General features: G+C 61.9%; 104 protein-coding genes and 3 pseudogenes (2 of these 107 only partly in view). 38 read left to right on the top strand and 69 right to left on the bottom strand.

The annotated features are described in order from the left end of the window. Together N1058_RS07745 and N1058_RS07740 are read left to right on the top strand one after the other, a co-directional pair. A protein-coding gene (locus tag N1058_RS07745; protein ID WP_265516934.1) for an amidase crosses the window boundary here: on the top strand, nt 1–1268 show its 3' portion. The gene continues 154 nt to the left of window position 1, outside the view; the window shows 1268 of its 1422 coding nt (coding positions 155–1422); its start codon lies off the left edge, out of view; it ends in the stop codon at nt 1266–1268. After that, a complete protein-coding gene (locus N1058_RS07740) occupies nt 1265–1444 on the top strand; it encodes a hypothetical protein (RefSeq protein ID WP_265516933.1) in 180 nt (59 codons plus the stop codon). Before N1058_RS07745 ends, N1058_RS07740 begins: the two co-directional genes overlap by 4 nt. Nucleotides 1445–1517: 73 nt before the next feature. Here N1058_RS07740 and N1058_RS07735 read toward each other — a convergent pair whose 3' ends face one another. Next, nucleotides 1518–2414: a polysaccharide deacetylase family protein gene (locus N1058_RS07735; protein WP_265516932.1), complete on the bottom strand. Its 897-nt coding sequence runs from the start codon at nt 2412–2414 to the stop codon at nt 1518–1520. Between the two features lie 120 nt (nt 2415–2534). Here N1058_RS07735 and N1058_RS07730 point away from each other — a divergent pair, with 120 nt between their 5' ends. Then, entirely contained in the window at nt 2535–3449 is a 915-nt protein-coding gene (locus N1058_RS07730) for a LysR family transcriptional regulator (RefSeq protein ID WP_265516931.1), read from the top strand. Between the two features lie 424 nt (nt 3450–3873). Here N1058_RS07730 and N1058_RS07725 read toward each other — a convergent pair whose 3' ends face one another. The 3 genes from N1058_RS07725 to N1058_RS07715 are packed head-to-tail and all read right to left on the bottom strand — an operon-like array spanning nt 3874 to nt 5136. Continuing rightward, entirely contained in the window at nt 3874–4134 is a 261-nt protein-coding gene (locus tag N1058_RS07725; protein WP_265516930.1) for a DUF6455 family protein, read from the bottom strand. Between the two features lie 40 nt (nt 4135–4174). Next, nucleotides 4175–4435, bottom strand: coding sequence for a hypothetical protein (locus N1058_RS07720; protein ID WP_082143955.1), 261 nt, complete (start codon nt 4433–4435; stop codon nt 4175–4177). Further along, on the bottom strand, nt 4432–5136 hold the full coding sequence (locus tag N1058_RS07715) for a VOC family protein (protein WP_265516929.1): 705 nt from the start codon (nt 5134–5136) through the stop codon (nt 4432–4434). The genes N1058_RS07720 and N1058_RS07715 overlap by 4 nt, the downstream gene beginning before the upstream one ends. 102 nt (nt 5137–5238) lie before the next feature. Here N1058_RS07715 and N1058_RS07710 point away from each other — a divergent pair, with 102 nt between their 5' ends. Continuing rightward, nucleotides 5239–5967: a TetR/AcrR family transcriptional regulator gene (locus tag N1058_RS07710; protein WP_265516928.1), complete on the top strand. Its 729-nt coding sequence runs from the start codon at nt 5239–5241 to the stop codon at nt 5965–5967. Here the strand turns inward: N1058_RS07710 and N1058_RS07705 are convergent. The 16 genes from N1058_RS07705 to N1058_RS07630 form a co-directional block, all read right to left on the bottom strand. Continuing rightward, nucleotides 5962–7251, bottom strand: a complete 1290-nt coding sequence (locus tag N1058_RS07705; protein ID WP_048649086.1) for a TRAP transporter large permease — start codon at nt 7249–7251, stop codon at nt 5962–5964. The two genes, N1058_RS07710 and N1058_RS07705, sit on opposite strands and share 6 nt — an antisense overlap. Nucleotides 7252–7253: 2 nt before the next feature. Further along, complete coding sequence (locus N1058_RS07700; protein ID WP_265516927.1) at nt 7254–7772, bottom strand: TRAP transporter small permease; 519 nt, start codon at nt 7770–7772, stop codon at nt 7254–7256. A gap of 75 nt (nt 7773–7847) precedes the next feature. Then, a complete protein-coding gene (locus tag N1058_RS07695) occupies nt 7848–8822 on the bottom strand; it encodes a TRAP transporter substrate-binding protein (RefSeq protein WP_157384585.1) in 975 nt (324 codons plus the stop codon). Nucleotides 8823–8878: 56 nt separating this feature from the next. Next, nucleotides 8879–9643 carry a maleate cis-trans isomerase family protein gene (locus tag N1058_RS07690; RefSeq protein WP_082143958.1) on the bottom strand — a complete coding sequence of 255 codons (765 nt, stop codon included), beginning with the start codon at nt 9641–9643 and terminating at the stop codon, nt 8879–8881. Next, nucleotides 9640–10146, bottom strand: coding sequence for an acyl-CoA thioesterase (locus N1058_RS07685; RefSeq protein WP_265516926.1), 507 nt, complete (start codon nt 10144–10146; stop codon nt 9640–9642). Before N1058_RS07685 ends, N1058_RS07690 begins: the two co-directional genes overlap by 4 nt. Beyond that, on the bottom strand, nt 10143–11288 hold the full coding sequence (locus N1058_RS07680) for an FAD-dependent monooxygenase (protein WP_265516925.1): 1146 nt from the start codon (nt 11286–11288) through the stop codon (nt 10143–10145). The genes N1058_RS07685 and N1058_RS07680 overlap by 4 nt, the downstream gene beginning before the upstream one ends. A 28-nt stretch (nt 11289–11316) precedes the next feature. Further along, entirely contained in the window at nt 11317–12990 is a 1674-nt protein-coding gene (locus tag N1058_RS07675; protein WP_265516924.1) for an AMP-binding protein, read from the bottom strand. A 21-nt stretch (nt 12991–13011) separates the two neighbouring features. Next, nucleotides 13012–14256: an alpha/beta fold hydrolase gene (locus N1058_RS07670; protein ID WP_265516923.1), complete on the bottom strand. Its 1245-nt coding sequence runs from the start codon at nt 14254–14256 to the stop codon at nt 13012–13014. A 429-nt stretch (nt 14257–14685) separates the two neighbouring features. Next, nucleotides 14686–15543 (bottom strand): HpcH/HpaI aldolase/citrate lyase family protein, encoded by an 858-nt coding sequence (locus N1058_RS07665; RefSeq protein WP_265516922.1) that lies wholly within the window; start codon nt 15541–15543, stop codon nt 14686–14688. Between the two features lie 259 nt (nt 15544–15802). Further along, on the bottom strand, nt 15803–16741 hold the full coding sequence (locus N1058_RS07660; RefSeq protein ID WP_420847956.1) for a cyclase family protein: 939 nt from the start codon (nt 16739–16741) through the stop codon (nt 15803–15805). Between the two features lie 159 nt (nt 16742–16900). Continuing rightward, nucleotides 16901–17647: a glucose 1-dehydrogenase gene (locus N1058_RS07655; RefSeq protein ID WP_265516920.1), complete on the bottom strand. Its 747-nt coding sequence runs from the start codon at nt 17645–17647 to the stop codon at nt 16901–16903. 47 nt (nt 17648–17694) lie between these two features. Next, a complete protein-coding gene (locus N1058_RS07650) occupies nt 17695–18372 on the bottom strand; it encodes an ABC transporter ATP-binding protein (RefSeq protein ID WP_265516919.1) in 678 nt (225 codons plus the stop codon). A gap of 2 nt (nt 18373–18374) precedes the next feature. Then, complete coding sequence (locus N1058_RS07645) at nt 18375–19115, bottom strand: ABC transporter ATP-binding protein (protein ID WP_265516918.1); 741 nt, start codon at nt 19113–19115, stop codon at nt 18375–18377. Further along, entirely contained in the window at nt 19115–20104 is a 990-nt protein-coding gene (locus N1058_RS07640) for a branched-chain amino acid ABC transporter permease (RefSeq protein ID WP_265516917.1), read from the bottom strand. Before N1058_RS07640 ends, N1058_RS07645 begins: the two co-directional genes overlap by 1 nt. A 3-nt stretch (nt 20105–20107) precedes the next feature. Continuing rightward, nucleotides 20108–21055 carry a branched-chain amino acid ABC transporter permease gene (locus tag N1058_RS07635; protein ID WP_265516916.1) on the bottom strand — a complete coding sequence of 316 codons (948 nt, stop codon included), beginning with the start codon at nt 21053–21055 and terminating at the stop codon, nt 20108–20110. Between the two features lie 31 nt (nt 21056–21086). Then, on the bottom strand, nt 21087–22391 hold the full coding sequence (locus N1058_RS07630) for an ABC transporter substrate-binding protein (protein ID WP_265516915.1): 1305 nt from the start codon (nt 22389–22391) through the stop codon (nt 21087–21089). Between the two features lie 552 nt (nt 22392–22943). Here N1058_RS07630 and N1058_RS07625 point away from each other — a divergent pair. Further along, nucleotides 22944–24455 (top strand): fumarate hydratase, encoded by a 1512-nt coding sequence (locus N1058_RS07625; RefSeq protein WP_265516914.1) that lies wholly within the window; start codon nt 22944–22946, stop codon nt 24453–24455. 19 nt (nt 24456–24474) lie between these two features. Here the strand turns inward: N1058_RS07625 and N1058_RS07620 are convergent, their stop codons facing one another. The 10 genes from N1058_RS07620 to N1058_RS07575 form a co-directional block, all read right to left on the bottom strand. Further along, nucleotides 24475–25947: an aldehyde dehydrogenase family protein gene (locus N1058_RS07620; protein WP_420847953.1), complete on the bottom strand. Its 1473-nt coding sequence runs from the start codon at nt 25945–25947 to the stop codon at nt 24475–24477. Beyond that, on the bottom strand, nt 25944–26819 hold the full coding sequence (locus N1058_RS07615; RefSeq protein WP_265516913.1) for an HTD2 family dehydratase: 876 nt from the start codon (nt 26817–26819) through the stop codon (nt 25944–25946). Before N1058_RS07615 ends, N1058_RS07620 begins: the two co-directional genes overlap by 4 nt. Before the next feature lie 11 nt (nt 26820–26830). Then, a complete protein-coding gene (locus N1058_RS07610; RefSeq protein ID WP_265516912.1) occupies nt 26831–27988 on the bottom strand; it encodes an acyl-CoA dehydrogenase family protein in 1158 nt (385 codons plus the stop codon). A 3-nt stretch (nt 27989–27991) separates the two neighbouring features. Next, nucleotides 27992–29320, bottom strand: coding sequence for an MmgE/PrpD family protein (locus tag N1058_RS07605; RefSeq protein ID WP_265516911.1), 1329 nt, complete (start codon nt 29318–29320; stop codon nt 27992–27994). After that, on the bottom strand, nt 29317–30489 hold the full coding sequence (locus tag N1058_RS07600; protein ID WP_265516910.1) for a CaiB/BaiF CoA transferase family protein: 1173 nt from the start codon (nt 30487–30489) through the stop codon (nt 29317–29319). The genes N1058_RS07605 and N1058_RS07600 overlap by 4 nt, the downstream gene beginning before the upstream one ends. A 147-nt stretch (nt 30490–30636) precedes the next feature. Then, complete coding sequence (locus N1058_RS07595; protein ID WP_265516909.1) at nt 30637–31599, bottom strand: LysR family transcriptional regulator; 963 nt, start codon at nt 31597–31599, stop codon at nt 30637–30639. Between the two features lie 220 nt (nt 31600–31819). Next, the gene (locus N1058_RS07590) at nt 31820–33490 is read right to left on the bottom strand and encodes a recombinase family protein (RefSeq protein ID WP_265516908.1); all 1671 of its coding nucleotides are present in this window, start codon (nt 33488–33490) and stop codon (nt 31820–31822) included. Between the two features lie 12 nt (nt 33491–33502). After that, complete coding sequence (locus tag N1058_RS07585) at nt 33503–33760, bottom strand: hypothetical protein (RefSeq protein WP_265516907.1); 258 nt, start codon at nt 33758–33760, stop codon at nt 33503–33505. A 222-nt stretch (nt 33761–33982) separates the two neighbouring features. Next, nucleotides 33983–34207, bottom strand: a complete 225-nt coding sequence (locus N1058_RS07580; protein WP_265516906.1) for a hypothetical protein — start codon at nt 34205–34207, stop codon at nt 33983–33985. A gap of 4 nt (nt 34208–34211) precedes the next feature. Further along, nucleotides 34212–34958, bottom strand: a complete 747-nt coding sequence (locus N1058_RS07575; protein ID WP_265516905.1) for a hypothetical protein — start codon at nt 34956–34958, stop codon at nt 34212–34214. 149 nt (nt 34959–35107) lie between these two features. Between N1058_RS07575 and N1058_RS07570 the strand changes: the two genes are divergently transcribed. From N1058_RS07570 to N1058_RS07550, 5 genes are all read left to right on the top strand, one after another. Next, nucleotides 35108–35356, top strand: coding sequence for a helix-turn-helix transcriptional regulator (locus tag N1058_RS07570; RefSeq protein ID WP_338040636.1), 249 nt, complete (start codon nt 35108–35110; stop codon nt 35354–35356). A gap of 354 nt (nt 35357–35710) precedes the next feature. Next, the gene (locus N1058_RS07565) at nt 35711–36670 is read left to right on the top strand and encodes a HamA C-terminal domain-containing protein (RefSeq protein ID WP_265516903.1); all 960 of its coding nucleotides are present in this window, start codon (nt 35711–35713) and stop codon (nt 36668–36670) included. Beyond that, nucleotides 36667–39282, top strand: coding sequence for a DEAD/DEAH box helicase (locus N1058_RS07560; RefSeq protein WP_265517150.1), 2616 nt, complete (start codon nt 36667–36669; stop codon nt 39280–39282). Before N1058_RS07565 ends, N1058_RS07560 begins: the two co-directional genes overlap by 4 nt. An 18-nt stretch (nt 39283–39300) precedes the next feature. Continuing rightward, nucleotides 39301–39594, top strand: coding sequence for a DCL family protein (locus tag N1058_RS07555; RefSeq protein ID WP_265516902.1), 294 nt, complete (start codon nt 39301–39303; stop codon nt 39592–39594). A gap of 351 nt (nt 39595–39945) precedes the next feature. Beyond that, complete coding sequence (locus N1058_RS07550; RefSeq protein WP_265516901.1) at nt 39946–40386, top strand: hypothetical protein; 441 nt, start codon at nt 39946–39948, stop codon at nt 40384–40386. Nucleotides 40387–40479: 93 nt separating this feature from the next. On the opposite strand, the gene N1058_RS07545 is transcribed toward N1058_RS07550, so the two are convergent. Both N1058_RS07545 and N1058_RS07540 read right to left on the bottom strand, forming a co-directional pair. Further along, entirely contained in the window at nt 40480–42600 is a 2121-nt protein-coding gene (locus N1058_RS07545; RefSeq protein WP_265516900.1) for a DUF3363 domain-containing protein, read from the bottom strand. A gap of 920 nt (nt 42601–43520) precedes the next feature. Then, complete coding sequence (locus N1058_RS07540) at nt 43521–44417, bottom strand: LysR family transcriptional regulator (protein WP_265516899.1); 897 nt, start codon at nt 44415–44417, stop codon at nt 43521–43523. 104 nt (nt 44418–44521) lie between these two features. On the opposite strand from N1058_RS07540, the pseudogene N1058_RS07535 reads away from it, so the two are divergent. Together N1058_RS07535 and N1058_RS07530 are read left to right on the top strand one after the other, a co-directional pair. Further along, a pseudogene (locus N1058_RS07535) lies at nt 44522–44998 on the top strand (alcohol dehydrogenase catalytic domain-containing protein); the annotation flags it as partial. Nucleotides 44999–45015: 17 nt separating this feature from the next. Next, nucleotides 45016–45891, top strand: a complete 876-nt coding sequence (locus N1058_RS07530) for a hypothetical protein (protein WP_265516898.1) — start codon at nt 45016–45018, stop codon at nt 45889–45891. Nucleotides 45892–46472: 581 nt separating this feature from the next. On the opposite strand, the gene N1058_RS07525 is transcribed toward N1058_RS07530, so the two are convergent. Together N1058_RS07525 and N1058_RS07520 are read right to left on the bottom strand one after the other, a co-directional pair. Then, complete coding sequence (locus tag N1058_RS07525) at nt 46473–47009, bottom strand: DUF1007 family protein (protein WP_265516897.1); 537 nt, start codon at nt 47007–47009, stop codon at nt 46473–46475. Continuing rightward, entirely contained in the window at nt 47009–48106 is a 1098-nt protein-coding gene (locus N1058_RS07520; protein WP_265516896.1) for a DUF3500 domain-containing protein, read from the bottom strand. The genes N1058_RS07525 and N1058_RS07520 overlap by 1 nt, the downstream gene beginning before the upstream one ends. A gap of 428 nt (nt 48107–48534) precedes the next feature. On the opposite strand from N1058_RS07520, the gene N1058_RS07515 reads away from it, so the two are divergent. The 7 genes from N1058_RS07515 to N1058_RS07485 are packed head-to-tail and all read left to right on the top strand — an operon-like array spanning nt 48535 to nt 55492. Next, the gene (locus tag N1058_RS07515; RefSeq protein ID WP_265516895.1) at nt 48535–49272 is read left to right on the top strand and encodes a GntR family transcriptional regulator; all 738 of its coding nucleotides are present in this window, start codon (nt 48535–48537) and stop codon (nt 49270–49272) included. After that, nucleotides 49269–50426, top strand: a complete 1158-nt coding sequence (locus N1058_RS07510) for an enolase C-terminal domain-like protein (protein ID WP_265516894.1) — start codon at nt 49269–49271, stop codon at nt 50424–50426. The genes N1058_RS07515 and N1058_RS07510 overlap by 4 nt, the downstream gene beginning before the upstream one ends. A gap of 27 nt (nt 50427–50453) precedes the next feature. Beyond that, on the top strand, nt 50454–51488 hold the full coding sequence (locus N1058_RS07505) for a transporter substrate-binding domain-containing protein (protein WP_265516893.1): 1035 nt from the start codon (nt 50454–50456) through the stop codon (nt 51486–51488). Between the two features lie 56 nt (nt 51489–51544). Further along, nucleotides 51545–52678, top strand: a complete 1134-nt coding sequence (locus N1058_RS07500; protein WP_265516892.1) for an ABC transporter permease subunit — start codon at nt 51545–51547, stop codon at nt 52676–52678. Between the two features lies 1 nt (nt 52679). After that, on the top strand, nt 52680–53783 hold the full coding sequence (locus N1058_RS07495) for an amino acid ABC transporter permease (protein ID WP_265516891.1): 1104 nt from the start codon (nt 52680–52682) through the stop codon (nt 53781–53783). Beyond that, nucleotides 53776–54513, top strand: a complete 738-nt coding sequence (locus tag N1058_RS07490) for an amino acid ABC transporter ATP-binding protein (RefSeq protein WP_265516890.1) — start codon at nt 53776–53778, stop codon at nt 54511–54513. Before N1058_RS07495 ends, N1058_RS07490 begins: the two co-directional genes overlap by 8 nt. A gap of 52 nt (nt 54514–54565) precedes the next feature. After that, a complete protein-coding gene (locus N1058_RS07485; protein ID WP_265516889.1) occupies nt 54566–55492 on the top strand; it encodes an aminotransferase class IV in 927 nt (308 codons plus the stop codon). A 132-nt stretch (nt 55493–55624) separates the two neighbouring features. On the opposite strand, the pseudogene N1058_RS07480 reads toward N1058_RS07485, so the two are convergent. The 4 genes and pseudogenes from N1058_RS07480 to N1058_RS07465 all read right to left on the bottom strand — a co-directional run. Next, a pseudogene (locus N1058_RS07480) lies at nt 55625–55969 on the bottom strand (IS5/IS1182 family transposase); the annotation flags it as partial. A 41-nt stretch (nt 55970–56010) separates the two neighbouring features. Then, nucleotides 56011–56784: pseudogene (locus tag N1058_RS07475) on the bottom strand (IS3 family transposase); the annotation flags it as partial. Nucleotides 56785–57093: 309 nt separating this feature from the next. Then, on the bottom strand, nt 57094–57969 hold the full coding sequence (locus tag N1058_RS07470; RefSeq protein ID WP_265516888.1) for an NAD(P)-dependent oxidoreductase: 876 nt from the start codon (nt 57967–57969) through the stop codon (nt 57094–57096). A gap of 44 nt (nt 57970–58013) precedes the next feature. Further along, nucleotides 58014–58715 carry a GntR family transcriptional regulator gene (locus N1058_RS07465; protein WP_265516887.1) on the bottom strand — a complete coding sequence of 234 codons (702 nt, stop codon included), beginning with the start codon at nt 58713–58715 and terminating at the stop codon, nt 58014–58016. Between the two features lie 79 nt (nt 58716–58794). Here N1058_RS07465 and N1058_RS07460 point away from each other — a divergent pair, with 79 nt between their 5' ends. Next, entirely contained in the window at nt 58795–59871 is a 1077-nt protein-coding gene (locus N1058_RS07460) for an AbrB family transcriptional regulator (protein WP_265517149.1), read from the top strand. Then, entirely contained in the window at nt 59868–60839 is a 972-nt protein-coding gene (locus N1058_RS07455) for a D-2-hydroxyacid dehydrogenase family protein (protein ID WP_265516886.1), read from the top strand. The genes N1058_RS07460 and N1058_RS07455 overlap by 4 nt, the downstream gene beginning before the upstream one ends. Before the next feature lie 3 nt (nt 60840–60842). Here the strand turns inward: N1058_RS07455 and N1058_RS07450 are convergent, their stop codons facing one another. From N1058_RS07450 to N1058_RS07410, 9 genes are all read right to left on the bottom strand, one after another. Next, nucleotides 60843–61856, bottom strand: a complete 1014-nt coding sequence (locus N1058_RS07450; protein ID WP_265516885.1) for an amidohydrolase family protein — start codon at nt 61854–61856, stop codon at nt 60843–60845. 23 nt (nt 61857–61879) lie between these two features. Then, complete coding sequence (locus N1058_RS07445; protein ID WP_265516884.1) at nt 61880–63307, bottom strand: MmgE/PrpD family protein; 1428 nt, start codon at nt 63305–63307, stop codon at nt 61880–61882. 4 nt (nt 63308–63311) lie between these two features. Beyond that, nucleotides 63312–64385 (bottom strand): AbrB family transcriptional regulator, encoded by a 1074-nt coding sequence (locus tag N1058_RS07440; RefSeq protein ID WP_265516883.1) that lies wholly within the window; start codon nt 64383–64385, stop codon nt 63312–63314. 214 nt (nt 64386–64599) lie between these two features. Further along, the gene (locus N1058_RS07435; protein ID WP_265516882.1) at nt 64600–65283 is read right to left on the bottom strand and encodes a GntR family transcriptional regulator; all 684 of its coding nucleotides are present in this window, start codon (nt 65281–65283) and stop codon (nt 64600–64602) included. 31 nt (nt 65284–65314) lie between these two features. After that, nucleotides 65315–66376: an Ldh family oxidoreductase gene (locus tag N1058_RS07430; protein ID WP_265516881.1), complete on the bottom strand. Its 1062-nt coding sequence runs from the start codon at nt 66374–66376 to the stop codon at nt 65315–65317. Then, nucleotides 66363–67910, bottom strand: coding sequence for a tripartite tricarboxylate transporter permease (locus N1058_RS07425; protein WP_265516880.1), 1548 nt, complete (start codon nt 67908–67910; stop codon nt 66363–66365). The genes N1058_RS07430 and N1058_RS07425 overlap by 14 nt, the downstream gene beginning before the upstream one ends. Before the next feature lie 49 nt (nt 67911–67959). After that, on the bottom strand, nt 67960–68412 hold the full coding sequence (locus N1058_RS07420) for a tripartite tricarboxylate transporter TctB family protein (RefSeq protein WP_265516879.1): 453 nt from the start codon (nt 68410–68412) through the stop codon (nt 67960–67962). Nucleotides 68413–68472: 60 nt separating this feature from the next. Next, nucleotides 68473–69459, bottom strand: coding sequence for a Bug family tripartite tricarboxylate transporter substrate binding protein (locus N1058_RS07415; protein WP_265516878.1), 987 nt, complete (start codon nt 69457–69459; stop codon nt 68473–68475). A gap of 91 nt (nt 69460–69550) precedes the next feature. Continuing rightward, entirely contained in the window at nt 69551–70198 is a 648-nt protein-coding gene (locus N1058_RS07410; protein WP_265516877.1) for a GntR family transcriptional regulator, read from the bottom strand. A gap of 246 nt (nt 70199–70444) precedes the next feature. Here N1058_RS07410 and N1058_RS07405 point away from each other — a divergent pair, with 246 nt between their 5' ends. The 3 genes from N1058_RS07405 to N1058_RS07395 are packed head-to-tail and all read left to right on the top strand — an operon-like array spanning nt 70445 to nt 73717. Next, nucleotides 70445–71185 carry an SDR family NAD(P)-dependent oxidoreductase gene (locus N1058_RS07405; protein WP_265516876.1) on the top strand — a complete coding sequence of 247 codons (741 nt, stop codon included), beginning with the start codon at nt 70445–70447 and terminating at the stop codon, nt 71183–71185. 25 nt (nt 71186–71210) lie between these two features. After that, entirely contained in the window at nt 71211–72401 is a 1191-nt protein-coding gene (locus N1058_RS07400; protein ID WP_265516875.1) for a pyridoxal phosphate-dependent aminotransferase, read from the top strand. Between the two features lie 29 nt (nt 72402–72430). After that, nucleotides 72431–73717, top strand: a complete 1287-nt coding sequence (locus N1058_RS07395) for a hypothetical protein (protein ID WP_265516874.1) — start codon at nt 72431–72433, stop codon at nt 73715–73717. Nucleotides 73718–73735: 18 nt separating this feature from the next. On the opposite strand, the gene N1058_RS07390 is transcribed toward N1058_RS07395, so the two are convergent. Next, the gene (locus N1058_RS07390) at nt 73736–74683 is read right to left on the bottom strand and encodes an ornithine cyclodeaminase family protein (protein WP_265516873.1); all 948 of its coding nucleotides are present in this window, start codon (nt 74681–74683) and stop codon (nt 73736–73738) included. A 24-nt stretch (nt 74684–74707) separates the two neighbouring features. Further along, nucleotides 74708–75388 carry a TetR/AcrR family transcriptional regulator gene (locus N1058_RS07385; RefSeq protein ID WP_265516872.1) on the bottom strand — a complete coding sequence of 227 codons (681 nt, stop codon included), beginning with the start codon at nt 75386–75388 and terminating at the stop codon, nt 74708–74710. Between the two features lie 115 nt (nt 75389–75503). On the opposite strand from N1058_RS07385, the gene N1058_RS07380 reads away from it, so the two are divergent. Both N1058_RS07380 and N1058_RS07375 read left to right on the top strand, forming a co-directional pair. After that, nucleotides 75504–77540 (top strand): NADH:flavin oxidoreductase, encoded by a 2037-nt coding sequence (locus N1058_RS07380; protein ID WP_265516871.1) that lies wholly within the window; start codon nt 75504–75506, stop codon nt 77538–77540. Nucleotide 77541: 1 nt separating this feature from the next. Continuing rightward, entirely contained in the window at nt 77542–78570 is a 1029-nt protein-coding gene (locus tag N1058_RS07375) for a trans-3-hydroxy-L-proline dehydratase (RefSeq protein ID WP_265516870.1), read from the top strand. Nucleotides 78571–78876: 306 nt separating this feature from the next. On the opposite strand, the gene N1058_RS07370 is transcribed toward N1058_RS07375, so the two are convergent. The 8 genes from N1058_RS07370 to N1058_RS07335 all read right to left on the bottom strand — a co-directional run bounded on the left by N1058_RS07370 (nt 78877) and on the right by N1058_RS07335 (nt 88324). After that, entirely contained in the window at nt 78877–79839 is a 963-nt protein-coding gene (locus tag N1058_RS07370; protein ID WP_265516869.1) for a LysR family transcriptional regulator, read from the bottom strand. 99 nt (nt 79840–79938) lie between these two features. Continuing rightward, entirely contained in the window at nt 79939–81285 is a 1347-nt protein-coding gene (locus tag N1058_RS07365; RefSeq protein WP_265516868.1) for an NAD(P)/FAD-dependent oxidoreductase, read from the bottom strand. Between the two features lie 76 nt (nt 81286–81361). After that, nucleotides 81362–82870, bottom strand: a complete 1509-nt coding sequence (locus tag N1058_RS07360) for an aldehyde dehydrogenase (RefSeq protein WP_265516867.1) — start codon at nt 82868–82870, stop codon at nt 81362–81364. 3 nt (nt 82871–82873) lie between these two features. Next, nucleotides 82874–83791, bottom strand: coding sequence for a dihydrodipicolinate synthase family protein (locus N1058_RS07355; protein WP_265516866.1), 918 nt, complete (start codon nt 83789–83791; stop codon nt 82874–82876). A 108-nt stretch (nt 83792–83899) separates the two neighbouring features. After that, nucleotides 83900–85198: a TRAP transporter large permease gene (locus N1058_RS07350; protein ID WP_265516865.1), complete on the bottom strand. Its 1299-nt coding sequence runs from the start codon at nt 85196–85198 to the stop codon at nt 83900–83902. 6 nt (nt 85199–85204) lie between these two features. Beyond that, nucleotides 85205–85720 carry a TRAP transporter small permease gene (locus tag N1058_RS07345; protein WP_265516864.1) on the bottom strand — a complete coding sequence of 172 codons (516 nt, stop codon included), beginning with the start codon at nt 85718–85720 and terminating at the stop codon, nt 85205–85207. A gap of 234 nt (nt 85721–85954) precedes the next feature. Continuing rightward, nucleotides 85955–86965, bottom strand: a complete 1011-nt coding sequence (gene dctP / locus N1058_RS07340) for a TRAP transporter substrate-binding protein DctP (RefSeq protein WP_265516863.1) — start codon at nt 86963–86965, stop codon at nt 85955–85957. A gap of 489 nt (nt 86966–87454) precedes the next feature. Beyond that, nucleotides 87455–88324, bottom strand: coding sequence for a LysR family transcriptional regulator (locus N1058_RS07335; RefSeq protein ID WP_265516862.1), 870 nt, complete (start codon nt 88322–88324; stop codon nt 87455–87457). A gap of 106 nt (nt 88325–88430) precedes the next feature. Here N1058_RS07335 and N1058_RS07330 point away from each other — a divergent pair, with 106 nt between their 5' ends. From N1058_RS07330 to N1058_RS07295, 8 genes are all read left to right on the top strand, one after another. Continuing rightward, nucleotides 88431–89645: a pyridoxal phosphate-dependent aminotransferase gene (locus tag N1058_RS07330; protein WP_265516861.1), complete on the top strand. Its 1215-nt coding sequence runs from the start codon at nt 88431–88433 to the stop codon at nt 89643–89645. Nucleotides 89646–89654: 9 nt separating this feature from the next. Beyond that, nucleotides 89655–90539 (top strand): formyltetrahydrofolate deformylase, encoded by an 885-nt coding sequence (gene purU, locus N1058_RS07325; protein WP_265516860.1) that lies wholly within the window; start codon nt 89655–89657, stop codon nt 90537–90539. A gap of 243 nt (nt 90540–90782) precedes the next feature. Further along, a complete protein-coding gene (locus N1058_RS07320; RefSeq protein ID WP_265516859.1) occupies nt 90783–91832 on the top strand; it encodes a TRAP transporter substrate-binding protein in 1050 nt (349 codons plus the stop codon). Between the two features lie 76 nt (nt 91833–91908). Next, entirely contained in the window at nt 91909–92427 is a 519-nt protein-coding gene (locus tag N1058_RS07315; protein WP_265516858.1) for a TRAP transporter small permease, read from the top strand. Further along, nucleotides 92424–93728 carry a TRAP transporter large permease gene (locus N1058_RS07310; RefSeq protein WP_265516857.1) on the top strand — a complete coding sequence of 435 codons (1305 nt, stop codon included), beginning with the start codon at nt 92424–92426 and terminating at the stop codon, nt 93726–93728. Before N1058_RS07315 ends, N1058_RS07310 begins: the two co-directional genes overlap by 4 nt. Nucleotides 93729–93740: 12 nt before the next feature. Continuing rightward, nucleotides 93741–94652: a dihydrodipicolinate synthase family protein gene (locus N1058_RS07305; RefSeq protein ID WP_265516856.1), complete on the top strand. Its 912-nt coding sequence runs from the start codon at nt 93741–93743 to the stop codon at nt 94650–94652. Continuing rightward, the gene (locus tag N1058_RS07300; protein ID WP_265516855.1) at nt 94645–96084 is read left to right on the top strand and encodes an FAD-binding oxidoreductase; all 1440 of its coding nucleotides are present in this window, start codon (nt 94645–94647) and stop codon (nt 96082–96084) included. The genes N1058_RS07305 and N1058_RS07300 overlap by 8 nt, the downstream gene beginning before the upstream one ends. A 45-nt stretch (nt 96085–96129) precedes the next feature. Next, nucleotides 96130–96894 carry an SDR family NAD(P)-dependent oxidoreductase gene (locus N1058_RS07295; RefSeq protein WP_265516854.1) on the top strand — a complete coding sequence of 255 codons (765 nt, stop codon included), beginning with the start codon at nt 96130–96132 and terminating at the stop codon, nt 96892–96894. A 94-nt stretch (nt 96895–96988) separates the two neighbouring features. On the opposite strand, the gene N1058_RS07290 is transcribed toward N1058_RS07295, so the two are convergent. From N1058_RS07290 to N1058_RS07260, 5 genes are read right to left on the bottom strand one after another with little or no spacing between them, the layout of a single operon-like run. After that, nucleotides 96989–97759: an aspartate dehydrogenase domain-containing protein gene (locus tag N1058_RS07290; protein ID WP_265516853.1), complete on the bottom strand. Its 771-nt coding sequence runs from the start codon at nt 97757–97759 to the stop codon at nt 96989–96991. A 14-nt stretch (nt 97760–97773) separates the two neighbouring features. Then, nucleotides 97774–98373 carry a hypothetical protein gene (locus N1058_RS07285; protein ID WP_265516852.1) on the bottom strand — a complete coding sequence of 200 codons (600 nt, stop codon included), beginning with the start codon at nt 98371–98373 and terminating at the stop codon, nt 97774–97776. After that, nucleotides 98374–101259, bottom strand: coding sequence for an FAD-dependent oxidoreductase (locus N1058_RS24020; RefSeq protein WP_274709193.1), 2886 nt, complete (start codon nt 101257–101259; stop codon nt 98374–98376). After that, nucleotides 101256–101525 (bottom strand): sarcosine oxidase subunit delta, encoded by a 270-nt coding sequence (locus tag N1058_RS07265; RefSeq protein WP_265516851.1) that lies wholly within the window; start codon nt 101523–101525, stop codon nt 101256–101258. Before N1058_RS07265 ends, N1058_RS24020 begins: the two co-directional genes overlap by 4 nt. Nucleotides 101526–101534: 9 nt before the next feature. Beyond that, nucleotides 101535–102893 (bottom strand): FAD-dependent oxidoreductase, encoded by a 1359-nt coding sequence (locus N1058_RS07260; protein WP_265516850.1) that lies wholly within the window; start codon nt 102891–102893, stop codon nt 101535–101537. 2 nt (nt 102894–102895) lie between these two features. Between N1058_RS07260 and N1058_RS07255 the strand changes: the two genes are divergently transcribed. Next, the gene (locus N1058_RS07255) at nt 102896–103780 is read left to right on the top strand and encodes a LysR family transcriptional regulator (RefSeq protein ID WP_265516849.1); all 885 of its coding nucleotides are present in this window, start codon (nt 102896–102898) and stop codon (nt 103778–103780) included. Nucleotides 103781–103782: 2 nt separating this feature from the next. Here the strand turns inward: N1058_RS07255 and N1058_RS07250 are convergent, their stop codons facing one another. The 7 genes from N1058_RS07250 to N1058_RS07220 form a co-directional block, all read right to left on the bottom strand. Further along, nucleotides 103783–104535, bottom strand: coding sequence for a GntR family transcriptional regulator (locus N1058_RS07250; RefSeq protein ID WP_265516848.1), 753 nt, complete (start codon nt 104533–104535; stop codon nt 103783–103785). 124 nt (nt 104536–104659) lie between these two features. Next, on the bottom strand, nt 104660–105637 hold the full coding sequence (locus N1058_RS07245) for a threonine ammonia-lyase (protein ID WP_265516847.1): 978 nt from the start codon (nt 105635–105637) through the stop codon (nt 104660–104662). A gap of 22 nt (nt 105638–105659) precedes the next feature. Then, nucleotides 105660–106964, bottom strand: a complete 1305-nt coding sequence (locus tag N1058_RS07240; RefSeq protein WP_265516846.1) for a TRAP transporter large permease — start codon at nt 106962–106964, stop codon at nt 105660–105662. A gap of 4 nt (nt 106965–106968) precedes the next feature. Next, the gene (locus tag N1058_RS07235) at nt 106969–107484 is read right to left on the bottom strand and encodes a TRAP transporter small permease subunit (RefSeq protein ID WP_265516845.1); all 516 of its coding nucleotides are present in this window, start codon (nt 107482–107484) and stop codon (nt 106969–106971) included. 75 nt (nt 107485–107559) lie between these two features. Beyond that, nucleotides 107560–108555, bottom strand: a complete 996-nt coding sequence (locus N1058_RS07230; RefSeq protein ID WP_265516844.1) for a TRAP transporter substrate-binding protein — start codon at nt 108553–108555, stop codon at nt 107560–107562. A gap of 78 nt (nt 108556–108633) precedes the next feature. Then, entirely contained in the window at nt 108634–110334 is a 1701-nt protein-coding gene (locus tag N1058_RS07225; RefSeq protein WP_265516843.1) for a hydantoinase B/oxoprolinase family protein, read from the bottom strand. Further along, nucleotides 110327–112414 (bottom strand): hydantoinase/oxoprolinase family protein, encoded by a 2088-nt coding sequence (locus tag N1058_RS07220; protein WP_265516842.1) that lies wholly within the window; start codon nt 112412–112414, stop codon nt 110327–110329. Before N1058_RS07220 ends, N1058_RS07225 begins: the two co-directional genes overlap by 8 nt. 518 nt (nt 112415–112932) lie before the next feature. Between N1058_RS07220 and N1058_RS07215 the strand changes: the two genes are divergently transcribed. From N1058_RS07215 to N1058_RS07205, 3 genes are all read left to right on the top strand, one after another. Next, on the top strand, nt 112933–113697 hold the full coding sequence (locus N1058_RS07215) for an SDR family NAD(P)-dependent oxidoreductase (RefSeq protein ID WP_265516841.1): 765 nt from the start codon (nt 112933–112935) through the stop codon (nt 113695–113697). A 63-nt stretch (nt 113698–113760) separates the two neighbouring features. Further along, the gene (locus N1058_RS07210; protein WP_265516840.1) at nt 113761–114405 is read left to right on the top strand and encodes a FadR/GntR family transcriptional regulator; all 645 of its coding nucleotides are present in this window, start codon (nt 113761–113763) and stop codon (nt 114403–114405) included. 159 nt (nt 114406–114564) lie between these two features. Beyond that, on the top strand, nt 114565–115343 hold the 5' portion of the coding sequence (locus N1058_RS07205; RefSeq protein WP_265517147.1) for an SDR family NAD(P)-dependent oxidoreductase. The gene runs 28 nt beyond the window's last position; only the first 779 of its 807 coding nucleotides appear in the window; the start codon lies at nt 114565–114567; the stop codon falls past the right edge of the window.

The raw sequence follows: 115343 nt of genomic DNA, 5'->3' as shown, positions 1-115343 counted from the left end.
TCATTACCATTTGCGCTGAAGCCGCCTTGAAGCAGGCCGCCGCGTCCGACAGGAGACTTGCCGAAGGAGACCCGCGCAGCGCGCTTGACGGGATTCCCGTTGCGCTCAAGGACAACATCGAGATGCGCGGGATCCGCACAACCTCGAACTCACGAATTTTCGAGCACAGCGTCCCGCGGCAGGATGCGGAAGTGGTGCGGCGGCTAAAGCGCGCCGGCGCCGTCATCATGGGGAAGACCTCGCTGTTCGAGTTCGGCCATGGCGGTCCCGCTTGGGATCTGCCTTGGCCGCCAGCGATCAATCCATGGAGCGCATCGCACCTTCCCGGCGGCTCGTCATCCGGATCAGCAGCGGCCGTCGCGGCGCGCATCGTGCCGCTGGCGCTTGGGACCGATACCGGCGGATCGGTCCGGTGGCCGGCGGCCGTTTGCGGCATCAGCGGGCTGAAGCCCAGCTATGGCGTCGTCAGCATGGAGGGGATCCATCCCAACGCGCCGTCTCTCGATCATTGCGGTCCCATGGCGCGCACCGCAGCGGATTGCGCCCTCGCGCTGCAGGCGATGGCCGGCGCGGGTCGTGCCGACCCGTTCACCCCTCGCCGCAGAATACCGGCCAACCTTGCCCGGATAGACCCGCTGCCCCGACCGTTGAGGATCGGCCTGGTGAGGCATTGGTATGCCGACGACGCGCATCCGGACGTGACCGCCGCCGTCGACCGGGCCTCGGAAGTGTTCGAAGCCCTCGGAGCGCGGATGGAACCGGTGACGCTGGCGCCGTTGCGAGACTACCAGGATTGCAAGACGGTGATCTCGATGAGCGAGATCCATGCGGCCTATTCCCACTTTCTGCAATCCTCTCCGCAGGAAATGGGCGCCCTGATGCGCGAGCGCATCTTGCCCGGCAGCCTCATTCGGGCGGAAGACTATTTGCGGGCTCTGAAATGGCGAAGGCATCTCACGCACCGCATGGGCATGCTGTTGACCTCGTATGACCTGCTTCTGACTGCCGGTTGGCTTGGCACCGCCGAGCCCAACGATCCCGACGGGGAGAGCACGCGCGCCGCCCAGCCGCTGGTGACCATGCCGTTCAGCGTTACCGGTGTCCCGGCGATGGCGATCCCCTGCGGCTTCTCGAACGCCGGGTTGCCGGTCGGCATGCAGATCGCCGGCGCTCATCTTTCCGATCGCCTGGTGCTCAGCGCCGCGCATGCTTATCAGGATGCGACCGAGTGGCACCTTTGCAAGCCGCCGGAGGGCGCACGCCTGTGAAGATGCCGCGCAAGACACCGGACTTCCATGCATTTCTCGCCATGGAAAGCCTGAGCCTGCCCGAGGAACAGGTGCGGGAGATGGAGAGCGGCTATCCGGCGCTGATCCGCCTGCTCGAGCGCCTTCGCGCGAAGACCGAAGACATCGAGAAGCCAAGGCCGCGCGAGGCTTCATAGAGCAAAGCCGGCCGCGGTGCCATGGCGCCTCGCAGCCGGCCTGACGTCGCCCTGGAAGGCAACGTAGTTTTCGCTATCTGCCCCTGGTCGATGTGTACCAGTCGGCAATCTCGCCGCCCTTGGCCAGCCAGACGGCGTCGTGCGCGGTGATGTGTTTGAGCGCGCGCTCGAAGTGCTTCGCCCGGTGCGGCTGCCCGATCAGGAACGGATGCAGGCAAAGCGACATGACCCGGCCGGTCGATGCGCCATCAGCGTAAAGCTGATCGAACTGGTCGCAGATCGCGTCGCCGAAATCCCTGCCCGACAGACCTTGTTCGAGGAAGGCGGTGTAGTCGTTCATCTCCACCGAATACGGCATGGACAGCATGGAGCCCGAGCGCACGCGCATCTCGTAGGGTTGATCGTCATTGGTCCAGTTCGCGACGTACCGGATGCCGTTTTCCGCCAGGATATCCGGTGTCTGATGGGTTTCCGTCAGGGCGGGGCTTAGCCAGCCACGAGGCGCCGTACCCGTCGCCTGGGTGATGGTGGACACGACTTCCTTGACGATCCTGCGCTCTTCGTCTTCGGGAATCCCGGTGATCACCGACGAGTTGTTCGTGCCGTGTCCCATCCATTCCCAGTCGAGCGATTGCCCGGCCTGGATGACGGCAGGATAGTGGACGCAGGCATCCGAGTTGAGCGCGACCGTGCCCTTCACCCCGTATTTTTCCATGATTTCCATCATGCGCCAGATTCCGACGCGCACCCCGTAGTCCCGCCACGCGTAGTTCAGGACATCGGGCACGAAGCTCGTCGTCGACTGGATGATCGAGCTCGACGGGCGATCGAACAGGAAATGCTCGATGTTCGGGATCACCCACAACGCCACCCGCGCCCCATCGGGCCATTCCAGCTTGGGGCGGCTCGTGATCGCCGAAAAATCAAAGCGACCGTGCTCCTGCGGCGCAGTGCCGACGGTATCAGGCATAAAATTCACTCCTTGTTGGGGAACAGTCCGACTGTGACCGCCAAGATAGGTTTGACTTGAATTAGAGAACAATGAGAGATAGTTCCGGACACTCAAGATGATTTGTCCGGAAAGATTGAAATGGATGGCCTTGGATCTCTCAGCGCCTTCGTGCACGCCGCGGAACTTCGCAGTTTCACCGCGGCGGCGAACCAACTCGGCATCTCGGCATCGGCGGTCGGCAAAGCGGTCGCCCGGCTCGAGGAGCGGCTGCAGGTCCGGTTGCTGCACCGATCGACCCGGACGATCACGCTGACCGGTGAAGGCGCGCTGTTTCTCGAAAGGTGCCGGCGCATTCTGGCGGAAGTGGAAGCGGCTGAGCTGGAGCTGTCTCAGACGATCGAGCGTCCCCGCGGTAAACTCAAGGTCAGCATGCCGATCGTGTCGATGCTGATGATGCCCGCGATCCTGCGATTCATGGACCTCTACCCCGAGATAGAGCTGGATCTCGATTTCTCGGACCGCCTCGTCGACGTCATCGATGAAGGTTTCGACGCTGTCGTTCGAGCCGGGCACCTGGCGGATTCCCGTCTCATGTCACGCATGCTGGGGCAATTCAGCCTCATTCTGGTCGCCGCCCCTCAGTATCTCGAACGGGCCGGAACACCGCGCGTTCCGCGCGATCTGATGAGGCACGCCTGCCTGCACCATCGCTATGCCACGAGCGGCAAATTGGAGCCCTGGCCGCTCCAAGAGGGCGAAACAGAGTTGCGCCCGGACCTGCCGACGACCGCGGTCGTCAACACGATCGAGCCGCTGATCATGATGGCCGAGCGCGGCATGGGGATTGCCTCCCTGCCCGATTTCGCGATCGTCGACCAGCTCGCCACGGGCCGCCTCGTCGCCGTCCTGCCGGACTTTGTCCGGCACGAGGGTTCATTTCGCCTGCTTTGGCCGACCAACCGTCACATCGCGCCCAAACTCCGGGTCTTCGTCGACTTCATGGCCGCGAACCTTTTTCCAGCGTCTCCTCATCGGGAGCCGACCACTGCATAACCGGCAGATACCCGGGATTGCTCGTTAAGCTCAAGCAGCGAAGCTGTCTCGTATTCAAGTCACGTTCTCAATGTCCGCCTCGGGCAGATAGACATCGGAGCCATCTGTCGCCATCGCCCAATGAGGGGCGGCAGCGGAAACAGCCAAACGAAGGCCCGCTGAATGGCTAAGATGCGGTCGGTGGCCGAACGTTAGCCATCCTACAACCCCGCAGCCGGAAGCAGATCGTCTGTTCCAGTCCCAGACAAGACAAGCTGTAGGGATGCCTACGCTGCCAAGTTCCGAGAGAACAATCGGAGCCTGTAGCGTACTTCCGGTAGGTGTGGGGATTGGCGGCAGCTGTCCTCAGACTCGATACCCTAACGTTGCATCCCCCTATGCTAGACCACGCCAGAGCGACGTTTACCCAGTGGCGATCAGTGCCTCAGCTTTTCGATCGCACTCCACTCAGATTGCGGAAAAAGCCCCTATTTGCGCAGTATTCCGGCACAGGCCCAGTTTCGCGTTCGTCGGCCAGCAATAGGCTGTATTTTTCGGAATGTCGACAGCCGATGCAACGCACCACCGTTCCACGGTACTCTGCTGGGTTTAGGCGACCGTTCAGGAGAGCTTCGCCCAGATCGAGGCCTGCTCGCCGCGACATGGCAGCCATCAGGCCGTCATGCCTTGCGAGCTTCGCAAACATCTTCCTCTCCTCTCTTACTGTACCTGATCGGCCACCCCTTTCAGAGCGGACGGTTCGTGCCAATGACGCGCACTTCATCCCGGCCCCATTCGGCGATCTCGCCATTGAGCCCACCGGTGAAGATGCCGTACCAGACAGCCGGTTTCATCTTCATCGCCTTCCGGGAGAAGGTGAGTTGGGTCGGGGCCTGGATTGTCCAGTAGCCCTTGACCGGACCCGAGATCGTAACCTCGGGATTGTCGCGTTGGGTTTCGACCATCGGCCGAAACTCGGGCACGTCGATGACATGAACCTCGATCATGAGGCGCTCTCCTTGTAGGCGTCGACCAGCTTGGCCTTGCGACGCCAAACAGTGTCGATATCGGGCATCAGCTGACCGGCCTCCCGGGATTCGGTCTCGATTTCCAGCGCGGCCTGGATCGTCAGTTTCGCGTCTACCTCATCGATCAGTTCCGTCTCCCTGAGCCGCCGCGTAATCTCGACGGGATAACCATTGGGATCGGTGAAGTAGATCGATTCGAGGATCTCGTGTTTCGTATAGGGCGAAACCTTGATGCCACGGTTCTCGAGCGTTTCCTTCCACTGGATGAGCTCTTCTTCCGTATCCACGGCCCAGGCAGTGTGGGTCGCGAAATAGAAATGGTGTTCCTCGGGCCCGTATCTCTCGGGCCGCTCGCTTCCGATGTAGTAGAAGAATGCGATCGTCGCGCCTTTTCCCGCATCGAAGAAGAAATGGAGGAAGTCGTGATGTCCCGGAGGCCCCCAGCCCCGCGCACTGATCGCATGAACAAGCGGCAGGCCGAGGATATCGCGATAAAACTCCACCGTCTCGTTGAGCTTCCATGTCGGTCGCGCGGTGTGATCGACCCCGCGAAGGACAAGCTGCACGCCGTCCTCGGAAGCGTGTCGGGTCCCCGTCAACTCACCGGTGCCGACCCCCATCGCATCGTTGAAACTCTTCGCGGACGACGCGTCTTCCCGGGTTCCCAGTTTTTCCGGCATTCCTGTGTCTCCCTTAGCGAGCGGATCTCATCAATTATTATTGATAGTATCTCAATTAAATCAGGTTGCCAAGGAAATTGTGAGTATGGCAATAAAATGCATATGAACGCAGTTCGGGAAACGAAACGAGGCCGTGGGCGCCCCCGGTCCAATGGCGACGCAGGCGAAGGCCTGGTCAACCGCCAGATGATCGTGGATCTGGCATACGATCAGGCCCGGACCCAATCGATCGACAATGTTTCTTTCGTGCAGATGGCCCGCGAACTCGGTGTGAAGCCCGGTGCGCTACATTATCACATTGGCACCAAGGACGATCTCGCCTCCGCCATCCTGAACCGCTTCTACAAGGAGCTTCTGGCCAAGCTCGACGGAATACCAGGCGACCTTGGATGGCGAGACCGCGTGACGCTATTCGCGCGCATACTGATGAACTGCGAACGCAGCCATGTCGGCGCGGCCGAGCACATTCAGCGCCATGCGCGGTTCCGGGTGTTCCAGAAGGTTCGTGATGGCGAGACGGACTATGGTGCGCGCTACCTCGACCAGACCTTTTCCATGCTCAAGGATGCAGGCTTCGATGCGGAAACTACCGCCATTTTCTATCATGTGCTCGCATTACACTGCCTGGCGACCGCTACATCGGCGAATACCCGGCTGGAACCTGCTGCCCATGAGAATTTTCTCATAGAGAAGGCCAACGCCTACCAATCCGGCGAGATGCCCGGGCTGGAATTCGGATTGCGCGCCTTCGCACGGGTCCGTGCTGATGACGCTTTCGAACTGGGTCTCAAGGCGCTTCTTGACCGCTTCGCTCGACTGCGTCGGTCATAACCGCGACGGCAGCCAGGTGGCGAGTGGCGGAAACGCCCATACCAGAACAAGCGTCAGAACGATCAGTCCGATAAATGGCCAGGAGGCGGCATAGATGTCCCTCAGACCAACTGCGCGCGGGCTGGATGCGCTAAGCGCGAAGAGTGCATAGCCAAACGGCGGTGTGATCGCCCCAAGCGTCAGGTTCAGAAGGAACAGGGTCCAGAACACCAGCGGGTCGAAACCGAAAGTGACCAAGAGCGGTTTGTAAATCGGGATCAGGATCAGCATGAGCGCGATCTGGTCGAGGAACATGCAAAGCACGAAGGGGATGAGCATCAGGAGTACGAGGACCGCGACCGCCGGCAGATCAAGCGCGGTGAAGACCGCGACGAGATCGTTCGTCAGACCGGAAAATGCCATGAGCTGCGTGAGGATCTTCGAGGCCGCCATGATCAGCAGGATCATCGAGGACATCAGGATCGAGCCCTTGAGCGCTTCGACCAGCATCGACGCGGAGAGCTTACGGTAGATCGCCGCGACCGCGAGTGCACCGAACACGCCACAGGCCGCCGATTCGTTGGGCGTGGCGACGCCGAGCAGGATCAAGCCGAGTACAGCGAAGATCACGATGGAGAACGGCAGGAGCGACAGTACCGCCTTCCACACCGGACCGCGCGGCCTGTCGTTACCGCGCGTAATGTCGCGCGACGGATCGCGCCAGAGCAGCACTTGGATGTAGAAGAAGAACAGCACGCCAGCCACGATACCGGGCAACACGCCAGCCGCCAGCAAAGCCGAGATCGAAGTTCCCGAGAGCATGCCGATCAGGACCACGAGGAAGCTCGGTGGAATGATCGGGGCGAGACAGGCACCGCCGAGGACAAGCCCCGACAGAAGATGCTTGTCGCCGCCTCGCTCGACCCCCTCAGCCATGACCGTGCGCCCGAGCATTGCCGCGACAGCGATGGCGGAGCCAGAGAGTGCGCCAAGCAGCACCGAGATGAGCACCACGATGACGTATTGCCGCCCGCGGACCCGGCCAACGATGTCATCCACGGCGTCGAACAGGATGGTAATGCAGCCGGAGCGGAACAGGAGTTCACCGAGTAGGATGAACAGCGGTACCGTAACGAGTTCGGAAGTGGTGACAGTATCGAGGATAGAGGCCGAAAAAATCGACAGCATCTGCGGCCCCATGAGCGTCAGCGCCGCAAAGATGTTGAAGCCGAAAAAGGCCGCAAAGACGGGTACCCCAAGAAGAAACAGCGCGAAGAGGAGGACGCCACCGGCATAGATCGGCATGATCAAAATCCCTCCGGCTCGGCGTGGGGAACGGCTTGGTCGACGTTCTTTCCGCCCAGGACTTCGAATAGCATTCGCAGGACGTGCAGACCCGAGGATGCGAACCCGTAGAAGATGAACGCGAGAAGCCACCAGCGTGGAATCGGATATCCGGCCGCAGTCAGCGTACCGGCTTTGAAGGCCGTGGCGAGCGATTGCCAGACGATCCAACTCATGACTGCGAGGATCGCCAGTGTCAGGAGCAATGAACCGCCCCCGAGAAGCCGCCGGACCGCGGGCGCCGTGAAGTAGGAGATCAGGATGTCCATGGCAACGTGCTGGCCGCGCCGGGTCACTGCTGGCGTAGTGACAAAAACCGATGCGGCCAGCAGATAGCCAGCCCAGTCCGGCACCCAGCCGATCGGCGCGGCCAGAAAATACCGCGACATGGTGGCGATGAAGGACAGGGACGCGATGGCGGCCAGCGCCGCAATACCCAGCCAGAGGCCAACTTCACTGGAACGATCGTGAATCTTTCCCATAACAGAGACCACTGCTTCTCCTCCCTTCCAGACCGCCGGCCGGACGAATCACGGCCCGGCGGATGCCGCACTGGTCTATTCGAGCAGTAGGCCCGCACCTTCGACGATGTTGCGCAGGCGCCCAGCGGCGTCGGCGTCGCGACTGGCAGCAAAGCTCCAGGAGCCTTCGACGATGGCGTGAGACAGGCGCGCTGCAACTTCGTCTGACAGGGTCAGGCGCTCCATCCCAGCTTCCGCCATCCGCTCATGCTCTTCCTCATTTAGCCGATCGTAGGTGCCGGGCATTTCGTTTTCCAACACCTCTGCCTGGTCAATGAAGACCTTGCGGACGTCCCCGGGCAGGCCGTCCCAAAACGTCTGGTTGGCCAGAATGACGTGCGGCGACGACACCCGGGTATCAAAATAGCGGTCGGTCACCTCGGTGAAACCGTAGCCGGTCGCTCCCGCCGCGGGAAACAGCGCCCCGTCAACGACCCCGCGCTCAAGTGCGCTGAACATCTCCGCCGGCGGAAGAACCACCGGCGTTCCTCCGATTGCGCTGATATAGGGATGCTGCGGCGGCAGCGCACGGATCTGCATCCCCGACAAGTCTCCCGAACCGGAGAGATCGCGGTTGAGGTAGATCCAGTAGCCGTGACCTAACGGCACCGAGATCGCGTGCAGACCAAGGGCGCCGTAGGTCTCCCGCACAACCTCCATGGCGCGGCTTTCGCGGAATGCCTGCGCATCTGGTCGAATGCTCTCGAGCCCGGTCAGAAGAGTCGCCGAGCCGGTATGGAACCCCGGATACGTGCACAGCACCTGAAACAGGCCATTCTGCGTGGGTTCCAGCTGTTCCAGCGGCGGTATGGTCTCGGGGCCTGACATCTGAACGACGATCTCGCCACCCGAGGCTTCGGTCAGAAGCTCCGCATAGCGGTCGCAAATCACGACCGAACCCGGATAGCGGTCGTCCCAGGTCTTGAGCATGCGGACTACGGTTTCGGCCGATGCCATGTTGGCGATGGAGACGAGAGCGGTGCAGGCAAGCAGTTTCGCAAGGGTCTTCATTTTTGGTTCCTCCCATTGCTTGCGCGCCATTGTCGGCGCTGTCGGTTTGGTTGAGATTAGGCAGCCGGCTGCAAGGCTGGGGCGAGGATCGCTCCAGCCGCCGGGGCTACCGGTTCGAGGTTCATTTCCGTAAGCATCGCCCGGACCGTGCACGCGGCAGCCGAGGTGACCGGGATACCGAGGCGCGCCTCGACGGGCGCCAGCGCCGGTAGCGATGGCATCTGCACACAGCAAGACAGCACCACCGCGTCGACCCCCTTTGTCTCGAGGCGTTTGACGTCCTCGACGAGGGCCATCGGATCGCGGGCAGCGACCGCCAGATTGTCCTCGATCTCGAGCGCTAGGCTGTCATGGATCTCGAAGCCCTCGCTTGCGATGTAGTCGGTGACACGGTCGGCCAGCGGCTTCATGTAGGGCATCAGCAAGCTGACACGCTTGACTCGAAGTTCCTTCAACCCGTCGACCAAAGCACCGGCCGAAGACACGACTGGGATCTCCTTGCCCTCTTCCGCGATAGCGCCCTCCAGATTGGATTTGGACACGCAGTGATAGCCAAGGCCCTGGCTCATGATTGCGACGAGGCAGGCATATCCCATCACGTCCACGTCAGCATCGGCGAGCTCTCGCGCACAACGCAGCGAATCCCGGTCCATCGCGGTGAGTTCTTCTTGTGTCACCTTCTTCATACGCATGCGGCTCGAGTGGAATGTGAACCTCTCCGGTCGGATCGTCTCACGTGCTCGCAGCATTGCCGGGATCTCGGTTTCCATCGTGATGTTCGATGAGGGCACGATCTGGCCTACGCGATAGGCGCGCATCAGTTTTCCTCCTTGTTTGCGGGATGTGCCGCGGCGTAAGCGACCACGCGGTTCTTGAAGCTCTCCGGAAGCGCCACCGCGACACGGGTCTCGTGGCTGAGTGTCACGGGCGATATCCGTGCGGTGAACGCCAGCGGGCCCTGCCGTTTGCCCTCCGCCTCCAGCTTATGGGCGCGGATGTGCAGGTCGAACGTACGGGTACGAATCTCGCCGACACGCACCTCCATGTCGAATTGAGTGTCGAGTGGCAGACGATCGCGGAAATCGATCTCGACGCCCCGCACCGGGAAATCGACGTTGAGCCGATCCTTCAGCGTGTGGATCGACCCGCCGAGCATCAGGCTGATGAAGGCTTCGTGAGCCGAGACGACATAGTCGAGAAAACGCGGCGTGTAGGCGACACCCGCCGGGTCGCAGTCGCCCCAGCGCACAACGCGCCTGAGCACCAGAGGCTCGTCCGAGATGACTTCCTCGGTTGGTGGAAAAAACGCGTAGGGGATCGTCATTGCCCCACTCCTTCGCGTTCGGCCGCGCAGGCCGCCGTGAATTCCGGGTAGTCGGCCGCGACACGGGCGGCATCGACACGGCTGGTACGGGTGAGATAGGTGAAGGCGAAGTCGTGCGGCGATTTGGCCTCGGCCATGTGCCGCCCCATCTCCTCGTACCAGGTGTAGCTTTCGCGCGCCGCGCCGATCAGGATATCGGCCGCGGGTTTGCGCCCGGCGACATAGGCGGCGAGCACCGCCTCGATGTCATCTCTCTCCTCGAGCGCCTTCACCAGCGCGATCGAATCCTCCATCGCGATGCGGGTGCCGGAGCCGATCGAGAAATGCGCGCGCCGAACAGCGTCGCCGATCAGCACGCGATGGCCGAAAGACCAGTTGTCGTTCCAGACCGGCTGGAAGTTCCGCCATTCGGACTTGTTCGAGATCAGCGGTTGGCCTTGAAGATCCTCGCGGTAGAGGTCTTCGACGAACGCCTGGCGTTCGTCATCAGTCATATCGGCAAATCCGCAGCCGTCCCATGCGGCCCGGTCGCACTCCATTACGAAGGTGCACATCCGATCGGTGTAGGGATAGTAATGGGCACAGAAGGCGCCGCCGCCGGCGTTGCGAAAGCTGAGCGTCGGCCGGTCATGCAGCCGCTCGGCACCGTACCAGGCGAAGGCATTGGAGAGCTGACTGCCATGTGTGCCGAACTCGGCCTCGTAGGTGCGTCTCAGCGTGGAGTTGGCCCCGTCAGCCCCGATTACGAGGTCGGCGTCTTCCACCACGCGGGGGTCGTTGATCTCGTCGTGATGTGTGACGTTCACCCCCACTTCAGCACAGAGATCCTGCAGCATGTTCAGAAGCGTCAGGCGTTCAACCGCTCCGCCGTAGGCCCGCCCCTCGATCGAGACGGGCTTTCCGTTCAGGATGATCTCCTGGTTACCAAGATCCTTGGTGATTGCCTGGAGTCGCTCGAAGCTCTCGCCGTCTGCCGCCTGAAGCCGCGCGAGCCCCGCGCCCGCCAAAACCACGCCGAAACCGAAGGTCGCGTCTGGCGCGTTGCGTTCGTGAACGTTGATCTCGATGTCACCCAGCCGCTTACGCGCCAGATAGGCGAAGTAGAGTCCCGACGGTCCACCGCCCAAGATATTGATCTTCATGTCAGTGCTCCTTGCCGATCAGCGAGTTTCAGCCGTTTTCCGCAGCATCCTCGGCCTTGAGGATGTCCGCGATACGCTGTCTGAGAGCGACCTTGTCGAGCTTGCCGACCTTGGTGAGCGGTAGCACGTCGATGGGCTCTATCCGCTCGGGCCACTTGAAGATCGCCAAGCCCGCGCCCTTGAGGAACGCGCCCAGTTCATTGATGTCCGGCAGCGTCGCACCCGGCCGCGCTACGGCGTAGAGGCAGATGCGCTCACCATGGGTGGGTGACGGCATTCCGACGACGGCGACGTCGCTGAAGGCTGGATGGGCCATCACCGCTCGCTCGACTTCCTCGCAGTTCACCTTCTCGCCCGCGCGGTCGACGACGTCCTTAATACGACCCTCGAACGAATAAAATTTCATGCCGTCGATCAGGTGGCACTTCATCAGGTCCCCCGAACGATAAAAGCCCTCGGAGGTGAAGGTCTCGGTGTTGCGCTCGGGCGCGTTGTAGTAGCCCCGGATCGTGTACGGCCCGAATACAGCCAGCTCTCCGATCTCACCCGCCGGAACCTCGTCCTCACTACCAGGCCCGAGGAGCCGCACCTGGTCATGTTCAGAGATCGGTGTTCCGCATGTCTCGAACCGCACGTACTCGCTGTCGCCCTCGCGAGTGAACATGATCGTGCCCTCGGTCATTCCGAAGATGTGATGACCGGGCACGCCCATGTCCCTGGTGACGATCTCGGCGGCGTCGGTGGAGAAAATCTCGCGCAGATTGCCCGTCGGGATCCGGCCTTCGGCGATCTCCGTCTTCATCCGCATGATGATGGGCTTCGCCGCGCCCATGACCGTGGGGGTCAGCGCGTTGTGCACCTCGCGCATCGCATCCTGGTCGACGCGAGGTGTGGCGATCACCGTGCCTCCAGACATGATGAATGGACCCCAGCCGCAGCCCATGTTGAGGTTGTGCGCAAAAGGCATCGGCACGAAAAGACGGTCCTCGGCCGTCCAGCCCTTGAAGGCCATGACCTGACGCATGTTATAGAGATACTCTGCGTGTATCCGCGGGATGATCTTGGGCACACCCGTCGTGCCGCCGGACAATTGGAAGGCGGCGACTTGCCAGGGATCCTGAGGAACCTCGGCCAACCTGCGCCTGGCATCCTCCAGGTCGCCTGTCATCAGATCGGCCAGGTCCACGGCGCCCTCGCCCGCTCCCCCCCGGGTCGAGACGATCAACTCCAGCCCCGGCACCTCGCCCTGCATCTTCTTGGCGAAGGCGTGAAAGTCGAACTTGCCGGCGTTGCTTTCGATGAAATGCGCTTTCGCGCCGCCGAATAACCCGAGATAGCCGATTTCCGCCTCGCGGTGGGCGGCAAGCGTGCAGATCGGAATGATGCCGGCCTTCCAGCAGGCAAGGAACGAGATCAGCGTTTCTGGCGTGTTTGTCAGCTGGAACAGTACGCGGTCGCAGGGGGAAAGCCCCAGACCCAAGAGACCGGCCGCGACCTTGTCGGTCGTCTCATCCAGCTCGCGATAACTGATACGGCCCTCAAGCCAGATGATGGCGTTGCGGTCTGGGTGGATCTTGGCGGCGGCGCGGAAGCCGTCACCAAGCGTTTCCGAGGTCAACGCTCCTGTGGCGTGCCAGCGCTCCAAGTCCGCCGGATCGGGATAGACCACGCCTTCGATGGGATTTCCGGGTGCGAATGTCATGTTCTCCTCCCTTCGACCTCCTCAGGTCGACAGCCTGTCCTTGAGCCAGCCACGGATCGCCTGTCCCGCCAGTTCCTGACCGCTCGGCTCGCCCGCCGCGATGGGCTGGCCGTGATGGGTGCCGCGCACCACTGCCAGGTCCTTGTCGCTAGTCGCGAAGGCCCCGAAGATTTCCTCCAGCTCCTTGGGGAAGACACAGGCGTCGGCGGTGTACCGGATCACGAAAGTCGGCTGATCGATAGTCGGCGCGCAGCGCAGAATGCCCGCCTTCGAGGTGAGCCCGGACCATGTCGAAAGCCAGCTTTCTGGCGTGCAGACCTTGCCGAAGCCGACGCCGTTCATATTCGTCTTGAACGGATCGCGACCCCAGAGCGAGCCGAAACTCCTGTCGGTCGGATCAATCGTGAGGTCCCAGTTCCTGAGATCGGCGTCGGTTCGCGGCACATCGAAAATCTGCTGCCAGCCGGCGGTCAGCCGGGTGATCTCATCCGCATCGCCGACCTTGCCGGCCTTGCGCGCCGCCATGCGTACGCGGACCATTTCGCGCGCCGCCGCGTCAATCCGCTCGACGCGCGCCCTTTGCTCGGTGCGGTAGCGGGCAACGAAGTCCGGCGTGTAGCGTGCACCGTCCGGTGAATAGCCGTTGGCCGTCGAGAATGGAAAGAGTGATGGATCAACTGACAGTGGGTCGTTCTCGTCCGTGACGGAGGGGTCGAGAGAGTTCATCAGAAGCAGCCCCTGCCCCGGATGCGGCGCTACGAAGACCAGGAGGGCCGGTCGCGCCATCGGCGCGTCGGCCAACTTCACCGGCCGCCCGGCCGGCGTCTTCGTTTCTCGGCTCGTAGGGGCCAAGTTCGCCTGTTCGGTGTAGTAGGCATAAAGCCCGGCCCCGCCGGAATTTCCGACCAGCACAATTTGGTCATAGCCACGGTCCTTGAGGAACGCCGTTCCCGCATCCACATCAAGCACCGCCAGTTCGTGCTCGAGACGCAGATCATTGCCCGCGCTTCTTGAACCCTGGACCCAGGCAGCCGCCCCAGCATCCAGAAGCTCCGGCACGAGGTAGTGCGTCGCGAGGATTTCCCGCGGATGCATCAGACAGCAAACAGCCTTCTCCCCGCCACGACGGTAGAGGTAGCCAGTCACGTTGGCCCCATCGACGGTCGTCAGGGTGCGCACGGTCGCAACGAGCCCCCCGGGAAGACGATCCTCGTTCCATTGGGCGCCTCGCAGACCGGCCAGCGGTTCGAAAGCTCGTTCGGGCATTCCTCTCTCCCTGTTCACCCTCATGAATCCATATATTTGATACTATGTCAATAAAAATTGACTTGGTATCAAATATAGCCCCTTGCCTGCATTTTGCTTGCAGGCCAAGCGTGCATAAGGGTCATAAGCGTTCAGTTGGGATTGGGCGATTCCGTTTCGGCTTGCGACGCCGCGCGGTAAGCATGACTACGCCGCCAGAAGCCGAGAGGACAATCGGAGCCTGTAGCGTATATCCGGTAGGTGTGGGGATTGACGGTAGCGGCCCTCCGCTACCAATTTTTGCTAAGCGATTGATTTTACACATAAAAACTTGTTACGTGGTAGCGGTTTAACTCTCATTCATGTATCACAAACATATGCTCTTGTTATGACCTTCCAATGGGGGAGCAAGAATGGCACGTGAGCCCCAAGAAGGCTCCGTTAGCTTCGCTATTTCGTCGCGATTGCAGATGCAGGATCCGTGCCACCAGCGGCGCCACCAATCTGACCGCATCGCCTGAGAATGGAACGCGCGCGACAACGAACCGGCTCGTCTACCATCAAGCCGTCCACGGCGGTCGCGCCATCGCCACTGGCCAGCACTTTGCGCGCCCAAGCAATCTCCGATGCGTCGGGGCTAAAACCGGTGAGCACGTGCTGTACCTGCTTCGGGTGGATGCACAATTTCCCGCCGAACCCGAGACTGCGGGCATGCCGGGAATCGTCGATCACGAGCGTCGCGTCGTCGATAGCTGTTGTGACACCGTCAACGGGTGCGCACTTGCCAGCCAGACGCGAAGCAAGGACCAACTCGAACCGCGCCGACAACAAGGCATCTTGGGTATTGGCGCATGCGATATCAGCGCAAAAGTCGATGGACCCGAAGATCAGACGTTCGACGGCAGGCAGCTTGGCGATTGCGCGCGCGTCTGCGAGGCCGCGAGCCGTCTCGATGAGGGCGACCACAGGGACGTGGCGCCGTTCTGCCAAAGCGCAGATTCCTTCCAATCCCGGCGCCAACTGGGCCTTCGGTACGACTATACCCGCAAACGGTACATGGCCGACTGCGGCCAAATCATCCGCGTGCCACTCCGTTCCGATGCCATCAATGCGCACGAGCACGGGCAGATTCGTAAAGTCAGCGTGCAGGGCAGAACGGGCCGCCACTTTCGCTTCAGCCGGAACCGCATCCTCGAGATCGATAATGATTGCGTCGGCGCCGGAAGCAGCCGCCTTCTTGAAGCGCTCGGGTCGGTTGCCGGGGACAAACAGCGGTGCGACAAAGTCGAGACTGCGGCCAATGTCCATGCGGCTATCTCCACAATTGCGTTGATTGTTAAGCGCTCGTCCCTATTCGCGTTCGACTTGCGGATCTGCCTTGGCTCTTTTGGCCCGCCCGCGACCGAATAAGACACGAATTGCCCTGTGGCTTTGGGGTCCAATGTCCAACTGCTCCACAAAGGTACAACAGCGTAATATGGCACTGCCTCGCTAAAGCAGGGGGGGGGCGGAGCGCTTCCGCCCCCGGGGGTATGTCCGATTTGGCGTACGGGCTTTCCACGCAGCGCTACCTGATCGCTGTTGGGTTGATGATGGCTTGGACGCCACCCGTTATCTTCGAATGGCCAAGCACGAACATGAACTCCCAGACCTTATCGCGCACCATTTCGGCAGTGTTCATGTTTTCCAGAATGTAGATCCCGCTCTTGGGAATCAACTCCTGATGCACCTCGAACACGCCTGTCCCTTCCTCGAACGGAATGACTTCAACGCCCCAGGTGTCAGCGCCGACCGCGATCACGTTCTTTTCGGCCAGATAGCGAGCGCCATCCAGACCCAGCCCCGGTTCGGCGCTGATATAGCGTTTATCGTCCTGTCCAACCAGCGAAAGCCAGCCGGTGTAGAAAAGCACGACATCGCCTTCCCGAATCTCGACACCCTGCTTCTCGGCCTGAGCTTCGATTTCCGCTCGGTTGAACGCCGTTCCCTCTTCAAGCATCTCGACGCCGAAGTGGTCCGTCATGTCGAGCAGCACCCCGCGTGTGACGATATTCGGCACCTTCTCGATGCCAAGCTGCTTCAACCCGTCCGCCTGCACGAAAACGCTGTTCTTGTGGCAGTTGTAGTAGACATTGTTGATGCCGATATGCCCGATCCCGTCGATCTGCGAGCCGGTGCCGACGTAGCCCATGTAGATGTCGTCGTTGTAATTGGTGTTGGTCGGCCCCAGACCCACGCCGCCGGTCTGCCCGGGCTGGTTGATCACCAAAGCCCAAGAGCGTGGGCCGAACGCGGGCGTATTCTTGTTCACCTCGACCCCGAGCGAATAGGTCTTGCCTTCCGTCACCAGCTTGGCAGCCGCCAGAGCCAGTTGCGGAGACAGAAGGTTCGCCGCGCCGATCTGGTCTTCCGGCCCCCATTTGGATTTGCACCACTCTGGCGCATCAGGCGCGTTTGCCGGCCACTCCTGCTGGCCGCTCTCCTGCGCCAGGACCCCTGTCGCCATCGCGGCGGCCGAAACCAGGGTAATCAACGGAATGCGAAATTTCGTCGAAAACATATGCTCCTCCTGAGTTGTCGGCGGGAGCGCTTTCGAGTTTGCTCCCGCGACGTCGTTTGAATTGCATAAAGAACCGTCCTTCCCTCTCCGCTTCCTCCTTTCTGATCAGACCGTCCGGCCGCCATCGACCTCGAGCACGACGCCGGTGATGAATTCTGCCTCGTCGGATGCGAGATAGAGGCAGGCATTGGCGATGTCCTTCGGCTCGGACATTCGGCCGAGCGGGATCGTGGCGATGAACTTGGCGCGGTTCTCCGGCGTATCAGGCACGCCCATAAAGCTTTCGAGAAGACCGGTCGCGCCCATGACGGGGGCGACGCAATTGACGCGGATCTTGTCCGGCGCAAGCTCGACGGCCATCGAGCGGGAGAGCAGGTTCACCGCGCCCTTGGTGGAATTGTACCAAGTCAAGCCCGGTCGCGGGCGGATGCCCGCGGTCGAGCCGATATTGAGGACGACGCCGCCTCCCTGCTCGCGCATGACCGGTACGATCGCCCTGGTCATGTGGAACAGCGCCTTGACGTTGATCGCATAGACCTTGTCGAACTCCTCCTCGCTCACTTCCATGATCGGCTTGTTGCGGTGCGTCCAGCCGGCATTGTTGACGACAATGTCCAGCCGTCCGTTCGACCTAGCGGCCGCGATCGCCTTTTCGACATCCGCGACGGATGTGACATCGCCCGCAACGGCTTGCGCATCGCCGCCGATCTTTTCGGCCTGCGTCTTCGCGCCGTGTCCATTGAGATCCATGATCGTCACACGCGCGCCTTCTCTGGCGAATGTAGCGGCGATTTCGGCTCCAAAACCGGATGCCGCGCCGGTGACGAGTGCCGATTTACCCTTCAAGCGCATATTCACTCTCTCCATTTCATTGGTCATGCGTGTGCGGCGCATCGTCCTCACGCTGTTTCAGCCTCGACTGGTGGCATTTCCTGGATTTCGCCGCGCTCGATCGTCACGGTGCGTTCAGCGAAACTTTTCAGCAGCCCGGGATTCGATTCGGTGATGACCACGGACAGAGACCTGTCGTGGTCCCTGAGGGCGCGCAAAGCCTCGGCGTAGCGATTGGCCAGCACCGGAGCGAGCCCCTGAAACGGCTCGTCGAGCAGGATCAGCTTGGTGCCGATCATCAACGCCCGCCCAAGCGCGACCATCTTGCCCTGGCCGCCGGACACGGACCCGGCCGGGCGCGGCCCCATCTCCTTGAGTTCGGGCAGGATCGTGTAGACCCGGCCGAGCCGCCGCTTTGTCTCTCCCGCCGAAAGCTTTGCCACGCGCGCCGGCAGGAGGATGTTTTCCTCAACGGTGAAGGCGGAAAACAAGCGCCGATCCTCCGGTGCGTAGCCGATCCCGAGACCCGGCCTCATATGCGGCGGCACCTTCTGGATATTCTGACCGTCCAGTTCGATATCGCCTGTCGAAGCCAGAAGCCCCATCACGGCTCGCAAGGTGGTTGTCTTGCCAGCTCCGTTACGGCCGACGAAAGCGACGGTCTCGCCTTCACCTACCGTCAGATTCACGCCGCGCAGGATCGGGATCGATGCTATCGAGACCTGCAGGTTCTTCAGCGCCAGCATCGTCAGCCTCCGATCACTGTTCGAATGACTTCGGGGTCCGAAAGCACCTCCGCCGGCGCCCCTTCCTTCTGAATGCGGCCCGTGCTCCACACAGCGACACGGTTGGCGTACCGCGACACCATCTCCATGTCGTGTTCGACGAATACGGAAGTGACATGCTGCGCGCGCAGAGCGCCGATGAGCGTATCCATGATCGCGAATTTCTCCGACGACGCGACACCCGATGTCGGCTCGTCCATCAACAGCACCGTCGGCTTGAGCGCCAGCGCCAGGGCGATGTCGACAAGCTTGCGCTTGCCTTCCGGCAACTCGGAAGCCATCCTCTCCTTCACGTCCGAACATCCGACCTGGTGGAGAATGGCCTCGGCATCCTCGCGTTCGGGAATATCCGCCAGCCTGGAGAAGGGTGCCAACCGGCCAGCCCGGGAGGCCGCGGCCAGCAGCATGTTCTCCAACACGGTCTGTTCCGCGAAAAGCTGCGGAATCTGGAACGCTCGCGCGATTCCCAGCCTTGTGATTGCGCGCGGCGACTGGCCAAGCAAGTCGCTGCCCTTGAACGTCACGCGTCCTGCCTGCGGCGCCAGATAGCCCGTACAGATATTCAGGAACGTCGTCTTGCCTGCACCGTTGGGGCCTATGATCGCCAGATTATCACCTTCAAAGACATCGAGGGCGATACCGTCGGCAGCGACGACGCCACCGAACCGGATTTCGATGTCCCGAGCCGAAAGGAGGGCCGTCATTACGCAATCTCCCCGGCTTTACCGATCGACGATTGAGAGCGCTTCTCCTTGACGCCACGAACGCGATTGCCGAGCTTGATCAGCGAACCAACGATGCCCGATGGTGCGAAGAGAATGATGCCAAGAAGCACGACCCCCAGCGTGAGCTGCCAGGTATCGCCCAGATAGGCTGCCGCCGTGACCCGGATGAATTCGAACACATAGGAACCGGCGAGCGCGCCCGTGACGTGTCCCGCACCTCCCAGTATGGCCACGAACACGAACTCGCCCGAGCGTGTCCAGTACGCATAGTCCGGCGTCGCGATACCCTGGAAGACGCCGACCATCGCTCCGCCAACGCCGGCCAGCACCGCCGAGACGACATAACCGATCAGCAATGTCCGTCGCGGCGATATCCCAAGATATTCCACGCGCGTCTCATTGGTCTTGATCGCCTTCAATGCATGGCCGATCGGACTGTCGAGCAAGCGCCAGACGCCATAGATCGAGACGACCAGCAGGACGAGCGCCAGATAGTAGACCCCCAGCTCAAAATCCGAGCGTGAAAGCTGCTGACCGAAGAAGGTCGGCCGCGCGATGCGGAATCCGTCCGATCCCCCGGTGATATGAATGAATTTTTCGAGCAGCGAGAACAGCACCATGGAGAAGGCGAGGTTCAACATGGCGAAGAAGATGTAGCGGTAGCGGACAACGAATATCCCGACGAAAAGACCGGCGACGACGGACGCTCCCAGCGCCGCTACAAGCAGGATGACGATCTCGCCACCGCCACCCATCCATCGCCCGACGAAGCCGGCGCAGTACGCGCCCACCGCGAAGAACATGGCGTGGCCGAAGGAGACCTGCCCCGCCTGAAGCAAGAGGATGATGCCGATAACCGGCAACGCCTTTGCGAAGACGATGGTCAGAAATGCGTCCCACTGCGGGAAGAACAGCGGATTGATCGCCGCGAGCAACACGAGAGCGGGAAAGATGATGCGCATGATCATGATTCAGATCTTCCTCGCGGTCGACTTGCCGAACAGGCCCTCGGGTCGGATAAGCAATACGAGCACCATGATGATGTAGGGCATCACCACCTCAAGCTCGGGAGCGAAGAAAACCGCCATTGAACGACCGAGACCTATCATCAGGGCCGCGACCGCCGCGCCCTCGATCTGGCCAAGCCCAGCCGTCGCGGCGACCGCGAAGGAGAGCACGATCATCTCCGCCCCCATCCCCGGCAGAACCGAGGTCGTGGGAGACGCCAGCGCTCCGCCTAACGATGCGAGGGTGACGCCGATGACAAAGGTGAGAAAGAACACGCGCCGCGCATTGATCCCCACGGCAGTCGCCGCCTCACGGTCCTCCGTCACTGCGACGATGACGGATCCAGCCAGCGTGTATCGCAGGAACCAGCGCAGTCCGAACAGAACCGCCAGTGCGACCAGCGGCAGGAAAAGCGTCTGGTAAGCGGTATAGGTGATACCCGCGATCTTGACGTTGCCAAGCAGCCGTAATGGCTCGGAGTAGAAATAGGGCTGGACGCCCCAAATCAGGCGCTGCGCATTGTCGAGTATCATGAAAACCGCGAAGGTCACCAGAAGCTGAAGCGTTTCCTCATGTCCGTAGATGCGCTGGAGCAGGAAGCGCTCCATGAGACCACCCACAACCACGCCCACCAGCACCGCGGCGACGATAAACATCGGATATGCGAGCCAGGGCGAGAGTCCCGCGCTCGCCAACGCACCTCCTATGCTGGCCGCTGCATATGCACCGAGTGCATAGAAGCTGCCGTGAGCCACATTGAGGATGCGCATCACGCCGAAGACGAGGGTCAGTCCGACGGCGACCAGAAACACCAGCGCGCCATAGGCAATACCATCGAGAGTGGCGAGAACGAGAACTTGCACGGAAGGAAGCCTCCTGGAACCGGTTCGAAGCGGACGGCCGCGCCTCATTCAAAAAAGAACTCGGCGCGGCCCGGGAGGATCACTCCCCGTGCTTGTATTCCGTGACTTCGATATCGATGAAGCTCGGGTCGAGCGTTCCGATCCAATCCAGCGAGTTCTCGCCGGCAGGCGCCATGATGTCCGCCGCGTCGAAGATCATCATGTCATCCATAATCGGGAAATCGTACTCGTTGACTGTCCGTGATACTCCGATCAGTTGGGCCTCCAGAGCCTGATTGTCCTCGCGGATCGTCAAGGGGCGGCCATAGCCCTGGAATTCCAGGCCCTCCATCGCTTCGAGCACCTGGGCCCGGTCGGGGAATTCTCCTCCATTAGCCTCGGCCGCCTTGTCGTAGGCCGCCTGCAGCGCCGCGAATGCCTGAGCCATGTGGAAGGCGGGGTAGATTGGATAGTCGCCGGTCCGCTTTCGGAAGCGCTCGACGAAGTCGCCAAGGTTCTTGTCGTCCCGCAATTCCGGGTGCAAGAAATAGTGGTCACCGCGAGCGCCGATGATCACGCCGTCGGGCAGCACACCGCCGAGACGCTGGATGGACGATTCGGCGAGCGGCAGCACGAATGTGGAATTCTGAAACAAGCCGCGCTGACTGGCCTGCTGGACTAACGTGTCGAGATCGCCACCCCACGAGGTCGACAGGATCACGTCGGGCTGCGTGGCGAGCAGGCGGGAAATCTCAGCCGAAAAGTCGGGGGCACCGAGGCGTGGGAACAATTCAGCGACGACCTGGACATCTGGTTTCAGCTTCATCAGCGCGCTGGAGAACAGCTCCCAGCTATCGCGACCCCAGGCATAGTCCTGATTGATGACCGCGATCGTCTCGAAATCCGGGTTTGTCTTCAGCAGGTAGAGCAGCGCAGCCATCATTTCCGGCGTCGCATTGGCCTGCGTGCGGAAATTGTACTTATACTCTGCCTCCTCGAAGATGCGCTGGGTGCCGCAGTCCCAGAGAATGTTGAGCACTTCCAGGTCTTCGAGCAGCGGCGTCAGGTTGATGCAGTTGCCCGACGAGATCGCGGCCATCATCACATCCACGTCTAGGTCCTGGACAAGCCGGCGGACCTCGGTCGTCAGCGTTTCGGCGCCAGCCCCTTCGTCGACGAAATGAAGCTCTACCGGCACACCCTGTATGCCGCCTGCCTCGTTGATGCTTTCGGCAATCATTTCGGCCGCCGCCTGCGCGGGAACGCCGAAGACGGACGCCGGACCCGACGTGAACGTCGTAATGCCGATCTTGATGTTCTCGGGCGCGTCCTGGGCGAGCGCGGTCTGCGCGACTCCCAGTCCAAGCACTGTCGCCATCGACAGAATGATGCGTCTTGCCTTCACGGGTTCCTCCATATGATACGGCGCAATAGTTGCGCGCTCCTCCACTTCCGCGATGGTCCTCGTCTTGCGCCAGCATTGCAAAGACAGATTCGCTTGGTGGGCTATAACGCCCCGATATAGCTGCATGAACGTCTTTGCCTGCGGCGCTCTTATAGGCGGCATAACGCTTCGCTATTGGCAATCGTCGCCGGGGAGCTGCAAACTTGCGACCATAAAGGGAGGTACATCGTGGCCAGTCACTCGTCATCCGAATCTGTCACGCGGTCATGCGCCGCCAGTCCGCTCTCGATACAGCAGGTGTCGCTGGCAGCCGAGGAATGCACGCTCAAGGGAAGCTATATTGGCAGCTGCATTCCATCGCGTAACATACTGCAGTATTTCGAGATGTACCGGCGCGGAATACTGTCCGTCGACAGGGTGCTGTCGGGAATGGGCCACTTGAGGGAATCAACGAGGCGCTCGAGGATCTGGAAAGCGGTCGCATCATCCAGCACGTTTTCCTGCCGTCCCGGCGATAGGCGAGCCTCTCCGCCTGGCGTAGGATGACGGATCATGCCCGAAGTTGCGGAAGAAGATGTCATCCAAAGCATCGCCGAGGCGCTGCAGTTCATTTCCTATTTCCATCCCGCCGATTTCATTCGCCATCTCACCCGCGCCTATGAGGGCGAAGAGAGCGCGGCCGCCCGCCAGGCGATCGGCCAGATTCTCATGAATTCGCGAATGTGCGCGCTCGGCCGCCGGCCTATCTGTCAGGATACCGGCACCGCTAACATTTTTGCCTCCATTGGGGTAGGCGCGCGGCTGAGAACATCTCGTTCCCTGCAGGCGCTTGTCGACGAGGGCGTTCGCCGCGCCTATCGCGACGCGGACAATCCCTTGCGCGCCTCGATCGTGCTTGATCCGCTCGGCGCGCGGAAAAACAGCGGCGACAATACGCCGGCCATTCTCAATACGGAGCTCGTGGAAGGCGAGCGCATCTCATTCGATGTATCCGCCAAGGGCGGCGGTTCGGAAAACAAGGCCCGCTTCACCGTTCTGGAGCCGTCGGAATCGGTTGCCGACTGGGTCGTCTCGACCGTGGAGAAGCTGGGCGCCGGCTGGTGCCCCCCAGGCGTGCTGGGCATCGGCGCTGGCGGCAGCGCCGATAAGGCGATGCTCCTCGCCAAGCAGGCGCTGAACGAGCCGCTCGACATGTTCGAGCTGCGCCGCCGCGGGCCAGCGTCGAAAGTGGAGCAACTGCGCCTGGAAATTTATGAGCGGGTCAATGCGCTCGGGATCGGCGCACAAGGCCTGGGCGGGTTGACGACGGTCCTCGACGTGCGCATCCGCACATTTCCCACACATGCAGCGTCATTGCCTGTTGCGCTGATTCCGAACTGCGCGGCGACGCGCCACGTCCATTTCGAACTCGACGGCGGCGGCCCCGCCAGCTTCGATCCACCGGACCTTGCCGATTGGCCGGAAGTGGTGATCGACCAATCCTCGTCCGCCTTCCGGCGCGTCGACCTCGACAATCTCTCGCAAGCCGAGATCGCCGAGTGGCGGCCTGGAGAGACACTGCTTTTGTCCGGCACGCTCTTCACCGGACGAGACGCGGCACACAAAAAGATGGTGGAAACGCTCCGTGCCGGCGGAACGCTGCCCGTCGATCTGAACAACCGCGCTATCTATTATGTCGGTCCCGTCGATCCAGTGGGCACGGAAGTGATCGGTCCGGCTGGACCCACGACATCGACGCGGATGGACCGCTTCACCGAGGAACTTCTCGCCGCGACCGGCTTGCGCGTCATGATCGGCAAGGCCGAGCGCGGCCCCGCGGTGATCGAGGCCATTGCCCGCCACCGCGCCGCGTATCTCATCGCCGTAGGCGGAGCGGCATTCCTCGTCTCCAAGGCGATCCGATCGTCGCGCGTCGTGGCCTATCCGGAGCTTGGAATGGAAGCCATCCACGAAATGCGGGTCGAGGATATGCCGGTCACCGTCGCCGTCAGCCACGACGGCCAGTCGATACATCAGATCGGGCCAGCACGCTGGAAGGGTCGGGCCGCGCTCGAAACGAGCTGATCCGTCCGCGCCTTCCTGCTCAGTCGTGCTTGAAGACGAGCGTCTTTAATATTGTGAATTCGTGCAGAGCCTCGAAGCCCTTTTCGCGGCCATGGCCGGATTTGCGTACCCCGCCGAAGGGCAGCTCGACGCCGCCGCCCGCCCCATAGGCATTGATATAGACCTGCCCCGCCCGGACCTTGCGGGCAACGCGTGTGGCCCGCTTGGCGTTCGAACTCCACACGCCGGCGATAAGGCCGTAATCGGTGCCATTGGCGATCGTGAGCGCGTCCGCCTCGTCCTCGAACGGTATGACCGAAAGGATCGGTCCGAACACTTCCTCGCGCGCCAGGTTGTTTGCCTGGGGCACCGGGCCAAACAGCCTCGGAGCCACAAAGAAACCGTTCTCGGGCGCCCCCTCGGCGATCTTGCCTTCCGCAAGAACGGCGATCCCGTCATCTGTCGCCTTCGCGCAGAAGCGCTCGACGCGACCCTTCTGGCGCAGGCTGATAAGGGGACCGAGATCGAGATCCATATCCGGCGTTCCGGCCTGCAACTTGCCGAAGCGTTCCGCCACCGCGCCGACGATCCGATCGTAGCCGGAACGCTCGACCAGCAGACGCGAACCGGCCGAACAGGTCTGGCCGGCATTCTGCACGATCGCGTTGACGAGCGTGGGCAGCGCCTCGTCCAGATCAACGTCGGAGAAGACGATCTGAGGCGACTTGCCGCCAAGTTCCAGCGTACACGCAATGTGGTTCTTGGCCGCTTCCGTCTGCACCAGCACACCGATCTCGGGGCTGCCAGTGAAGGAGAGGAAGTCGACGCCCGGATGCGAGATCAGCGCCTGCCCCGCTTCCGGTCCAAGACCGGGAATGACGTTGATCGCGCCGCCCGGGAAGCCTGCCTCGGCGGCCAGTTCCGTCAGGCGGAGGGGCGTCAGGCAGGCTTCCTCGGCGGGCTTCATCACCACTGCGTTTCCGGCCGCCAGCGCCGGTCCGAGCGTGCGGCCGTACATCTGCGCCGGATAGTTCCAGGGAATGACATGGCCGGTCACGCCGTGCGGTTCGCGCTCGGTGGCGACGAAATAGCCGTTGAGGAACGGGATGGTCGTACCGTGCCATTTGTCCGCAGCGCCGCCGTAGAATTCGAAGTAACGGGCACAAGCCGCGATGTCGGCCCTGGCCTGCTTCATCGGCTTGCCGCAATCGCGCGCTTCCAGCGCCGCGAGTTCGTCCGCATTGTCGAGGATCAGCAGGCCCAGCCGGGCAAGCAGCCGGCCGCGCTCGAACGCGGCGAGCTTTCCCCATTCCCCTTCATATGCGCGCCGCGCGGCCTTGACGGCACGGTCTATATCCTCCAATCCACCGGCAGCGATACGTGCGAAGACGCGTCCCTCGGCTGGCGCGACAACATCGATCTCCTTGCCGGACGCGGCCGGCGACCAGCGATTGTCGATAAAGACACCTTTCGATGCGGCGATGCCGGTATCTGATGACATTTGAACGTTCATGACGATTTTCCTTCCCCGTGTTCCTGCACGCTCGCTTCCATATGGATGGTGCCGGAAACACCTTCGGTGATGAATAGGGAGCTGTTCTCCGCCGATTGACGGGCACGTATCGGGTTTCCCGCGATCGCCGGCGATAATCCGCGATAATCGAAGTGGCGCGGCGTTCGACCCATGCTTACGGCCGTGAGATTGTAGAGCAAGGTGGCTTGCAAGGGCCCGTGGACGACGAGGCCCGGATAGCCCTCCTCGCGCGTCGCATAGTCCTGGTCGTAGTGAATGCGGTGGCCGTTGAAGGTCAAAGCGGAATAGCGGAACAGCAAGGTTGGCGTCGTCTCCACCACCCAGGAGCCGTCGATCATGTCCGCGAATCCTGCGTTCTCATCGGATCGCTTGACCGACCGGCCGCCGCCCGGCCTCGCCGCTTCGCGATAGACGATGTCGTGCCGTTCACGAATGGCAAGGCCGCGCGGCGTGCTGTAGTCGTGGTGCATGGCGACGAACCACAATTCGCCGCTGCGTCCCTGCTTGCGCGTGATGGAACCGATTGTCGATTCCCGTCTCACGCGGTCTCCCACGCGGATGGGTCCGTGGCTCTCGACCCTGCCGCCGGCCCACATCCGCCGTGGCAGTGGTATCGGCGGGAGGTCGCGGTTTTTTGCCGGGTGCCCGTCCGCTCCAAGTGCTTCCATCGGCGCCATCGCCGGTGACAGGCACCAATGGATGCCGAGCGGCGCCTCCCCTTCCCCCAACGGTGCCAGGTAATGGCCGAACGTGGCGCGGAAGCTCGCGACCAAGCGCGGCGTGACGATATCCTCTGTCTCGCTTTTGCGTCCTATCCATTCCGCGAACGGATTCTCGTCCATGCTGCGCATTCTGGCCTCGTTCAGTAGGAGCGCGGCATGCCGAGCACATGCTCGGAAATGTAGGACAGGATCAGGTTGGTCGAGATCGGCGCGACCTGATAGAGCCGCGTCTCGCGGAACTTGCGCTCCACATCATATTCCTCGGCGAACCCGAAGCCGCCATGCGTCTGGATCGCGGCGTTCGCGGCCTCGTTGGAGGCATCGGCCGCGAGCAGCTTGGCCATGTTCGCCTCGGCGCCGCAATTCTCCCCCGCCTCGTAGAGCCTGATCGCCTCGCGCACCATGAGTTCAGCGGCCCGCATATTGGCGTAGGAGCGCGCGATGGGAAACTGTATGCCCTGATTTGCGCCGATCGGGCGACCGAAGACATGGCGTTCCTTTGCGTAACCGGCTGCCTTCTCGATCAGCCACTTGGCGTCGCCGACGCATTCGGCGGCGATCAGGATTCGCTCGGCATTCATGCCGGAAAGGATGTAGCGAAAGCCCTTTCCTTCCTCGCCGATCAGGTTCTCGGCCGGCACTTTCACATTGTCGAAGAACACCTCTGTCGTGGCATGATTCATCATCGTGCGGATCGGACGGATGGAAAGCCCGCTCCCCCGCGCCTCGCGCATGTCGAGAATGAAGACCGACAACCCGTCGGTCTTCTTGGCAACTTCGTCCTTCAACGTCGTGCGGGCAAGCAGCAGCATCAGATCCGAATGTTCGGCGCGCGACGTCCAGATCTTCTGCCCGCTGACGACGTAGTGTTCACCCTCGCGTCTCGCGAAGGTTCGTATAGAGGTCGTGTCGGTGCCGCTCGTCGGCTCGGTGACGCCGAATGCCTGCATGCGCAGGTCGCCCGATGCGATACCGGGAAGATATTTCTGTTTCTGCGCTTCGCTACCATGGCGCAGCACCGTGCCCATTACATACATCTGGGCGTGGCAGGCGCCGCCATTGCCGCCAGAACGGTGAATTTCTTCCAACACCGCGGCAGCGGCCGAGAGCGTCAGGCCCGACCCGCCATATTCCTCCGGGATCAGCGTCGCGAGATAGCCGGCCTCCGTGAGCGCGTTGACGAAGGCTTCAGGATAGGCTCGTTTCACATCTAGTTCGCGCCAGTATTCCGCAGGATATCGCTCGCAAAGCTTCCGGACAGCTTCTCGAATCTCTTCGTGGTCTTGCGTGGTGAACATCGATTAGGCGCTCCGGGCGAAATGGGGACTGGGGTGATTGGCCGACGCAAACAACCCAAGGCTGCGCACAGGACGGTCGTTGACGAGGTCGAGGATCGCAGAAACTAGATCGCTGACCTTGGCGGCCGGCATGCCCCCCTCGACAAGAAGTGCATGCGCCTTGGCCGACAGTTCGTCCGCGTTCATCGGATTCTCCGGATCGCCCTTCGCTTCGTTCCGGACTGCCTCGAGCACACGGCGATCGCTGGTCTCGACTCTGACCTCCGTGCCCCAGGCTTTCGGATAGGCGCCGTTCACCGACGGAGACAGGTGAAGCTCAACCTTCGACCGTTGCTCCGCTATCCGCGCCCGCGACGAAGCATCGAAGCTCGTCTGCTCCACCTTGCCGTCGCATAGCGCGATTGCGGCACAGTGCTGAAGCGAGAACTTGGCGCTGTAGGGGTCCTGCGGGTCCGGCCGGTCGCAGACATCGAGCGCCGCCTGATAGGCACCGACCGACACCTTGCGAATTTCAGCCCCCTCAAGACGCCTGTGTAGCTCAATCGCCGCGTCGATGGTCGGATGGGTATGGCGGCAACACGGCCAGGGCTTGATCGACGTTCTGGTGAGCTCCCACGGCCCGAAGGGAGCAGCGGTGATCGCCGACGGATCTGGGTCGGGGCACAAGCCAACATAGAAGCCCTTGTCCCCTTCCAGGATATCGGCTGCGCCGGTGAAGCCTTCAGCCGCCAGCAGCGAGGCCAGCACCCCCGATTCCGCACCGCGCGCCGTATGCAGATGCTTCGACATCGAGCCTGATTCCAGGAACTGCCACAGGCCAGACGATTGCGTGCCGGCATTGCCAAGCGCCCATACCGCCTCCTCGTCGGAAAGGCCGATCAACTCGGCGACCGCCATCGCCGAACCGAAGGGACCACAGGTCGAGGTGTTGTGCCAGACCCTGTAATGCGTCTTGCCGACGGACATGCCGACCCGGCAACATGCCTCATAGCCGGCCAGAACCGCCTTCAGAAAGGCGATACCGCCAAGATCGCGGCTTTCGGCTGCGGCCCACGCCGCGGGGATAACCACGCAACCGGGATGAGTGACGGAATCGCGGTGCAGATCGTCCATTTCCAGAACGTGCGACAGGCCACCGAAATAGAAGGCACGGCGAGCCATGTCGCCACACCCAGGCGGCGCAACAGCGCCCAGCATGCGCGCCGGCTCGCTCTCGGCTGCACCCAGCGCACAGGCAACGGTATCGAGCACGAACATCGCCGCGCTTTGAAGATCCGCATCGGCCACCGGCTTGGTGCGGATCAGACTTACCAGTTCCTGTGTCAGACTCATTGCGTTCCTCCTGCCGATGCGTGCGCTTCGGGACGTGAGGATTTGTCGGTGACGAATTCCTCGCGGATGCTTTCGCTGTGTTCTCCAAGTGCCGGAACCCTGCCGAGCTCGGGCCGCCGTCCATCAACGATGACCGGCGGCGCGATAAGCTCGGCAGTGCCTGTTGCCGTCTCGACATTCGCCACGGTCACGCTGCGGTGGACCATAAGGTCTCCCATGTTCGAGACACGGCCATAGGCGATGCGCACCCGGTCGAGCAGTTCGGCGAGTTCTGCGAAAGACCGGTGAGAAAACGATTCCTGCACGCGCGCATCGGCGCCCGGGCGGTTGGCGACACGCGCATTGTTGGTGGCGAAACGCGGATCGGATGCCAGTTCAGGATCGCCGAGCACGGTCTCGCATAGCACCGTCCATTCGCGGTCGTTCTGGATCGAGATCAGTATGTCGCCGTCAATGGTGTGGAACACGCCATAGGGCGCAATCGATGGATGAGCCAAGCCGGGACGCGGCGGCTCGCTGCCGCCATATTTGCGCGCAAGGTACGGGACGTTCATGAATTCGGCCATCGTATCGAACAGCGAAAGCTCAATATGACTTCCGTTGCCCGTCTTCTCCCGTGCATAGAGCGCCTCTACGATCGCGGCGTACGCGGCCTGGCCCGTAGAGATGTCGCAGATCGACACCCCGACACGGGTAGGACCCGATGTTTCCGAACCCGTGATCGACGAGAGTCCGGCATCCGCCTGTACGAGAAGATCATAGGCCTTGCGCGTGTGGTCAGGGGTCCCCGGCGCATAGCCGGCGATGTCGCACACAACGAGGCGTGGGAAGCGGCGGCGCAGGTCGCCACTCCCGATCCCCAGCCGGTCGGTCGCACCGGGCGCCAGATTCTGGATGAAGACATCGGCTCTTGCGAGCATCTCTTCGACCAGCGTGAGGTCGCCCGGCGTCTTGAGATCGACGACGCAGGACTCCTTGCCGCGATTGTTCCAGACGAAGTAGCTGGCGAGCCCGTTCACATAGGCGTCATAGCTGCGGGCGAAATCGCCCTCCGGCCTTTCGAGCTTGATGACCCTGGCACCCGCATCCGCCAGCCGTGAGCTGGCCATCGGAGCTGCCACCGCCTGTTCGAGCGCAACAACAAGGATTCCCTCTAGCGGGCCCGCCACGGCACTCTCCCATACCTCATTCGGTTTCCCCGAGAACACACCGCGGTATCGACAGGGTCAAATACCGTTTCTGAATGAGGGCTATAGCGAAGTCTTACCCCCTTTCAGGCCACTCCCTGGAACCAGGGGATCAGGGCACCGCGCCCTTCAGGGATAGAGATTCGGGCGATGGGATTCTTCGGAAAGGGACGCTGTCCACTGCTTCGTGCGGACCAGATCCCGGAGGATCTCCCAGCCCAACTGGCCGATCGCGCGGGGTGCTGCGGCAAGCGGCCGCTCGGTCGAATACGAGAGATAGACCTTGCGCGTTATCATCGGATCCTTGAACCGCCATGCGCGGAACAGGTCGCCTTCGACCTCCCTGTTGATCGCCATCCGCGGAAGAATGCCGTAGCCCACTCCGCGATCCACCAGCTTCTTGATCTGGTTATATGAATCGATCTCGATCTCAGGGGTGATTGCAATGTGCGCCGCCGTGGCGCTGCTTTCGATCAGATCGCGCAGCCCATGTCTCGGCCCAGGCACCACCAGAGGCAAATCAGCAATGTCGGCGAGCCGGATCGTTTCCGGTTCGGATTTGATACGGCCCACATAATCCTTGCTGGCGAAGAGGCAAATCTCTTCCGACAGCCCCAAATGAACCGCCAGCCCCCTCGGATCGGCCGTGGCATAGATCATCGCGAGGTCCAGTTCGTCACGGCGGAGCCATTCGAGCACATATCCGCTCATCGCTTCCACGACACGGATCCTCACATCCGGATAACGGAGCTTTGCCGCTTCGATCAAAGGCACCGCCAGCAACTCGCTTACCGTGCCCGGCATGCCGAAGCGCACTTCCCCCCGCGGAAGGACAAATGTACCTCTGACACTGTCGGGGATCTCGGCAAAATCTGCAAGGATACGCTTGGCATGGACATGGAGTCGGCTGCCTGCCTCCGTAGCCTCAACGCCGCGCGCAGTTCGATGCAGCAACGGGATGCCAAGCTCTTCCTCAATGCGCCTGACGTGTTGGCTGAGTGCCGGCTGGGCGACATGGAGGACCTGTGCCGCCTTAGAAAACGAACCACTATCCACGACCTGGGCGAAGTAACGTAATTGCCTGAGATCCACCGGTCGACTTCTCCCCAGTTAAGTATTCGACATGATCCAGCCTATATCCGTTCGTTATAGAGTATGGGTTTGTCGCTTGCAATTTGTTCTAGTTCGACCGGTTTACACCATTTCCACGTCACGACGATCCAGGTGCCGACCTGACGGTCCACTTTGACAGATCTGAGGTCCGGAGCCGGCTGGCGGTTCTGGCCCCAAACAAATCATGCGGTAAACATACTTACGCTGCCAGACGTCGAGAGAACAATTGGAGCCTGTAGCGTATCTCCGGTAGGTATGGGGATTGACGGTAGCGGTCCTCCGCTACCATCAATACAGTCCTAGGCGCCTCACCCGATTTGCGATTTGGCAGGTTGATAAGCTCTGCGAGCGCGCCATGCACTCTTACCTCCACCTGTCCCCTGCCTTCCTTTGGCACGATCTCAATACGGGTGACCAGCGAGCGGATGATATTCGCCGCTTCACGGCGCTCGCTATCGTCGGAACGTAATGCATCCTGAAGCTCCGAAACCCTCCGTCGATAGGCTTCGACCGTGGCCGGGTGGAATTCCACGACGTTCTCTGCGGAGGCCATGGCCTTGAGCTCCTCAGCCAAGTTCTCCTTCTCACGCTCCAGTTCAAGCAACCTCGACTTCATGCCGGCCGTCGCAACGCCGTCGGCGATAGCATCAACAATATTGCGGATTTGCCTCCCTATATTGGCAATCCGCTTTTCACTGTGCCGACGGTGCTGCCGATGAATGGTGTTCAGGCGTTTCTGTTCAGCATGATATTCGGCAAGAAAACCGGCGATGGCATCGGGCGCCAGCAAGCATTTCTTGATGCCCTCAAGGACGCGTCGCGCAAGCTCGGCAACACGAATGGTTCTGCCGTTGTCGCAGGTTCCTTTTTCGCGATGGGCCGAACAAGTGAGCTGATCCTTGCTCTTCACCGTGTAGGACGCGCCGCAGCAGCCGCACCGGACAAGGCCTGAGAACAAGTGCTTCGGCCGTCGGCGATGATGGAGCCTTGCTCCACCGTAGAGCTTCTTGCGCGCGTGCACTGCATCCCACAGCTCATCATCGATGATGCGCAAATGCGATGCTTCTACGACCTGCCACTTCTCTGGCGGATTCGGCCGCGAGATGCGCCTGCCGGTCTCGGGATCCTTGACCATCTTGACGCGGTTGAAAACGAGCAAGCCGATATAGGCCTCGTTATAGAGAAAGCCGCTGCGCCGCTTGAGATTGCCATTGATGGTCGAAGCGTTCCATTCCCCGCCAAAGGGGGAAGGTATGCCGTCTCGATTCAGCCCTGCAGCAATCGCCCGCGCAGACTGCCCGGACGCAAACTCCCGGAAAATCCTCCGAACGATCTCGGCTTGGTCCTCATCGACTTCCCTAAGCCCACGGATCGGCTCACCACGCTCATCAAGCTTCTTGACCACGCGATAGCCATAGGACAGGCCGCCAGCGGAATAGCCATTCAGGACACGTCCGCTTTGACCACGCCTGATTTTGGCGGCCAAATCTCGCAGGAACAGCGCGTTCATGGTGCCTTTCAAGCCGACGTGGAGTTCATCCACCGTACCCTCGGACAAGGTCACGATCTTGACGCCGGCAAAGCGCAGCCGTTTGTAAAGTCCGGCAACGTCCTCTTGATCCCGCGACAGGCGGTCGAGCGCCTCCGCCAACACGATGTCGAACAGACCGCGCTGGGCATCGGTGAGCAATTGCTGGATGCCGGGACGCAGGATCATGCTGGAACCGGAGATCGCCGCATCCGAATGACGCTGGACGACTTTCCAGCCTTCGCGTGCCGCATGCTCCTCGCAAAGCCGGAACTGGTCCTCGATGGAGGCTTCCCGCTGGTTGTCGGACGAATAACGGGCGTAGAGCGCGGCGCGATGCATGGAGCTTTCTCCCTATCCTTCTTCCCTGCCCTTCGGACCGTGGCCCTCTGCCTCTTCTGCCGGGCGCCTATTGTCGTTGGCCGCCTGCAAGGCCTCGAAGTGCTCACGGGCGATCTGGCGGCCGATTAGTCGGGCAATGCTCAGAACCACCCGGTCCACCCGCTGCCAGGGTGCAATGTCGGCGTCCTCGACATTGGCATGTTCCGGCTCGCAATTGTCGTTGGCCGGCTGACCGATGTCTTCCCGTTCGAACTTGGCTTCGCCTTCCATGCCGTTCTCCAACACACTGTGCAGTTTGGCAGGAAACACCGGCAACCGGCGGCTTCAAAGCAGAATCTTCATCGTGTCGTTCTGGCGGGTACATAAAGGTGCATAGGGCGTTGTATGTTCTGGGAAGCTCTCATCGCCAATGCCGCTTCCTCTCGTCACAGCGGGCGAATCGGCCACCGCTCGCCTTCACGTAGGAACGAGGCTCGGGCGCATACATTGCGATTACGAGATCCGTCCATGATCGGCGGACAGCTTGACGAACACGTCAAACCAGAAACGGAAGTCTGGCTCCCGTCCGGCATAGCGGGCGGTAAAGGCCGCCGATGCGGCGGCTGTGGCTGCGGCAGGACCATAAAGATCACGCGCCGCCGCGGCCGCCTCATCCGGACCGGCGAGGTCCCAGAGCGTCAGTGCGGCATCGAGGGCGTCAGGCTTTTGGCGGGCCATGGCTTCAACTCCCGTCCGGAGCCTTCCAGACCCGAACGCAGCAGCCGTCCCTGTGACGGCGCTGATACGGTCCCTTGCGCTCGCTGCCCGGCATGAAGGCATCAGGCTGCAGCGCCTGCCCGATGCGCACGACATCGCAGAGCGCGGAGCGCACCTGCGGCCAGGGGAAGTCGGAGCAGTCCTCCCAGCTCTCGCCCTCGCGCAGGATGGCATCGAGCTTGCCGGCCACGCCAGAAAGCGAGGTGGCCGGCGTGTGGGTCAGAGCATCGAACACGTCCTGCTCGTGGTCGGCCGCATCTTCCTCTTCCCGCTTGGCGGCGGAATAGCCCAGTTCCCGGTCGGCGGCATCCCAGCGCGCCTGATGGGCGGCGAGATCGGCTTCCGCCTGGGCGCGAATGTCGGCCACCGCGGGGTCGTCGCCCAACAGCTCCTCGATGTCCCCCGGCCAGGAGACCGTGACGGTGACGTCTTCGTCTGGCAGATGGACCTCCGCTTGAGGGAAGCCGACGCGGCCCACCAGCTTCGTTTCCAAACGCTGCTGCTTGCGGCACAGGGCGGCGGTGTGAAGATAGGCGGCCTTCCATTCATGCCAGAGCGAAAGCGCTGGGTCGAAGGAGGGGTTGCCGGCCAGTGTGCCGGCAATCACCGCCCCATCCTGCAACGGCCACGCGGTCATTGTCGCCATCGTGCCCACCAGCAAATGCCTGCGGGTGACGGAAGGCAAAGTCGTGGTATCGTCCGAATCATCCATGATCCGAGCTCCTCAGAAGCTTGGGTTGTGGTCAGGTCGGGCGAGGTGTGGCTGCACCTTGCTCGACCGCATCGGTCGGCCATTTAGCAGACCTCCCACATTTGGGCTGATTTTATGAATAAGTCAAACAAAAAGACTGATATTAGCCAATGAGCTTGATTTCAATGGAGCAATGCAGGGGCGCTCGGGCGATGCTTGGTTGGAGCCAAAGCGAACTGGCCGATGCTGCCGACGTATCACGCGCAACTGTAGTGGACTTCGAGCGAGGTGCCCGCGTTCCGCATCGAAACAATCTCGCTGCCATTCGCCGAGCACTGGAAACCGCAGGCATCGAATTCATTTTCGAGAATGGCGGTGGTCCCGGTGTCCGGCTTACCCGCCGACCGGAAAGGCCATGATCTCTACGGTAGAATGACGAACTTTGACTTTCCTAGGCTGCATTGCATTTCCTCGAACAAACCCGGCCGTAATCGGCACTTTTGACCTGAAATCAACCTTTGGCTCCCGTACGATGAATGAACGGCCGCTTCGCGCCCGAAGGTCGCCGGAGAACGGTTCCAGCGCCGTTCCCAAAAACTGCCATACATTCGCAATGCGAACGAAGCCGATTTGAGCACCACCTAGCCATCCGTTGAACCGCCATCGGCGCAGCTCCCATCCGCCTTGGGCCAACCAGAGATAGACGCGGGCATTCCAGACAGTTAGGTTCGCCACCGGCACGAGATGCTCGTTCTGGGGGCGGCGGGAAGAATATGAGGGGGAGTCTGTCGAACATCACCGCTGGCGATCTGACAGCTGCACTGACGGGAGATCCCGAAGCTCTCGATGTCCACCTGTCCCTGATCGAGCGTGACGTTCTGATCGATGGTCACGCGGTCAAGGTTCATTGCCACGCCCTAACCGTCGACGGCAACGGACGCGTCCAGCCACATCGCCTCGCCGAACTGATGCGCGATGCGGTGGCGGATTATGCGATTCCTCGCTCGCAACTCGCCAAAGCCAAGGCACGTGACCGGAAACATAATAGCACCGCGGCAGTTGCAGCGCTGGTCGAGCAGGCAAAGCACTCCTTCACCGATCTCGCAAAGACCGGCGAGGGCGGAGAGATGCTCCTCTTCCTTTTAGCCGAGCGATTCCTTAAGCTCCCGCAGATCCTCTGCAAGATGGACCTCAAGACCGACACCCGCATGCACTATCATGGTGCCGATGGTGTCTATGGGGGCGTGACCGCCGAAGGCTTGCTCAAACTATATTGGGGCGAGTCCAAGATCTACAAGAATGTGGCGTCCGCCATCCAAGATTGCCTCGCCTCGCTCGCACCGTTCCTCATCGAGCCCGAGCATGAGGGCGCGGAACGCGAGCGCGATCTCATCCTGCTCAGCGACAAGGCGGACTTAAGCGATCCAAACCTGACGGAAGCGCTCAAGCGTTATTTCGACAAGAACTCGGTGATGTCCAAGCGCGTCCAATATTGCGGGGTCGCCCTAGTGGGTTTCGACGCGCCCTTCTATCCCGGCGACGACGCCAAGGCTGTCGCCGATAAGATTGCCGAAGCCGCGCGGACTGAACTCGAGAAGTGGCGGTCGAGGATCGGCGATCGCCTCAAGTCCGAGAAGCTCGAGCAGTTCGAGATCGAATTCTTCTGCCTGCCCCTGCCGTCCGCGGAAACTTTCCGCTCGGCGTTCCTGAGCGCAATGGGCCTCAAGGAATGAGCCTCATCGATCTTCAAACCTGGCTCCTAGGTGAAGGCATCCGGGACGAACTCGACGAGCTTACCAGGCGTACGGTCGTCACCGAGATCGACAACATGGTTCCCCCAGACGACGTCGCTCCCATAGCCGAAATCGAATGGTCCCGCCTGCTGCTGGCCGGCAGCGTCCTGGCGCGGTCCGATTATCGGCCGCATCAGGAAGCGGCGCTACGGATCGCGACCGGTGCGGTCACCCTATCGACAAGCGAATCGATCAAGGATGCGGGTACGGTGCTGCTCGGCAAGCTGTCCAACTTCCGGGCGATCAATTTGGCCGGCAAGCGCGACCTGCTCACCGCCGATCTTGACGGCAGGCTCGGCATGTCGCTGCGCATCGAGGCCCAGCGCCGCCAGATGGATCAGGCCATTCTCGTCGAATCGAGCGGCCGCTGGCTCCAGGTCAACGACTTCCAGCAACGCTTTTGGAAGGATGCCGCGGATCATCGCTGGCTCTCCGCGTCGGCGCCGACCGCGTCGGGCAAGACGTTTCTTGTCCTGCAATGGCTGATTGACCGCATGCGGTCGGGCGAGGCACGCGTCGCTGTCTACCTGGCGCCGACACGCGCCCTCGTGTCGGAGATTGAAGGCAGCCTCGTTGTCCTGCTCGGCAAGGAGAGCGCGGTTCAGGTCTCTTCGCTCCCGTTGCGGGATAAATATGATGCTGCGCTCGCCGGCGGCGCGCGTCTTATCTTCGTCTTCACGCAGGAACGGCTGCACCTGCTCGCCAACATCCTTGGCGAAGCGATCGCGATCGATCTCCTTATCGTCGATGAGGCGCACAAGATCGGTGATAGCCAACGCGGAGTGATCCTCCAGGACGCGATCGAGCGCGCCGGTCGTGCCAATCCCGACCTCAAGCTCGTCTTCATCAGCCCGGCTACGCAGAATCCCGAGGAATTGCTCGCCGACGCGCCTGAAGGTGTCGAGGTTGCCGCCATCGACAGCGATGCGCCAACCGTCCTCCAGAATGTGATCGTGGCGGAGCAGGTCCCGCGCAAACCTAAGCTATGGAACCTCTCGGTCCGCCAGCATGACGCGGCGCTGCCTCTCGGCGTCCTCCAGCTCGCCAGCTCTCCAGCCGGCCTCCAAAAGCGGCTGGCGTTTATCGCCGCGGCCGCAGGTGAACGAGGCGGGACACTCGTCTATGCCAACCGAGCGGCCGATTCCGAACAAATCGCCGATCTTATCAGCCAGTTGCTTGCGCCAGCCCATCCGCCTGATCCCGAGCTGCTCGAGCTAGCCGATCTCGCGCGCAAGGGCGTCCATCCTCAGTTCAAACTGGCGCCCCTCGTCGAGCGCGGCGTCGCTTTCCATTATGGCAATATGCCGTCGCTGATCCGGCTCGAGGTCGAACGGCTGTTCCGCTCCGGCAAGATTCGCTTCCTCGTCTGCACCTCGACGCTGATTGAGGGGGTTAACCTGTCCTGCCGCACCATCGTGTTGCGCGGCCCCCGCAAGGGGATCGGTCATCCGATGGAGCCCCATGACTTCTGGAACCTTGCAGGCCGCGCCGGTCGCTGGGGTGACGAGTTCCAGGGCAACATCATCTGCATCGACCCGCAGGACACCAACGCATGGCCCGTTGGTGTTCCGGCGCGCTCACGCTATCCGATCAAGCGCGAAAGCGATGCCGTCATCGAGCTGGGCGATGGTCTCGCCGACTATCTCGACCGCCGCGCGACCGCCACGCTCCCGGAACTAGAGGACTCCGGTCATTTCGAGCAAGTAGGTTCCTATCTGCTCGCGAACTACCTGCGGCTTGGCTCGATCTCGCAAGCGGCGCTCGCCAAACGCCATGATCCCGCGACGGTCGCGAAACTCGACGAGCGCCTTGCCGCGATCGCTAGTCAGATCGACATCGGCCCCGAAATCGCAGGCCGTCATCCCGGCGTCAGTGCGCTTGGCCTCCAGCGTTTGCTCGACGCTTTTCGCGCCTATGAAGGCGACATTGAGAATTTGCTTCCGGCCGCAGTCGATAGCCAGGACAGCTATGATCGCTTCGTGACGATCATGCGGCGTATCAACGAGCATCTGTTCCCTGCGTTCATGCCCGACGGCCTGATCCCCTTGCACGCCCTTATCGTAGTCCAGTGGCTAAAAGGCTTCTCGCTCGCCGCCATGATCAGGAAGAACATCGATTATCACCGCAGCCGCGGCCGAGCTTTCAGGCTACCGGTCTTAATTCGCCACACGATGGAGCTGGTCGAGCAGATCGCGCGCTTCCGCGCGCCGAAATACTTCTCGGCCTACATGGACATACTGAACATGCATCTGCGTGCAATCGGCCGAGCGGATCTGATTGAGCACGACCTCGACATCGGCATCCAGCTCGAGTTCGGTGTGTCGTCGCGAACTCTGCTTTCGCTGATGGAACTCGGCGTCTCGCGCATGAGCGCGGTCGTGCTTTACGAGAAGATCGCCCGCGACGACCTCAGCAAGGAAGACTGCCAAGCTTGGGTCGCCGAACGCGAAGCGCAATTAGAGGGAATGGACATCCCGACGATCATCCTGCGCGAGATCCGCGAAAAGCTTCTGCCTGAAAACGGCGAACAGGCTGCCACATCGAAAGAATGAACTATCGAGGAGATTGAGATGCCGGCCAAGCCACTCACCATCGGGTCTCTGCACTTCGTAAAGAAAGGCGATGCCTCCGCATTTCTCCAGGCCATGCTCCACCGCTATGATGTCAGCGACAAGGTGAGCGCCGCCGACGAACAGGTCTTGAGAGACACGCTCGCGCTGCACCCTGACGCGGAGGCCAAGGTCGGCTGTGGCATCACACATTTCAGCGTTCGCAGCGCCGATTTCGGCACCAAATGTTTCTGGATCAATCGGCCCGACGGCACGACCGAGAAATTCTCATACAAGGCCTGCATCACCGGGTAAGGGCTTCTTGGGGCGACAATCAATCGCCGGATGCAACTGTGCCGGCTAGGGGTGAAATATGGCTGATGACGACCTTGAGTCAGACCCGCTAACGGCAATGATCCAGGCCGAGCGGCGGCGGCAGGTCATCGTGCGGCCGATCCGAAACTTGCCGGTCCGGTTCCGGCCCCCATTGGGCCGCAACCTGCATGTTTGGTGACGAGGAATGCAGGCCGGTTGCCAGCGATGGATTGCTACAGCCGAGTTGCCCGCCTGGGTGGATATGTTTTGTGGAATGGGGTTTAGCCGCGTTGACGGCTGCGACCAGGAATGTTGCCATTGCATACGAGGGGCAACGGCAGTCGGCGATAGATGATTGGCATCGAAGAACAGTTGCGCGAGAAGCTGCGCAAGGTGGAGGCGCTCTATCTCGGCGCAGGGACAACCGGAGAGCGGGAGGCGGCCGGGGCCGCGAGCGAACGGCTGAAGGCCAGGCTGGCGGAGATCAGCCGTCAGGATCCGGCGGTGGAGATGCAATTCTCGATGCCCGATCCATGGGCGATTCGGCTCTTTGTGGCCTTGTGCCGGCGCTATGGCATCCGGCCCTATCGCTATCCGCGGCAGCGGCACACAACGGTCATGGTGCGCGCGCCGCGGCGATTTTTCGACACGGTGGTCTGGCGGCAGTTTTCCGAACTGCACTCGGACCTGTGGCTCCACTTCGAGGCGACGACCGAGCGGCTGATCCGCGAGGCGGTACATACGGATACGAGCGACGCCGAGACGATGGTGATGCCGACGGGCAGCGGCTGAGGCTTAGGCGGCTTTCCCGAGGCTGTCGGCCACAACCTTCCAGTTCGAGGCCAGTGGTTCCCCGATCCGGCGGCTATGATAAATGCGAGGTCGCTACATATCGATGCCGATCCCGCGCTGCCGCCCGAAGCTCCATTCGATGCCGCCGGTGGTTCGGATATGAGCGCTGATCGTCTGGCCGATCCGCTTTTCCAGCATCGGCTCCCAGGGCACGAGATGGAGCTGGTGCCCGTCGTCGAGCATGGCGTAGCGGCCGCTGACGAGATTGGCGGCGCCGACGAGCTTGCCGCGTGCTTCGTCGCCGATGTCCATCGTCGTGAACATTCGCTCTCTGGACTTGGCCATTTCGCGGCCGACACGGGCAATCTCTTGCCGTTCCAGCGTGCGGCGCATGCCGCGCGGGAAGGTGATGGTACGGCTCTCGGCATCGTGCGTGGCAAGGCCCATCTCGACCAGTCTGAAGGCGCGTTTGTCGAGCGCTTGGGTAACCTCGCGGCCAAAGCCCCTGGGCGCAAGCCTGGTCTTGTCGGCTGAGGCAAGCTCGCGGTCGAGCCAGGTGGCGCCGTCGCTGCCGATCTGCGCTTCGAGATCGACGGCGGAAAGCGTGCGGATGGTGACGTCCTTGCCCCTGCTGCGCGCGTCATAGCCGATGCCGCGCTCGGGAAGGTCGGGCGGAACCCTCCAGTGATCGTCGTCGATGCGCTCGACATAACCGGCCCGGCGCAGGGCTTCGAGGCGACGGACATGAGATCGGATGAAGGCGTCGGGATCGCCGCCCATGCGCTCGATCTTTGCGCGCGCCAGTTCCCGGTGGCGGCTTGGCCGATAGAGGCCGTTGTCGTCCGCGGCATCGCGGATGTTGATGTCGGCGGGCCTCGGCTCGGTCTTGGCCTGGACCGGCTCCAAGGCGACGATGTGGCCTTTGCCGATGTCGTTGAGCTTTGCCGCGTCCGCCGTCTCCACATAATGGATGCGACCGTCGATCCCGTCGACGACGACATGCAGCCGGTCGCTCATCTCGTCACCGGCCAGCCCCTTGGCCAGCACACGGCCGATGATCGGCTCCTTGATGGTCTGCCCGTGCATCTCAAAGCTGCCGGGGGATCGCTCTTCGGCGAGGTCATGCGCCGTCAGCGCCCGGTGCATGGTCTTGATGATGTCGTTGCGCATGCCGAGGTCTTTCAGCGTCCGCTCAGCTCTGTCGGACAGCGACCATTGCCCGGTGTCGATTTCTTCGGCCAGTCCCATGCGCTCCAGCTTGCGCACCCGGTCGATCAGAAGATAGCGGTTGGCGCGGATGGTGAAGCTGTCGCTGGCATTGGGATTGAGATCGATCAGGTCGTGGTCCCGTTGCTCGGCGATCAGCATCCGGTCGAGCCGGGTCAGCCGGTCGGCGTCGACTTCCCTGGCGAGCTTTTCGGCAACCTCCAACTCGCTCTGCGGTCCGAGTTCCAGCGTCAAGCGTTCCGATGCCCGGTGGCGAATGCCATGGGCGATGTAGTCGCCGGCAATGTTGAGGATCTTGCCGTCATCGGTGACGCCGCGCACCAGGATGTGGGTATGCGGGTGGCCGGTGTTGTGATGGTCGATCGCCACCCAGTCGAGCCGCGTGTCGAGGTCGTCTTCCATTTGCCGCATCAGGTCACGGGTGAAGCCGCGCAGGTCATGGAGCTCGGCGGCGTCTTCCGGCGCCACGATGAAGCGGAACTGATGCCGGTCCTCCCGCCCGCGTTCGACGAAGGCCTTGCCGTCGGCCTCGTCTTGATAAGCGGAATAGACGCGGCCCTTCTCGCCGTCCCTCGTCACGCCGTCGCGTTCGAGATAACGCAGATGCGCATCGACTGCCTTGGCGCTGGTGACGAAGCTGCGGCCACTACGTCCGCCACGGCCTGCATTCAGCTTCACGACACGGGTCTTCACCACGACGCGGCGCGAGCGAAAGCGCATCCCGCCTTCGTAGCGCTTCCAACCGGCATTCTCCCTGGGCAACGATGCCGCCAGTTTGGCGCCGCGGCCGCGGGCGTTGAACCGGCCGCTTCCCCTTCCGGCCGACCGCCCGATGCGGCGCGGATCGCCGCCCGCCTTGCGCACCGCCATTTCCACCTGGCGGCGGAACGAGGTTCCGCCCAATTTGCCGCTGCCGCCCCGGCTGCGCGGTCGTCCCGGCCTGATGCGGAAGATGTCATCGAAATCGTCTGCCATGAGAGCTGACATGGGCCGACGATTCCGGGTGTTCAAGAGCCCAAATCACGGCAGTCGCAGGTGGGCGGACATAAACGTAAGGAGGGCGTAGCTGCCTGGATTCAGCCTCTCAAACAACACCATATCAAGCCATTGAAACCACGACGCAATCCGGCTTGTCGACACCAACCTGCCTCCTGATGGTGTCAGCATGGTGTCATCCGGAGGCACAAAAAACAATGTGCAGACAATGACTTAACGACCAGCGGGAGTGCGAACCCCGGTTCGCTTTATCTTGCTACCGCGCGATCCCCGCTTCCCAAGCCGCCGCCCCATGCCGCCCCACCTCCCGAAAATGCTTCTCACAGGACATTTCTGCAACCACGGCATACGCCACGCAGGCGGTGGCCGAAATGCACTTCACGCGCCTGGACGCCTTCCTTCCCGATCGCGAAAGATGCTCGAATCTGTCTGGGAAACCGGCAGAAATTGCCTCCCGCAGCTGAATCGCAGGAGGCCACTCACAACAAAACGCCAGCCGAAACATGGCTCACTGGCTACGCCGCGTGACGGAAATGAACGTGCAACGAGCGGCGGATCTTCACGATCTGATTGCGCTTCATGGAAGATCCGCGGACAAGAATAAGCAGCGCTGCTTGTACGCCATTGTCGACTGCAGCGCGGCGCGCCTTCCGCTATCGGACGTTCCAATTGGGCAGGAAAACGCAGCGTACGGAACAATTGCGTGCTGACATCTCATGGAGAACACCAGCGCCCGCATTCTTGGATACGGTGCGCAAATCGACGCGTTCGATCCGAGCCGTGATCGAAGCCACCGCGATCATTCCCGGCCCCTCGCCTATGCATGGAAGCGACAATATGAAGGTTGCCGGCGACAAAAAGAGACCAACAATGCGGTCATGAAACGCGCCGGGCAATCGCGCCATTGGCTTTCATGTCATGTATTTGGGCAACGCGGCCGCCAACGCATCGACAGCAAGGCGGATCTTCAGCGGCAAGTACGGTGTCCGCGGCCACAGCGCATAGTTGTCGAAAAAATGTCCCGGACGATCCGACAATAGCGGGACAAGCGAGCCCGCCTGAATGCGCTCGCGGACCAGCCAGGATGGGAGCCAGGCGAGCCCCATGCCAGCGGTTGCCGCGTCCGCGATCGCGTCGAGGTCATCGAGACGCAAACGGTTGATCGGCGCGATCTCTATCGGCTGGCTGTCACCGGGAAACAGCCACGAATGAACCCAACCGGGCCGGCTGTAGATGATGGCGGGATGGCTGACCAGATCCTCTATCTGCCGTGGCAGACCGTGTTTCTCGATATGGGATGGCGACGCACAGACGATCATGCGGTGGCGCGCGATGCGGCGCGCCATCACACCGGTCTTGTCCTCCAGGTCACCGGTTCGAATGGCGAGATCGTAGCCGTCCTCCGCAATGTCCACGATGCGATCGCTGAACGACAGATCGAGTTCCAACTCGGGATAACGCCGCGCGAGCTCCAACAGGATCGGAGCAACGCAGCGCTTGCCCAACAATGCGGGCATGGTGACACGCAGCCTTCCGCGCGGCCGGGAAAGCTGATCGGCCACGAGCGCGTCGGCAGCCTCGGCTTCCGCGAGCACCACCCGGCAGCGTTCGTAGTAGGCACGCCCGAAGTCGGTCATGCTTTGGCGGCGTGTGGTCCGGTTGATCAGGCGCACACCCAGACGCTCTTCGAGATACCGGACATGCTTGCCGACCATCGGTCCGGACAGATCAAGCGCGGCCGCGGCGGCCGCGAACGAGCCCAAATCGACGGCTTTGACGAACACGGCCATGCTCGTAAGGCGATCCATTATTGAGAACTCCCGGTTTCTTCTACCCTGCCTATACAGCTATTTATCCGCCAGATGGCTGCAGGCATAGATCATTCAGTTCAACTGTTTTGGAGTTGTCGCTGATGGCGCGTGTCGTTCGCTTTCACGAGCATGGTGGTCCCGAGGTGCTGCGCATCGAGGACGTCGATGTTGCGGGGGCAGGTCGGGGTGAAGTTCAAATCCGTGTCAGGGCATTGGGCCTTAACCGGGCCGAGGCCTTGTTGCGTTCGGGCTCGTACATCGAGACCCCGACATTGCCTTCTGGGCTTGGCCTTGAGGCGGCGGGCACCGTTGAAAGGATTGGTGAAGGTGTCGATGGCTTCGCGCCGGGCGATGCCGTTAGCGTGATACCGCCGAAATCGATGGTGCGCTGGCCGGCCTATAGGGAGTTTGCCACGTTTCCCGCTGAGCTCGTTGTCAAGCACCCGCAATCGCTCAGCTGGGAAGCGGCGGCGGCCGTCTGGATGCAATATCTCACCGCGTATGGAGCGCTGATCGACATTGCCGAACTCCGCAAGGAGGACTTCGTTGTCATCACCGCTGCGTCAAGCAGTGTCGGCCGGAGCGTATAAAGGAGGTGGATATTGGCCTCGGGGGCGCATTTGATGAGCCCGTCGCGTCGCGGCAAACCTACGAGAAGATCCGCGGGGCGGGCGACGCGACCGCGTATGACGACGTCATCGTTGACATCAGCGCCATGCCCCGGATGGTCGCGATGACGAGCGTCGCCGTACTGCTGCGCGGCCTCGACCTCGCATCGGAGACCGGCGGGTGCGTCAACCTGCACGTCACCACGGCGGAGAGCGTCACCGCCGACCTCGCAGTGGGTCAAGGCTCGCTGCGGGACCAAGTCTCGTTCGTGCGAGGCTTCTCCGGAGAGCTTACCGCGCAGACGACCAAGGACCTACCACACGTCTGGTTTCCTGTTCTTGGCGAGAGCCAGCGCTACCGTCTCGACAGAATTCACCAGATGCTGACCCCAGACGAGATCTGCCCGGTCGTGCCATTCCCTTCGCGAGAGCCGCGGCGCGGGGACGAGATCATCTACGAGCACCGCGAACTGCTCTTCGACACCTTCCAGGTCGAGCCACGCAACATTCTCCTGGCGTGCGAATACAACCCTTTCGAAGCCTACAAGCAGGTGTTCGAGGCAATGGACCGCTATCGGCGCGCGCTGAATGCGCTGGGCGGCTGTAAGGCCTTCGTGTCCCCGCTCTCGTCCAAGCTCCTCTCAATTGCGGTGCTACTCGCCTGCTACGACCATCTGTTCGGCGAGGTTCCCGGTAAACGGCTCAAGGTCGGGATACCCTACGTCGAGACGGCGACTTACGCCGACCCGGTTCAGAATCTGGACGATCCGTACGAATTGTACTCGATGTGGATTCGTGGCGAGTGGGAGATAGTCGCTGAGACTACCACTGACGCCGGGAGACCGGACGAGCCGAAAGTCTAGCGAAGCGATGCAGCCATAAGTAGCCGCCGAGCACGCCATTTCCCCTATGTAGAAGCGGTAGTCGACGTAGACTTGCGCACGCGTCCCGATGGAATATCCGCCATCACTCGAGCCCATGGGCGCTCCGTCGCAGGTGTCCCGGGTCCAATCTTCAAGTGTCCCAGACCTTCGCGCTTCCGCTGTCGAAGAATGTGTAGTCGATCGTGGAGCCTGCGGTCCTCTGGTACTTTGCTACATGAAGAGCAGCAAGCCACCCTCTCAGCCTAGGCCCATGTCGGCAGGCCGCCGACGCCCCTCCCGACACAGGGACAGCTAAGCCGTTGTTATACTTGTATTTTCAGTGATTTATGACGAAAGTGGTTGCGGGGGCTCGCAACCACCGATACCGACATTCGCTGGCGGTTCCTGTGTGATACCTCGCGCGCCACCCTGACCTATGCAGCGAAAGCAACCAAGGTCACTAGTCGACCCGTTGCAGTCGATCATCCTGCGATGAGTCAATGACCGCTTCCTATGCAAACCTCGCTTCAGGAACGGGGTTGGCTGCTCTCGCCATTCCGACACGCTCAACGGTCTGAAGTTCAGGGACCGTTGAAACGAATGACAACCTTGCCGTCCGCCTCCGTCCGATCCACCGAGCGCGAGGACGTCTTCTCGACCAGGTCGGGATGGAAGAACGGCTGGACGAACCAGTCGTGGGAGAACGCCCCGTAGCTGATGCCGAAATCCACTCGATGCGCTTTGGCCTCAGACAGGCTGATTGGGGTCGATGCCTTGACGACGAACGCGCCCATACCTTCTGCGGCCTCTTCGGCGCTCGGGACAGCAACGGCAGCGTCCGTCAAGGCGAATGCCCGCCCGTCGACCGTCAGTTCCGTGGTCGCAAGGACATCGGCGCCAAAGGCCTGCGCTTCCTCGTCCGAAACTGCGCCATCTCCGTCGAGATCGATATGGGAGAATATGGCGGCGCCATCTCCCGCCGACGGAACGACGACGAGGGTCACGTCAGCGACTTCGAGGCCGACGGAAAGCTGCACCTGCTGGTCGGTATAGCTGTGCGGGTGCGCAGCCGCTGCAACGGGAAGCACAACAAGCGCCGCGATGAAAACTCCGCGCATCAATCGGATCCGATCCATGCCACGCCGTAGTCGTTTTTGGGGTCGCGGTACATGTTATGCGCGTGATCGGTGGGGTCGCCGTCCATGTCTTGCGGTGCGTATTCCATGACCAGCGAGGGCGTCGTGACGCGGAAATAGGCTGCGCCCAGGGTCCCGACCGGTCCCCACCAGCCAAAATAGGTGTCGTCCATCTCGCTACGGACCGTCTCCATCTTTGCGGCAAAATCGTTGTCGTTCATGAAACCGAGCCGTGCGTCGATGACGTCCAGAAGCAGCCGCTTCTGCTCATCGCTCAGGTCGCTGCCCCTGATCCCCTCCGGTGCGAGCACAGTGCCGAATTCACCGGGGCCAAGCAGAAGGTTGATCGGCTGGTCGCCAATGATGGCCACTTCCTTCTGGCCGGCCGTAAGGGCGTCCATAAGGGCTTGCGCGGCCGCGGTCTCCGCCTCCGTGACATAGACGGCTTGTCCTTCATAGGTGATGTTCAGCGGCTCTCCACCCGTCAGCATCGGCGAGAAGGAAATCTCCGATCCGAAGACCGTGGCGTTGACTGCAAGGTGATGGCCGCCGAATTGAAGCATCCACGGCTCGGATACCGAAGGTTCGCCCAGCAAGGAGGCATAGTAGAAGTCGCTGCCGAAATTGGGGCCGCCAATACCGCTGTCCAGCATGTCCTCCGCCGCCAGCTGATAGGCGATGTTGCGCACGCCATCCTCGCTCAGGATCTCGCCGAGAAGGGCGTCAAGGGCGGCGTTCTGCTCGTCGGAGAGATCGCCGCGCCTTACGCCGCCACGCTGAACGGGGCCGTCCGGAAAGTTGGACCAGTTGGAGCGTTGGGTGTTGTCGGTGAAGGGGTAGACCGCGGCCTTTCTCTGTTCTTCGTCCAACCTGTTGAGGAACGCATCCGCGGCTTTGACGATGGACAGGGTCTTTGCATCGGCAGCCGGCACATCAAAGCTTTCCTTGATGGCGATATCCACCGGCGGAGTCTGCAGGCTGGGTTCCTGCGCCGCGAGCGGCCCGTATCTGAGCAACAAGACACCCGCCGCCGCCACGACAACCGCAAGTCCAGCAACACCGTAAAAGCGTCGCTTCATGTCGTTCTCCTTCCTGAAATGCCTCACGCGCCGATCGGCCCGAGTTCTGTTGCACGACGACGGCGCGTGTCAGCAACCTAGCATTGATTCGATCCCCAGCAATCTACAAGTCCTGAGCCCTGTGATCAAAAAGGCAACTTCGTCCTGCAGTGCCGTCACTCGACGCTCTGCCCATCAACTTCCGCTCTCCACCCGACCCGGCCCTTTGGCGCATGTTCGACCAATTAAGCGGTTGATGCGGGCGGTCGGGGGAAGCACAGGCCAGGACGCGGACCATCAAACCATGGGATCAAACACCTAGCAGCGGGCAAACCCTCAAAACCATTCAGCCGAGATTCTTGTTGACCCTTTGAATTCTTGCGTACAATCTGTCTACAGGGTGCAGACAAACTATCGACGTGACACGGCCCTGCGGAAAGCGAGTTGAAATGGCAATCGAGAAGCCGAAATCAACCTATCAGCGGGGCTCCGCGGCCGCGGAGATCTATGCGGTGTTGCGCGACGAGATCCTGACCCTGACGCTGGAGCCAGGCTCGCCGCTTGACGAAACCATCCTCTCCAACCGTTTTTCGGTGTCTCGCTCGCCGGTCCGGGAGGCCCTGAACCGGCTGTTGGCAGAACGGCTGGTCGAAACGCTGCCCAATCGCTCAACCATTGTTGCGCCGGTCGACATCCGCGGCTTCGGCGCCTTCATCGCGGCGCTCGATATCCAGCAGCGCCACGCGACGCGGCTTGCGGCCATGCACCGGACAGCGGCCGACATCATCCGTCTGCGCGCGCTGGCCAACGCCTTCAACGACGCCATCGACGACGAGTACTCGCTGCAGATCCTGCAAGCCAATTATGCCTTCCACGTCGCCATCGGCGAGGCGGGAGGCAATCCCTATGTGCTGCGGCAGTATCGGGAGCTGCTGTCGGAAGCGCGCCGTCTGCTGCACATCCACGTGCACTACCTCGACACCGAAAACCGCAAGTCGGTGCTGCGCGATCAACACCACGACTTCGTCGACATCATCGAAGCCCGTGATGTGGCCGCCGCCGATGCCATTGCGCACGCCCACACCATGCAGTTTCACGATCGTTTCCTGACGGCGCTGCGCTACGCGCCCGACGATAGCTTCGACATCGGCACGCCACCCGCCGGCACGAAGGAGACGGTCGCTTGAGCTCGCGCGTCTCCCGCATCAGTGTTTCCTCGCACTGCAACGACCTTGGCGGAAAGGTCTGGAATCCGGCGATCCGCTGGACCAGGAAATACGCCGTCTTCGTCGAGATAGAGACCTGCGATGGAAGGGTAGGGCTGGGCGAATGCTGGTGCTTCGACGCCGCGCCCGACGCCCTGATTGCGTATCTGCGCACGGAGGTGGTGCCGCATTACATCGGCCTCGGACTTGACGACTTTGCGGTAGTCGCCGAAGCGCTGACGCGGCGCGCGACACTGACGGCACGGCACGGCATTCTGGCCACCGCTCTGTCGGGAATCGATATCGCCATGTGGGACCTGCGCGCCCAGCAGGCCAGCCGGCCGCTCTGGGCCCGGATCAACCAGCACGGACGCGGTGTGGCGCCGCTCTATTGCAGCGGCGGCCTCTATGGCCAGGACAAGACCACCGCAGATCTGACCGACGAGATGTCCGGTATGGCGCGCGAAGGGTTCCGGCTGTCCAAAATGAAGGTCGGGGCGCTGTCCATCGAAGCCGATGTCGCCCGCGTCAAGTCCGTGCTGGCCGCATTGTCGGAGGATGCCAGGCTGATCATCGACGGTGTCTACAGCTACACCAGCGACGAGGCGCAACGGCTTTTCGACATGCTGCCGGTCGAGCGGATCGAAGCCTTCCAATCACCCACCAAGGCCTGCGACATAGCTGGCATGGCGGCCCTGTCGCGCGCCGGCATCGCGGTGATGGCGACGGAAGCCGAGTATCGCGACGAACTGCACCGCCAGCTTGTCGAGGAGGCGCGGGTTGCGTTTCTGCAGACGGCGCCCGTGGCCTGCGGCGGCATAAGCCGGGTGCTGGAACTCGGCCGTCTCGTCGCCGGCACCGAAACGCGCCTCTCGCTTGAAGTCTCGTCCTCCGCCGTGGCCCTGATGGCGGCATGCCATCTGGCCGCCGCCGACGACGCCATTGCCCATGTCGAAAAGCACACGGTTCACCGGGTTTTTTTCGACGACCTCAACCTCGTCCGCCGGCCGGGCGACCTCTTCGCCCTTCCCGACCGGCCCGGTCTGGGCATCACATTGCGCCACGCCGACGTCAGCGCGGCCTTCTCATTCAACAGCCCGGTGTCGGTCAACGGACCGCAAGAAGCGGCTGAATAACAACCTCACCAGAGATCGGAGATACGCATGAAAAACACATTCATCGGACTGGCCACCGCGGCACTCGTCGCGCTCACCGGCGCCAGCACGGCCCAGGCCCAGGGCCAGGGTCTGCTCGACACCATCATCACGCGCGACAGCCTTTTGTGTACCGGCCATAACGGCAGCTATCTCGGCTTCGCCGAGGTCGATGCCGCCGGCGCATGGCAGGGTTTCGACATCGAATTCTGCAAGGCGCTGGCTACGGCCATTCTAGGCAGCCCCAACAAGCTGCAGGTCATTCCTGTGAGCTGGGCGCAACGCTTCCCGGCGCTGCAGTCGGGCGACGTCGACGTCATCGTCAAGGTGACCGGCTGGACCCAGACACGCGACACCGAACTGGGCCTGCAATATTCGCGGCCCTATTTCATCGGTCCGTTCTACGTGATGGCGAAGAAGGAGCTCGGCGCAACCGGCATCGCCGACCTGGAAGGTGGCGTCTTCTGCGTCAATGCCGGCACCACCGTCGAGCGCGTGCTCACCGACTACATGGCGTCCAAGGGCATCCAGTATGAATCGCTTGCCTTCGAGAAGGGCGAGGAACTGCGATCCGCCCTTTACGCCGGACGCTGCGACGCCATAGCTGGCTTCGGTCCGTTCCTCTCGGCCACGCGGGTGGAAGCGCCGGATCCCGAGGCCTACCAGATCCTCGGCGACGTGCTTGCGCTCGAACCCGAAGGCATCGTCGTCCGTCAGGGCGAGGACGACCTGCTCGACGTGATCAACTGGACCGTCAGCGCTCTGCTGATGGCCGAGGAGAGCGGCATCACCCAGGCCAATGTCGACGAGATCAAGGCCAATCCGCCCTCGCCCACCATCGCCCGCCTGCTGGGTGTGACCCCGGGCGTCGGCACCCGCCTCGGCATCAGCGACGACTTTGCCTACAACGTGATCAAGGCCGTGGGCAATTACGGCGAGATCTACGACCGCACCGTCGGAGATGGTTCGCGCTACAAGCTGCCGCGAGGGCTCAACAACCTTTGGAACCAGGGCGGCTTGCTCTACCCGCTGGTTCTCGACTGACAAGACATCTTGGGCCGCCCCGCGACGGCCCAAAACCACCTGCGGGGATCACACTCATGACTCGGCTCCTGGCATCGCAGAAATTTCGCCGCCTGGCTTTCCAGTCGGGATTTATCGTCTGCGTCGGTCTCGTGGTCCTGTCGGCGATCCTTGTCGGGCATCGCAACATCGCGGCGCAGGGGATTGCAACCGGGTTTTCCTTCCTCGAGCGGACGACCGGCTGGCCTGTCAATTTTGCCGTTATCCCGGTGACCGCAGGTTCGACCTATGCCTGGGTGCTTTGGGCGGGCTTGCTCAACACCATGCTGGTCGGATTCCTGACGCTGCTGCTGGCAACGCTGCTCGGGCTGGTTCTGGCGCTCTTCCGGGTGTCCAGCAACACGCTGATGAAACTTGTCGGCACCACCTATGTCGAGGTGTTCCGCAACGTGCCGGTCATTCTGCAGGTTTTCTTCTGGTACGCGCTGCTCACCCATCTGCCGAGTCCGCGCGAGGCAATCAGGCTTGGCGTGGTGGTCCTCTCCAACCGCGGGCTGATGTTTCCCTCCGCCACCCTGTCCGGCGCGGATCTGCTGATTCTGCTGGCTGCGGTCTTGATGACCGGATTCGCCCTGTGGATACCAGCCAGACGCACCGGCGCCATGCTGCGCTGGTCCCTGGCGGGCGTTCTGCTCGCAACCTTCTTTGCCGCGCTTTTGTTGAGCTTCCGCGAGATTGGCGAGCCGTTGTGGTCGGTCCCCGAACTCAAGGGTCTAAGATTCGTCGGAGGCATCACACTCAAACCCGAATTCGCGGCCCTGCTGATTGGACTCGTGCTGTTCGGAGCGGCCTATATCTGCGAAATCATCCGCGGCGGTTTGCTCTCGGTCGACCGCGGCAAACTGGAGGCCGGCACGGCGCTCGGACTTACCGGTTTCCAGGTCAACCGGCTCATCCGCATTCCGCTGGCCATTCGCGCCATGCTGCCGTCACTGACCAACCAGTATGTCTGGCTGATGAAGGCCACCACGGTGGGCATCGCCATCGGCTATCCGGATTACTTCGCCATCGTCTCGACCTCGATCAACCAGACCGGCCAGACACTGGAGCTGCTGGCCCTGCTGATGGCCGGCTTCATCCTGATAAACTATTCGATCAGCTTTGCGATGAACCGGATCAACGACCACATCAAGATCAAGGGCAGGAGCTGAGATGGCCGAGACGATGCCTGATACGCTCATCGGCGCCATGGCACCACCGGTGATCCGGTCCGGTCCCGCGGCCTGGCTTCGAAAGCACTTCTTCGCCACATGGTACGATGCGGTCTTCTCCGTACTCTTTGCCGTACTGATCGTCTGGGTGCTCCAGGCGCTTCTACAATGGACCGTGATCGATGCGATCTGGCGGGTCGAGAACCGCGACCTGTGCACCCGTGAGGCAGGCGCCTGCTGGGCGGTGATCGAAAGCCGCGGCCGGTTGATCCTCTTCGGCCTTTATCCCTTCGACGAACAATGGCGGTCGACACTCGCCTGCCTGGCGATCATCGTCACCATCGCGCTGTCGTGCCTGCCCGCCTTCTGGTCATTCAAGCGTCTGCCTGCCCTCTGGATCGCCGGCTTCGGCATCTTCGTGCTGCTGATGCGCGGCGGCTTTGCCGGCCTGCCGCTCGTCACCTCGGAACAATGGGGCGGACTGTCGCTCACCCTTTTCATCTTTTCCGGCGTGGTTGTCATCGGCATGCCGCTGGCGGTGCTGTTCGCGCTGGCGCGGCGCTCGAGCCTGCCGGTGATTGCGAAGTCGTTCGGCTTCTTCATCGACATCGTCCGGTCTCTGCCGCTGCTGGCTCTGCTCTTTGCCGCCGCCGTCGTCGTGCCTCTGCTGCTCCCGGACGCACTTGCGGGCAACAAACTGATGCGTGTGGTTGTCGCTTTCGCAATCTTCTTCGCAGCCTATCAGGCGGAGATCATCCGCGCCGGCCTGCAGTCGATCCCGAACGGACAGGGCGAAGCCGCCGTCGCCCTCGGGATGCCCTATTGGTCGCGGGTGATCGACATCCTGTTGCCGCAGGCCTTCCGCAACACACTGCCCTCGACCATCAACCAGGCGGTGATCACCTTCAAGGAAACCTCGATCGTCACCATCATCGGCTTCTTCGAGGTCATGGCCTCGGGCAATGCCGCTATCGGCAACGGCGAATGGGGCAATCAGTATGTCGAGGTGTATGTCTTCCTGGCGCTGATCTATTTCGTCTTCGTCTTCGGCCTGTCACGATACGGCGCCTGGCTTGAGCAGCGCATGAGGCTTGGCCATGACTGATGCGGCAATCACCATCCGGGCGCTCAACAAGCATTTCGGCGACTACCACGCCCTGCGCGATATCGATCTGGGTGTGCGGCAAGGCGAGACGCTGGTGATCTGCGGCCCATCGGGTTCCGGAAAGTCGACGCTGATCCGTTGCATCAACGGCCTTGAAGCCTATTCATCCGGCGTGGTCGAAGTGCTCGGCCTGCAGGTGGGCGACAACACCCAGATCCTTGATCGAGTGCGCAAGCGGGTGGGCATGGTGTTTCAGAACTTCAACCTGTTTCCACACATGACCGTGCTCGAAAACTGCGTGTTGCCACAAATCCGCGCGCTTGGACGCGAGCGTGGTGCCGCGAGGCTCGAGGCGATGGCGCAGCTCACCGCGATGCATGTCGAGACCCATGCGGGAAAATACCCCGACCAGATCTCGGGCGGCCAGCAGCAACGGGTGGCGTTGGCCCGCGCCCTGTGCCTGAAGCCCGAAATCATGCTCTTCGACGAACCCACATCGGCGCTCGACCCGGAAATGATCTCCGAGGTGCTCGACGTGATCCAGGATCTGGCCAGGGCGGACATGACCATCGTCTGCGTCACCCACGAGATGGGGTTCGCCCGCGCGGTGGCCGACCGGGTCATCCTGATGGCCGAAGGCCGGATTGTCGAGGAAGGCACGCCGGACCAGATTTTCACCAATCCCCAGCATCCGATCACGCGGGACTTCATCGGGGCGATCCACTCCTGACCGTCCACGCTACCGCGGATTCCCGATCCCAACCAGATGGAACCGGACCGAGATGAACCAGACCAGCCACACCACCCACGATTCGGCCGAAGACGAACGCAACCGGGACATCCGGATCTACGTCAACGGCGACATCGTTCACCGCGACGCGGCCAAGGTCTCTGTCTACGACAGCGGCTTCATGCTGGGCGACGGCATGTGGGAGGGGATGCGACTCCACAACGGCAAATGGGCGTTCTTCGACGAGCACATGGACCGCTTCTTTGCATCCTGCAAAGCCGTGTCGATCGATGTCGGCATGGACCGGGTCGGCATCCTCGATGCCCTGACCCGCACGGCTGCGGCCAATGACATGACCCACGACGTGCATTGCCGGCTGATGCTGACCCGCGGCGTCAAGGTCAAACCGTTCCAGCACCCCTCGCTCAGCCGCTCGGGCCCGACCCTCGTCATCATCATGGAGCATTCAAGGCCCGTTACCGAGTTGCAGTCGCGCGGCATAAGGCTGGCAACCGTCCCCCAGGTGCGCGGCCTGCCGATGAGCCAGGATGCCAAATTCAACAGCCATTCCAAGCTCAACTGCGTCATCGCCTGCCTGCAGGCCGAACAGGCCGGCGCCGACGAGGCGCTGATGCTCGACCCGCATGGCTTCGTCAACACCACCAACGCCTGCAATTTCTTCATCGTCCGCAAGGGCGAAGTTTGGACCTCGACCGGCGATTACTGCATGAACGGCGTGACGCGGGCCAAGGTGATCGAGCTGTGCCGTGAAAACGATATCCCGGTACGGGAGAAGAATTTCTCGCTCTACGAAGCCTACGGCGCCGACGAAGCGTTTCTCACCGGAACCTTCGGCGCCCAGACCCCGGTCGCCGAGATCGACGGCAAATCCATCGGCGACGGTAGCTGCACCATCACCCGGCGCATCAGGGCCTTGTACAAGAATCTGCTGGAGGCCAATACGCGATCCGGCTTGTAAATCGGCCCGCCTCGCTTCGAGGCCCCACATTATTCGTCCTGGCGTAGCGCCTGCGTTGCATGTCGGAACGGAAACCAATCGCCGTGGCCGTTGTTACACTTCATAACAAGTCGATCGTGAACAATCCGGGCTCTAAGCGGTGGCTTGTTTCGGCCGGAATTGAAGCACAGCGATCAAGAACGACAAAAAATCCTTCAGCCACCTGAGCAGGAGGGAGAAGTTGTAGCCCGCGGCGGCCAGGATCGCGTTGACCGCATCGCCCTTTGCATGGGCGAGGTAGTTGCGGCCCATCCTGTGTTCGCTCTTGATATGGCCGATCACCGGCTCGACTGCGGATCGTCGTCGCATCTGGCGTTTGATTGCCGGCGTCACGCGGCGCTTCTGGCCGGCGGTGAATACCCTGAATCTGTGGCTTTGCGGCGCGTTGTGGCCGCGATAGCCGGCGTCGGTGAGGAGGCGCGCGATCTCGGCGCCGATGGTGTCTTGGTCTGCCCCGATGAGGTGGTCCGGTTTTAGTCTTAATGCATGATCGGCTTGGCTGCCATTGCGTTGGCAGATGAAGGTGCCGACCCGGATCGCCTGGACGGCCATATCATTGCCTCCGGCGCAGGCGGTTTGTAACCCAGCGATGAGTGGGGTCGCTCGGTGTTGTAGTAGCAGCGCCAGGCCTCGATGATGATCCTGGCCTCGGCGAGGCTGTAGAAGATCTCACCGTTGAGCAACTCGTCGCGAAGCTTCGAGTTGAAGCTCTCGCAGTAGCCATTCTCCCACGGACTGCCCGGCTCGATGAAGGCGGTCCTGGCACCGACAGCGACGATCCACTCCCGCACAGCCTTTGCGATGAACTCCGGACCGTTGTCCGAGCGAATGTGGCCGGGAACACCGCGCAGGATGAACAGGTCCGACAGGACGTCGATGACATCGCTCGAGTTGAGCTTGCGATCGACCCTGATCGCCAGACACTCCCGGGTGAACTCGTCGATGATGTTGAGCATGCGGAACCTTCTGCCATTGTGGGTTCGTCCCTCGACAAAGTCGTAGGACCAGACGTGGTTGGGACGTTCCGGTCGAAGCCGGACGCACGATCCGTCATTCAGCCAAAGTCGGCTCTTCTTCGGTTGCTTCTGGGGAACCTTCAGCCCCTCCCGCCGCCAGATCCGTTCGACACGCTTGGCGTTCACCGTCCAGCCTTCGGACCTCAGCATCGCCGTGATGCGGCGATAGCCATAGCGGCCGTAGCGAGAAGCCAGCCGGACGATGTCGGCAGTCAATGCCTCTTTATCGGCCCGGCCCTTCTGGGGCATTCCAACGTCCTCTCCAACGGCTCAATAGCCTACTTCAGGGAGGACCACTTTTCAGGGGGCAGACCATTATCTCGCGAGGCAGCCCGGCACTGGGAGCGCTGGGCACAGGCTGGATCTTCGACCATGTGGGTCTTACCCTCCCCGTGCCTTTTGCTACGGGATTGGTGTTTCTTGCAGTTATCGCCAGCATACCGGCCATGCGTGCACTGGGAAATATTGAGCCGGGAGACGGCTAGCCCAGAGCCTGCACGAAGGTGCAGTCTTGCGGCAAGCGCCAGGTTCGCCCCTCGCCTTCCATCATCTGCCCTTGAGCTTCGCGCCCCGCAAGGAGGCCGTCTCGCGCAGCGCGGTGCGGATGTCTCCCTCGGGCCGGCGGGCGGCTGGCAGCGCGCCCATCCTGTCCTGAACCTCAGCGATCTCCCGCGCCAGCCCGCCATTCAGGCCGAGCGCATCCAATGTGGCCGCGCTTTCGAGCATTTCAGCGGCGCGGCGCTTGCCATGGTTCAAGGTCCGTTCGCATACGTAGGCGATATGCTCCGTCCAGTCGAATTGCGGATAGCTGCTTTCCAATGAGCCGATGACCCTGTCGTAGACACCGGACGCGGCAGCCGCGAGCGCACATTCGACGGTGATGGCCTCCAGTCCTTTGACGAAGAGTGAACGCACCATCTTCACGGCCGTGGCCTCCCCGGCTCGCTCACCGACGATGTCAGTTGCAAAGCCAAGCCTGGACAGCTCCGGCGCAAGCGCGGCGGCGCATGTGCCGGCGATCAGGGTGGGCGTGGCGTGGCCCCTGGGATGGACCGGTGCCATGACGGCCATGTCGAGATAGGATGCGCCCTGCCCTTCGATCCGTTCTGCTGTCTCTGCCTTTCGGTCCGGCGAGACAGAATTGATATCGATGAAGACTTGCCCCTGCACAAGATATGGCGTGACCGACACGGCAGCCGCGAGGCTCTGGTCGGCGGTCACGGCACTGATGATCCAGTCGACATCGCCGACAGCGTCCCCTGCCGAGCTTGCATGGCGCACGTCGCGCACGGCCATCGCCTCCCGCATCTCTGCCATGTCGACGACGTCGTAGGCGAAAAAGCGAAACGTGTGTCCCGCCTCCCGCAGCGAGTCGCAGAAAGCGCGAGCGGCCTCGCCGAAGCCGATGAACGCAATCCTCATCCTGTCCTCCTTTTTTCCGGCAGGCCGGGGCACTGCGCGCTCCGTCACACGTAATCGGGACCGTCGGCTTCCATCAATCGACCGTGGCTCCTGAGTTGCCGCAGCCTGGTGCGCTGTGCGCTTTCGATATGGGCGCGCATCATCGCCTCGGCGGCGGCTTCGTCCCGGATGCGCAGCGCCTCGACCACGGCTTGATGTTCTTCTACCGCTGCGCGGGCGCGGGACGGGTCTTCCATCGTCGTCGGTCCGAGAATCAGCAGTGTGGTTTCGATCGTGCGGACCGAACGGACCAGGTAACGGTTGCGGGCTGCGGCAATAAGCGTGTTGTGGAACTGGCGATTGAGCGCGACCAGTTCCTGCGGGGACTGCCCTTCGCGGATCATGTCCACATTGATCGCTGCCAATTCCTCGATCTCTACTCCGGAGGCGCCACGAGCAGCCAAGCGTGCTGCGGTGCCTTCGAGCACCCAACGCATTTCATAGAGTTCCATGACCTCGGGATAGCTGAGTTGCCGCACGACGGCGCCGACGCGCGGCAGATAGGAGACCAGCCCATCGGCCTCCAGTCGCCGGATCGCTTCACGCACGGGTGTTCGGCTGATGCCGAGCCGTGTGGCGATCTCCATTTCGCGGAGGCGCGCGCCCGGCAGAAGCCGGCCGGAACGAATGTCCTCAAGAAGCTGCGTGGCGGCGCCTTGCCCCTGCAGTTCTTCTCCGGCCCCTTTATTCCGATTGGCTGCGCCCATTGTTACCGCTTGCATCCAGTGAGAATTCAGAAGTATACGTTGGGATACAATGGGTCAAGATACCACCTCCAAGGCTGCTGTGTCCTCATCATCCCGAGCAAAGCATCTCCACCGGCTGCTGACGCTTGCTTTGGCTGCAATTGGTGCGACACTTTTCTGGTCGCTCGATCTGCCCCTGCCCTTTCTGTTCGGCGCCATGACAGCCTGCCTCGTTGCGGCGCTCATCCGCGTGCCGCTTTCAACCCTGCCGGTTGCATCGAAACTGTCAAGGACAGTGCTGGGCGTGGCTGTCGGTGCATCTCTAACGCCGGAGGTCGTGGCCCGGCTGCCGCAGATGATGGGCTCCATCGCCTTCATCCCGCTCTACGTCGCAGTAATCGGCGTAGTGGGAATTCCGTATTTTCACCGGTTGCTGAAATACGACCTAGCCACCTCCTATTACTCCGCGATGCCGGGCGGCCTGCAGGACATGATCGCTTTTGGACAGGCGGCCGGCGCGAACCTGCGGGCGCTGTCGCTCATCCATGCGACGCGGATCCTGCTGATCGTGACCATCGCACCTTTGATCATCTCGACCGGATTCGGCGCGCCGCTGGATCAGCCCACGGGGGCCCCGGTGGCGGAAGTTCCGGTGATCGAGTTGGCGCTGATGTTTGCCGCGGCAATTGTCGGCTGGAAGGGAGGGGAGCGTGTTGGGCTCTTCGGAGCGACGATCATCGGGCCGCTGATCCTTGCCGGCGCGCTGTCGCTTACCGGCCTGATTCACGCGCGCCCTCCCGCCGTGGCGATCCAGGCGGCGCAGTTCTTTATCGGGATGGGGATCGGCGTAGGCTATGTCGGCGTGACCCTGCACGAGATCCGCCGCGACGTGCTGGCGGGGACCTTCTACGTCGCGATCCTGGCCGTACTGGCGCTGATCGTGACCGGGATCGTGGTGCATCTCGGGTTTGCGAATCCGCTGGAAGGCTTCCTCGCCTTCGCGCCGGGAGGCCAAGCCGAAATGACCGTATTGGCCATCGTTACCGGTGCGGACCTTGGCTTTGTTGTGGTCCACCATCTGCTGCGCGTGCTGTTGGTTATCGCAGGAGCCCCCTTGATAGGCGCGATGATCGGATTGTCAAAATACGCCGCCGCCAAACGGGGAGACAGAGAATGAAGGTCCATATCCTCGACGACTATCACGACACATTGCGCCATCTCCCCAGTTTCGGCATGCTTGCCGACCACGATGTAACGGTCTGGACGGACCGCGCCCCTGACGAGGAGACGCTGGCCCGCCGCGTCGAGGACGCGGAGGCCCTGGTGTTGTTTCGAGACCGGACAGCTATTACCGAAAGCCTTATCGAAAAGCTCCCGGACCTGCGGCTCGTGTCAATGCGGGGCACATATCCGCATGTCGATGTGCCAGCGCTGACCAAACGCGGAATCGCCTTTTGCACCAACTTGCATTCGGACAGCTTCTCCATCGGTGCGGCGGAACTGACGTTTGCCCTGATGCTCGCGGCAATGCGGAACCTGCCGGAGCAGATCGCCTCCGTTCGCGCCGGCCACTGGCAGGCGGGTTTCGGGCGCAGCCTGCGCGGTCGGACCCTGGGGCTATATGGGTACGGACGGATTGCGCGCGCCGTGGCGGGCTTTGCCCGCTCGTTCGGAATGGAGGTCGTGTGGTGGGCGTCCGAGGACGGTCGCGCACGCGCAAGCGCGGATGGAGAGACGGTGGCGAAGAGCCGTGAGACCTTCTTCTCCGAACCGGACATCGTATCGGCCCATCTGCGCCTGACCCCGGAAACACGCGGGATCGTGACGCGTGCCGACCTTGCGCGGATGCGGCCCGACGCGCTTTTCATCAATACCGCGCGAGCGGGTCTGGTGGAGAATGGCGCGCTGATCGCCGCTCTCGATGCGGGGCGGCCGGGCCGCGCTGCTGTCGATGTATTCCGCGGTGAACCGGTAACCGACCCCAAAGACCCGCAGATCGCCCATCCCAACATCATCCCCACACCGCATATCGGGTTCGTCACGGAGGACGAACTCGATATGCAGTTCAGCGACATCTATCAACAGGTGGACGCCTTTTGCAAAGGCGCACCGATCAACCTGATCAATCCCGGAGCGCTCGGCTGAAGGTCAGGCCGGCAGTTTCAGCCAGGTGAAGACCCGCCGGGCGTTGCCTTCGAAGATCTTCTCGCGATCCGCATCGGTAAGGTGCGGGCTCGCTTCGATATAGCGTTTCGTGCCATCGAACTGGTGGCCGGTTTCCGGATCGACCGCCCGCACGGCCCCATATGTTTCGGAAGCGAAATGTACGTTGTCCACCGGCACGACCTCGGTCATCAGGTTGATGCCCGGCTGGTGGTAGACGCACGTATCGAAGAACATGTTCTGCCCCATCATCTGCCCCGGCTCCTTGCGGCCACGGTCCATCGCGAGGCCGCGATAACGTCCCCAGTGGAAAGGCACCGCCCCGCCACCATGCGGGATGATGAACTTCAGCCGAGGAAAGCGCTCGAAGAGATCGCTGTCGAGGATCTGCATGAAGACCGATGTGTCGGCATTAATGTAGTGGGCGCCGCTGTATTGGAAGTTTGGGTTGCAGGACCCGCTGACGTGGATCATAGCGGGCACGTCGAGATCCTCCAGCACCTCGTAGAGGGGAAACCACCACGGGTCGGTCATCGGCGGATCGGTCCAATAGCCGCCTGCAGGGTCAGGGTTAAGATTGCATCCGACGAACCCCATCTCCTCCACGCAGCGACGCAGTTCCGGCACGACGCCTTCCGGCTTGCAGCCGGGCGACTGGGGCAGTTGGCAGACCGGCGCGAAATGATCCGGAAAGAGGTCGCAGACCCGTCGGATCAGGTCGTTGCAGATCCGGCTCCACTGCTGCGACATAGCTTCATCGCCGATGTGCTGCCCCATGGCCGCGGCGCGTGGGGAAAAGATTGTGAGGTCGATCCCCCTTTCCTGCTGGGTCCGGATTTGCGCTCCGAGGAGACTCTCGCGTATCACGTCGTCGGAGATCACCGGCCCGTCGGGCTGGGCCATGCGCGAGCGGTCCCCTTTCGCATCGATCTGGGTGTTGCGCCAGGCGACAAGCTGGCCGGGCGCGGTGGTGTAATGCCCGTGACAATCGATGATCATTGCTTCCTCCCCGGGGTGGTTGATCAAGCTTGGAGCAGGTCAGCGATCGCGCCGGCGTCGTCCATGTCGAGCACGGCCCAGGTCCGCGCGATCAGCTTGTCCTGACCCGCCTCGTCAAGCACGCCTTCGCAGCAGGAGCGCAGCTTGGCCTCGACTTCCTCGTCTGTCAGCGGGTTCTCGGGTCCGCCACGGTAACGCTCGTCGGCCCAGCCTGCGACCTCGCCGCCCGATTTCATGCGGATCGTGATGCGCGAGCGCATCTTGTCGAAACCCTTGGCTTCGATTTCCGGATCGAACTCGGTGGAGATGCGGCGCTGCATATCCTGCATCGCCGCGCCGCCGACGAATGCATCGGAGAACTCGCGTTTTCCTGCTTTCCGCTCGAGGGCGACCATCGCGAGAGCGGCGGGAAGCGAGAATTTGGCTTGCAGGTGGTTTTTCGCGATGGGGTAACGGATCGGCTTCAGGATGTTGGTCCCGGCATGGACGATCACGGCTTCGATATCCTCAGGGGCGAGGTCGGCCTCCGTCACCAGCCGCAGCATCAGGTCGATTGTCGGATGGGTCAGCACGCCGCAGGGATAGGGTTTGATCGATACGCCCGGCTCTACGATGGTCCAGGTCTTCCCGAAACCCTGCGAGAGTTTCTCATGGCTGGCGCCGCCGCCCTGCACGGCCATGAAGCCCCATGGACCATCGAGCGCCTCCGGATCCGCAGTGTAGCCTCGCGCCGCCAGCAGCGCGGCGGTCACACCATTTTCGGCCGCGCGGCCGACGTGAAGCGGTTTCGTCATCGTGCCGAAGTTGCAGCGGATGCCGGCGGCGAAACTGGCCGCGATCCCAAGGCCAGCGCGCAGCTTTTCGCCAGTTAGCCCCAACAGCTTGGCCGCCGCCGCGTAGGCGCCAAAATGGCCCACGGTGCCGCTGGAATGCATTCCCTGCATGTAATGTCTTGGGCGCATCCATTCGGAGATCTTGCACTCGACCTCAAACCCAGTGAGGAAGGCCAGCATGAAGTCGCGGCCCGAAACGGGCTTCATCTTCTGTGCCATGACCAGCGCTGCTGTAAGCGGCGGGATCGTGGGATGGGTCAAAAGCCCATAGATATGAGCGGGATCGTGGCTCACCTGGCTGTCGTCCCAGTCATGGGCGTGGCCCGCGGTTCCGAGAACCCGTGCGGCTATGGGCGCGGGAACCATTCGCGCGTCGCCGAGAAGTCGGGCATCTTCGCGCCCGCCGAACTCCCGCGCCTCGTCGGCAAGTATCCGGACCGATTGCTCTTCCGACCCGGCGACGTAGAGCCCGAAGGCGTCGATCATGCAGCGCTTGCCGATGCGGATCGCTTCCTCGGGAATGTCATGGAAAGTTACCGTTTCAATGAAGCGGGCGGTATCCTCCGTGACCTGCGTATTCCCCGGCATTTCGGCATAAGCGTTGTTCTGGGCAGACACCGGTTCAGTCTCCTCTCATGTCAGTCTTGAAAAACTTGCGACCGAGCCGTTGCCAGACGGCACCAGCCACCGCGTTGACAGTCACTCCGCGCACCGTCTGAAAAGCGGCAACGAGCGCTATATCCTGATGCAGCACCTTGGCGGTCAGAACCATTTCGGCCATGCCGCCGATGGAAAAAGCGAGGATCAGCGAAGGCAGATCTTGCGGCATCAGCACTCCTGCCAGCGCGGCAAAGGCCGCCATCGCGACCATGATGAGCGCCAGCGTCGCCAGGCCGGCCGCCATCGCTCGCGGAATCGAAGTCAGCCGTCGGCGCTCGAAGCGCGCGCCAAGCGCCAGCCCCACGATGATCTGTGCCAATATCACCAGCACAGGGTGCAACTGCCCGCCGATGGCGCCGGTCGCAGCGACCGCGCCCACGGCGACTACAGCCCCCAGCAGCCAGGCTGCAGGCAGCCCGATTTTCGAGCCGATCCAGCCACCGAGGGCTCCGACAGCCAACGCCCCGGCCATCTGCAGCGCGCCGGCGGTCGACGTTCCAGCAATGGTCGCCGGGTCGTCATGGGGCAAGAAACTGAGTAGCGCCAGCGGCAGCAACCCCACCACGAGCCCCAGGCGCACCGTATGCAGTGCGGCGATCGTCGTGCGGTCGGCGCCAAAGTCCTCCCCCACACGCGCCATTTCAATGATGCCGCCAGGCAGCAAGGAGAAATAGGCCGTCGCAACGCTTACCCGTCCCGCGCGAGCCAGCAGCGGAGCGCAGAGCGCAGCCATCGCAATGCCCAGCCCTGCGGCCAGCAACATCATTGGCGCCCACATTGTCATGCGGGCGGCGATTTCCGGCGTCAGGACCAGCCCGACCCCTGAGCCAATCATGACCAGCCCTGCACGATGCGGCAGCTTCGGGACAGCGACCGGACGACCGATCATTGCATAGGCCCCGGTGACGAGCGCGGCCCCCATCAGCCAACCCAGAGGCAAACCCGATGCGGACCAGATCGCTCCACCGATTGCAGCTGGCACCAGGATGACGGCGAAACCGTACGTCCCCGGCTTGTCACGCAAGGTGGCAATCATCAGCGCCGCTCCGTGCGGCAACAAGGCATTCGCGCGAAGAGGCGACAGGCAGGAGCTGGTACTAGAGGCAGCATCATGTAGGGAGGTCCATTAGGACTTCATAATGATGAGTCCATCCCTAACTGTCAACAGTTAACTGTTGACAGATTCTCAAGCACCCACTGCTCCGTACAGTAGATCACAACGCCTTCCACGGCAGCCCACCTTGCAGCGATCAGTCTGCGTCAGCAATCCGCTTGAAACCGTTCTCCACGTGGATGCGCATGGCCGTTTCGGCTGCATCGGCGTCGCGCATGCGTAGCGCGTCAACGATCACACGGTGCTCTTCATTCGAAATACGGATGTTGTGGGCCTGCACCAGTCCACGGCGCCGCATCAGCAAAAGCTGTTTTACGATACGTTGGTAGGTCGTTTGAAGCGCTGGATTACCGGCCGCGCCGATCAGCTTTTCGTGAAAATCAAGGTTCAGCCGGAAGTAGGTTTCGGCGTCGTCCTTCGACACCGCGACATCCATCTCGTCGACGAGAGCGACAAGGGGAGAGATATCCTCCTCGGTCCCACGGACGGCGATCAGCCGACCGGCCAGCCCAGCGAGGGCCGAGCGGAGTTCATACAGGTGCTGCGCCTCTTCCAGGCTGAGCGCCCGGACGAACATGCCCTTGTTCGTGACGCTGACAAGAAGCCCCATCTGTTCCAGACTGTGAACGGCTTCTCGGATGGGGCCTCGGCTGATGCCGAGGATCTCCGCGAGCTGACTTTCGTTGACCCGATCACCGGACTTGAGCGACCCATCGGCAATGAGGCGCTCGATCGCCTCCAAAGCGATCCGGCTCAAGGTCTGGATCGGGCGTATCGTATCGCTGGATAGTCCGGCGTAAGGGTCGTTGGACTGCCTCATCGCATCGGTTTTAACCGGACTTCCGAGAAGGTCAATCCAGCGGTTTTGGCGTCTCCTCTTTGCCACATGCGAGCGCCCGCAAATCGTCGAGGATCCGGTCGGGCACCGCGATGCCCTCGGTCCGCGCTCGACGCATCCGCGCCAGTGCCCTGTCGCCGGGAAGACGCACGGGACTATCCGGATCGACAGGCGGCACAGAGGTGAGCATATCCCTGGCGCCGTCCATCCGTGCGGCAAGCTCCGCCGCATCCAGCAAGCGCGATACGTCGATCAGGATAAAGGCCTGCCCAAGATTCTGGGAAGCCTCCGGCTCACGCGCCAGATCGGCTACGTCCGTAAGAAAAGCCGCCCCGGACAGAACCCCAGCCAGCATGTCGACCGCGAGGGCGAGACCGTAGCCCTTGTGCCCTCCGATCCCGTGGAGCATCCCGCGCATCGCAGCAGCCGCATCCCGCGTCGGCCGGCCCTCGGAATCCGTCGCCCAGCCATCCGGTATCGGCTCACCCGCTTCCGCGGCACGGCGGATATGGGAACGGGCGGCGACGGAGATGGCCATATCGAAGATGAAATGCCGCCCTTCCGGTCCGGGAAAACCGAACCCGATCGGATTGTTCCCCAAGGCAGGAGTCCGCCCGCCGGTGGGTGCGATCATCGGTGTCGTGTTCGACATTGCAATCACGGCGAACCCGGCCTCGCAAGCCTGCCAACAGTAGGGCGCCACGGCTCCGAAATGATTGGAACCCCTGCAAAGCGTCACGCCCACCCCGGTCTCCAACGCAGAATCCATTGCGGTGGCGAGTGCTCGCGCGCCAACCGCCGGCCCCAGGCCGTTGCCGCCCTCCAATTGGACAAGCGCCGGCGCAACCCTCGTGCTTTCGATTCGGGCCCGTGCGTCTATTCCGCCTGACTTAAGTCGTTCCCCATACGTAGCGACGCGGGCGATACCGTGTGTGGAGATCCCCATCATCTCCGCCAGCACGAGTATCGCTGCCGCCTGCTCCGCCTCCACATCGGGCACACCGAGGGCGGAGAAGGCACGGGCGGCCAAGCCCTCCAGCGCGCCTTGAGGGATCCGGACCTCAGACCCCTGCATCCTCAGCCTCGCTGACACTGCCCTGCTTCGAGGCGCCTGCTCTACGCCCAATGCGTTGCATAAGCGGCAGGACGACAAGCAGGACCGCCGTAGTCACGATGATCCCGATCGACCCATTGCGTTCCAAGAAGATCCAGAAGGATCCGCGCGATATGGTCAGCGTCTGACGCAGCGCCTCCTCCGCCAACGGCCCCAGTACCAGCCCCAGTACCAGCGCTGCGGGTGAGAAGCCGTAGAGCCGCATAAAGAAGCCAACGATCCCGGCGGTGAACATCAGGTAGACCTCGATCATCGAGCTGGAGACGCTAAATGTCCCGAGCGTGCAGATGACCAAGACGATGGGCGCGAGGATCCGGTATGGCACCCGGATGATCTGCACGAAGAGCGGGATCGCGAAGATATTGAGCGCCAGGAGCGCCATGTTGCCGAGATACATCGAGGCGATCAGCCCCCAGGCAAATTCCGGATTCTGCTCCATGAAGAGCGGCCCCGGACGCATTCCCCAAAGAAGAAAGGCTGCCAGGAGAACCGCGGTGGAGGCCGAGCCGGGAATCCCCAGCGTCAAAAGCGGGATCATCGCGCCGGAGGAAGCGGCGTTGTTCGCAGCTTCCGGCGCCACGAGACCCGCCATCTCGCCCTTGCCGAAGTTTTTCGGACGCTTTGAGAAGGAGCGCTCGAAGGAATAAGCCATGAGCGAGGCGATGGTCGCCCCTGCGCCGGGGATCACACCCACCACGAAGCCCAGGATGGATCCGCGCACCAGCGTGAACTTCGTGTCTGCCCAGTCGGCTAGGTCGGGCCAGAAGCCCTTTTTCCGATCGTACGGCGCGATAGAGCCGGAACCGATGCGATGAAGACCCTGATGGAAGGCAAAGTAGAGCTCGCCCAAACCGAAGAGGCCGATGGCAATCGGAATGAAGTGAATGCCGCCGATCAGTTCCGCGAAGCCGAATGTATAGCGGCTCTGGCCCGTTTCGAGGTCCACACCGACGGTGCCGAGCGCGAAACCGACAAGGGCGGAGAGCACTCCGAGCTTCCAATTCTCTCCGATCATAACGATCAGGGTCAGCATCCCCAGAAGCGCCAGCAGGAAATACTCCGGCGGGCCGAAGTTGCGGGCGACGTGGGAAAATGCCGGAGCCAAAAGGGTGATCAGGATGACGCCCACGGTACCCCCCGTAAATGAGGCGACCGCCTGCATCACCAGCGCGGGACCGGCCCGGCCGTTCTGGGCCAACGGATAGCCGTCAAATGTACTGGCGACTGTCGCGGATTCGCCCGGTGTGTTCAGCAGGATCGACGTGATCGTCCCGCCATACATCGCCCCGTAATAGATCGCGGCGAGCATCATCACGGCTCCGATCGGGTCCATTCCAAAGGTGACGGGCAGGAGGATCGCCAGACCGGCCGAAGGGCCGAAGCCGGGAATGATGCCAACGATCATACCCACCATCGCACCAATCAGCAGATACAGCAGATTGAGGGGGCTGATCGCGACGGACAATCCCATCCAAAGGTCAGAAAAAAGATCCATAAAGGGAGAGCTCCAGTATATCGGGTTGCGCACCGGCGCCCGGATCGTTTCAGAAGGGGAGCGGTAGTACGCCCTCGGGTATCGCGGCGTTCAGCAGCCTGTCGAAGAGCACATAGATCGCGGCAGGCACCAGCAAGGCGACCAGCCCGTTCTGTAGAAGACGATTCCGGTTGAGCACCGACAAGGTGATAAAAAGGAAGATTACCGTGGCCGGAATACCGCCGACCAAGCCCAGCGACAGCACATAAGCCAAGCCAAAACCCATTATTAGCGCCACCTGGCCGGCGGAACCGCCGGCGTCGGAGCGTCCCTCAGCCGCACTTGGCTGCAATTCGGCGGTCATGCTCCAGAGAGTGAAGACCACCATCAAGACCCCGATGCCCCGGGGGAAGAACCCCGGCCCCAGCCGTCCGGTCGTCGTCAGAAAGTCCAGGTTTGTGAAAGCCACATAGGAATACATGAGCCCCGCAGCGAGGATCACGACGAAGAAGATGATACGCATATCAGGCTCCACGGGGGCCGCCGGACGGGATTCGTCCGGCGCCCCCCTGTCAGGTCTGCTTCACTTGATTGCGCCCTGCGCGCGCAACACCTTTTCGAACCCATCCTGGGCATTCTTCAAGAAGATCCCGAAGTCATCGCCATACTTGATGTTCTCGGTCAGGAGATTCGTTTCGATATACTTTTCCCATTCCGGGGTCTCCACGATCTTCTCGACCGTAGCGCGCCAGAAGTCGACCGCCTCCTGCGGCGCATCGGGGGCGAGGATCAGGCCGCGCGGCATGGACACCCCAACGCCCCAGCCCTTCTCATCCATGGTCGGGACATCGCCGAGCGCCGGCGGGGTGGTCTCGCCGCTGTAGATCAGTGCCTTCATGTCGCCGGACTCCACGAGGCCGACGATTTCGCCCGGATTGCCGACCATGGCATCGACGGCTCCCGAGAGCAGCGCGGTCTGCATGTCGGCCATCGAGTTGAACGACACGTATTCGAACTCGAAACCCGCCTTTTCCGCGAAAAGCGTAGGCACGATGAAGTCCACGTTCACGGTGCCAGTGCCAGCGAGTGTCGGCGGCGTCTCCTTTGCGGATTCGATAAACTCCTCGATGGTGTCCCATTCGGAATTGCCGCTCACCATGATGGCGAGGTCATCGGTCGCCAGCAATGCCAGCGGTACGAAATCGGAAGCCTTCCACGGAGTGTCGGCCTGCAAAGGCGTGGTTATGAGGCTGCCCGAGGTGGTGGTAATGTCGTACCCACTGCCAGCCTTGGAATACACGTAGCCCCAGCCGACCGCGCCGCTGCCGCCGGCCCGGTTTTCCGCCCTGATATCCTGCCCATACAGGTCGTATTTCTGGATGATATCGATCAGGGTGCGGGCCATGATGTCGTTTCCGCCGCCCGGCCCGAAGGCGATCGTCCAATCGAGATCCTTGCTAGGATAATCCTGCGCCAGCGCCTGACTGCCGGCGATGAGACCGAGAACGCAACCGGCGGCCAATCCGGTCCCACGCAGGCCCGTTCCAATAAGCGTGCTGATAAGTTTCATGCTTTCCTCCCATTTGTGCGCGGTCCTCTCCCCGCCTTCTCCAATTCGTCCACCCGGCCGAAACCGGACACACGATGGTTCGACAACAGGCCTAGAGCGTATCGAGCCAGCGCCGTTTTCCATTGATGTGATGCTGTTCGGCCGCCTGGCGGGCAGCCGGAGCATCGCCGTCTTCGATTGCCGCGACGATCTGCTTGTGCTCTTCGTTCGAGAAGCGCAATGAATCCGTTCCCCGCAATACCCGCCGCCGCAGCAGCCGCACTTCCTTCCCCAGTGAGGTATACAGCTCCAGGGTGCGCCTCCCCCCCGACAGTTCCGCGATGCGGTCATGAAAGGCGAGGTTGAGTTCGAAGTAGCGGGCCTCTTCCTCTGTCGTGATGCAGCGGTCCATCTCTTCCACCATCTCGCGCATCTCACGCTTTTCCACGGCGCTCGCCCGTTCAGCGAGCTGGGCACAGGCATAGCCCGCAATGACCGCGCGCAGATCGTAGAGTTCGAGCGCCTCCTCGATCGACAGCTGCCGCACGAAGGCGCCCTGGTTGGCGACCGAAGCGACAAGCCCATCGCGCTCCAGCAGGCGCGCAGCCTCGCGGATCGGACCGCGGCTGACGCCAAGCACCTTTGACAGCGCCTGCTCGTTAAGGCGCGTGCCCGCCCCCAGCTCGCCCTGGAGGATCATCTGTTCGAGCCTGTCACGCACAATGGTGGTCAGCGACCTCTCGCGGCGTGCAGAAACCAAGGCCTGGGTGTCGTTCGAGATTTCCATGCCCGCTAAAAGAACGTCTCATTTTCGGATTGTCAACAGTTTTCACTCTGTTGACAATCTTTCCGGTCCACTCCATCTTCCTGGGTTAGGAGGACCTTTCACGTCCCGGATCTCTGCAGTCACCGCGCCAGGATTGCGCGGCGTGAGGGCGGCGTGTGCGCGCGCCACGGCTGCGCGTGCGGAACGTGGCTGGCCAGAGACAACAGAATAGGACGTGGCATGACCGACAGACCGCTCGCGGGCAAAACCGCCTTCATCTCCGGATCGGGAAGAAACATCGGGCGCGCCGTCGCCGTGCAGCTTGCAGGCCTCGGGGCCAATGTGGTGATCAACGGCACGAGCAACCGCCAAGCCTGTGAGGATACTGCCGGGCTGGTTCACGCGCAGGGCACCGAAAGCCTGATCGTCATGGGGGACATGGGCCGAGCGGAGGATATCGCGGCCATGTCGAAGGCGGCGCTCGACCGGTTCGGCACGATAGACATCCTCGTGAATAATGCAGCCATCCGGCCGCACAAGCCGTTCCTGGAAATGGACGAGAGCGACTGGCATTCCGTCGTCGACACAAGCCTTACCGCCGCCTTCCGGACCATGCAGGCCTTCCTGCCCGGCATGGTGGACAAGGGCTGGGGCCGGATCATCAGCATGACCGGAATGAAGGCGATCAAGGGCTACTTCGAAGGTGCGCCGATCTCTGCCGCAAAGCACGGGATATGGGGTCTGACCAAGGCGCTCGCCACAGAGTTCGGGCCGCACGGCATCACTGCCAACGCGGTTTCCCCGGGCCAGACCCTGACCGAGGGACGAGACGGAACGGACCCGAAAAAGCTGGCGTCGATCCCCGCAGGCTTCATGGGCGATCCGGAAGACGTGGCCGCGGCGGTCACCTTCCTCGCATCACCCGCCAGCCGGTTCGTCAACGGCCAAATGATCGGCGTCAACGGCGGTCAGGCCACGTGATGCGGTGAGGAAAGGACAGAGCATCGTGCGAATTTCAGACCGGCTGACTCGCCTGCAGCCTGCCGCCACCCGTGTGGTATCCGAGAAAGCGGCTGACCTGCGACGGCAGGGCCGCGACATCATTTCGCTTTCCACCGGCGAGCCCGACTTCGTTTCGCCATCCGCAGTGATGGACGCCGCCCGCCAGGCGCTGGACGCGGGCCATACCTTCTATACTCCCGCCGCAGGCCTGCTGGAACTGCGGGAGGAGGTTGCGCGCTATTACAAAACCCGGTTCAACCTGGATTACGAGGCGCGGGAGGTGATGATCGGCGCAGGGGGCAAGCCCTTGCTCTTCGAAGCCTGCGCCGCCCTGCTCAACCCCGGTGACGAGGCGATCATAATCGCCCCGGCCTTTGTGAGCTATGTCGAGCAGGTTCGCTTTTGCGACGCCAAGCCGGTGATCATCGAAACCGACCCGCAGACGCTCGACTTCTCGCTCGACGATATCCGCGCGGCGATCACCGACCGCACGCGAATAATCATGCTCAATGCGCCCAACAATCCTTCCGGCCGCATCTATAGTGACGACCTCGTGGTCGGTCTTTGCGAACTCGCGATCGAGCACGACCTGACGATCATCAACGACGAAATCTATGAACGGATCGTCTTCGACGGGCTTACATACCGCAATCCACTGAATTTCTACCCCGCGGCGCGGGACCGGATGCTGCACATCAACGGCGCATCTAAAAGCCTCGCCATGACCGGCTGGCGCATCGGCTTCGCCATCGGGCCGGCGGAACTGATTAAACGGATGACCATGCTTCAGGGGCACAACACGTCCGGCCCCAACTCAATCGCCCAATGGGCCGCGCTCAGCGGCCTGCGAAACGGGCAGGACCAGATCGACGCGATGGCCGCGCAGTACCAGAAGCGAAAGAATCTAATCACGGCGCGGCTCGGCCGGATGCCCTATCTGCGCTATATCCCGCCGCAGGGTGCCTTCTACATATTCGCGGACATTCGGGCCACCTACGGCAAGTCCATCGACGGCATGATCATCACAGACGATGTGAGTTTCTGCGAAGCGCTGCTTGAATATGCGGAGATCGCCGCGATTCCCGGTGCCGCTTTCCTGCAGCCGGGCTTCTTCCGCATGTCTTTCGCCACCTCGGAAGACATCATCGAAACCGCCATGACGCGGATGCACCGATTCCTGGCCGCTCTCGCCTGAGTGCCGCGCCTCCACACAGGAACAGCCAAATGACTGACAAGATCATCGACGTATCCAACGAGGTGCCGATCCGTCGCGTGGGCGACCGCAGCCTCCACAGCTTTTTCGGCTACTACAACAAGACCAATTTCGGTCCCGGCGACGCCCGGCTTCTGGGCAACCGCACGCCGCTTTTCACCGGCGACCTGACTGGCCGTGAAGTGGCGGAGGTAGGCTTTTTCGATCTCACCGACGGCGACCGCTGGCACCAGCTTGGCGAAACCACCGCCTGGAACTGGCAGATGGGCTGTCAATTGCAGTGGCTGGGCGATACGGGCCAAGTCATCTACAATACCCGCGCAACGACAGCGCCGGGGCCGGACAACATCTATCCCGATTTCCGCTCACGGGTGGTGGATCCTGCGACCGGCGAAAGCCGCGATCTCCCCGCGCCCATCTACATCATGGCGCCCGATGGCCGCTTTGCCCTGGCGATCAACTATTCGCGTTTCATCAAGACGCACCGCACCATCGGCTATCCGGCCACGCATGCCGAACCCGACCTGCCGCTCGCCCCGGACGATGATGGCATCTGGCGCATGGAAATCGAAACCGGCAAGACCGAGCTCATATGTTCCCTGCGCCGCCTCTTCGAATTCGAGCGTGTGCCTTCCATGGACAAGGCGATGCACTGGATCACCCATATGGAGGTGAACCCCTCCGGCACCCGCTTCCTGTTCATCCATCGCTGGACAGAGCGGCCGGACGACGAGTTCTGCTACCTGCATCGGCTGTTCACCATCAATGGTGATGGCACCGGCCTGCGCCTGCTGGAAGACACGGACCATCCCCTGCCCCAGCTTGAGAAGGATTTCGACCCGAGTGCCCACGGCACCTTCGACTACGAGAAATCAGAGTGGCAGATTTCCCACCCCCTCTGGAAGTCAGACGATGAGGTCATCGTCTGGGGGCCGCATGAAGGCGAAATTCACTACCAACTCTACAACGACCGGACGGGCGACGTGCGCGTTGTGGGAAACGGCATCCTCACGGAAAACGGGCACATGACCTATGGCCGGAACGGGCGCTGGATGCTGTCCGACACTTATCCCGACGCCGAGACGAACGAACGCACGCTGTTCCTCTTCGACTGCGAGAAGGAGGTGCGCTACGATCTGGATACCTTCTACACTCCCGCGGATCTGGGCAAGCACAACCGCTGCGACCTGCACCCACGCTGGAGCCGGGACAATCGGGCCGTCTGCATCGATTCGGTGCATGAAGGCAGCCGGCAGATGTACCTCCTCGACATCGCAGCACTGCTCGAGCGCCTTTGAAAGGAAGAAGCGAGCGGCCTAAACAGCTTTCTCGGAAATGTAGTGCGCGATCATCAAATCCAGATGCGCTCCTCCACCGTTCTTGTAGACGGTGATCTCGTTATCCGAACGACGTCCGCTCGTCTTGCCATGGACCAGGTCGTAGAGGTCCCCCATGACCGCGCCTGCGGCAATGACGCCGCTTGCAATGGGAGTCGTCAACTCGCCAATATGGTCGATCGTGGTCTCACGGCTATCCACAAACAGCGATCCGCTCGAGATCAAAGCGTCATCGGCCTCCCGCATGTCAGTCTTGTAGGCGCCAATCAAGTCCACATGTGTCCCTGGCTTGATCCAGGCGCCCCGAAGGACCGGTTCACGCGCCATGGTGGCGCTGGTAATGATATCTGCCTCGGTGACAGCCGTCGCCAGATCGGAAATGGCAGCGACCGAGAAGGGTTCGCCCTCAAACTCGCGTGCCAGAGCCGTGGACTGTTCCGCCCGCCGCGCCCAGATGGATACTCGTTCCAGCCCCGGGAAAAGCGCCCAATAGGCTTTGACGAGACTCCGGGCGACCGTTCCGGCGCCCACGATCAGAAGATTCTTGCTGTCTGGCCGGGCAAGAAAGCGCGCTCCCAGAACGGAATCCGCCGCAGTCTTAAACTCGGTTACAAGACGGCTGTCGATGATCGCATCCAACCGGCCATGTTGCGGTTCAAAAACGAACATCGCGCCCTGAATGGTCGGCAATCCGTGGGCTGGGTTCTGGTCGAACACGCTCACCGATTTCACCCCATAGCCAAGCCCATCGATGAAGGCGCCACGGCTGAGCAGCGTGGCATTGGCCGGACCGAGAAAAATGTCCGCGACTTGGGCTTTCGGCCGTAGATGTCCAACTCTCAATGCCTCGACCGCCTCCGTCCAGGACAGATTGCTGATCGTTTCGTCATATGTGATCAGTTTGGCGTGCAATGGCGTTTCCTTCAAAAAAGGGGGTCGAACGGCGGGGGCTTAGGCTACCGGATGCAGGCTTGCATCCGTTTCATGCGGCCTGAAGTTTAGTCGTGAGTGGAAACGGTCCACTTCGCTCTGGATCGGCGGCCGACCCGTGTAGATCTCGACATATCGCTGAACACGCGACATCCGCGTGGCAACGCTTTCCTGCACCTGCATCGAGATGTAACCAATCTGGACGAGATAGACCGTGCGCGCACGGACGTCGGCATCGTCACTGGCGAAACCAAACCTGACGAACATCTCTCGTATCGCGGCGAGGCGGCGCTCATCCGCTGCGTTGACGCGCGCCATCACGGAGTCAGACTGGTGGGCCCAACCACGTATGGCAAAATCCAATTGCGGCTCGAACACCTCTTCATCATGAAACACTGTGATGAGGTTTAACACGGCTTCCGTAGTTGTCTCGGCATAGGATTCGCAGGCGGTCACGAATGCACCGGTATTCTTCGTCTCCCACTCTTCGAGAAGAGCATCGAGCAGAGCATTCCTGTCCTTGAAAAACCAATAGAAGCTGGTGCGCGAAATTTTCAGGCTGTTTGCCAGCGGCTGGATTTTCACGGCATCGAGGCCGTTGTCGAGGAGCGCCCGCTTCGCGGCCTGCAGCCAGATTTCGCGCGACCCGCGCCAACCAGACGGCTTTTCGGTTTCCCCAGCGATTTCGCTTCTCTTGTCCATCGGCGGAAACATACCAGCAGATCGTCGAACCGACAATAAAATATACACATGTGAACTTCAAATTGACACTAATGCACATTTCGTGGAATTATCCCATGTGTTTGGGAGACGAACCATGTCGCATGACCCCCTTCTGCAGCCCTATCAACTAAAGCATCTGAGGCTGAAGAACCGGCTGATGATCACCAGCCATGAGCCAGCCTATCCCGAGGACGGCATGCCCAAGGAACGGTACCGCGCCTATCATGTGGAGAGGGCACGGGCCGGTGTGGCGCTGACGATGACCGCAGGCTCCGCCTCGGTCGCGCGTGACAGTCCGCCTGTGTTCAACAATATTCTGGCCTGGAAGGACGAGGTCGTCGGCTGGATGAGACAGCTGACCGAAGAGTGTCATGAGCATGGTTGCGCGGTCATGATCCAGCTCACGCATCTCGGCCGGCGCACCCGCTGGGACAAGGCTGACTGGCTGCCCGTCGTCTCGGCTAGCCACGAGCGTGAGGCCGCACATCGGGCCTTTCCGAAACGGGCCGAAGACTGGGACATCGCCCGCATCATCGAGGACTATGCGGATGCCGCCGAGCGCATGAAGGAGGCGGGCGTCGACGGAATTGAGCTTCAGGCCTACGGCCACCTGATGGATCAGTTCTGGTCGCCTCTGACGAACGAGCTCGACGCACCCTATGGCGGCGACCTCGACAACCGCCTGCGTTTCACCTTCGACACGCTGAAGTCCATTCGCCAGCGGGTGGGGCCGGATTTCATCGTCGGCATCCGCTACACGGGCGACGAGGATCTGCCGGGCGGTTTGACCAAGGAAGACGGGCTAGCCATCTCGCGTCGGCTGAAGGACTGCGGGATGGTCGACTTCCTCAATGTCGTGAAAGGGCATATCGACACCGATGCGGGCTTGACCGATGTCATTCCGGTCCAGGGGATGCGCAGCGCGCCGCATCTGGATTTCGCAGGAGAGATCCGCGCCACGACCAACTTCCCCACTTTTCATGCTGCCAAGATTCAGGACGTCGCGACGGCCCGCCACGCGATCGCCAGCGGCAAGCTCGACATAGTCGGCATGACCCGCGCGCATATGGCCGACCCGCATATTGTCGCTAAGATCATGCGCGGCGAGGAACACCGCATCAGGCCCTGCGTCGGCGCAAATTACTGTCTGGACCGGATCTATCAGGGCGGCATGGCGTTTTGCCTGCACAACCCAGCCACGGGGCGCGAGCTGGAACAGCCGCACGAGGTGGCAAAAGCGGAAGAGAAGCGCCGTGTTGTCATTGTGGGCGCCGGGCCCGCCGGGTTGGAGGCGGCGCGCGTCGCCGCCGAGCGCGGACACGAGGTGATCGTCCACGAGGCCGCGAACGACCTCGGAGGGCAGATTCGCTTGACCGCGCAAACGGAACGCCGCGCAGAGATGATGCAGATCATCCAGTGGCGCTTCGAGGAATGCGAGCGGATGGGCGTGACCTTCCACTTCAACAGCTTCGCCGACGACGAGACGGTTCTGGCCGACAAGCCGGACGTCGTTATCGTGGCGACCGGAGGTCTTCCCCATACCGACGTGCTGCAGGAAGGCGGCGATTTGGTCGTTTCGTCATGGGACATCCTGTCCGGCGATGCCCGGCCAGGGCGGAACGTACTGATCTACGACGACGCGGGTGACTATGCCGCGCTCCAGGCGGCCGAGAAGATCGCCGGAACAGGCGCCAGGGTCGAGATCATGACCCGCGACCGCAGCTTCGCACCCGAGGTCATGGCCATGTCGCTCACGCCGTCGATGCGCGAACTCCAGAAGCAGGACGTGACCTTTACCGTGACCTGGAAGCTCGACGCCATACGCCGCGACGGCAATGAGCTACTGGCCACGATCGGCAGCGATTATAGCGGCGTGACCCGCGAAAGAAGGGTGGATCAGGTTGTCGTCAACCATGGGACCCGGCCGCTGGACGATATCTATTTCGACCTACGCCCCGGTTCCACGAACCGTGGCGAGGTGGACTACGAGGCGTTCATCGACGGCCGCCGGCAGAAGGTTGTCAACAACCGCGACGGCGCCTATCAGCTCTTCCGCATCGGCGATGCCGTGGCCGCCCGCAACACCCATGCCGCGATTTTCGACGCCCTGCGGCTGACGAAGGCGATCTGACATGCGTTCATCCAAAACCATTCACGTGATTTCCGCCCATGCCGAGGGCGAGGTCGGCGATGTGATCGTCGGTGGTGTCCTGCCTCCCCCGGGTGACACGATCTGGGAGCAGAGCCGATGGATTGCGCAGGACGGGACTCTCCGAAATTTTGTCCTGAACGAACCGCGCGGCGGCGTCTTCCGGCATGTGAACCTGCTGGTGCCCCCCAAGCACCCGGAGGCACAGGCGGCGTGGATCATCATGGAGCCGGAGGATACGCCGCCAATGTCCGGCTCCAATTCCATCTGCGTTTCGACCGTGCTGCTTGACGCCGGCCTCGTTCCAATGACGGAACCCGAAACACATCTGGTACTCGAAGCGCCGGGAGGCCTCGTCCGTGTGCGGGCGGAATGCAGCAACGGAAAAGCCGAGCGCATCTTTGTCCAGAACGTGCCCTCTTTCGCCTCCCGCCTTGACGAGCCGCTCGAGGTCGAAGGCCTCGGCTCGCTGTCCGTCGACACCGCCTATGGTGGCGACAGCTTCGTGATCGTCGACGCTGCGGCGATGGGGTTCTCGCTGAACGAGAGCGAGGCGCATGACATCGCCAGGCTCGGCGTAAGGATCACGAACGCCGCGAACGCACAATTGCGCTTCGAGCATCCGGAGAACCCCGACTGGCGGCATTTTTCCTTTTGCCTCTTTGCCGGAGCCGTTTCGGAAGGACCGCAAGGCCTTGAGGCTGGCGCCGCCGTCGCCATCCAGCCAGGGAAGGTTGACCGCTCTCCTACCGGCACGGCCCTTTCAGCACGTATGGCAGTGTTGCACGCGCGCGGCCTGATGAAGACGGGGGACCGCCTCAAGACCCGCTCGCTCATCGGGTCGACCTTCTCCGGCCGGATCCTTGGCGAAACGACCGTTGCCGACCGCCCGGCCATCCACCCAGAGATATCCGGCCGCGGCTGGATCACCGGCATCCACCAGCACATGCTCGATCCGTCCGACCCCTGGCCGGAAGGATACAGGCTTTCCGACACGTGGGGCGCTCGTTGACGTAAATGGAGGCAAACAGACGAGAAGGCGAAACAGTGGAGTCTTGTCGGCTGCATCGACAGAAAAGGCACGTCTATCCGCTAAGAGCCCAACCGAAAATGGCGATTGAGGGCTGGCGAGATTTTTGGTTCTCGGATGTGGGGTGGATGCAGCCAATATCGGGAATATTGGCAAATCCGCAGCGCTTCCGAGAGCCGAAAAGACCCGCCAGACCGACCCGACCGAGTTTTCGGTTGGGCTCTAAGATGCCTCAGGCCGGGGCATCTCAACGGCAAGTGTTTTAGCGATTCTGCCCGCGCCTACTGCTTAGAGAGCGCCCAAGCGCTCATCTTCCGTCGCGCCCACAAGACCATCCAATATGAAATCTATAAACTGAAGGACATGGGATTTGTCCAGCGATGCGGCGTTCAGCTTGAGGTAGAAGCCGCGATCCACCTGAAGGGGCTTGTCAAAGAGACGGCACAATGTCCCCGCCTTGAGGTGCGCTTTGGCAAGGTGATGCCAGCCGAGAATAACCCCCTCGCCATTTACAGCGGCGTTCAGCAGCAATGGATAGTTGTTGGTGATCAGGGAAGGCATGGGAAGAGAGATTGCGACACCTGTTGCTCGACACCAGTCCCCCCAGGTTACTGGGTGCCAGCCGATGGCGTCGGCAGACCAATGTGTGCGATGCAAGTCGAGCAAATGTGCATGCTCGAGGCTGCTCGGATCCTCGAACGGGCCGTACATTCTCAAATATTCAGGACTGCACATTGGCTCGGCGGTTTCGGGGAAAAGATAATACAGCCTTTCACCCACGTCACAGCGCTCGTTACCGCAAATTATCGAGATATCGACCTCGTCGAAGTTCCGCAGTGCATCGTCCTCGTCCGAGGCCAACAGCACGAACCTCACGTCTGGATTGTCAGCCCGAAACCGGTCGACAAACGGCTTCAGCCAGCAAGCGACGGCCGCGTTGGTGCCCGAGCAGGTAATTACTGGAATGTCGGGCGGCGCAAGGATCGCCCCAATGCCATCGCAAATGTTGTCGAGCCCCTGACTAACGGCCCTCAGCAGGCTTGCGCCCTCGGACGTCAGTTCCAGGCTGTTGTGCTTGCGTAGGAAAAGCGAGACGCCAAGGGCCTTTTCCAGCCCCCGGATCTGCTGGCTGATTGCCGCCTGCGTCACATTGAGTTCAGTCGCGGCCATGGTGAAACTCAGATGCTTCGCCGCCACTTCAAAAGTGGCGAACGATCCGAGCGACGGAAGATATCGGCGTTTGGGCAGCATGCCCTAGACTAAGCATTCTTGCTGTATGCACAAGCACGTCTGAACTGCCGCCAAACGCAACTTCTGCTACGATGTCGCAACGAACGGCAGTTGATTGCGTCATTCGTGTCTTGCCCGCCATCCTTTCCAGTTCAGATATGCCGTCGCGCCCAACTTCGCCAACGAAGCAGGCGGGAGAAGCGACGGTTTCGCTTGTCGCTCAAAGAACTCCGTGATGACGGAGCTTTTCCCGCTGGCATGTTCCGCTGCGGCGATTCCAGTCAGCATCCCACGAGTTGTTCCCAGGCCGTTCTGGCAACAGGCAGCATAGACGCCGTTGTCGATCTCACCCGTCACGGATACGTCGTTCCGAGACAAGCACAAGGGGCCCGACCAAATGTATTCCATCCTGACGTCACGGAGTTGCGGGAAGCGTCCATCGAGTTTTCTGCGCATGATCTTCGCTGCGCGACGCATCTTGTACTCGGTGCTTTCCATGTCAGGGCAGAATTCGGCGCAGGTCCGAACGGTAATTCGATTGCCGCCCTGCCCCGTGTCGACCCGGCGAACCGTCGTTCCCATCGGATCTGATGGCGTGATTCCCCACCTCGGTTGCCCGCCGAGGCGGCGGAGCGCGTCTCCACTCAACTCCTCGGTCATACTGGCGAAGAGGAAAATGTGCATGAGGCGACCGCGCGAGATGCCGAAACTCTCGATGTGTCCGTTATTGGCGAGGATTATCTTGTCGGTCGAAACAGCTCCACCGGAAGTTTCAACACGCCAGCTTGCCCCCTGTCTGCAAAAGGCGGTAACCGGGCTCTCTTCATGGATCGCCACATCAGGGGACAGGCCCTGAGCCAAACCCCGGACATAACCGGCAGGCTGGAGCATGACGGTCCCCGGCGTATAGAGCCCCGACCAATAGTATCGGCTGCCCGTCACGTCGAACATCGCCTGTTCGTCCAACATCTCATAGCGCTCGCCCAGTTCCTGCAGATGAGCGCCATAAGATTTGTTCTGCGCGTGGCCGTTCTCCGTCGCGGCGCCGTTGATCTTGCCTGCCGGATCGAAATAATTGGCATCGATCCCATATTCCTGCACCGCCTCACGTGCGAACTCGATTGCCATCCGGTTCAGAGAAATCAGGCTTCTATCCAGGCCCTCATTCGCACCGGCGTAATTTTCCGAAGCCAGGTTGTGGGGCAGGTCGATCATGAACCCGGAATTGCGCCCGGTGCCCCCCTCGCCGACGCGGGTAGCGTCGAGGACGATAATTTTTGCCCCGGGATTCAACTGAGCAAGACGCCGCGCCGCGGACAATCCTGCAAAGCCGGCGCCAATCACTGTAAAGTCGGCTGTGACGTCGCCTTGTAGGGGCTCGGCCGGGGGCATGGTGCCAAGAATTGCGTTCCAGGCTGCCCGTCCAGCGAATGCGGGCAACCTCCTCGCGACGTATTCGCGTTGCATTATTGATCTTTCGGCGACTGTTGATGTTTGCCCCGAAATCGGTCGAGGCCGGCCCCGAGGAAACCGATCCGCGCCATTATTCCACCTCGGAATCCGAAGGATCGCTAAGGTCGATCCAGATGGTCTTGAGCTGGGTGTACTGGTCGTGGGCATGGATCGAGTTGTCGCGCCCGCCGAACCCGGACTGCTTGTAACCGCCGAAGGGCGTCGTGATATCGCCTTCGCCAAAGCTGTTGACAGTCACGGTTCCGGCGCGAAGCGCACGCGCCCCGCGGATCGCCCGGCGCGCGTTGGCGGTAAAGATCGAGGCCGCCAAGCCGTACTCTGTGTCATTGGCCACCGTTATGGCTTCGTCAAAGCTCGACACCGTGATGACCGACAGGATCGGGCCGAAGATTTCTTCGCGGGCCAGCGTGTCGTCATTGCCGCCCACGTCAACGATCGTGGGCTCCACGAAGGCGCCATCGATATCCTTTCCACCCAGGATGATCTGGCTTTTCTTGGCCAGCGCGAGATAGCTGCAGACCTTGTCGAAATGCGTCTTGGAAACCAGCGCGCCGACCCGCACGGAGGGATCCAGCGGCGAGCCGACATTCCATTGCCGGGCGGCGGTCTTCACACGCTCCAGAAGATCGTCCTTGATGTCCTTGTGGACAATCAGACGCGCTGCGGCAGAGCAGTTTTCGCCCATATTCCAGAAAGCGCCGTTGACCACATGTTCGGCCACGGTGTCGAGATATTCCGCATCGTCCATCACAATGCAGGGGTTTTTGCCCCCCATCTCCAGCACGACTTCTTTGAGGTTGCTGTCCGCCGAATAATGCAGGAACCGCCGTCCCGTCGCCGTTGAGCCGGTGAAGGACACCATGTCCACATCCGGGTGCTTGCCCAAGGGCTCGCCCACGGCAGAGCCGCTGCCGGTCACGATGTTCAGTACGCCCGCGGGGACGCCCGCCTCATGGGCCAGTTCGGCAATCCGAAGAGCGGTGAGGCTGGTTTCTCCTGCAGGCTTGATCACCAGCGAGCATCCTGCGGCCAATGCCGGTCCGATCTTCCAGGCCATCATCAGAAGCGGGAAATTCCACGGCAGGACAAGCCCGACAACGCCGACAGGTTCGCGCACGACCATTGCGATATGATTGTCCGAAGCGGGGGCCACCTGATCATAGATCTTGTCGATCAGTTCCGCATGCCACTTGATGCAGTGGATGGTCTCGGGCACGTCTACGGTCTCGCAATCGTAGATCGTCTTGCCGCTGTCGAGGCTTTCCATCACCGCCAGCTCGTGGCGGTTGCGGGTCATCAGCTTGCAAAGCCGAATCAGCACTTCCTTGCGTTCGGAGGGATGCAGTTTTGACCAGCGGCCATCGTCAAACGCTTCGCGCGCCTTGGAAACGGCGAAATCCACGTCCTGCGCATCGCAGGCCGCCACATCCGCAAGCTTCACACCGGTCGCCGGGTTCACGGCCTCGAAGGTCTTGCCGGATTTCGCCGGACGGAAGCTGCCATCGATGAACGCGTTCACCGGCAGGGTCAGGTTGGCTGCAATAGCCTCGTATTCTTCGCGGGTCAGGAGCTCGCTCATGGATCAGTTCTCCGCCTTGATGGCCGCAATGGTGGTTTTGAGGGTCCGGATGACCTGCTCGAGTTCGCGCTTGTCATCCTTGTTGAGGCCGCGCAGCGGAGGGCGCATCGGCCCCGCCCGCAGGCCTGCCCCCTCTGTTCCGTGCTTCACACACTGGATAAACTTGCCGCCCTGCTCCAACACACGCATCAGCGGCATCATGGCGGACATGATCCGACGCCCCTTGGCGAAATCGCCATGCACGGCACAGGTCTCGTAGAGGAAGACATGCTCCTCAGGCAGGAAATTGGAGCCTGCGCAGATCCAGCTGCGCGCGCCCCAGGCGAAGAATTCCAGCGCCTGGTCGTCCATGCCGCAGGACATCTGGATATGCGGGTAATCGCGGGCAAGCAGGTGAACCCGGTTGATATCGCCCGAGCTTTCCTTGATCCCGATGACATTGCGCGACCGGCAGACGCGGTCGAGGAACTCCTCGCCCATATGCACACCCATGCGGCCGGGATAGTTGTAAAGGATGATCGGCAGGTCCGCGGCGCGATCAATGGCGAGTGCATTCAGCGCATTCTCGCGTTCGGTCGGGACTGAGTAAGGGGGCGTTCCTAGCAGGATGGCATCGGCTTCCATTTCGCGCGCACCTTGGGCAAGCGCGACAGAGTCGGGCGTCCGCATGGCGCCCGTGCCGACGATCAACGGCAAGCGACCAGCCAGCCGGTCCTTGATAAAGCGAGCCAGCTCAAGCCGCTCTTCGACGGTCTGGGAATAATTCTCGGCGGTCGATCCTCCAGAAATTATCCCGTGGACGCCCTTCTCGACCAGATGATCGACCACATCGGCCAGCGCGTCGAGATCGAAGGCGCCGTCATTGTCGAACGGCGTTACGACAGGTGTGTAGATCCCTTCAAGCGTGAACCTGAATGCCATTGCGTACTTCCATTCGCCATGTTGTGTCGGAGCCCGGGAGCGCGCTCATCGCCTCCCGGTGTTAGCTGCGCGCGCCCGCGCCGCGGGCGCGCGATACTGAACTTGCCTCTACGGCATGAACCCAAGGAGCCGCGGCAGGAACAGCGCCAGCGGCGACCAATAGGTCGTGACAAGCATTACGGGAAATGCCGCCAAGGCCATGAAATAGAATGCGGGCGTGATCACTTCCGACATCCCGACCCTGCCGACACGACAGGCCATGAACAGGATTGGGGCCATCGGCGGGCTGTTCGCCCCGATCACAATGCTGGTCCCGATGATCGCTGCAAAGTGGATCGGGTCGACGCCGATCTCGGCCATGACTGGCACCATCAGAGGGCTGATGATGGCGATCACGCTGACATCGTCCATGATCATGCCCATGGCGACCAGAAAGATGTTCACCACCAAGAGAATGAGGATCGGGCTCGAAAAGGTACCAAGCAGGAGATCGGTCAGTTCCTGAGGTACGCGCTCGAGAGTGAGAATCCGGCTGGCGACGAACGAGAAGACAAGGATGATCATGATGACGCCGGTGGTGGTCGCGGCATGGATGACCGCTTCGCCTATCCCTCGCAAGGTCTGTTCCCGGTAGATAAACAAACCGATAGGAATGGCGAGGGCCACGGAAATGGCCGCTGCCTCGGTTGGCGTGGCATACCCCCCATAGATCCCGCCCAGGATAACAACCGGCAGCATTAGTGCGGGAATAGCCCGCCAGCCGGTCGAAGCGGTTTCAGAAAGGCGCTGCCCCCACGGAGCTTTTTCGGTATCCCCACCCAGCTTCCGGTTGACATGCAGCCGGTTGAACAACGCAAGCGCGATCATCAGCAAGATGCCCGGACCGACGGTCGCCAGAAAGCAGGCTGCAACCGATTGTCGGGTCACGACCGCATAGAGGATCATGGTAATCGAAGGCGGGATCAACAGACCCAGGAGCGAGGAAACGCCCAGGAGCGCGCTCGTATACCCCCGCGCATAACCGTGTTTCTCCATCGGGTCGATCATGATGGACCCGATGGAAGCCACGGCGGCCGAGGCAGTACCTGAGATAGCACCGAATATGCCGCAGGTCACGACCATTGAGGTGCCCATGCCGACACGCGAACGCCCGACCAGTGCCTCGACGAATTCTACCAGGCGCCGGGCGATCCCGCCGGATTGCATCAGGTAGCCGGTCATCACGAAAAGTGGCAGCGCCACCAGGATCACCGAGTTCACCGACCAGAAGCCCGTGGTCATCAAGGACGAGATATCGACATCATAGGCGATCGACAGGATAAGCGTCATGGCGGCGAAGGAAAATACGACTGGAACCCCGACCATCATCAGCAGTACGACGGCGATGATTGCGATAAGTGCACCCATTTCAGATTACTCCACTTCTGCCGCAGGATCGCCCGACTGCCATTCTTCGCCGCGGATCTCGTGGAGCAGGTCCCGCACCAGATAGACAATGAACAGCAACGAAGCGAAGAAGAGACTGGACTGCGAGGTCCACCACGGAATCCCGAAGACCGGCGTGGACTGGCCACGCTCCAGACCAAAGGAGAACAGAGCCCACGCCCAGGTGCTGAACAACACCGCGATACCCAGCGAAACCGCGGTGGAAAACAAGGCCGCAACGCGCCAGACTTTCGGGTTTTTCGAAATAACGCGCACAAAGTCGGCCGACAGGTGCGAGCGTTCACGCGATGCCAGCGCTGCGCCCAGCATGTAGAACCACATGACGGCTAGCAGCATGATCTCTTCGAGACCGAATACAGGTGCCCCGAACACCCGCGTAAGGATGCCGACGACCAGCATCAGCGCGACGGCCAGCCCGATCACGATCAAGATCGGATGGATAACGCGCACAAGTAGTGCATCGACTGTTTTCAGCATTTGCATTGTGAAGCCTCCCTGCTTCAAAGACGGGCCGCGCTACACACAACCTGTCCCAGAATGATTGCCGCCTCGATTGTTGACAGCCGGTGAGATGAACTGGGGTCGATCTCGGCTTTTCTGCCTTTGAATCAGGGGCTTTCCACGAGTGCCGAGCACTCGCCAGGACCACCGGAGTCGTTCCGGCGGTCTGAGGCGAGCCGCGCAGAACGCGGCCCGTCAAGACAGTTTTTCGCGGGCTTATTCAGGGACCGATGCGTTGGCGCGCACCACATCCATGATTTCTGTGCCCAGAGCCTCTTCCGCCTGCGGCCAGACTTCGGCACGGACACGCTCAACCCAGGCAGCCTTCTGCTCGGGAGTCGGAACGATGTATTCCATGCCGGCTTCCTGCGCCGCGGCGATCCACTTGTCGTCTTCCGCCTTGGCGTCCTTGAACTGCTGGTCCATCACCGTGATCGCTGCGGATTCGATGATCCCGCGGTCTTCGTCATCCATCTCTTCCCAGGTCGCACCGTTCATCAGAAGTGAGTAGGACGAGAAGTTGTGCGACGACTGAACGAAGTAGTCGAGCTGGTCACGGAAATATTCGTAGTCCCAGTAGATGACATTGGATGAATCGCCATCCACGACGCCGGTCTGGATCGAAGTATACACTTCAGCCCAATCTATCGGCACCGCCTGGAAGCCCATCGCCTGGATCGTCTGCGGCAACGGGAAGATCGGTTGCGACCGTACCTTCAGACCCTGCGCCTCTTCAAAGCTGGTGGCATAGCGGCCCTTGGTGGCGATGCCACCGAAGCCTTCCGGGAACGGGCCGAAATACTTGAGGCCAATATCCTGATAGATTGGATCGAGCACCTCGCGCACCCAGCCGTCCTGGCCGAACGCTTCCGTCGCGTCATCCCATCCCAGAACGAGATAGGGGATGTAGTTCACACCGATCCGCTGGTCGTATGAAGTCTGTGGCCAGGTGATCATCATGTGGACGTTGCCCTTGACGAGTTGGTCAAACAGCTCCTGCTGACCGCCCAGCTCGCCCTGATAAAACACGTTCACGCGGATGCGCCCGTCCGAGTTTTCCTCGATCATCGAGGCCCAGTTCTGCATGGCCTTGCCAAGAACGGAGTCGCGATCGCCGGCTTCACTGGTCAGAACGAGCTTGTATTCCTTGTCGCTGGCCTGCGCCGATAGCGGAATAAGAATCGCAGCAGCAAGCGAGAGTGCGGAAATTTTGGATAGTTTCACCATGAGTTCCCTCTTTGATCTGGATGTTATTGGGGCATATTAGACTGCCCGATCTGACAAGCATTGATCATAGGATCGGCGGCACGCAAACGAGAATGTCCATCATTCAGGCATAAGGTGGACCTTATGCATTCCCCCGCAACGGCACTTAGAGATGAAAGTTGCCAGTGTAGTTGATCCTCAAGTTTGACCACATACGACCATGCATTCGTTTGCATTGTTCATTCATAGAATGTCGAGTACCGCAAAACGTTACCTGGCGCAGAAAGCAGATGGTAGCGAACACCCGCCCAGCAACTCTTCAACATGCAAGTCAGGGATCAAAGCCTGACGAGTGGATGGGGGCTTCTCCTGATCGTAAGATCGTTGACCAAGCTGAACTTTAGGCAAGGGTAAGAACCACGCTGGGTTCGCAGTCAATCGCACCGCCCAGTTCATGGGGTTGAGGCGATCAACATTCGGTCAGATTCCCTGCGATCCCGCCGGTCTCGGTCAGGCGCCGCGCCCTTTCATGCAAGCGTCGACGAATGCACGCACAGCGGGCAACCGCGCGCCCGATCGGCGCCAGAGCACACCTGTCTGCCGACTCTTGCCATTTGCGAGCAGGTGCTTTCTCAACCGCAGGGTTTCTGGCCAGGGCGGTCCCCAATCCGGCACGACCGAGATGCCAAGGCCTCGGTCCACCATCGCCGCGATGGCGTCTAGCGCGTCTAGCTCCAGCCATTCGCGCACTTGGAATCCGTTTTCGCGTAGATATGTATCGACGATCTGCCCGCCCCACTGGTTCCGATCGTAACGGATGAAACGCTGCTCAGCAAAAAGCCGCGGCAGTGATGTCGTGTCCACGCCTTCGGACGCGAGCAGCACGAGAGGTTCGTCGCGGATCGTCCGCCATGTCAGCATCTTGGGCAGGGCGAACTTCGGGCCGACAAGCAGGGCGGCGTCAAGCTCACCTTCGACGAGCGCATGGTAGAGATCGATGGAGGATCCGGGCCGCACGTGGTATTCGATCTGCGGATGTTGCGTGCTTAGCTCCGCGATTGCGCCGGGAAGGATACCGGTCATTGCCGTTGCCGTCGCACCCAGCCGCAACTGACCGGCAGGCACGCCGCGCGAGGCAATGGCGCGTAGATCGCGGGCGTTCTGCACAAGCGCTCGCGCGCTGTCTAGAATGGCGCGGCCTTCTTCTGTGGGCTGCACTGTGCGCCCGGCGCGCTCGACAAGCGCATGTCCAAGGTCGTCCTCCAGCACGCGCAATCGCTGCGCCAGCGCGGCTGGTGTGACGTTAAGGCGTCGCGCTGCCTCGGCGATCGAGCCGCACTCTGCCACGATGATGAAGGTCTCGAGAAAACGTGTGTCCATAAAGATAGATTTTCTATCATCTAAATTTATAAACGCCAGTTTTACTTATCTGTCATGTCGCCTTTACCCTCGCCGACAACTTACGTGACACTGAGAAGGCGTATCCATGACTGTACAGAGCAAATTCGAACGATTGGCGACCGACAACGCTCCCGGACAAGAGGTGAGATTGAGCGCCTCGAAGGGCAGTTGGATGATCGGCCAACCGCTTCCAGGACGGCCGGTGGATTTCTCGCATGGCGATGTCGATGCGCATGAGCCAACTCCCGGTGCCTTCGAAACATTTGCGGCCGGTGTGGAAGCGGGCGGCGCTCAGGCCTATACCGAGTATCGGGGCGCCGCCGCGATCCGCGAGCCGCTGGCCGAGCGACTGGCAGCTTTCACCGGGGCGCCGGTCGATGCCTCCGAAGAGCTCATCGTGACGCCTGGCACGCAGGGTGCGCTTTTCCTCGCGGTGGCAGCCACCGTTGCTGCGGGCGACAAGGTCGCCATCGTGCAGCCGGACTACTTCGCCAACCGCAAGCTCGTGGAGTTTTTCGAGGGTGAAATGCTGCCCGTGCAGATGAACTACTCGAACACCGAACACGGTGCGGGCCTGGATCTGGACCAGCTCGAAGACGCCTTCCGGTCAGGCGCGAAGGTGTTTCTGTTCTCCAACCCCAACAACCCCTGCGGTGTCGTCTATTCCCCACGTGAGATCGCGGGCATTGCGGATCTCTCGGCTCAGTATGGCGCGACGGTGATCGTCGATCAGCTCTATTCTCGTCTGCTCTACGAGGGCAGCGTCTATACGCATCTGCGAGCCCAGCCTGCGATGCAGGCAGACAATGTGGTGACGATCATGGGGCCGTCTAAGACGGAATCGCTCAGCGGTTACAGGCTAGGTGTCGCCTTTGGTGCACCCTCGGTGATTGAGCGGATGGAAAAGCTTCAGGCCATCGTGTCGCTTCGGGCCGCTGGGTACTCGCAAGCCGTGCTGAAGACTTGGTTCAAGGAACCCGATGTTTGGATGCGCGACCGCATTGCCGCTCATCAGGCGATCCGCGACGACCTGGTCGCACTCTTCCGGGGTATCGAGGATTGTACAGTGCGTTTGCCTGGCGCCGGCAGCTACCTCTTTCCGCGCCTGCCCGATCTGTCCATTTCGCCGGCCGATTTCGTGAGGGCCCTGCGCGAACAGGCCGGGGTGACGGTAACCCCGGGAACAGAGTTCAGCCCGCATACCGCCCGCAGCGTTCGGCTGAATTTCTCGCAGGATCATGCAGCCTCCGTCGCTGCGGTCGAGCGGATCGCCGCGCTGGTCGAGCGCTACCGGGCCTGAACCATGCGTATGCCTGATCCATATCTTACCGTTCAATGCCGCTCGACGCGCGGCATCGTCGCGGCCATCTCGGGATACCTTGCAGAGCAGGGTTGTAACATCACGGACAGCGCTCAGTTCGACGATCTCGAAACCGGCAATTTCTTCATGCGCGTGCGCTTCGACAGCGAGGCCGGGGCAAAATTGGAGGACCTGCGTACCGGGTTCCCGGAAGTGGCCAAGTCCTTCGGGATGGAATACGATTTCCACGACGGCGCCAAGAAAATGAAGGTCGTGGTGATGGTGTCGCGCTTCGGTCACTGCCTGAACGACCTGCTTTACCGGTCTCGCATCGGCGCGCTGCCAATCGAGATCGTGGCGGTGGTTTCGAACCACATGGACTACCAGAAGCTCGTGGTGAACCACGACATCCCGTTCCACTGCATCAAGGTGACCAAGGAAAACAAGCCGCAGGCCGAGGGAGCTATCATGCGCGTGGTCGAGGAGGCCGGCGCCGAACTGATCGTCCTGGCGCGCTACATGCAGATCCTGTCGGACGAGATGTGCCAGAAGATGTCGGGCCGGATCATCAACATCCACCACTCGTTCCTGCCTTCCTTCAAGGGAGCGAACCCCTACAAGCAGGCCTTCGAGCGCGGCGTGAAGCTGATCGGGGCAACCTCGCACTACGTGACCGCCGATCTCGACGAGGGCCCGATCATCGAGCAGGACATCGTCCGTGTCACCCATGCACAGAGCGCCGAAGACTATGTCAGTCTCGGGCGGGACGTGGAGTGCCAGGTGCTTGCGCGGGCGGTGCATGCCCATATCCATCGTCGCGTTTTCCTGAACGGAAACAAAACCGTAGTCTTCCCGGCGAGCCCTGGAAGCTTCGCATCCGAACGGATGGGGTAAGGCACGGTTGCAAACGGGTCGGTCAACGGTGATCCGATGGAAGGCAGTTTCGACAAATCGCGACAAAGAGCTCACGGCGATGCGGAAAATTCTTGACACAAGTACAGTATCCTATTTGGATACTAATGCAGAACAGGAATGCTCCGGGCGTCCGCGCCTGGCGATATCAAGAACAACAGGGTGCAAAGCCCAATCACGACTTCCGCGCCGAATTTGCGCAACTGTCCAACGAGGGGAACGTACATGAACATTTTTGAAATGGCCCGCTGGGGTCTCGGTGTGATCACCATGACGGCAACGCTGGCGCTCACACCCCACGCTGCCCGGGCACAAGAGGTCATCAAGCTGGCCCATGCCGAAGCCGAAGGCGACCTGCTCGAGAACCCCTACTGGGCGCTAACCCAGGTGCTGGGCTCCGAGCTCGCGACCGGGACCAACGATCGGTATGCGCTGCAGGTGTTCCCCAACAAACAGTTGGGCGATACCGAGTCCATCACCGAACAGACCGCCCGGGGCGTGGTCCAGATGGCCACCAGCATTGCCAGCGGCCAGCTCGCCAGCTTCTTTCCATCGATCCAGATCCTCGATATGCCCTACACCTTCAGCAGCACCGACGAGGCGCGCCAGGTGCTTGACGGGCCGTTCGGGCAGGAGCTGTCCGACGCCGCCGCAGAAGAGTCCGGAGTCCGCATCCTGGCCTACCTGCCCTCGGCCTTCCGCAACTTCTCCAGCTCCAAGGCCCCTATCCATTCGCCCGCCGACATGGTCGGTCAAAAGATCCGGGTCCAGCCCATTCCGATCCACCTGAAGATCGTGGAGTCGCTTGGCGCCTCCGCAACGCCCATCGCCTGGGCCGAGCTCTACAACGCGCTGCAGACCGGTGTAGCTGACGGGCAGGAAAACGCGCCCTACGTGCTCCTGCTGGCCAACCTGCAGGAAGTGCAGAAATACTATACGCTCGATAAGCACCTGCTGAACGTGGCACTTGTCGCGGTGAACGAGGATTTCTACCAGAGCCTTTCCGACGGGGACAAAGCAGCGCTGAACGCCGCCGTACGTGAAGCCAAGTTGGCCTTCCTCGGCATCGTGAAGGCCAAGGAGTCGCAAGACCTCAAGCGGATCGCTGAGGCGGGTGTCGAGATCTATCAGCCGACGCCGGACGAGTTCCAGCAATTCGTGGATGCGACGCGCGATCCCGTACGTGAGCTTCTGGCGGAAACCGTTGACCAGAAATGGTTCGACAAGCTCGACGCCGCAATCGCGGATGTTCGTGCGGAGACCGCGGCCAACTGATCCTTCCCCGCAGTTTCCCAAATCTGCTGTCCTGCCCCGGTCTCCGGGGCAGGACAGCCCACCGGAAGATCATGACATGACCCTGATCCTGAAATGCGCGGACGCCGTCGGGTGGCTCGCGTCGACGGTAGCGCGCATCCTGCTCATCACCGTCGCCGTCTTCCTTGTCACCCAGGTAGCCCTCCGCTTCGGCTTCAACTACTCGCTGCCCTGGCCCGAGGAAGCCTCGCGCTACCTGATGATCTGGGTCGTGATGCTGACCGCTTCGCAACTCGTGCGCTACGATGAACTCGTGCGCGTCGACTTCCTCGACAATCTCTGGCCGGAACGGCTGCTGGTCTGGCGCAACGCGCTTTTCCGCATCGTGATGGTCGCCATGTTCACGCTGATGGCCTACCACGGCTGGCTGCAGGCAGATTTCGCCTGGCGCCGTACCACTGCGGCGCTTCAGATCTCCTGGTTCTGGCCCTACCTCGCCATCCCCGTCGGCTGTGCGCTCGTCGTGCTTCAGTTGATCGCAGTGACCATTCGCGAGTTCCTGACCGGAACCGCGGTCACCCCCCATATCGCCGAACTCCAGGAGACCGCGGAATGAGCATCTCTCTCCTTGCCATCATCGGGATCCTGCTGTTGCTGTTGTTGCTCGGAAGCCCCGTCATCTTCGCCATCGGCGTTGCCGGCATCGCTTATTTCTTCGTCGAACCGAACATGAGCTCGATGCTCTCGGTCGTCGTGCACAAGTTCTTCACCGGCATGGATGTCTTCATCTGGTTATCGATCCCGCTATTCGTCATAGCCGGCGAGATCATGTCGGCGACCAACATGACCGAGCGCCTCCTGGGGTTCTCGCGGCTGCTGGTCGGCCGACTGCGCGGAGGTCTGGCCTATGTGAACGTGGTCGGCTCGATGCTCTTCGGCGGCGTGTCCGGATCGGCCATGGCCGATATCGCAGCGCTCGGCCCGGTCGAAATCGAGATGATGAAGAAGGACGGTTACGACCGCGACTTCTCTGCCGCTCTCACCGTGAGTTCGGCGATCCAGGGGCCGATCATTCCGCCCTCGATCCCGCTCATCATGTTCTCGAGCCTCACCAACACCTCGGTCGCCGCGCTGTTCCTGGCCGGTGCCGTACCGGGCATGCTGCTGGGCTGCGGACTCATGACCGTTGTCTTCATCATGGCGCGGATCAAGAACTTCCCCGTCAACCCGATCCGCGACCTATCGGTCGCCTTGGTGATGCGCATCTTACTCGATGCCTTCTGGTCGCTCTTCATGCCGGTCATCATCATCGGCGGGATTGTCTCGGGCATCTTCACCGCCACCGAGGCTGCAGCCGTCGCCGTCGCCTACGCGTTACTGGTCGGCGTGCTTGCTTATCGCAACCTGTCGCTCAAGGTGCTCTGGGCCATCCTGGATCGTTCGGCGCGCGTCACGGCCTCGATCTATCTCATCATCGGTTTCGCGACCGTCATCAGCTGGATCATGGCCAACGAGCGCCTGCCCGACATGCTCGAGAGCGTCATCGTCGGACAGGACATTGCTCCCTGGGTCATCCTGCTCGCGATCAACCTCTTCTTCCTGATCAACGGGCTCTGGATCTCGGACTCGGTGCAGATGCTGCTCTTCGCGCCGCTCTTCACCCCCATCCTCGCAGCGCTCGGGGTGAGCCCCATCCACTTCGGCGTCATCATGACGATGAACGTCATGATCGGACTGCTCACACCACCATACGGAATGGCATTGTACCTGGGCTCTGCCGTCAGCGGCGTACCACTGGGGCGCATCATCAAGGCGAGCCTGCCGATGCTCGGCGCTTCGCTCGTCGTCCTGATGCTGGTCACCTACATCCCAGCCATTTCCCTCACCCTCCCCCGCCTTTTCGGCTTCATCAACTGAGGAACCGCACCCATGACTACCGCAAAAGACATCGCGGGCATGCTCCCCGCCACCGTCACGCCCTTCACGGCGTCGGGCGATGTGAACTATGACATGATCCCGCGCATCGTGGACCACGTCTTCGCGGGCGGCGCCAAGGGCATCCTGCCGATCGGCGGCACCGGTGAATACACCATGCTCTCGAATGAAGAGCGCCGGAAAGTCGTCGAAGTTTCGGTCGCAGCAGCCAAGGGTCGGGGCCCGGTCATCGCCGGTCTGCTCTCGCCGGGCTACGCCGACAACATGGAGGTCGCAAAGGACGCCAAGGCCGCCGGTGCCGATGCCGTGATGCTGATCCTGCCGTTCTATGCCACCGGGCACGATCAGGGCATGGCCGACTACGTCCGCCGGTTCCGCGATGAGATCGACATGCCTGTGGTGTTCTATGAGATCCCGGGCCGCACGGGCGTGAAGATCGGCGTCGATCACATGGCGAAGCTTGCCGAAGAAGGCGTGATCATCGGCATGAAGTTCTCGGACACCGACTTGACGCGCTGCGCGCACCTTGCCGAGCTGACCAACGAGAACTTCTGTCTGTTGGGCGGCCAGGAAGGGCTGATGACCTACCAGGCGGCGCTGGGCGCGCGCGGTGCCGTTCTCGCGGCGGCCAACCTGTTCCCGCGCTTCTGGAACTACGCGCTGGAACTCGGCAAGGCCGGCAAGACCCCCGAGTTGGTCAAGCACATGGAACTGGCACGCCCGATGATCAACACCTGCTTCATGGAGCCAAACCCTGTGCCGCTCAAGGTCGGCATGAAGCTGATCGGCATTGACTGCGGTCAGGGCCGTCTGCCGCTGCAACCGCCGAGCGAAGCGACCGTCAAGGCAATTACCGCGTTGGTCGAGCAGTTCAACGTCGATTGGGGCGTCGAGGAATATGCCTGAGACGACAGCGCCGGACAGCACGGTCGCCGCTCTGCGGGAGATCGTCGGCCCCAAGGGGATCCTGACCGGCGATGATATGGCGGGCTATCTAACGGACTGGCGTGGCCGGTCCACGGGCACGGCGCAATGCGTCGTGATGCCCGCCAGCACCGACGAGGTTTCGAAGGTCGTGTCTTATTGCTCCCGGCAGGGCCTTCCGCTCTACGTGCAGGGGGGCAACACCAGCCTCTGTGGCGGCTCGGTGCCCGGCAAGGCAGGAGGAGATATCCTCCTGTCGACCCGGCGCCTCAACGCGGTGCGCGATGTCGACCCGATCGGCAATCTCGCCATCGTCGAGACTGGTCTCGTTCTCGCCAACCTGCACGAGATCGCCGAGAAGCACGACCGCATCTTCCCCATGCATCTCGGGTCCGAGGGCACGGCGCAGATCGGCGGGTTGATTTCCACGAACTCCGGTGGCGTCTCAGCCGTGCGCTACGGGCCGATGCGCGACCTCGTGGTCGGGCTCGAGGTCGTGCTGCCCGACGGGTCCGTGATCTCTCGGCTGAGCGGGCTGAAGAAGGACAATCGGGGCTTCGACTGGAAACACCTCTTCATCGGTGGCGAGGGCACTCTCGGTATTGTCACCGCAGCGGCTCTGCAACTTCACACGAAGATGACCGCACGGGCCGATGCACTCGTCAGCGTCCCCTCTCCCGCCCAGGCGACCGAGGTATTTCGAGGGGTCCGCGACAGGTTCGACACGCGGCTCATGGCCTGCGAGCTGGTCTCGGGCAACGAAGTCTCTCTCACGTTGGAACATGTGCCGGGTCTCCGCTTCCCGATGGCCGAAGTGCCGGAGTGGATGGTGCTTATCGAATTGGGCGACACGGAGAACGAGGAAGTCCTGCGCGATACCCTGCAGGATTGCCTTGCCGCCATGTTCGAGGATGGCACAATTACCGACGCGGTGGTCTGCCAGAACCTGCGTGAGAGCGAAGAGCTGTGGAAATGGCGACACTCCTTCTCCGAGACCAACAAGAAGGCGGGCCACGGCATCGTCTTCGATGCCTCCCTGCGGGTGAAATCGGTGCCCGAGTTCATCGAGCGGGCGATCCCCGCCGCGCTGGACCTCGCGCCCTGGGCGGTGCCGCTGATCGTCTGCCACCTCGGTGACGGCAACGCGCATCTGATCGTGATGACCCTGAACGAGGACCGGCCGAAGATCACCGATCTCGATGATCTGACGCATCGCATGTTCGAGCGTGTCCACGACATCATCGCCGAACTGGATGGCTCCTTCAGCGCCGAACATGGCATTGGTCGCAAGCTCGTGGACGAGATGGTACTGCGCCAGCCCGCTGCCGAGATCGCGCTCATGCGCGCGATAAAGGCGGCGGTTGATCCGAAGGGCATCATGTCGCCGGGCATCCTGCTTGGCAAGAACGCCTGAGGCCGCGCAACCGCGCGGCCTCAGTCCGAACCGAAGAGAGAAGACATGTACGACTTTACCGAAAAAATCGCGGTCATCACCGGCGGTGCCGGTGGTATCGGCGAAGCTGCTGCGGCAGGGTTCGCTCGCGCGGGCGCCAAGGTTTACATCATGGACTGGTCGCAGGACTCGCTCGATACGGCCATCAAGCGGTTGTCGCCGCTGGGCGACGTGACCCCCGTTCAGGTGGACGTGACAGACCGTGCGCAGCTTGACGCGGCATTCGAGAATATCGCCGCGGCCGGGGGCACCGACATCCTCGTGACCTCCGCCGCCATCGTGAAGACCGGACGGATCCTCGATTTCGACCCCGAGACCTGGGCGAAGATCCTCGATGTGAACCTCACCGGGACCTTCCATTGCTGCCAGATTGCCGGGCGCCAGATGAAGGCCAAGGGCAAGGGCCGGATCGTCACCGTCAGCTCGGTCAACGGCCAGATCGCCAACACCGGCCGCGGGGCCTATTCCTGCACAAAGAGTGGCGTCGACATGCTCACCCGCCTGTTGGCCAACGAACTGGGCGACGCGGGCATCACGGCCAATGCCGTGGCGCCGGTGCCGGTCGACACTCCAATGGTGCTGCAGGTGCATGGCCCCAAGGATCGCGCCATCTGGGAGGACCAGATTCCCGCCAAGCGCTATGCCAAGCCGGAAGAGGTCGCCTCGGCGATCCAATTCCTCGCCAGCGACGAGGCGGCCTATATCAACGGGCATATCCTGAACGTGGATGGCGGCTTCATGGCTTCGGGCGTGATCCTGCGAGAAGAGTGAGCCTTCCTTGTGCCCCGCGGCGTTTCTCCGCGGCGCCTGTTCCGATCGAGAAGTGCTCCGTCAATGGCCGCAACTCATGCTCCGAACGGCCTGATCAGGCCACGACAATACCTTCGCCGCCAAGGATGCGCCGAACCGAGCCCGCCGCAGAGCGCGGCGTATAGGCGCCCGTCACTCCGCCCAGAGAACGCGAAGAGACACGCAGGTCCCAAGCCAGCCCCGACCCGGTCACTTCAATCCGGTGCTGCATCTCGACCTGCCCCGGCACCGCAACGATCCGGCTGATCGTCTTGTCGAAGCCAAGCCCGGCCAAAGCGACGGCGGCGTGAACGTTCACGTTGAGGGGGAATTGATGACAGGCTTCACGAACGGGGCCCTCGTAGAGCACGCCTTCGGCTTCCGGATCCACCCCGAGGCTCTTGCCGCTTTTCGTCGTGGTGATCGATACACTTTCGATAAGGCCGTTGCCATCTCCAAGCCCATCGAGGCCCAGGATCGCGCCGTGCGGCACGTAAAACCGCCGCCCGCCGGCCTGCGCCGCCGTTTGCACGGCCGCTTCGGTCGCACGGTCCGCAAGCGCGGTGCTGCTGAAGGCGCAGAAGTCCGCTAGGGCCAAAACTGCCGGAGCCAACCGCGTCACCACATCCGGCATAGCAGCTTCGACAATGAGATCGACCGGTCGGCTCAGCGCCTCGGCCTCGTCATCGACCACGCAGCCCTCGGGCAGGCCAAGTCCAGTGTGCACCGCCGCATCGCGCACCAGCACGAAGGCAATCTCGACGCCCTGCATCCCGCGCAGCTCCTCGATGATCGTCCGCCCGATGGTGCCGGCGCCGACCACGCCGACCTTCTTGATCGCAGTCATCGAAAGATCTCCTGTCAGATGTCGATACGGGCGAGCCGACGTCCCGGAAGAACGTCCGCAAGGAAGTCCCTGGCATAGTGCGAAGAGGCCACGTCGAAGAAGATGTCGATCTGTCCCTCGCGTCCGCGCAGGAGAACCGCGTCGAGATGCATCGCCCGGGTCTGCAGAACCGACCCGACAGGAAACGCATGGTCTCGCGTGTCCGCCGCAGTAAGCAGCGGCAGCGCCGCTGCCGTGCCTGGACCGGTCAGGCGCAGCCAGCACCATCCCTCATCGCGATATGCGTCGTAACCCTTCGCTCCCTCGGTTGCGTCCCACGCCGCGCGCAGAGCATCAACCGAGGCGCCCCCGGTCAATGTCCGAGGCAGAACCAGCACTTCCTCGCGGCCAAGCCGCAGAACGATCAGGTCATCGCCTTCGACACTATCATTCAGCGTGTCAGGCAGCGGGGCGCCATGCGCCCGCATCCAGGCCGTCGTGCCTGTGCCGCGCAGGCCAAAGCGAGAAAGGCGCGAAAGGTCGAGCACCATGTCGGCGCTGGCATCGGAGGGGCCCGACCGCACCGGCAGCCCGTCGAGCGGCCATTGGCGGGGGCCGGCGAGATTGGCGATCATTCAAAGCTCCTGGCGTGCATTGTCGGGGTCATAGAAGGGAAGTGCAACCACCTGAGCCTCGATCTTGCGACCTGTGAAGGACCGAAGGCGCAGCGTGGCTCCGGGCGTGGCGTCCTCGGGAGCCGCATGGGCCAGGCCGATCCAGCGATCGACCGAGGGCGAGCGACCGAAAGAAGTCACCTGCCCCACCGGCTCACCGCCGCGCAAGACCAGGGCGGATTCCCCGATGTCCCTTGCCAGATCGTCGGGCAATGTAAAGCCAACGAGCTGTCGGGTCTTTCCGATCCCGCGCCGCATCTCGACTGCGGATTTGCCGATGTAGAACGGTTTCTTCTTCGACAGCGCCCACCCCATCGCCAGTTCGTCCGGCGTGGTCAATGCGTCGGTATCCTGCCCAATGATGATGTGGCCCTTCTCCAGCCGCAGGATGCGCGACGCCTCGAGCCCGTATGGCCGCAGCCCGAGACCTTCGCCAGCCGCCAGCAACGCCCGCCAGAGCGTGACGGCACGGGACTGCGGCAGATGCAGCTCGTAGCTGAGTTCGCCGGTAAAGCCGATCCGCATGACCCGAACGGGAATGCCCTCGAGCGTCCCCACGCAGCCGTCAAGGAAAGCGAACCCTTCGCGGGAGAAGTCGATGTCGCCATCGAGATGCTCCAGCACCTTCCGGGCATTCGGCCCGGTGAGGTTGACCGCTCCGAAGGCGGGGGTGACGTTCTGGATATCCAGGTCCATGCCCCAGATCGTCTTTTGCAGCATCATCTCGGCGAAGACCCGCTCCACCGCGCCGGTGGTCGCGGTGACGTAGAAATGATCCTCTGCCATGCGGAAGGCGACGCCATCGTCCATGACCGACCCCATCTCGGTCAGGGCGAGGCAGTAGCGCACCCGCCCCACAGGCTGTTTCGCGTGAGCCATAGTATAGAAGCGATCGAGGAAGGCCGCAGCATCCGCACCGCGCAGTTCCAGCTTGCCCAGTGTCGATACATCCAGCATCCCCGCGGCCTCGCGCACCATGCGGATCTCGCGAATGATGGCGTCCTCGACGCTCTCGTCGCCACGATAGACGAAAGGCCGCCACCAGGCGCCAACCGGCTGCATCTGGGCCCCGGCAGCAAGATGTTCGCCGTGCAGCGGGGTGTGGCGGTGCCGTTCGGGCGTAGTGTCGGCCAGAAGGCCGAGCTTCTCCGGACCGAAGGGCGGGCGTGAGGTCGTGATGCCGACCTCCGCAAGAGTTCGGCCTGTCTCTTCGGCCACGATCCGTGCCGTGGCGAGCGCCGAGTGCCGCCCCTGCGACGGGCCCATGCCCACGGTGGAATAGCGTTTGACCAGTTCCAGTTCGCGATAACCGTCGGCGACCGCGTTCTTGATGTCCTTGGCTTGTAGATCCTCGTCGAAATCGACGAAATCGCGGCCCTTCGAGTGATATTCGACCTGTGGCGCGGGGCGCCATCCCTCTTCCGGCGCAACGGGCTCGGCGGGAACGTCGGACAGTCCGAGCCCGACCGCAGCGCGCTGGCCCGCCACCTGGCCGCTGCGCAAAACGCGCCCAAGGTCCGAAAATCCTTCCGTGGCCCCGGCGATGTGCACATGTGCAGGCAGCCCGGTGATGGTGAAGGTCGTGCCTCCGGTATCGGACGACAGCCTCGCACCGGACTGAAGCGCAAGTTGGTAACCCGGCGTATAGCCGCCAGCAACCGCCAGCAGGTCGCAGGTTTCGGTGCGGATATGCCCCGAGCCTTCAAGGATATCCACCGCCTTCAGATGCAGTCCGCGCGCGGTGCCCGTCGCACCCGCGATGGCCGCGCCGCGAAGCACAGTCAGACCGCGTCGCGAAAGCTCGGGGGCAAAGCCGTCCCCATCCTCGGACTCCGGATCGACAATGGCGGCGACCTCGACACCCGCATCCTGAAGGTCGAACGCGGCGAGATAGCCGTCTCTATGCCCGGCGTAGACCACCGCGCGACGGCCGGGCTTGACCCCGTAGTGGCGCATCAGACGTTGCGCTGCCGAGGACAGCATGATGCCGGGTAGATCGTTGTTGCGGAACACCACGGGTTGCTCATGCGCCCCCGTGGCGATCACCAGTTCCGCGGCGCGGACACGGATGAATCGATCTCCCTGGATGACCGGCATCCAGTTGTCATCGAACCGGCCATTGCATACGGCATCCTGCAAGACCTCGATACCCGGCGCGGCTTTGACCTGCGGGCACAGATCCTCGAGAAGGTTCTCTGCTTCGGAGCGTTCCTCCGAGAACCGCGCATAGGTCAGCGCGCCGCCGATTTCGGGCTCGCGCTCGATCAGCATGACCTGCGCCCCGGCTCGCGCCGCGGTCAGCGCCGCCGAGAGGCCCGCAGGTCCGGCACCCACGACCATCACGTCGCAATGACGCGTCTCTTTCACATAGTGGCGCGGTGCGGGAGCCAGGCTCACCGTGCCCAATCCGGCCGATCCGCGAATGAGCGGTTCCCAGAATTTCTGCCAAGAGCCTCTGCCGGGCGAAAAGAAGGTGCGATAGTAGAATCCCACCGGCAGGAAGCGTCCGAGGTGGTCGATCACCCGGCCCCGGTCTCGCGCAAGCGAGCCGCGGACGTTTAGAGGCGTGACCTCGATACCCTCGGTCACTGGGCGCAGATCGGCCCGCACATTGGGTTCGTCCCCGATCTGCACCAGCGTGTTGGCGTCCTGCCCAGCCATTGTCAGCACGCCGCGCGGGCGGTGGTACTTGAACGAGCGCGACAGGATCCACTCACCCTGCGCGGCAAGCGCGCTGGCGATGGTGTCACCCGGATGCGCCTCGATCCGGCGTCCCTCGAAGGTGAAGCCAATGCGGCGGCTCCGGTCGATGCGGCTTCCCCAGCCGCTGCCAAGTCTGCCGGTCATTCGGCACCCGATGCGTTATTGGCCTCTGCGCCTTTCAGGTAGGTGCGGAGGATCGTATCGGTGTTCAGATGGCGTTCGGCTATGAACACCGTGTTCGACGGAGTATGCCGCCACCATTCGCAGAGAACGCCCATGGGATTGGGCGCGAAGAAAAGATGTTTCACCAGCTCGCGACCCTCGGGCGCGCCATCGGCATGAACCGGTCCGAGCCATTGAAATTCAGCGATATTGCGAGGCCCGTTCACCGGGCACGTCATTACTTTCATGGCATCTCCTCAATGGCCCGCCGCCGTGGCGCCCATCTCATTCAGCAGCGCGAATCGCTCGAAACGATCCAGCGCGAACGGTTTCAGGATGTCGGGCACGCGGCCGGTGGCGATGGTCTCTGCCATGCGCTTTCCTGCAACGGCGGTCGCCTTGAAGCCCCATGTGCCCCAGCCGGCATCCAGCCAGTAGTTCGTCAGCGGCGTCGACCCCATCACCGGGCTGAAGTCCGGGGTGATGTCGGTGATGCCCGCCCATTGCCGCATGATCTTGACGTTGTGCAGGAAAGGGATGAGCTGCAGCGCGCCGGTGGCGAGCGCCTCCTTCTGAGGCAGGCTCGAACGGGTCGAGGCCAGCTGATAGGGATCGGTGCTGCCACCGATCACGACTTCGCCGCGCGACGATTGCACCAGGTAGGTGTGCAGGTTCGAGGACGACAGCAGGATATCCAGGAACGGCTTGAGCGGCTGCGTCACCATTGCCTGCAGCGGGAAGCAGCGGATGGGCAACGGAATGCCTGCCATCTCGCCGATACGCCCATTGAGACCGCCCGCGGCCTGCAACACCTGGCCCGCGATGATGGTGCCACGGTCGGTATGAACTTCGGTCACGCAATTGTCGCGCACGGTCATGCCCGTCACTTCGGTGCGCTGGTGGATTTCGACGCCCTTTTGTGCCGCGCGCTTGGCATAGCCCCAGGCCACGGCGTCGTGGCGGGCAGTGCCGCCGTCCTCGTGCCAGAGCCCGCCCAGCACCTCATGGACGCCGCCCTCATCCATATTCACATGCGGGCAGATCTCGCGCACGGTCTTGGCATCGACCACCTCGATCCGCGTCCCCATGTGCTTGCCCATCTCAGCCCGCAGCCGGAAGCTGCGCATGGCCCCGTCGGAATGCGCCAGCGTCAGTTGACCGCGCTGCGAGAACATGATGTTGAAGCCGAGATCCTGAGACATGGTCTCGAAGAGTTCGACACCCTCCTTATAGAAGGCGATGGACGGCGGCGTAAGGTAGTTCGACCGCACTGTCGTGGTGTTGCGCGCGGTGTTGCCGCCCGCGAGATACCCCTTGTCCAGCACCGCCACATTACGGATGCCGTGCACGTTCGACAGGTAATAGGCCGCGGCCAGACCGTGACCGCCACCGCCAATGATGACTACGTCATAAGAGCGGCGCAGGTCCGGCGTGGGAGGGATGTCGCCGTAGGGCTTGTGCCCCCGCCGCAGCCCGTATTTCAACAGTTCCAATGGCATTCGCATACCTCGTTCGCTTGTCCCACACTGGTCTTTTGGTTTCGCCTCCCGCAAGCAATGGAACTTTACCCACAGACCCAGATTTCGTAATAGCCTGAAAACAAAATCCGGGATCACTCATGCGCGTCCTGCCCCATCTGATCTATCTCCAGGCCTTCGAGGCTGCCGCCCGCCATCTCAGTTTCAGCCGCGCCGCCGAAGAGCTGAACTGCACGCAATCGGCGATTAGCCAGCGGGTGCGAGCCCTGGAACAGCATCTCGGGAGGCCGTTGTTCCACCGGCTGCGCAACGGACTTGAACTGAGCGAGGTCGGCCAGGCCTATCGGCCAGGTGTAGCCGAGGCGCTTGACGTGCTCGAGGCGGCGACGCAAGGGCTGACCGGAGCGCGGGTGCAGCGCACGGTGACTGTCTCGGCGCCGATCTCCTTCGCTTCGATCTGGCTGGCCAGAAACCTGCACGATTTCCAGGCGCGCCACCCTGAAATCGAGGTGCGGCTGAACAGCACGATCTGGACCGACCCGAACGTGGATCTGGCCGATCTCAGCATCGCCATGGTGGACAAGGTGCAACTGACGCCGGACATGACGCCGCTTGGACGTGAACGCATGGTTCTGGTGGCCCGCCCCGACGAGACGCCGCACGCCGCCGGTGACGACCTTTCGGACTGGGTCAACGCCCGACGGTTGGTGTACATTCAGGGAAAACACCAGCTCTGGGAACGTTGGGCCAAGGCGATGGGGGCTCGACTGACCCCGAAACTCGCCCCGGTGAAGGTCGACAACACCGCGACCGCACTGGAGGTTATCGCAGGTTCCGGCGGGCTGACCGTGGCCTTCTCGAGCCATGCCGACCCCGTGGTCGCTTCAGGCCGGCTCTCGGCCCCGGCGGGGAACGGGGCGGACACCTCGCTGGTCCATGTTGTGACCTTCAACCCGCAGCGTCCGGTCTCACCCTCTGCACGCAAATTCCATGCCTGGCTCACCGGCGCCCTGCACACAGCTTGAACTTATTCCGCGATACTTCCGACGGTCAGTTTGGGACCCTTGGAGACACGCCTGAACAACAGCCGCTGAAGCCGCCCGCGCGACAACGTCTCATGTTCGATGGCAAGCGCTTCGGACCGATCCTGATCGCCGTCGCGGATCGCCTCGACCATCGCGCGGTGCTGGCGGCAGGTCTCTTGAAGATGCGCCTGAGTATCCTTATCCAGCGGCTTGCCCGGGATCCGCACCTCGTGCTGCGAAAAGGCCGCTCGGGCGAGCCGGAAGTTACCGATCAGTGCATGCTCGTAGAAGCGCTGAAAATACCGGTTGTTCGCTGCCTGGGATATCGCGAGGTGAAACGAGAGGTTCAGCTCGGACCGCTCCATGCCGTCGCCAAGCTCGATGCCTTTCTCGAAAGCCTTCATCGCCTCTTCGATCCTGATGAACTGCGTGGCAGTGCAGTTGCTCGCGGCCAGGCGGTGGATCATCCGGCTGGAGACCAGAAGCGCCTCGCCCAATCGGGGGATTTCGTCGAAATCGAGCGGCGCAACCCGCACGCTGCGGCCCTCGCGAATCATCAGGTCATCGGCGATGAGCTGAATGATCGCTTCGCGCACCGGCGTGCGCGACACGTTCATCGCGTCGCAGAGCGTCGCCTCGTCGATTATCGAACCCGGACGCAGTTCGAGCCGGAGGATCGCATCGCGGATTGTCGAATAGACCTTGCTTCCGTCTCGCACCCGCTTGTCGACCATTGTGATACCGTGCCTTTTCATTTCCGTGTCCCGCTCAGGCTAAACAGGGGGCGGACGGAACTCAAGCGGGCGTCGCAAGCGGAGGGGCAACGACCGAAGCAAGGCAAGGGATATGCCTGAAGGGCGCGCATCAATTCGCTCCTGGCTACACTTCGGCGGAGGCGATCAGCTTGGCAAAGACGGACCGATCCATGTTGCCGCCGCTCAGCACGACCACGGCGCTTCGCCCCTTCAATGGCAGTTCGCCCGACAACAGCGCCGCGAGTCCCACCGCCGCCCCCGGTTCGACCACGAGTTTCGCCTCGTCGAAAAGCGCGTTCACGGCGGTGATCACCTGCGCGTCGCTCACCGTCAGACCGCCTGCCAGATGTGCCTTCAGGATCGGGAAGGTCAGCGCGCCCGGCGTCAGCGTGAGAATGGCGTCACAGATCGATGACCCACCCTTGGCATTGACGACCCGTTCGCCGGCCAGAAGCGACCTGCGCAGGTCGTCGAAGCCTTCGGGCTCCGCGGCGTAGAGCGCCGTTGCGGGCGACAATGAAGCCATCGCCGTGGCGATCCCGGCCAGCAATCCACCTCCACCCGCAGGGCAGATCAGCAGGTCCGGCACCACGCCGAGCGCCGCACATTGCTCCGCAATCTCGATCCCTGCCGTTCCCTGCCCCGCCATGACGTCTTCGTCGTCATAGGGCGGGATCAGGATGGCGCCGCTCTCGGCCCGGACCGCATCTGCGATCGCCTCCCGGTCGTCACGCAGCCGGTCATAGGTGACCACCCTTGCTCCCAACCGCCGAGTGTTGCGCAGCTTGATGACGGGAGCGTCGGTCGGCATCACGATTGTCGCCGACATGCCGAAAGCCTTCGCGGCAGCGGCCACCCCCTGCGCATGATTTCCCGCCGAAAAGGCAACGACCCCGCACGCGCGCTCCTCGGAGGACATCTTGGAGATGCGATTGTAGGCGCCGCGGAACTTGAATGACCCGGTGCGCTGCAAAGGTTCGGCCTTTAGCAGTACCCGCCCGCCGGCCATCTCGTTCAGCGCAGGCAGTTCCAGAAGCGGTGTCAGGACCGCGTGGCCACGAAGGCGTTCGCATGCGGCTTCAATGTCGGAAAGATCTATCATTGGGCAGGGCTTTCGCGAAAGGTCACAGGAAAGATGGCAGCCACAGCACGATACCGGGCCAGATCGTCAGTATCGCCGCAGCAAGGCACATGAGGAGGAAGAACGGCACCGCGTAGACCGCGACCTTCAGGATCGAGACGTCGGTCAGGTTCTGCAGGATGAACAGATTGAAGCCCACAGGCGGCGTGATCTGCGCGAGCTCGGTCATGATCACGAGAAAGATGCCGAACCAGATCGGGTCGAAACCTGCAGCGGTGATCAGCGGCAGTGTGATCGGCAGCGACATTACGGTGATCGATATGCCCTCGAGGAACATGCCCAACAGAATGAAGAACACCGCCAACACCGCGACCAGCTCGTAGGGAGAGAGATCGAGATGCGCGATATAGTCGGCCACCTGCTGGGGCACGTGCAGATATGCCATCGCGGTCGATAGGAAGGACGCGGTGATCAGGATTGCGACGATCATGCAACTGGTGTGGACGGCCGCGCTCAGGCTGTCGCGGATCACCGCCCAGCTGAGTTGACGCGTGACCAGCGTCAGAAACAGCGTGGCGCCGGCGCCGACGGCACCCGCCTCGGAGGGCGTGGCAAGGCCGGTATAGATCGAACCCAGCACCATGAGCACCAGAACCAGAACCGGAAGCAGCAGCCAGATACCGCGCAGGATGTCGCGCATTCCCGAGGGCGCATCCTCCGAAGGCGCCAGACTGCGGTCGAGCGTGCAGCGCAGCGCGATCCAGGCCGAGAACAATCCTGCGATCAGCAGACCTGGGACCACTCCGGCAAGGAACAGCCGCGAGATCGAGACTTCTGCCAGTACCCCGTAGACGATCAAGACGACCGATGGCGGGATCAGCAGGCCGAAACTTCCCGCCCCGGCCAGTGAACCGAAATTGAGCGCGCGGTCATAACCCCGCCGGTCGAGCTCGTGCGCCGTGATCTTGCCCACCGTCGCCGTGGTGGCGGCGCTCGAGCCGCAGATCGCCGCGAACAGCGCCGAACCCAAGACGTTGGTGTGAAAGAGCCGGCCCGGAAGATGGTGTACGATGGGAGACAGCCCCTCGAACATCCGGCGCGAGACATCGGTGCGCAGCAGCAGCTCTCCCATCCAGACAAAGAGCGGGATGGCCGCGACGTCTGCCGAGGTCGCGCTGCGCATGACCAGCGTTCCCATGATCCGCCCGATGCGCATTGGATCCATGTCGAGCAGGAAATAGAGGGAGCTGCAACTCACCAGCAGCAGCCCGGCAAAGACCCAGATGCCTGCGCCAAGAAATAACACGACAAGGCCCAGTGTGATGAGGGCAATGAGGATCGGATCCATGGGCTTAGCCCTCGAGCGGGTAGGCGTCGGGCTTCATGCCCGAGATCGCCGTGCGGATCGTGGTCACGATCAGCTGCAACAAAAAAAGAACCAGACCGGTGAGGATCACCAGATCGATGATCCAGGTCGGGACCGCGATGATCGAGGGGCTGACCGATCCGCGCTCCAGATCGCGTTTGAAGATTATCCAAACGATATAGGTCAGACCCGACATGACCAGACCCGTAGCAACAAGGCAGAAAAGGTCGAGGGCTTTCTGGGCGGGGGGCTGCAGCGCGCCTATCAGCAGGCTCACGCGGACGTGACGGCGCTGGTAGAAGGTCTCGGCGAGACCGAAGAACACCATTCCCGCCAGGGCGTATCCGACGAATTCGTTCATTGAATAGGTGGAGGTCTTGAAGAAGACGCGCAGCACAATCTCAAGCAGGATGTGCAGCATCATGTAGACGATCAGCGCTTGCGCGATCAGTCGTCCGAATGCCGCAAGTCGCTCGACTAGGGTTTCGATCCGTTGGAACATTCGGCGCTCCTGTTATGAAAAGAGCCTCGGGATCCCGGGCGGCTTGGGGAGCGCACCGCCCGGGGGAGTCGCGGATTACTCCGCCGTGGCCTTGGCATAGGCGTCAAGCACCTCCTGCCCTTCCGCGCCGACCGTCTCGAGCCAATCGGCATACACCACCTCGCCCGCCGCGCGCAGTTCGGTCGCGAACTCCGGCGAAATCTCCTTGGTGATGGTCATGCCCTGATCTTCCATCTCCGCGTAGAGTTCGTCGATGCGGGTGCGCAGTTTCTCCCAGCCCTGCATTTCGGCAAACTCGGCCGCTTCCAGGACCCAGGCCCGCTGTTCCTCGCTCAGCGCATCCCACTCGTCGCGGTTCACGTGGATCATGTTGACCGATTGCGAGTAGTTGATGGCCGTGAAGTTGTTGAGAAACTCCCAGAAGTTGGCGCTGGCACCGCCGTCGGCGGAGGTCAGAACCGCGTCGATCCCGCCGGCTGCGAGCTGCGGAACCACGTCGCCCCAACCAAGCTGCACGGCATTGGCGCCCGCTTCCTTCAGCGTCCGAGTGCCCGAGGCGTCCCAGGCGCGGACGGTGAGGTTGTCGAGATCATCCAGAGACGTGACCGGCATTTTCGCCCAGATCCCTGCGGGCGTGAAAGGCACCCCGAAAAGCAGGACCTGGTTGTTGCGCTCGAAGGCAGCCTCGTAAGCCGGGCGCGCCACTTTCCAGAGCGTGTATGATGCATCGGTGTCGGCAGCCAGGAAGGGCAGCGAGGGCAGCAGGAAGATCGGCTCGATCCCGGCCACCTGTCCAACCGAGGTGCTCGCGATGGGCAGAAGCCCGTCACCCACTGCATCGAATTGTTCGAGCGAGCCGTAGCCGATGGAGCCGCCGAAATGGTTGGTGATGTCGATCTCGCCGCCGCTCAGCTCTTCGACCTTCTCCGAAAAGACCTTCTGGGTCTGGCCGAGCATGGTCTTCTCCCCATATTCGGTTGCCATGTCCCAGCGGATCTGCTGGGCGTTGGCATGGCCGGCAAGCGCAGTAAGGCCGGCGGCAAGCGCGATGATTCTGGTCGTGATGGTCATTTTGAAGTCTCCCTCTAGATCGGATTGTGAGGGTGCCGGCGGTCGCCCTTTTGTGTCTATGCCGCCGAAACCCGGGGGTCAGCCCGCAGCGCGCTTCGGCGCGGCAAATTGCGGGTAGTTCTCGGCAAGGTAGCTTTCGCTGAATTTGCCGGAGGCAAGATCAGCCTCGTAGTCGCAGCGCGACCGCTCTGCCGGGTCGCCGTAGCCACCGGCACCGGGGGTCTCCATGACCGCGGCAAAATCGGGGGCTAGGCGCACGCGGCTGGCTTTGGGCGCAAGTTTCATCTCGGCCCCGTCGTCGCCTCGCAGGAAGAAGCGGCCGGTCGCCCCGTCGCGCCCGCCGAACAGCCCCCATGGTTTGTGACGAAAGCGCTCGCCGACGCCGTTGAATTCGCAGACGTGGTCCACGGGCCGGATCACCCGGCGCATCCCCAGACCGCCGCGATACTTGCCGGCGCCGCTGGTATCGGCCACCAGCGCGTATTCCTCGACCCGCAGCGGATATTCCAGCTCAATCGCTTCCACCGGCAGGTTCGAGGTGTTTGTGATGTTCACCTGCACCGCGTCCTTGCCGTCATGGGTCGCCCGCGCGCCCATGCCGCCGCCGAGCGTTTCGAGATAGACATATGCCTGCCCGGTGCGCGGATCGGTGCCGGCGAAGACCGCACTCGTGTTGGCGCCATTGGTGGCCGCGACCACCTGCTCCGGCACCGCATCCGCCAGCGCGCCGAACACGCAATCAACCACCCGCTGGCAGGAGTTGGCGCGCATCGCCACCGCTGCCGGGAAGACGCAATTCACGAAGCTGCCTGCCGGAGCCTTGATCTCGATGGCGTCGAAGATACCATGATTGTTGGCGACCTCGGGGTCGAGCAGCGCCTTCAAGGCGAAGCAGACTGCCGCCTGTGTGGCGCTCCAGGTCATGTTGAAGTTGCCCGGCACCTGGGGATCGGTGCCGTCGAAATCGAAGCAGATGCTTTCGCCCGACTTGGTGATCTTGAGCGCGATGCGGATGTCCTCGGTCCCGCAGCCATCGTCATCCATCACGTCTTCGAAGCTGTACTCCCCGTCGGGCAGTGTCGCGATCGCAGTGCGCATCCGCATCTCGGTGCGCGAGACGATCTCATCGAATATCTGCACCAGAACGTCGCCGCCCAGCTCTTCCATCATCTCGCTCAGGCGCAGCACGCCTAACCGGCAAGCAGCGATTTGCGCATTGAGATCGCCGCGACGCTCATCCGGCAGGCGCATGTTGAGCAGCAGAAGCTCCATTAGCTCGGTCTGCAGCGCACCACCGGAATGGAGCCGCATGATCGGGATGCGCAGTCCTTCCTTATAAATCTCGTCGAGCCCCCCGGACATCGAGCCCACGGCTGCCCCGCCAACATCGGCGTGGTGGATGATGTTGGCGACAAAGCCCAGCAGGCGATCGCCCTCGAAGACCGGCATCGCCATGTTGATGTCCGGAAGGTGCGTGCCGCCGGCGACATGCGGGTCGTTGGCGATGAAGAGATCGCCGGGCCGAATCGTGTCTCCATATTTGCGCACGATGCCTTCCAGCAGTCCGGACATCGAGGCCAAGTGGATTGGCAGCGCCATTTCAGCCTGCACCACCAGCCGACCCTGCGCGTCGGCAATGGCGGTGGAGTGGTCGTGGCGCTCTTTCACATTGGTCGAAAACGCCGTGCGCATGATGCTGATGAAGCATTCGTCGGCGACGGATTTCAGCCCGTTCCAGGCAATCTCGAGTGCGATCGGGTCGATCGTGCTGTCAGTCATTGTTCAGGTCCATGATCATGTTGCCGGCTTCATCGATCCGCACCACGGCGTCAGGCGGGACGATGGTTGTGGTGTCAAGCTGCGTGACGATGGCGGGGCCCTGGAAGCTGTCACCGGATTTCAGGCCCGCGCGCTCTATAAGCGCCGTGTCGCGATAGCCTTCACCGAACCACACTTGGATGGTCCGCACCTCGGTGGCTTCTGTCTCAACCTTTTTCTGCACCCCGTCATTGCGGGCGAGATGCGCCAGAACCCGCAGTCTCGCGTTGACGATTTCGACCGGGGCCTCAGGGTCGTAATGGCCGAAGTTGCGCTCGTAGGTGGCGAAAAAGACCTTTGCGAGCGTATCCGCATCGGGCAATGCCACATGGCCTTGCGTGTCCACCGTCGCCTCGATCTCGATCGGCAGCTCATAGTTCTGACCCACGTAGCGCATATCGAGAAACAGCAGAAGCTGCTCGCCCTGTGCGTCCACCGCCTCGGTCTTCAGCCAGTGCTGTCCCAGTCCGAACAGCTCTTGCGCGATCTGTTCCAGCTCCGAGACACCCGCCGCCAGCTTGAGGTGGCAGCTGGTGACGAAATCCTCCTGCAGGTCTGCTGCAATGAGCCCGTCGGCGCAGAGGATTCCCGGAGCTTCCGGCACCAGAACCTGCTTCATTCCGAGCGCGCGGGCGACCTCGGCGGCATGCAGCCCTCCTGCCCCGCCGAAGGACATCAGTGCGAACTTGCGCGGATCGTTGCCCTTTTCGACCGAGATGGTGCGGATCGCCCGCACGATGTTGGAATTGACGATGTCAATGATCCCCATCGCGGCGCGTTCCAGACCGATCCCGAGCTTGTCGGCGACGGGCTTCAACGCCTCGACCGCCAGATCGCGTCGCAGGGTGAAACCGCCACCCACCAGTTCCTGCGGAAGCCGGTTTAGAACCGAGTTGGCATCCGAGACGGTGGGCAGCGTACCGCCGCGATTGTAACAGGCGGGTCCAGGCACGGCGCCGGCACTTTCGGGTCCGACCTTCATCAGACCGTCGCTTCCGAGCACCGCAATCGAGCCGCCGCCAGCGCCGATGGTATGGATGTCGACCATCGGCAGGCGGATGCTGAAGCCCGAGATATCGCGCATACGCGCTATGGCGGTGCGGCCGTTGCGGATCAGGCAGACGTCGCTCGACGTGCCTCCGATATCCAGCGTGATGATGTCGCCGATCTTGGACAACGCCCCTGAACGCGCCGCCCCAACGGCCCCCGCCGCAGGCCCTGACAGGGCCGTCCGCACAGGGAAATCGGCTGCCTTAGCCGCTGACATGAGGCCACCGCTCGACTGAAATATGCCGAAGGTGGCCTTCGGCGCGGCATCGCCAACCTTGTTGCGCAGGCGGTCGATGTAGCGGCTGACCTCCGGTTGCAGGAAGGCGTTGATCAACGTGGTCGAGAAGCGTTCGTATTCGCGGAACTCAGGCTGCACCTCACGCGAGACTGAGACCAGGAGGTCGGGGAAGGCCGCCCGCAATGCTTCGGCCAGCTTCGCCTCGTGATCGCCATTGAGATAGGAAAACAGCAGGCAGACGGCGATGCCCTCGATTTCGGGATGCTGGCGCAGTTCCGCGATCAGCGCGGCGATAGCCGCGTCGTTGAGCGGCCTGACGACCTCGCCGCGCGAGCCAATGCGCTCGTCGATCTCAAAACGCAGGTCGCGTGAGGCCAGCGGGGCCGGATTATCGCGCTGGAGGTCATAGAGATGCGGGCGGATCTGGCGCCCGATCTCGAGCAGGTCACGGAAGCCGCGCGTTGTGACCACCACCACCTTGGCGCCGCGCCGTTGCAACAGCGCATTGGTGGCTACGGTTGTCCCATGCGCGAAACGGGTGATCGACGCGGGGTCGATGTCATGCTTTTCAACGAACTCGGCAAGACCGTCGATCACGGCGCGGCCAGGGTCGTCGGGAGTGGATGGCCGCTTGTGGACCCGCACCTGCCCCGTTTCGAGATTGCGTGCTGAAAAGTCGGTGAACGTGCCGCCGACGTCTACGCCGACAAGCCAATCGCCCGCCTTTTCGCGATGTGAACTGTTGGCCCTCATAGCCCTTCTTCCTCAAGTGACGTTTCATCGAACAGTGTTGTATCCATTTTGGATACGGTCAACTTTTTTTTGACGTCCTATGTCGGATTCTTTCTCGCGCAGAGGGTCCGGGCACCGCGGAAGCGCCCAAAATACAAACGGGAAGCAGACTTGGCTGTGGATATCCAGGAGGCCAAAAAGCAGCGTTGGTGCACGGATGTGACTTGCGGCGCTGGGGTCTTTGATGTCGCCATTTATATCCTGCCTTCTGTGCAGCGAATGGACTGTAACGACCTATGCCGATTCGATCAGTGCGGCGCGGCAATCAAGGTGATCTCATCGAGATTGCCGCTCTATAGATCAGGGCGCGCGCTTGCCGTAACCGGTGGCGGCCTGCCATCGCAGCCGACCCCTACTTGGCAATCGCCTATTCGTCGCTGTTGCTAAGCGACGCGCAGCGGATGCGTGGCGAAGTCGCAGCCACACCCCTGCAATTGCCGCGCTGGATTTTGGGCATCCAACGGTATAGATTTTGATCCATGAAGAGACTCCTTGGACGCACTGTTCTGGTCACTGGCGGCGCCAAAGGCGCGGGAGCTGCCAGCGCTACTCTTTTCGCCGAAGAGGGCGCGCAGGTTATGATCGCAGATCGTGATCCCGAATCTGGCGAGGCGCTGGCACAGGCACTGACCGAGCGAAGCTTTGACGTGCGTTTTGTATGCTCGGATGTCTCCCGACCAGACCAGGCAGAAAGTGCCTATGGGGCAACGGTGGATGCCTTTGGCAGGGTCGATGTGCTGTTCAACCATGCCGGCATCATCATCGTGAAACCATTCCTCGAGTTCACATTGGAGGAGTGGGATGAGATGATGGACAACAATGCCAAATCGGCCTTTCTCATGTGCCGGCTCGTCCTGCCAGAGATGCTGGAGCGCGGGAAAGGAGTCCTGGTGTTTACCTCCACCACCGGGGTGCGGGCCGCCACCCATCTGGAGACGCTCTACTGCGCGTCGAAATCGGCGATGCATCAGCTGGCACGTGCGCTTGCGGTGGAATATCGCGATCAGGGCATCCGGTCGAATCTGATCTGTCCCAGCTTTGTGCGTACACAGCACGGTGAGCATGAGATCGAGCAGTTGCGCCGCTACGGCGTCTTCGCCTCTGAAAATGACGTTAACGTCATGCAGGGGCGGATCTGCGAGCCCGAGGAGATTGCGGAGGTTGCACTGTTCCTCGCCTCCGATGCATCCAGCTTCGTGAACGGAGCCGAGATCTTCGTGGACAACACTTTTACGGCGGTTTGACGAATGCTGTGGGGCTTGCGCCCGGTTGAGCCGCGGGCGGCTTATGGGCTTGCAGTTGACTTGTTGCGCCGCCAGATCCACGCCGGTCTGCTGCTGCCCGCCGAGAAGTTGCCAGCCGAACGGCAGTTGTCCGATCGGTTCGGGATCAGCCGCGTCACCCTACGCGAGGCGCTGCGTGTGCTCGAGACGGATGAGTATATAACTGTGCGGCGCGGCGCACAGGGCGGGGCTTTTGTTGCTGACGAAGACCGGCTGTGCGAATTGGCGCGCCGCCGGATGTTGCGGGCCCCTGCTAAAACGATGCGGGTCGTCGAGTTTCTGACCGTCAACCAGATGGCGGCGGCCCGGCTTGCGTGCATGCGGCGCGGTCCGGCTGAGATGAAGCGGATGCGCGAGGCCGTTGCCATGATGCACGCGGCGCGCACCGCGCCGCACCGCAAGCAGGCTGAAGCACTGTTCCTGCTCGCGCTGGGGGATGCCACCCAAAACCCATTGCTTGCCCGGGCAATCGAGGACGGGCTGGCTGAACTTTTCCTGCCTTACGACACACCGTCTACGTCTGAAGCAGGGACCGTCGCTTTGGTCAATTTCGAGCGTCTGCTTGCCGCGCTGAACGCTGAGGGCGTGGGCGAAGCAGAGGCCGCGATGGCCGATCTGCACGGGCTTCTGTGGGATACTGTCCGTCGATTGGGTAGAGCCGCAGCCTGATCTCCACGCTCCTTGTTGGAGCATGACCTTATCCGAAAACCTGCGTCCACCTTTCGGGATCGTGCTCTATTGCCTCGGAGCAGATCGGCCTTGACAAACTTGCAGCGATATAATGGTATTCAAAATAGACCATTAGACCAATGCCGTTTGGAGAACCCTATGAATGTTGCTCAACGGGTCTCGAAGAAGCCCATTGTCGCTGGGCGCCTTGAGGGCCGCACCGCAATAATTACCGGTGGAGCCGGTGGCATTGGCCGTGCCGCTGCGCGTTTGTTCGCAGAGGCGGGAGCGCGGGTCGCGATCCTGGACATCCAAGCCGATAGCGGCCGCGAGTTGGCAGACGAGATCGAGGCAACTGGTGGACAGGCGCTGTTTTTCGAGACCGACGTGTCCGACACCAGTTCGGTCTGCGGTGCCCTGGACAAAATCGTGCAGGCTTGGGGGCGCGTCGACACGTTGTTCAGCCATGCCGGCACGATCATCGTGAAACCCCTGCATGAAAGCAGCGACGAAGACTACGACCGGTTGATGAACATCAATGTGCGTTCGGCCTTTGTCGTCTGCCGTGAAGTTGTCTCGCATATGTTGAAACATGGCGGCGGCTCGGTGGTCATCACATCATCGATCGGTGGGGAAAAGGGCTTCGGCCTGGAAAGCCTCTACTGCATGACCAAGGGCGCGGTGCTGCAACTGGCTCGCTCCATCGCGATCGAATACCGGGATCACGGCATTCGCGCCAATGCGGTTTGTCCGGGCTTCGTCAAGACCGCGCATGGTCTGCGCGAGATCAACGAGTTGGACGGGCTTGGCCAGAACTGGAACGAGGCCGATTTGAATGCCGTGCAAGGCCGGCTCTGTGAGCCGGAGGAAGTCGCCGCGGCAGCGCTGTGGCTGGCTTCGGATGAGGCCAGCTTTGTCAACGGGGCAGCACTCTACGT

The organism is Nitratireductor luteus (assembly GCF_026162365.1).
Lineage (GTDB): Bacteria > Pseudomonadota > Alphaproteobacteria > Rhizobiales > Rhizobiaceae > Chelativorans > Chelativorans luteus.
Note: the sequence above shows the minus strand (reverse complement) of the source record. Positions and strands in the feature narration are given on the sequence as shown.

What these genes read in the sequence shown, in the direction of transcription:
- N1058_RS07735 (WP_265516932.1), bottom strand. Translation starts at nt 2,414, where the DNA reads ATGCCTGATACCGTCGGCACTGCGCCGCAGGAGCACGGTCGCTTTGAT.
- N1058_RS07730 (WP_265516931.1), top strand. Translation starts at nt 2,535, where the DNA reads ATGGATGGCCTTGGATCTCTCAGCGCCTTCGTGCACGCCGCGGAACTT.
- N1058_RS07725 (WP_265516930.1), bottom strand. Translation starts at nt 4,134, where the DNA reads ATGTTTGCGAAGCTCGCAAGGCATGACGGCCTGATGGCTGCCATGTCG.
- N1058_RS07720 (WP_082143955.1), bottom strand. Translation starts at nt 4,435, where the DNA reads ATGATCGAGGTTCATGTCATCGACGTGCCCGAGTTTCGGCCGATGGTC.
- N1058_RS07715 (WP_265516929.1), bottom strand. Translation starts at nt 5,136, where the DNA reads ATGCCGGAAAAACTGGGAACCCGGGAAGACGCGTCGTCCGCGAAGAGT.
- N1058_RS07710 (WP_265516928.1), top strand. Translation starts at nt 5,239, where the DNA reads ATGAACGCAGTTCGGGAAACGAAACGAGGCCGTGGGCGCCCCCGGTCC.
- N1058_RS07705 (WP_048649086.1), bottom strand. Translation starts at nt 7,251, where the DNA reads ATGCCGATCTATGCCGGTGGCGTCCTCCTCTTCGCGCTGTTTCTTCTT.
- N1058_RS07700 (WP_265516927.1), bottom strand. Translation starts at nt 7,772, where the DNA reads ATGGGAAAGATTCACGATCGTTCCAGTGAAGTTGGCCTCTGGCTGGGT.
- N1058_RS07695 (WP_157384585.1), bottom strand. Translation starts at nt 8,822, where the DNA reads ATGAAGACCCTTGCGAAACTGCTTGCCTGCACCGCTCTCGTCTCCATC.
- N1058_RS07685 (WP_265516926.1), bottom strand. Translation starts at nt 10,146, where the DNA reads ATGACGATCCCCTACGCGTTTTTTCCACCAACCGAGGAAGTCATCTCG.
- N1058_RS07680 (WP_265516925.1), bottom strand. Translation starts at nt 11,288, where the DNA reads ATGAAGATCAATATCTTGGGCGGTGGACCGTCGGGACTCTACTTCGCC.
- N1058_RS07675 (WP_265516924.1), bottom strand. Translation starts at nt 12,990, where the DNA reads ATGACATTCGCACCCGGAAATCCCATCGAAGGCGTGGTCTATCCCGAT.
- N1058_RS07670 (WP_265516923.1), bottom strand. Translation starts at nt 14,256, where the DNA reads ATGCCCGAACGAGCTTTCGAACCGCTGGCCGGTCTGCGAGGCGCCCAA.
- N1058_RS07665 (WP_265516922.1), bottom strand. Translation starts at nt 15,543, where the DNA reads ATGGACATTGGCCGCAGTCTCGACTTTGTCGCACCGCTGTTTGTCCCC.
- N1058_RS07660 (WP_420847956.1), bottom strand. Translation starts at nt 16,741, where the DNA reads ATGGCGACAGGGGTCCTGGCGCAGGAGAGCGGCCAGCAGGAGTGGCCG.
- N1058_RS07655 (WP_265516920.1), bottom strand. Translation starts at nt 17,647, where the DNA reads ATGCGCTTGAAGGGTAAATCGGCACTCGTCACCGGCGCGGCATCCGGT.
- N1058_RS07650 (WP_265516919.1), bottom strand. Translation starts at nt 18,372, where the DNA reads ATGCTGGCGCTGAAGAACCTGCAGGTCTCGATAGCATCGATCCCGATC.
- N1058_RS07645 (WP_265516918.1), bottom strand. Translation starts at nt 19,115, where the DNA reads ATGACGGCCCTCCTTTCGGCTCGGGACATCGAAATCCGGTTCGGTGGC.
- N1058_RS07640 (WP_265516917.1), bottom strand. Translation starts at nt 20,104, where the DNA reads ATGATCATGCGCATCATCTTTCCCGCTCTCGTGTTGCTCGCGGCGATC.
- N1058_RS07635 (WP_265516916.1), bottom strand. Translation starts at nt 21,055, where the DNA reads ATGAGGCGCGGCCGTCCGCTTCGAACCGGTTCCAGGAGGCTTCCTTCC.
- N1058_RS07625 (WP_265516914.1), top strand. Translation starts at nt 22,944, where the DNA reads ATGCCCGAAGTTGCGGAAGAAGATGTCATCCAAAGCATCGCCGAGGCG.
- N1058_RS07620 (WP_420847953.1), bottom strand. Translation starts at nt 25,947, where the DNA reads ATGAACGTTCAAATGTCATCAGATACCGGCATCGCCGCATCGAAAGGT.
- N1058_RS07615 (WP_265516913.1), bottom strand. Translation starts at nt 26,819, where the DNA reads ATGCGCAGCATGGACGAGAATCCGTTCGCGGAATGGATAGGACGCAAA.
- N1058_RS07610 (WP_265516912.1), bottom strand. Translation starts at nt 27,988, where the DNA reads ATGTTCACCACGCAAGACCACGAAGAGATTCGAGAAGCTGTCCGGAAG.
- N1058_RS07605 (WP_265516911.1), bottom strand. Translation starts at nt 29,320, where the DNA reads ATGAGTCTGACACAGGAACTGGTAAGTCTGATCCGCACCAAGCCGGTG.
- N1058_RS07590 (WP_265516908.1), bottom strand. Translation starts at nt 33,490, where the DNA reads ATGCATCGCGCCGCGCTCTACGCCCGTTATTCGTCCGACAACCAGCGG.
- N1058_RS07585 (WP_265516907.1), bottom strand. Translation starts at nt 33,760, where the DNA reads ATGGAAGGCGAAGCCAAGTTCGAACGGGAAGACATCGGTCAGCCGGCC.
- N1058_RS07580 (WP_265516906.1), bottom strand. Translation starts at nt 34,207, where the DNA reads ATGGCCCGCCAAAAGCCTGACGCCCTCGATGCCGCACTGACGCTCTGG.
- N1058_RS07575 (WP_265516905.1), bottom strand. Translation starts at nt 34,958, where the DNA reads ATGGATGATTCGGACGATACCACGACTTTGCCTTCCGTCACCCGCAGG.
- N1058_RS07570 (WP_338040636.1), top strand. Translation starts at nt 35,108, where the DNA reads ATGAGCTTGATTTCAATGGAGCAATGCAGGGGCGCTCGGGCGATGCTT.
- N1058_RS07565 (WP_265516903.1), top strand. Translation starts at nt 35,711, where the DNA reads ATGAGGGGGAGTCTGTCGAACATCACCGCTGGCGATCTGACAGCTGCA.
- N1058_RS07560 (WP_265517150.1), top strand. Translation starts at nt 36,667, where the DNA reads ATGAGCCTCATCGATCTTCAAACCTGGCTCCTAGGTGAAGGCATCCGG.
- N1058_RS07555 (WP_265516902.1), top strand. Translation starts at nt 39,301, where the DNA reads ATGCCGGCCAAGCCACTCACCATCGGGTCTCTGCACTTCGTAAAGAAA.
- N1058_RS07550 (WP_265516901.1), top strand. Translation starts at nt 39,946, where the DNA reads ATGATTGGCATCGAAGAACAGTTGCGCGAGAAGCTGCGCAAGGTGGAG.
- N1058_RS07545 (WP_265516900.1), bottom strand. Translation starts at nt 42,600, where the DNA reads ATGTCAGCTCTCATGGCAGACGATTTCGATGACATCTTCCGCATCAGG.
- N1058_RS07540 (WP_265516899.1), bottom strand. Translation starts at nt 44,417, where the DNA reads ATGGATCGCCTTACGAGCATGGCCGTGTTCGTCAAAGCCGTCGATTTG.
- N1058_RS07525 (WP_265516897.1), bottom strand. Translation starts at nt 47,009, where the DNA reads ATGCGCGGAGTTTTCATCGCGGCGCTTGTTGTGCTTCCCGTTGCAGCG.
- N1058_RS07520 (WP_265516896.1), bottom strand. Translation starts at nt 48,106, where the DNA reads ATGAAGCGACGCTTTTACGGTGTTGCTGGACTTGCGGTTGTCGTGGCG.
- N1058_RS07515 (WP_265516895.1), top strand. Translation starts at nt 48,535, where the DNA reads ATGGCAATCGAGAAGCCGAAATCAACCTATCAGCGGGGCTCCGCGGCC.
- N1058_RS07505 (WP_265516893.1), top strand. Translation starts at nt 50,454, where the DNA reads ATGAAAAACACATTCATCGGACTGGCCACCGCGGCACTCGTCGCGCTC.
- N1058_RS07500 (WP_265516892.1), top strand. Translation starts at nt 51,545, where the DNA reads ATGACTCGGCTCCTGGCATCGCAGAAATTTCGCCGCCTGGCTTTCCAG.
- N1058_RS07495 (WP_265516891.1), top strand. Translation starts at nt 52,680, where the DNA reads ATGGCCGAGACGATGCCTGATACGCTCATCGGCGCCATGGCACCACCG.
- N1058_RS07490 (WP_265516890.1), top strand. Translation starts at nt 53,776, where the DNA reads ATGACTGATGCGGCAATCACCATCCGGGCGCTCAACAAGCATTTCGGC.
- N1058_RS07485 (WP_265516889.1), top strand. Translation starts at nt 54,566, where the DNA reads ATGAACCAGACCAGCCACACCACCCACGATTCGGCCGAAGACGAACGC.
- N1058_RS07470 (WP_265516888.1), bottom strand. Translation starts at nt 57,969, where the DNA reads ATGAGGATTGCGTTCATCGGCTTCGGCGAGGCCGCTCGCGCTTTCTGC.
- N1058_RS07465 (WP_265516887.1), bottom strand. Translation starts at nt 58,715, where the DNA reads ATGGGCGCAGCCAATCGGAATAAAGGGGCCGGAGAAGAACTGCAGGGG.
- N1058_RS07455 (WP_265516886.1), top strand. Translation starts at nt 59,868, where the DNA reads ATGAAGGTCCATATCCTCGACGACTATCACGACACATTGCGCCATCTC.
- N1058_RS07450 (WP_265516885.1), bottom strand. Translation starts at nt 61,856, where the DNA reads ATGATCATCGATTGTCACGGGCATTACACCACCGCGCCCGGCCAGCTT.
- N1058_RS07440 (WP_265516883.1), bottom strand. Translation starts at nt 64,385, where the DNA reads ATGATTGCCACCTTGCGTGACAAGCCGGGGACGTACGGTTTCGCCGTC.
- N1058_RS07435 (WP_265516882.1), bottom strand. Translation starts at nt 65,283, where the DNA reads ATGAGGCAGTCCAACGACCCTTACGCCGGACTATCCAGCGATACGATA.
- N1058_RS07430 (WP_265516881.1), bottom strand. Translation starts at nt 66,376, where the DNA reads ATGCAGGGGTCTGAGGTCCGGATCCCTCAAGGCGCGCTGGAGGGCTTG.
- N1058_RS07425 (WP_265516880.1), bottom strand. Translation starts at nt 67,910, where the DNA reads ATGGATCTTTTTTCTGACCTTTGGATGGGATTGTCCGTCGCGATCAGC.
- N1058_RS07420 (WP_265516879.1), bottom strand. Translation starts at nt 68,412, where the DNA reads ATGCGTATCATCTTCTTCGTCGTGATCCTCGCTGCGGGGCTCATGTAT.
- N1058_RS07415 (WP_265516878.1), bottom strand. Translation starts at nt 69,459, where the DNA reads ATGAAACTTATCAGCACGCTTATTGGAACGGGCCTGCGTGGGACCGGA.
- N1058_RS07405 (WP_265516876.1), top strand. Translation starts at nt 70,445, where the DNA reads ATGACCGACAGACCGCTCGCGGGCAAAACCGCCTTCATCTCCGGATCG.
- N1058_RS07395 (WP_265516874.1), top strand. Translation starts at nt 72,431, where the DNA reads ATGACTGACAAGATCATCGACGTATCCAACGAGGTGCCGATCCGTCGC.
- N1058_RS07385 (WP_265516872.1), bottom strand. Translation starts at nt 75,388, where the DNA reads ATGGACAAGAGAAGCGAAATCGCTGGGGAAACCGAAAAGCCGTCTGGT.
- N1058_RS07380 (WP_265516871.1), top strand. Translation starts at nt 75,504, where the DNA reads ATGTCGCATGACCCCCTTCTGCAGCCCTATCAACTAAAGCATCTGAGG.
- N1058_RS07375 (WP_265516870.1), top strand. Translation starts at nt 77,542, where the DNA reads ATGCGTTCATCCAAAACCATTCACGTGATTTCCGCCCATGCCGAGGGC.
- N1058_RS07370 (WP_265516869.1), bottom strand. Translation starts at nt 79,839, where the DNA reads ATGCTGCCCAAACGCCGATATCTTCCGTCGCTCGGATCGTTCGCCACT.
- N1058_RS07365 (WP_265516868.1), bottom strand. Translation starts at nt 81,285, where the DNA reads ATGCAACGCGAATACGTCGCGAGGAGGTTGCCCGCATTCGCTGGACGG.
- N1058_RS07360 (WP_265516867.1), bottom strand. Translation starts at nt 82,870, where the DNA reads ATGAGCGAGCTCCTGACCCGCGAAGAATACGAGGCTATTGCAGCCAAC.
- N1058_RS07355 (WP_265516866.1), bottom strand. Translation starts at nt 83,791, where the DNA reads ATGGCATTCAGGTTCACGCTTGAAGGGATCTACACACCTGTCGTAACG.
- N1058_RS07350 (WP_265516865.1), bottom strand. Translation starts at nt 85,198, where the DNA reads ATGGGTGCACTTATCGCAATCATCGCCGTCGTACTGCTGATGATGGTC.
- N1058_RS07345 (WP_265516864.1), bottom strand. Translation starts at nt 85,720, where the DNA reads ATGCAAATGCTGAAAACAGTCGATGCACTACTTGTGCGCGTTATCCAT.
- dctP (WP_265516863.1), bottom strand. Translation starts at nt 86,965, where the DNA reads ATGGTGAAACTATCCAAAATTTCCGCACTCTCGCTTGCTGCTGCGATT.
- N1058_RS07335 (WP_265516862.1), bottom strand. Translation starts at nt 88,324, where the DNA reads ATGGACACACGTTTTCTCGAGACCTTCATCATCGTGGCAGAGTGCGGC.
- N1058_RS07330 (WP_265516861.1), top strand. Translation starts at nt 88,431, where the DNA reads ATGACTGTACAGAGCAAATTCGAACGATTGGCGACCGACAACGCTCCC.
- purU (WP_265516860.1), top strand. Translation starts at nt 89,655, where the DNA reads ATGCCTGATCCATATCTTACCGTTCAATGCCGCTCGACGCGCGGCATC.
- N1058_RS07320 (WP_265516859.1), top strand. Translation starts at nt 90,783, where the DNA reads ATGAACATTTTTGAAATGGCCCGCTGGGGTCTCGGTGTGATCACCATG.
- N1058_RS07315 (WP_265516858.1), top strand. Translation starts at nt 91,909, where the DNA reads ATGACCCTGATCCTGAAATGCGCGGACGCCGTCGGGTGGCTCGCGTCG.
- N1058_RS07310 (WP_265516857.1), top strand. Translation starts at nt 92,424, where the DNA reads ATGAGCATCTCTCTCCTTGCCATCATCGGGATCCTGCTGTTGCTGTTG.
- N1058_RS07305 (WP_265516856.1), top strand. Translation starts at nt 93,741, where the DNA reads ATGACTACCGCAAAAGACATCGCGGGCATGCTCCCCGCCACCGTCACG.
- N1058_RS07300 (WP_265516855.1), top strand. Translation starts at nt 94,645, where the DNA reads ATGCCTGAGACGACAGCGCCGGACAGCACGGTCGCCGCTCTGCGGGAG.
- N1058_RS07295 (WP_265516854.1), top strand. Translation starts at nt 96,130, where the DNA reads ATGTACGACTTTACCGAAAAAATCGCGGTCATCACCGGCGGTGCCGGT.
- N1058_RS07290 (WP_265516853.1), bottom strand. Translation starts at nt 97,759, where the DNA reads ATGACTGCGATCAAGAAGGTCGGCGTGGTCGGCGCCGGCACCATCGGG.
- N1058_RS07285 (WP_265516852.1), bottom strand. Translation starts at nt 98,373, where the DNA reads ATGATCGCCAATCTCGCCGGCCCCCGCCAATGGCCGCTCGACGGGCTG.
- N1058_RS24020 (WP_274709193.1), bottom strand. Translation starts at nt 101,259, where the DNA reads ATGACCGGCAGACTTGGCAGCGGCTGGGGAAGCCGCATCGACCGGAGC.
- N1058_RS07265 (WP_265516851.1), bottom strand. Translation starts at nt 101,525, where the DNA reads ATGAAAGTAATGACGTGCCCGGTGAACGGGCCTCGCAATATCGCTGAA.
- N1058_RS07255 (WP_265516849.1), top strand. Translation starts at nt 102,896, where the DNA reads ATGCGCGTCCTGCCCCATCTGATCTATCTCCAGGCCTTCGAGGCTGCC.
- N1058_RS07250 (WP_265516848.1), bottom strand. Translation starts at nt 104,535, where the DNA reads ATGAAAAGGCACGGTATCACAATGGTCGACAAGCGGGTGCGAGACGGA.
- N1058_RS07245 (WP_265516847.1), bottom strand. Translation starts at nt 105,637, where the DNA reads ATGATAGATCTTTCCGACATTGAAGCCGCATGCGAACGCCTTCGTGGC.
- N1058_RS07240 (WP_265516846.1), bottom strand. Translation starts at nt 106,964, where the DNA reads ATGGATCCGATCCTCATTGCCCTCATCACACTGGGCCTTGTCGTGTTA.
- N1058_RS07235 (WP_265516845.1), bottom strand. Translation starts at nt 107,484, where the DNA reads ATGTTCCAACGGATCGAAACCCTAGTCGAGCGACTTGCGGCATTCGGA.
- N1058_RS07230 (WP_265516844.1), bottom strand. Translation starts at nt 108,555, where the DNA reads ATGACCATCACGACCAGAATCATCGCGCTTGCCGCCGGCCTTACTGCG.
- N1058_RS07225 (WP_265516843.1), bottom strand. Translation starts at nt 110,334, where the DNA reads ATGACTGACAGCACGATCGACCCGATCGCACTCGAGATTGCCTGGAAC.
- N1058_RS07220 (WP_265516842.1), bottom strand. Translation starts at nt 112,414, where the DNA reads ATGAGGGCCAACAGTTCACATCGCGAAAAGGCGGGCGATTGGCTTGTC.
- N1058_RS07215 (WP_265516841.1), top strand. Translation starts at nt 112,933, where the DNA reads ATGAAGAGACTCCTTGGACGCACTGTTCTGGTCACTGGCGGCGCCAAA.